This is a genomic window from Streptomyces sp. NPDC087422 (genome assembly GCF_044744145.1).
Classification (GTDB): Bacteria; Actinomycetota; Actinomycetes; order Streptomycetales; family Streptomycetaceae; genus Actinacidiphila.
In genome coordinates this window covers 691,049-802,694 of sequence record NZ_JBIUXT010000003.1, presented here as the reverse complement: position 1 = coordinate 802,694, position 111,646 = coordinate 691,049, and the positions used below count along the sequence as shown (strand labels likewise).

Genomic DNA, 111,646 nt, shown 5'->3' with positions numbered 1-111,646 from the left:
CGGGCACCGGTTCCGGCAGCTCGGCGGCGACGTCTTCGAGGAGGTCGGGCCCGATGTCCGGCAGACCTGCCAGGGCGGTGAGCGCGGCGCCCCCGGCCGCGACGCCGAGCGCGGGCTCGGCGGCCAACAGCGGGTAGAGGCACGTGCGTCCGACGTGCGGCCAGCGGCCCGCGGCCGTGGCGAGCGCCGTGACCGGCCGGGCGGGACCGCCGCAGCGGCGCAGTACGGTCGCCGCCGTTTCCGGGGCCCAGGGCTGCGCGGGGTAGTCGGCCGGGTGGCCCGGCAGCGTGAGGGCGACGAAGTCCTCGGCCAGGCGGTCGGGATAGAGCGGTTCGAGTACGGTGTCGGCCGCTTCCTCGGGCGGCGGGTAGCACACCGCGTGATCGGCGAGGACGGTCGGCGGCGGGTGGCCGAGGCGTAACTCGTCCACCAGGAGCGTGCCGCGGGCGGTGGGCTGCGCGCCGCCCAGCGAGGCGGCGAAGACCACCTGGTTCATCACCGCGGGCGGGACGGTGACGCGGCCCGGCGTCCCGTGCAGCAGCGCCCAGCCCAACTGCTCGCGGTCGAGGAGGTAGACGGTCAGTCCGGCCAGGTCCTCCGGGGCGCGGCGGCCGGTGGCCTCGGCGTCCACCGCCACGAGCGCGGCCATGTGGACGGCGAGGGTGAGGCCGAAGTCGGCCGGCCGTAAGTCGGGTTGGCGGTCCGGCGGGGGGATGCCGTATCGGGCGGCGAAGCCGTCGCGCGCCGCGCGGAACATCGGGCCGCGGTCGTCGCGGCGCGGGTCACCGGCCCGGCGCCGGAAGCCCTCCTCCATGTCCAACGGGCCCAACGCCTGTGTGGAGACGTCGACTTGCTCATTGCTCAGGGCGGCGCGCAGCGCGGGCCAGGGGTCGGTGCTCCGCGCCAGGAGCAGGACGCGGGTCGGCACGTCCGGCCGGTGCAGCAGCGCGTTGCTGAACAGCCACGTCAGGCTGGTCAGCGCCCAGCGGTCGGCGTAGTCGACCAGGAGCAGCAGTCCCGCCGCGTCGTCCAGCCGCAGATCCTGGCTGCCCTGCGGCGGAAGTACGGTGCCCGGTCCCTCGACCGCGGTGACCACTTTCCAGCCCTGCTCGGCGAGTTGCCCCGCGAGCTGCTGGGCGAGGCGGGTCTTGCCCTGGCCGCCGGGCGCGTGCAGCCAGCGGGCCGCGCGCCGGGGGCCGTCCGCGCACCAGGCGTGCAGGGAGGCCAAATCGGTGTCGCGGCCGGTGAAGGGGGCCACGGCGTAACGGGCGTTGAGCATCCGGCTGGGCTGCTGGGCCAGCCACTCCGCCGCGGGCTCCGGGGCCGGGGACCACTGCCTGAGGAGGTAGAGGGGGGTGCCGTCGCCGAAGACGTGGATGTCCGCGCCGATGGCGCCGTAGGCGAAGCCGCCGACCGCGGTGACATTCTGGCTGGTCACGTCATGGCTCCGCCGTCGCGGCGGGCGCCGGGTGCCTGGCCGTCGGGCGATGGGGCGTCGGGCGCGTCGGCGTGGGGCGTCGGGGTGACGGGGTCGGTGTTCGGGGTGACGGGTCTCGGGGCCACGCCTCCGGCGCTCGGAGTCACGGGGCCGGTGCTCGGCGTTACGGGGCTCGGGGTCACGGTGCTCGGGGCCACGCCTCCGGCGCTCGGGGTGACGGGGCCCGCCGCCGGGGCCTCGTGGATGATCACGTTGCCGTTCTGGACGCCGAAGGCGCGGGCGTTGTCGTGTGCCTCGACGTTCTGGTGGTACCGCACCCACTGCTGCTCGGAACCCGGCAGCTCGGCCTCCAGCCGTACCGTCAACTCCCGGATGGCCTCGGCCGCCTCGGGGTTGTCCCGCAGGAACTGCTCCAGGCGCAGCCGCCAGCCCGGCTGCAAGCTCTCCCTGGCCGCCCCCGCGTCGTCCGCCGCCACCACCAGCGCGGCCTCGCTGTCCAACTGCGCCGCCAGCGCGCCCGGTTCGTGCTCGGCGCCGCGACGCAGCACCCGCAGGATTCCCGTACGCGCCGTCTGCCAGGCGTCCGTGGCCATCGCGGCGACCAGCGTCGTGGACGCGGCTGCGGCAAGCGTCGCCAGGGATTCGATCATCGGCTTCCTTCCGCGGCGTGGCCAGGTGCTTCCATCGTGCCACCGAACCGCCCGGCGGTTAGGCTTGTTGGTCACGCCCGCGCGGCGAGGGAGGGGGCAGCCGTGGGGAACGGCTCGACCCGCAGGCGGCTGCACCGGCAGGTCCGTACGGCCCGCGCCCTGTTCGACGAGGGCGCCCTCGAAGAGGCCGAAGCGCTGCTCCGCAGCCTCATGTCCGACTGCGACGACGCCTTCGGCGGCGACCACCGCGAGTCGATCGGCCTCCGCAATCTGCTGGGCTCGGTCCTCTACCAGCAGGGCAAGCTCGGCGCCTCCGCCGCCCTGCACGGCGAGGCCATGGCCCGCGCCGCCCGCGTCCTCGGGTCCGACGACCCCGCCACGCTCGGTTACGCCCACAACTACGGTGCGGCCCTGGCTGTCCAGGGCCGCACCTACGACGCCGTCTCCGTCCTCGACGACACCCTCCAGCGCCGTGTCCGCCGCCTCGGCGACGCCCACGAGGACACCCTGACCACCGCCAAAACCCTCGGCGCCACGCTCTTCACCGCCGGTGCCCGCTCCGACGGCCTCACCCTCCTCCGCCGAGCCCACGCCTCCGCCCAACGCCTCCCCCCGAGCCATCCGCTCCGCGAGGACATCGCCCGCAATCTGGCGATCGCCCAACGCAACGCAGGCAGTTGGTAGCAGCCTCCCCGCGCGAACCGAGAGCAGCCGCTCGGCGGCCCGGCCCGGCGTCCGTCCCCGCGCATGCGGGGAGCCGTGGACGGTACCGAACCAGCCGTCACGCAACTCGGGGCCATCCCCGCTCGTGGCCACGTAGAGCGTACGGCTGCGGCAGCCGGGCGGGGGGCGGTGTGCCGTCCGTGGAGGCCGCGCGGGACCGCGGCGCCGGGGTCAGGGGTGGAGGGTGCGGGTGACGAGGGCGGCGAGGAGGCGGGTGCGGGGGATGATTTCGCAGGTGAGGACGTGTTCGGTGGAGGCGTGGGCGCCGGTGCCGACGGCGCCCAGACCGTCGAGCGTGGGGCAGCCGACGGCGGCCGTGTAGTTGCCGTCTGAGGCGCCGCCGACGGGGAGGCCGCGCAATGGGGGGCGGCCCGAGGCGGCGGTGAGGGCGGCGGCGAGCGCGAAGAGGTCGGCGGAGGAGGCGGGTTCCATCGGGGGGCGGCGGGGGCCGCCGCGAAGGGAGAGCCGGGCGCCGGGGGTACGGGCGGTGAGGCCGTGCATGAGGACGTCGATACGGTCCTGCGCGGCACGCGTCGGCGCGCGGACGTCGACGGAGACGACGGCCTGGGCCGGAACGGTGTTGCGGGTGCTGCCCGCCGACAGCAGGGTGGGGGTGACGGTCGACGTGCCCAACTCCTCATCCCGCGCCGCCAATTCGGCCAGCGCCAGCACCTGGTGAGCGGCCTCGACCGCCGCGTTGACCCCCTTCTCCGGCTCCAGTCCCGCGTGCGCGGCGCGGCCGTGCACCACCACCTCGTAGCGTGACGTCCCTTTGCGCGCCGTCTTGAGCGCGCCGGTCCCGTCCGCCGACGCCTCGAGGACGAAGGCCGCCGCGCACCCCCGCGCGGTCTCCTCGATCAGCGCGCGGGAGGTCGGGGAGCCGACCTCCTCGTCACCGTTGACCAGCACGCAGACGCCGTCGAGGGACGGCAGCGAGGCGAGCGCGTGGAACATCTGCACCAGCCCGGCCTTCATGTCCAGGACGCCGGGGCCGCGCGCGATCCCGTCCGTCACCGACCAGGGGTGGGTGGCGAGCGTGCCGGCCGGCCAGACGGTGTCGTGGTGCCCGACGAGCAGGACGCGCGGAGTGCCGAAGGCCCACCGCAGGTGCGGTACGCCGTCGCTCACGATCGTCTCCGGCGCGGTGCCGAGCAGGCGGGCGCCCAACGCGCCGACCACGTCGGCGCTGCGCGCGAGTGCGACGTGGTCGGCGGAGAAGGACTCGCAGACGACCAGCTCCTCAAGGTCGGACAGCATCTCCCTCAAGGAGAAAGGGGGTTCGGAATTCGGCTGCGCCATGGCGACTCCCGCGTCAGAGGGAACGGGCTCAGGTCCGGTCGGACCAGGCCCCGTTCGGTCCCTTCGACGGTAGGAACCCCCGCCCCATTCCACCAGCGACTACATTTCATGTGACCCATGCAGAGAGGGAATGGCGTGCGCGACACCTTCGGTACGGACGCGCTGCGGCTGCTGCTCGCCGTCGCGGACACCGGCTCCTTCACCGCCGCCGCGCAGCGGCTCGCCTACACGCAGTCCGCCGTCTCCCGCCGCGTCGCCGCGCTCGAACGGCAGGCGGGCGGACCGCTGTTCGTCCGCCTGCCGCGAGGCGTACGGCTGACGCCCGCAGGAGCGGCCCTGCACCGGCACGCCACCGAGGTGCTGGACCGACTGGCCCGCGCGGAAGCCGAGTTGGCCGCCATCCACGCGGGCCGGGGCGGCACCCTGCGCGTCGGCGCCTTCGCCACCGCGAACATCGCCCTCGTACCGGCCGCGCTGCGTGCCTTCACCCGCGCGCGTCCCGACGTCGAGGTCGTCGCGGTCGAGGGCCGCAGCGACGCGCTGGTCCAGCGCCTCGCGGACGGCGCGCTCGACATCGCCGTGGTCAGCGACTACCCGTCGGGCCTGCCGTCGGCCGAGGGCGTCACGACGGACGCGCTGCTGGCGGACGAGCTGTACGTGGGTCTGCCGCGCGACCACCGGCTGGCCGCAAGCGCGAATGCGGTCCACCTCGGCGACCTGCGCGACGAGTCCTGGATTCAGGACGCGCCCGCAGGAGGGCACCCGGCCCTCCTGCTCGACGCCTGCGCGCAGGCGGGCTTCGCGCCGCGCAAGCTGATCCGCGTCGCCGAGTGGAGCGGGAAATTCGGCTACGTCGCCGCCGGGCTCGGCGTCGCCCTCGTGCCCTCCCTCGCGCTGTGGGCAGTCCCGCCCGACCTCGCCCTCCGCCCCCTGGCGCCCCCGTTCCCCCGCCGCACCGTCCACACCGCGCTTCCCCCGTCCCCCCTCCCCTCGGCCCGGCTCCTTGCGGACCTCCTCCGGGCGGCGGCCCGCCCCGCGACCCGGACGGGCGGACCGGGCCGCGTACGAACGCCCGCTCCCGGCAGCCCTGTTGACGACGGCGTTGAGCGCGCCGAAGTCCGCGCCGTGCGCCATCCCGAAGTGCCTTTCCTCGCCGAGGAGTTCCGCGGCAGCCCGCTGAGCTGCACCGCGGGCGGCCTGGGCCAGGGCGGTGCCGACGCTGATCCGACGGACGCCGACGGCGGAGAAGTCGGCCCCTGACGGCGAGCCGGGACCGGCCATGACGTCGACGGGCAGCGGGCTGTCGCGGACGAGGGCCGCCACGGCGGGCAGGTCGACGAGGCCGGGGACGAAGATGCTGTCGGCTATGGGCTTCGGCGTACGCCGCCCGCCGCGAGGGAGTCCTCCAGGTTGACGCCGACGGCTCCGGCCACATCCGGACACGCTGCCACGCGCCCCGGAGCGGGCCGCGTCCGGGGGGAACGGCTGACGTCCAGCCGGAACGGGCCGCGTCCGGGCGGAACGGCTGGCGTCCAGCCGGAGCGGGCGGCGTCCAGCCGGAACGGGCGGCGGAAGCGGATCGGAAGCGGTCCGGTTCTGGCCGGGGAAGCGGCGGCACTGGTCGCATCTGAGGTGTCAACAGCCCATCCGCGCAGGCGCGTACGCCAGCGTGCCGAGCGGGATCGGGCGCACACCGCACCGACCGTTGGAGTGGTCCATGAGCGACCCCGGCCTCCCGTCCCCCGACCCGAATCCGTACCCGTATCCCAGATCCGCCGACCTGCCGGTGCCGCCATCGGCGCCGCCGTCCACACCGCCGTCCACACCGCCGTCGGTACCCGTACCCGTACGGGCCTCCGTACCGGCGCAGTTCCCCACGTACGTGTCCGCGCCCGGTCCGACGCCGTACCGGCACGTGGGCCTGATACCGAGCGCCGGGCCCGCGCGCGGGTGGGGGCTGGTCGTCGCCGCCGCGCCCCTGCTGCTGATCGCGCTGATCGCCCTCGTCGCCGGCTCGGCGCTGCACCCGACGAGCGGCCTCACCTCCGGTGCGCGCACCGGCGTCAGCTCCGCCCACGGCGCGCCCGCGCACCGCCACGCCGCCGACGACCTGTTGAGAGCGGAGCGCTGAGCCGCCATGACCGTCACCCAGACCGTGCTCCCGCACACCGCCGAGCCCCCGCAGGCGCCGCCGGTGTCCCGCGCGTACGCCCGTACGAAGGCGACCCGTCTGCTGTCGGCGGGCACGTACCTCGACCCCGTCTACCGCGGCACCGTCATCAGGGAGTTGCTGCGCAACCGCTTCCGCGTGGTCGCGCCGTCCTACGGCTACGACAACGTGTCCGTCCTCGCGCACGCCCTCGCCGCCCGCCGACTGCGGCGTCTGCAACGGTGGTTGGGCGCCGGATCGGTCGTCGCCGCGCTGATCCTGACCGCGAGCGGCGCGGTCAGTCCCGTCATCGCCGTCCTGCTGGTGTTCTGGGCGCTGTGGGCGCTGGCGTACCTGCGCCGGATCGTGACCCTGAACATCCTGATGACCCGGCTGAAGGAGACCGGCACCGACGGCGGTTTCGACGGGGCGTACCCGGCGAACGCGCGCCTGACCGAGACCCTGATCCGCAAGATCGACCGGGAGCAGTCCGCCAGCGACAGCCTGGTCTTCTACGGCGGCTTCCGGCCGTTCGTCGGCGCGGGCGAACCGCTGCGCGACTGGGCGAACGCCCAACTCCTCATCGGAGCGCGGAAGCTGCGCCTGAAGTCGAGGGACCACGAGGGGAAGCGGGACGTCGAGGGGACGGCGCCGGGGCTCGACACCGACGAGCGCAAGCCGCTCCTGCCGTTCACCGTGGACAAGATCACCGCATACGTCGGCGAGCGGATGGCCGCCGAACTGCGCGACGGCGCGAAGCCGGGCGAGCGCATCGAGGGCCTGGCCGTCGAGCGGCGCCGCTTCACCACGGCGATCCGGACCAACGACCGCACCAGCGGCGAGGGTTGGTCCCGGCTGCCGGGCATCGGCGATCTGCCGGACCTGCACTGGCGCGAGGACTACGACTCGGCGCGCGAGTACCTGTGCGTGCGGATCGGCTCGTGGAACGAGGAGTTGGTGACCTCGATCTTCGTCGGCTTCGACCTCAAGGGGAACACGCTCCACACCGAGTTCTACCCGTACGTCCTCGGGCCGCTCGTGGAGGACTTCCACCTGGTCGACCGGCTGCCGGACGCCTTCGACGGGCGGCTGGCGGTGCGGGTGGCCTGGGACATGGTCAAGGCGACGCCGCGCTGGGGGTTCAGCCTGCTGCTCTCGCCGCTGCGGCTGCTGCCCGAGCGCTTCCTGCCGTCGCCGCTGCGCTCCCTGGTCCGGCCCGGCCGCCGCGGCCCCAGTTCCATCCGGATCGGCACGAGCGTGACCTCGGTCGACAGCAGCGAATTCCGCCTGGGGCGTTACGTGACCAAGTCGGTCAACTGCGGCGCGCTGACCAGCGTGCGCGAGTTGGCGACGAATGACTACTACCACGCCTTCTTCCAGAAGTCCGACGCCGTGAAGTACACGCAGATCGTCGAGCGCCGTCTGCTGGAAATCATCCGGACGTTCCTGAACGACCACAATGTGGATCTCACCGACCACGACAGGGCGCAGAACAACATCCTCAACTACGAGGACAAGAGCATGCACGTCTCCGGCGACAACAACAGGAATTTCGGCTACGAGTACGCGCCGGGCAACGGCGGAACCGCGAACGGCCAAGGGGATTGAGCAGCATGGGCGACGAAATGGATCACCAGGACAAGCGCATGACCGTTTCCGGTTCCGGAAATGAGCACTTCGGGTACGAATACCGTCCTGTTCTGGCCGCCGCGCAGAAGCCGGCCGCCACCGGGACCGCGCGGCCGGACTCCCCGGCGCCGACGCCGTACGACGGCCTCCGCAGCCGTAACGTCTTCGTCGTGCACGGCCGGGACGAACAGGCGCGGCTCGCGATGTTCGGGCTGCTGCGGCGGCTCGACCTGCGCCCGCTGGAGTGGGAGGAGTTGGTGCGGGCGACCGGCAAGACTTCGCCCTACATCGGTGAGGTGATCGCGAACGCGCCGTCGCTCGCGCAGGCCGCGCTCGTGCTGCTCACCCCGGACGACACCGCCAAGCTGCACCCCGAACTCCTCGGTGACTACGAGCGGGTGGACGAGGTGCAGTACACCGGGCAGCCCCGGCAGAACGTGCTGATCGAGCTGGGCATGGTGCTGATGGCGTACCGCGCGCGCACGGTCATCGTCGAGGTGGGCCGGCTGCGGCACGCCACCGACATCGAGGGCCTCAACGTCATCCGCTTCGACGGTTCGCAGTCGTCGCTGGAGAAGGTCGTCGCCCGGCTGAAGGTGGCCGAGTGCCCGGTGGACGACAGCCGCTCTGACTGGCGCGACACGTCGTACTTCGAGAATCTGTCGGCCTATCGGCGGCTCGCCTGACCCGCGGCCCGCCGGACACGCACCGCATCACCTCGCAGGACGGAGCAAGGGGCGGCCGGAGACCGGCCGCCCCTTCTCGTACGGTCCGCACGCGCCATCCGGCGTCCGCCTTACGCGCGGTCGACGCCCGACGCCAACGTCCGCAAGAAAGCGGCCACTTCCGGCATGTTGACGCGCTCCAGGTCCGCGGACCGGACCACCACCCGCAGCTCACGGCAGACCGCGCCCTCGCGGGACCTTGCGATGAACGACATCAGGATCAGCCGCAACAGGCTGTCCTGGTCGAGGTAGTCGAGACGGGACAGCCCCGAACCGACCAGCGGCATCGCCACCGCATCCGGGCGCGCGTACCGACTCACCGTGTCCCAGAGCCGGTTGAGGCTGAACCAGAGGTCCTCCACGCTGGACGCGGCCACGTAGTCGTTGCCGATACGGCTGTACGCCGCCGCGAACGTCAGCCGCGGGCGGGTGCCGAGGACCGCCACCGTGCCGATCGGGTAGCGGTCCAGCTTGCCCAGCGGCTTGCGGGCCCGGTCCTCGCGCGCGACGGGCGTCACCGCGCCGAGGGCCGCGTCCAACTCGGCGTCCAGGCGCGGGAGGTCGTCGTCGTAGCGGCGGGCGAGCAACTGCCCCTGGACGCTCGCCTCGTTGATGACCAGGCCGCCCTCGGGGGCGGTGTCGAAGGTGTCGGTGAAGCCGATCACGAGGTGCGCGGCCTGCTCGAACAGGTCGCCCTCCTCGACCACCACCGTCATGTCGGGGCGCCGGAACTCCTGCCGCACGCGCGTGACCGGCCGGGCCCTGCCGATGCCCCACAGCACGCAGGCCGCCACCGATGCCGCGGTCACCGGGGCCGGATCGGGAAAGCTCTGGGGAAAGAGCTGCCCCACGAACTGGAGGACCGCGGATATTCCGCCGAATGCCGCAATGGCATTGCGCACGAAGATCTGCCGGGCGCGCCGCGCCACACGCAACCGTAAGCGAGCGAGGAGCCGAGTCCGTAACACGGAACGCGACGGAGAACGCGACGGAGAACGCGGCGGGGGAAGCGACGGGGAACGCGGCCCGGTAGGCGATCCGCGCCGTAACCGCACGCGTAACCGCGCGCGCACGCGCATCCTGCGCCGCACCCCTGTCGGCGGGAGGGCCGGAACCGGGCCTGTGGGATCAGCGGAACTCATGGTTTTTCCAAGGCGGCTTGATAATCTGGCATTCGCCTCCGGGGGTTTGCGTCGAGGGAGGCGGAAACGGGTGGGGAAAGCAATGACGCACGTTCGGATAAATGTGCTGGGGCCCGTACTGCTCGAAGTCGACGGCCTTCCCGTACGGCTGACACCGCTCACGACCCGGCTGCTGGTCCGGCTGGTGGCCGCCGAGGGCGAGGCCGTTCCCGTACGTCAACTGCGCCGCGACGTCTGGGGGCTGGCCGACGAGCCGCGGCACCAGGCACAGCGCAATCGCAACGAGGTGCAAAAGCGTGTCCTGGAGTTGCGGCGCGCCCTCGACCCGGGTCAGGACGGCACGGCCGCCCGGCTGCTGCGGACCGAGCAGCAGGTCACCGTGGGCGGGGCGGAGACCGCGTACCGACTGGTGCCGCGCGCGGAGGAGTTGGACAGCGCGCGGTTCACGGCGGTCGTCGGCGAGGCGCTGCTCGCGCCGCCCGCGACCGCGGCCCACCGGTTGGCCGAGGCGCTGGGCATGGTGCGCGGACGGCCGCTTGCCGAGGTCAACGGGGAGGCGTTCGCCGTCGACTTCGTCCGGCGGCTCACCGCGCTCCAGGACTCCGCCCGACGCGGCCTGGTCCGCTCCCGCACCGAACTCGGCCGCCCCGATCTCGCTCTGCCGGTGGCCGAGTTGATCGCCCGCGAGCATCCCGGCGACCCGGACGCGGCCCGCACGCTCGAAGCCCTGCGGACCGCCCTGCGCGCGCGGCACGGCGCCGAACTGCTGCGCCACGCGGTGCCGTTGCCCGGCCGGCAGGTGGACGTCGTGCTCGTGCAGGGCGACCTGTTCGACCAGACGGACGCCAATCTGGTGGTCGGCTTCACCGACACCTTCGACACCGCGACCGACGAGGACGTCGTCATCAGCCGCGGCAGCGTCCAGGGCCAGCTCGTGGACCGGCTGTTCGCCGGCCAGCGCCGCCTGCTGGACGAGAAGCTGCGGGCCGGGCTGCGCGCGGTGCCCGCCGTCGGGACGGAGAGCAGCCGCGCCAAACCGCGCGGCCGGCGCGTGCGCTACCCGGTGGGCACGACCGTCGCCGTACCGGTGGACGGACGGCGGGTCTTCGCGACGGCGTATTCGCGGATCGGCAACGACCTCGTCGCGCACTCCGGCCATGACGACCTGCGGGCCAGCCTGGACAGCCTCTGGGCGTCGGTGGCCGTGAACGGCCTGTTCAAGCCGCTGGCCGTCCCGCTCATCGGCTCCGGACTCGCGCGCGTCACCGACCTCGACCGCGGGCAGCTCGCGGCCCTGATCGTCGACTCGTTCATCGGCGCCTGCCGTCGATACGCGGCTCTGACACCGGAGTTGCGGATCGTCATCAGGCCCGAGGACCTGGGCAGGACGGATCTGTCGCCGGTGGAGCGGCGGTTCGAGGAGCGGTACGGGGAGGCGGTGGCGGAGCCGGGTGGGCGGCCGGTGGTGGAGAGGGTCGCGGAGGGGGCCGTTGCGGGGGGTGCGGAGAAGGTCCCGGAGCCCTTCGCGGGGGCGGACCTGGCCGAGTGACGGCGGGTGCGTGGGCGTCGCCGCGACCGTGGCCGTAGCCGTAGCCGTAGCCGTAGCCGTAGCCGTAGCCGCGACCGTACGCGTCCCCGAGCCCGTACCGTACGACCGGCTGTACCCGCCCATCTGCCCGTCCCCGTCCCGCCCGAGGCGTCGGCCCGGCCGGCCGCGCACACCTCAGTCGACCGCGGCGGGCGCTTCCGCGGGTACCCGCCGGGCGCTTCCGCCCCGCTTCCGATGCGGGGCGATGTCGGGGCCGCGTCCGTGTCGGTGTCGGGGCCGGTGTCCGGACCGTGTCGGTGTCCGGACCGTGTCGGGCGATGTCGGACCGTGTCGGGCGGTGTCGGGCCTGGATGTCGGCCGGGCCGAAGGCGTCAGGCGGCGCTGAGGAGGGAGACGAGGCGGTCGACCGTCGCCGGGGACTCGCGGTGGAGGCCCGGCAGGTCGAGTCCCTCGTCGGCGAGGATCACCAACAGGGCGTGTTCGCCGACGGACAGGACGACGATATAGCCGCCGTTGCAGCGGACGACGACATCGCGCAGCCCGCCGAGACCGACCTCCGCCGCCGTGCGGCGGCCGACGCCGAGGCTCGCGGCGGCGAGCGCCGCCACCGACTCGGGCTGCACGGTCGCGGTGTCGGCGGCCACGAGCAGCCCGTCCGAGGTGGAGATCACCGTTTCGTTGACGCCCATCACGCGTTCACGCAGGGACTTGAGCGAAGCGACGAGCGCTTCGTAAGGGGCGGCACTGGTCATGGTGCACTCTCCTCGGGCAGGCCGGTCGCTGTCCCGCTCACGGCAACAGGTTGTTCTGTGACGGGTGGTTCGGTGACGAGTGATGGGGGTGACCGGGCGGCTTGCGCTCCGACGGCGGTCGTGTAGACGGCAGTTGGCCGCCGGGCTGGCGGCGCGGAAGCGGCCTGTCGTCGGCGCCCGGCGGCGGCGGTGACTGCCGGTCGGCGGCCCGCGCGGTCAGCAGCGGGCGCGGCGCGAGCGGGTCGTCGTCGCGCGCGGCGGCCCTGCGGGTCGCGATCCTGGCCAGGTCGAACATCACCGGGTACACCCCGCGCCCCAGCGCGAACGCGAGATCGCGCGGTGTGCGGCGGCCGTTGGCGGCGAGCAGCAGCGTACGGCCGCGCTCGCCGATACGGTCCGCGTCGGACCTGGCCTCCGCGCGGACCGCTCCGCGCGCGAACTCCCCTACGGACGGCACCATTTCGCGCAGCGTCCGCAGCCGCAGCGCCGTCTCCTCGGTCAGGCGCGCGGGCTCCTGGCCGGGCCAGGCGGCCAGTTCGGGGCCGCGTCCGGGACCGTGTCCTGGGCCGCGTTCCGGGTCCGTGCGCCAGCCGGTCACCGGTTGCAGGGCCATCGCGAAGGCGCCGTCGAAGAGCGCGGCGGTGCAGACGACGAACAGCTCCGCCGCCGTAACCGATCCGCGCGCGGTCAACACCGCGCCCAGTTCGCCGTTTTCGGGGAGCGCGGCCAGCGCGGCCTCCCACTCCCGCTCGTCGATCCGCCCGGACTTCAGCAGCAGCGACCGGGCGGAGGGGGCGGCGGGTGTCTCGACGGCGCCGACCAGTCCTTCGCGGAGGAAGAGGGTGCCACCGGGGCCGCCTTCGACGGTGACGGCTCCGGTGAAGCGCTCCTGGCGGAGCTGGGCGAGGAGAGCGGGGACGTTCCGGGGCACGCGCAGCTCGGGGTCGGGGTCGGAGTCGGGCGAGGGATCGGGCTCGGACACGGACTCAGGCTCGGACACGTCGTCGGGCTCGGTCCCGCTGTCAGCCGTCATGCGAACAGGCCCTCGGCGGCCGTGGCGATGTGCCGGGCGGCCAGCGCCAGATTGGTGTCGGCGCGGTCGAGCACCGTGGAGATCAGCACCGGGTCGCCCTGCCGGGCCACGACCCGCACGACGTGGTACGTCCGCCGCCCGGTCACCACCACGCTCTCCAACTCGCCCTCCGCTCCCGCCTCGTGCAGCCCGTCCTCGATGAGGCTCAGCAGACGGCAGACATCAGGTCCGTTTCCGGCCACCGCGCAGTCCCCGCTCTCGGCGTATGTGAGACCGGTCACCGCGTCGACCAGGGCCGCACCGGACGTCCCGGACGCACCCGAGGTCCCAGCAGTCCCTGACGTCCCGGCAGCGGAAAGGACTTCGCCGAGTACCGACTCCAGCGCGTCCACAGGCACCCCTTCACTTTCGAACACCTGGCAGAGTACTTTAACGCCGAACTCTTTCACCTGTGATCGCGCATAGCTGTTTTCCGCTCACGCCGATCCTCGCCCGTACGGTCCGCGACACCCATGGACCTGCACAACCAAGGGAATTCCCGTGAACATTGAGTCGGCACTCAAAGAAGCGATGTCCGTCGAAGGCGCCATCGGGGTCGCGCTCGTCGACTACGAGAGCGGCATGGCGCTCGGCACGCTCGGCGGCGGCCGGGGCCTGGACCTGGAGGTGGCGGCGGCGGGCAACACCGAGGTCGTACGCGCCAAGGTCCGCACGCTGTCGATGCTCGCCATCGACGACACGATCGAGGACATCCTCATCACGCTGGGCACCCAGTACCACCTGATCCGCCTGCTCGGCAGCAGCACCGGCTCGCTCTTCCTCTACCTCGCGCTCGACCGGAGCCGGGCCAACCTCGCCCTGGCGCGGCACGTGCTCAAGCAGGTCGAGAACGGCCTGGAGGTCTGAGCCCGACCGGCTCCACCCGCTCCATCCGTTCCACCTGCTCCATCCGCCGCGTCGGGTCCACCGGCTCCCCGGGGTCCACCGGCACCCCCGGCTCCACCGGCCCTGCCGACCCTGCCGGACGGAATATGCGGTCGGAATTTGCCCGTCGGTGAATTTCCGCCCGCCAAATTCCCTTTTCCCTCAGCCCGGCCCCAGCGGGCCCCAACCGGCCTCAGCCAAAACATCCACCCCGCCCGTCACACGGTCGACAGATTCCGCGGGACGGTGTTTTGGCATGCGCCATGCCGCATACACATGTGGGGCGGCGCCCCGCCACGCACGGGAAATCCATTTCTCCCGCCCCCGGCCCTGGCCCCACTTTCCCCACGGGAACCACCTCACGCGGCCCCCTCACCGGCCCCTGCCGCCGTGGCCGGATATCGCCGCCCCGGCGGCGGACCGGTGCCGCCGGGCCGCTCCGCCGTCGCGCCGCTCCGCAGTCGGGCCGCCCCGCAGTCACGCCGCCCCGCCGCTCCGCCGTCAGCCGGCGACGCGGAAGACGTAGTCGCCGGACCCGACCTCGTAGGCGGCGTAGCCGTCCTTCAGGCCGGTGAACCGGGCGTCGGAGGGGGCGTGGACGGCGGCGCGGGTGCGGGCCGGGACCAGGATCTGGGCCGTGGCGCCCACGGGGACGGTGGCGCGGAGCGTGAAGCGGCCGTGGTCGAGGGTCCAGGAGGAGGCCACGCGGCCGAGCGGGGACTCGACGTGAGCGGAGGCTTCGGTGAGGTCGCCGACCGGGTGGGGCCGGATCGTGATCCGGGTGTAGCCGGGCGCGGCGGGCTCGATGCCCGCGACGCGCTGGTAGAGCCAGTCGTCGACCGTGCCGAGGAAGGCGTGGTCGTGGGAGCGTGACGTGTCCTGCCACTCCTCCCACATGGTCGTGGCGCCGAGGCCCTGGAACCAGTAACCCCAGCCGGGGTAGGTGGGGTTGGTGGCGACGTCGTAGGCGAGGTCGCCGTTGCCGGTGTCGGTGAGGACGGGGAGGATCAACTTGGTGCCGAGCGCACCGGTGTTGAGGTGGCGGCCACGGGTCCTGATGTCGTTCGTGAGGTTGGCGACGACGGCCGCGCGCTCGGACGCGGGGACGATGCCGAGGCTGAGCGGCAGCAGGTTGGACGTCTGCCGGTAGCCCGCGTCCTTGTTGTCGTAGTACGCCTTCGCCTTGGCGTCGTAGAAGTTCGCGTTGATGGCGTTCGCCGTCGTCGTCGCGAAGGCGTCGAAGTGCGCGGCGTCGGCGCCGTGTCCGAGGGCGCGGGCGATCCTGGCCATCATGGTGGCCGTCTGGTGGATGTACGCGGTGCCCGAGAGCCGGGTGCCCTCCGGCGGGAACGCGGCGCCGGGCGCGACCCAGTCGCCGTAGCTGAAGCCGGTGTAGACGTTGCCCGTCTTCGCGATGGTCTGCTCGTAGTGGTCGAGCCACAGCTTCATCGCGGCGTAGTTGTCCGCCAGCGGCCGGATGTCGCCGTAGTACCAGTACAGATCCCAGTTGATCAGCACGAAACTCGCCGACCAGACCGGGTCGTTCACGCCCTTGGCGCCGACGGTGCCGGGCACGGTGTGGCCGAGCGTGCCGTCCGCGTTCTGGTCGTCGCGGTGGGCGCGCATCCAGTTCTCGTAGAAGTTCTCCATGTCGAAGTTGGCGATGGCGGAGTCGGCGGTGAGGTGCGCGTCCGCGTCGTACGGCCGCTTCTCGTACATCGGGGTGTCGGTCGGGATCGAGTGCAGGTTGTTCAGCGTCGTGTTCGCCTGGGCGTCCTGGAAGCGGTTGAGCAGGTCGCTCGAACTGCTGAAGTCGCCGGTGGCGGTGACCGCCGTGTGCACCCGCTCGCCCTTGACGGAGGTGACGGTGACGCCCGCGGGCGCGGCGACCTGTACGTAGCGGAAGCCGTCGTAGCTGTAGCTGGGGCGGTAACTCTCGCCGCCCGGCGCGCCCTTGAGCGTGTACGTGTACGTCTGGAGCCCGGCGTTGTCGACCGTGCCGTCGGCGAGCAGCTTTTCGCCGTACGTGATCGTGACGACGGAGCCGGCGGGGCCGCGGAGCGCGGTGTCCGCCCAACCCGCCGTGGGCGAGGCGAAGTCGTACACCTTGACGGTGCTCGTCGCGTCGCTCCTGGGCGTGGTGACCTGCTTGACCGGGAGGGTGCCGGTCACCTTGATCGGCGGGAACGCCTGCGCGCGGAGGGTGCCGCCCGGGGCGGTGACGGGGAGCGCGGACTTCCAGGCGGTGGCGTCGAACCCCGGCTTGTTCCAGCCGGGTTGTTCGAGCCGCGCGTCGTACGTCTCGCCGTACAGGACGGATTCGGTGCGCGTCGGGCCGTCGGCGGCCTGCCAACTGCCGTCGCTGGTCACCTGTTGGGTGCTGCCGTCGGTGTAGGTGATGTCGAGTTCGAGCTTCAGCTTCGGCTCGCTGTGCCAGGGCGAGGCGTTCCACTCGTCGGGGTTCGTCATCGCGTAGTACCCGCGGCCGAGGCTCACGCCGAGCGTGTTGCCGCCGCTGCGCAGGGACTTGGTGACGTCGTACGTCGCGTACAGCACCGTCTTGTCGTAGACGGTGAAGGCCGGGTCGAGTTCGTGGTCGCCGACGCGCTGTCCGTTGAGGTAGAGCTTGTAGTAGCCGAGCCCGGCGACGTAGGCGCGGGCGGACGCGACCCTCTTGGGGCGCTGGGCCTTGCCCTTCGCGCCGCCGGTGGTGAAGTCCTTGCGCAGCAGCGGCTCGGGCGGGCTCGGGACGCTGACCGAGCTGTACCAGGGCGCGTCGCCGTAATGCGCGGCTTCCAGGGCCGCGGGCCAGGCCGCGTCGTCGAAGTCCGGCTGCTGCCAGCCGGTCGGCGCGGTGTCGCTCGCCTTCCAGGCGGCGTCGGTGACGAGGTCGGGCGGGACGCCCGCCGAGCCGTCGATGTGCAGCGTGCCGATCACCCCGGCCGGGCCGGGGAAGGTGTTGACGGCCTGGACCGCGATGACGTTACGGCCGGGCCGCAGGTCGGCCGCGATGTCCGTGACGGTGGCCGTGCTCCAGGAGTTGCTGACCTGCGGCGAGTGCGCGATCTCCTTGCCGTTGACGTAGAGGACGAAGCTGTCGTCGGCCGTCAGCTCGAACGGGGCCGCCGTGACGGCGGCGTTGGCGGGAAGGTCGACGGTGCGGCGGAAGTACCGCGTGGCCGCGGGCGCCGAATCGGCCGGTTTGCCCTCCGGGTACCAGATCCAGTCCGCGCCGGTGAGCGTCGTGGTCGCCGGTTTCGTCGGCGAGCCGATCCAACCGCCCTTGAACTGGCCCGGATTGAGGAACGCCGTCTCGAACGAGGCCGGTTGGCTCCACCGTGACACCTTGTGCGCGCCGTCCCAGACCCGCACGCGCCAGAAGTACCGCGTCTGCGACCGCAGTTGGCGCCCCGCGTACTCGACATCGAAGGACTTCGCCGAGCGCACCTCGCCGCTGTCCCACACATCCGCGCGGCCGTCGCGCGTGCTCGACACCGCGATCTCGTACGCCGTCTGCCTGGCGCCGTGCGCGTCGCCGCTCGCGCTCAGCGTCCACCCGAGCCGCGGCTTGGCCTCGTCCACCCCGAGCGGCTCGGTCTGATGCTCCACCGTCAACTTCCCGGCCCGCACCCCGCCGCCCCCGCCGCCCCCGCCGCCGTGCCCGGCCCCACCGGCCTGCGCGGGCGCCACCCCCACGACCACCAAGCTCAGCACCGCCGTCACCACACGCACGATCACCGGGGTCTCCTCTGCATCTCTGCTTCGGCACGATCTCCCCATGCGCCGACCCCACGCGTCGCCCACGAAAAAATCGTTTCAAGTCCGTGGCCGCGAACCTAAGCGGCCACCCACCGAAGGTCAAGAGCCCCACCACAAAGCATCAACCCCACCCAATTGAAACGTATTTGAAACCCTGACACCCCCACCCATCCCCCACCTCCACCGCCTACCGTGCAGCCATGACCGCCGCCGCCCCGCACCCCCACCCGCTGCTCTTCCTCGACGTCGACGGACCGCTCATCCCCTTCGGCGCGACGCGTAAGCAGCTCCCGGACGGCTACCCGACCTGCAGAGCCAACTCGGGCCCGACGCCAACCCCCTGCCGGCACGGGTCAACCCCGCCCTGGGCGCCCGCATGAGCGCCCTGCCGTGCGAGCTGGTGTGGGCCACCACCTGGGAATCCGAGGCCAACATCTCCCTCTCCCCGCTCCTCGGCCTCCCCCAGCTCCCCTTCGTCTCCTGGCCCGACCCCTCCGAAAGCCACGACATCCCCGGCCTCCACGGGAAGACCCGCCCCCACCCTGCTCCACCGCGTCGACCCCCACCACGGCCTCACGGCCGCGGACTTCGCGGCGCTCGACGAGTGGCTGAGCCGACTGCCCGACAGGGGCGAGTGATGGGGCCGTGCCCAGAGTGCCAAGTTCGCCTGACGGGTCCTACGACCTCCACGCCGAGTCTCCTGGAGCGTCCACGGGCGCCGCGGCCTGCGCGCGGCGAACTCGGTCCAACGTCTCCTCGCCGTGCGGCACACCAGTTGCACTGAGGATCTCCGCGAACTTGACGCCGATGAAGGCTCGATGAGTTCCCGTCAGTTCCCGGAGCATCGAAGCCAAGGAGTGCTCCCAACTGTCCGAGGCATCGAGCAACCCCTGGTGATCCACAGTCCATTGCAGGACGTCCTTGGCTTGGTCCGGGTGGTAAAGCAGCCACAGAGCCGCCAGGCCGTGGGGACCCCCGCCCACAACGTCGCGATAGAACCGGTACGCCTCGTGCTGGTCCGCCCCCCACAGCGACGGCAGCGCGGGCGGGGCCGGTGGCGGCGACAGGGCCGGGCGCCCCGGCCGGAAGCGGAAGGAGACGCCCAGTGGATCCAGGCGGTAGGGCTTACCGGGATCATGGCGCCCCGAGCTGAAGGGGGAAGGGCTCGCGTCGGACAGGCCGGGCCAGACGCCACTGAGCGAGGCGCTTTCGACGATTCGCCGGACCATCTCGTCCTCGGTGAGGGCGAGTCGGGCGACCACGGCGGGATCGCTCACCCACCATGCCAGGCCCTGGGGATACGTTCGGCCGGACTCGCCGCCCGAATCCCGACCGCGAGTCCGCGGTTCCACCTGGCACTCGCGTACTCGCAGCGACACCCATCGCGCGTCGCTCGCAGGCGCTCGCCAGGCGCTCATCAGGCCGAGCCGAGGGTGCCAGCCCACCGGCGCGCGGTCCTTCGGGTAGGCAACGAGGTCCTCCCCGTTCGGGTCCAACAGCACGAGTGCGCGGGCCTGGACGGCGCGACTCCACCGGAGTGCGATCAGGCACGACAGCGCTGAGGAGGTGGGCATTTCGACCAGCGGCTCGTAGACCTGCGACTCGTTCATGTGCGACTCCATTCGGCAGGACTGACGGCAGAGTGGGCGTGGTACCAAGTGAGGAGAAAGGCGACAACACCCGGCCGCCCGGTGGATTCGGCGGCGAGAGTTTCGAGCAAGGCGGCCAGCGCGACGCGGTGGCGACTGTCGGGCGATTCACCGACGGCCGTCAGCGCCGCTGACATCACTGTGTCCGTGCCCGGACTCTCCAACGCCGCCATCACCAGGGGAACCAATGCCTCCGGCTGCTCCACGACCAGTTCGGAGAGCCGCAGCTTGAGAGCGCCGGTGCGCTGACCACCGTCGACGGCGCTGCGGCCGAGTTGTTCCATTACGTACACGGCGTAGGCATGGTGGCCGGTGCCGACCTGCGCGGTGGACCATTCGGCCAGTCGACGCAGTACCGGATCCCGGTTTGCCGACTCCGTCAGCAGGGCCCTCAGCGCGAAGGACACGGCCGCGTAGAGTCTCCTGACGGTCTCCTGCTCGACGGGGCCGTCGAGCACCTTGTGCAGCAGTTGCAGGGCGGTACCCGGGCGACCCAGGCCAAAGCTGCCCGCGCAGGTCTCCGCCACTGTGCAGCGGAGATTGACATCGACGACCCGACTCCAGTCCCGCACCTGTGACGTCACCCTGCCGACCATCTGTTCGTTCTGCGCCGCCTCGCCGAGGGCGTATGCCGCCAGCCGGCGGTGCCAGCGCAGGCCCGACTTCGCGAACGCCTGGAGCGGCTGGAGCGGCCTGGTACCGGTGGCATGGCAGAGAACCCGCCCGATCGACCGCCCGGCGGTCAGGTCGTATCCGGGCTGGTACTCCCGGCTGAGAAGGACCGCGCAAAGGTGGGTTTCCATGCCCGCCCGATCCCACCAGAGTTGCCGCAGCACCTGGTCCGCACGGTGCCTGGCCGGGAAGTCGACAGCTTGGGACCAGTAGTTGGAACTGTCGCCGGGGACCAGTCGGCGTGGCAGGAGTCGCGCCTCCACACACGCCAGCCGACTTTCGAAGCTTGGTCCCAGCACGTTCGGCGGCCGGGCGCCGTGGACATCGGGCACAAGCACATCGCGGACACGCGTACGGTCGCCGTCGAGGTCGACGGCTCGGTCATGCGTGGTGTCCCACCTACCGAGGCGCTCGCGCAGCGCCGCCGCGTACGTCTGTACCGACTGGCGGTCCTCCCCGTGCAGAAGGGCGACCGCCGCGAGCAGTGCCAGTTCGTCCGGCTTACCGGCCACCTGGTCCAGAGATTGGCACACCTCGTCCGCGCCGCCCTGACTCAGGTTGGTGACAGCCTCCTCCACTGATTGGGCGCCGGCCGCCACGGCTCGCAGTTCCTCGGCGACATCCACCCCGGACTGCGGAAGTTGGTCCGCGTCGAGGTATCCGGCGAACACCGGGTCATCGAGGTACGACCAGGCGGATGAGAGGTGATCCGGCGACAACTCACCCGATTCCACGGCGGACTTCAGGTGTCCTGCGGCGACGTCGTACGCCCGCGGACGCACATGGTCCACCAGCCGATTTCGCGCTTTCACCGACTGGGCGAGATCGTCGTCCACCACGATCACCAAAGCGGCTCCGGCGTGGACCAGATGACCGGCCATCGCGCTCAGCACGACATCGTTGAGCGCGTCGACGGTCTGCGGTGTGGCGCCCGCGAGGATGTAGCCACGCGGTGCGGACGGACGCCAGCGGGCCAGGTCCTGTCCGGCATCGAGGCCGGTGATGCCGTCGGCGCCGAACCGCTCACGGAGCAGGGCGAACGCCGCGGTGGCCGCACCAGCGCCGCGGGCGCCCCGCAACAGGAGAACGCGGTCCTCCAGCACCGCACGGCATCGGGGATACGACGGGGGCTCGACAAAGCCGCGCAGCCGGTCCTCGATCTCCGCTGCGGAGTATGCGCCTTCGCGTAGCCGTGGGGTGAGGATGTTCTCGGCGGCTTCTTCGCCGTCGCGGAAGATGAGAAGATTCAGGTCTCGTCCCACATCGCCCATGTGAGCTGCGGCACCGGCGCCCACCTGCTGCCGATTGCCCTGGTACGAAGCCGACCCGGCGGGCTGGGGCGCCGGGGCGGAGCCGTCCTCGGCCCGAGGGTGCGGTATGTCCCACTCGCCGCGCACTTCGTGCGCGTCTGCGGTTTCCGCGGTCACCGGTCGTCCTCGGCACCGCCGCCGACGTGCTTGGAGCCGGAGACGTTGTCGCCGCTGCCCCAGTGCTGGTTGGCTGCGCGATGGGTTGTGGACCGGCCCGTGAAGTTGAAGTCCCCGCCCACACCCCCCATGAGCGCGGCGCTGCCGTCTCCCACTTCCTGGCTGTTGCGGTGATACGTGGCCGCCGGTGGCACACCCGGCGTTGCCGAAGCGGCCGGGGCACCAACCGCTGCGTCAGCGCTGTCGGCAGAGGGGGCCTCTTTGAGCTCCTCCCTCGCCGGAACTCCCGCACTGAGCAGGTTCCCGGATGGCGAAGGGACATAGAGCCAAGCCCGCTGGGCGAAGTTCTTGCCGTCCACTGTCGCGGGCACCTCCGTGCAGCGGTCCGGGTGCAACTGTGTGTATCCCCCGATTACGGCATCCTCATAGACACGGTTGGAGAGGATCGCGACAACGTGCGTGGTCTGCTCGCTGGCATTGGCGAGCATCGCCTTGACCTGCCGGGAGTCCAGCAACCTGTGTGTGTCGTTGCGAGGGGTGCCGTTGCCGTCGCCCGGGGCGTCCGCGTCCGGCACCGGACCGACGTGCACGCTGGCCCGCAGCCTGATCCGCGGCCCCACCTCGGAGCTGTTGTACTGACCGAGAATCTCGTCGAGTACGGGCAGGAACGGCCAGAGAACATAGGGCAGATGTATCGGGTCGAAGCCGAAGACGATGCCGTCGCCCGTACTCGCCGGGAATCGCTTCGCGTCCCTCAAGTCCTTGAGCTCCGCCTTTTCCAGTGCGCGATCGACGAGTTCGGGAATCAGCTCACTCACCGGGGCGTGCAGAACGGACGGAAGTCCGGTGAAGTCCTTCGCGTCGACCGCGAGGAGGGCGCGGTAGGGAGGCAACGGTCGGCTCTGCGACCAGGGGGCGGGAACGGTCACGCTCACAGGTGTGCTCCTGACGTCGGACGGATGCTCTGGACGGTGCAACTGCCGGTTGGCGGCCGACTCCCAGCATTCGCGTACGTCTTGAGCCGTTCTGCACAGCGCAGGGCACTCCGCGAGTGACCGCGGTCACAGCGGACACGTCTCCTTCAAGGGCTGACCGCAGAGCGGGCCGACGGGACGTCAGGCCGTATCGGCCCACGTCCGTAACCCGTCCAGGTCCTTGATCACGATCGACCGTCGCGCCGTCTCCACTGCGCCGGCGTCACGTAAGGTGCGCAGCGCCACGCCCACGGCGTTCCTGGTCACTCCGATGGACTGGGCGAGTTCTTCCTGCGTGAGGCCGGTCAACCGGACCGGCAAGTCCGGCTGTGCCGTGGCCGGTACTGATATCGGTCGACCGTGGCCCGAGCCCGCCAGTTCGACCAGTCGCACCAACGTGCGCGCGAGGCGGGTCACCAGGGGAAGGGTGAGCAACTCGGCGCGCAGCAGATCCGATTCACGCAACCGGTGCATGGCTTGGCGCATCAGGTCGATCACCAGCCCATGCCGCTCGACGTAGGCACGGAAGCGCTCGGCCTCCAGGACCACCGCCGTGCACGGGCTGAGCGCGATCACATCGGCGATCCGCGTCCTGCCGTCAAAGACCGACACCTCGCCCAGCAGGTCACCCGGTCCGCGGAAGGCGAGCAGTGTCGTGACCCCCTGATGGTCCCGGCTCACAACCTTCGCGATTCCGGTGGTGAGAGCCAGAAGATGTGTCCCGGGATCGCCCTGCCGCAGCATCACGCTGCGCGGGCGAAACCGCCGTGTCGTCCCTTGGCTCATGACGTCGCGCCACGGCTCCGCTGGCAGCACGGGGACCTTCCCTCGAACCGACGAACCTGTACATGCGATCACGGACCGGGGCCGTGGCGTCACAGAAGGTTCTACTCCCGGAACGCGACAGATGTAAGCGGGCGTCGAACGGTTCCCCGCGTGGGGGATGTCAGGCGTCGGCGAGGAGGGGGTCGTAGGGGGTGGAGCGGTGGCGGGCGGACATGAAGGTGAGGAAGTCGGTGATGAAGGCGGAACGGGTGTAGGTGGAGGCGGTGGCCGGGACGGTGCGGGTGAAGGCGGTGCGGAAGAGGGCGCGGTATTCGGTGGCGTCGATGGTCTGGTTGCCGTCCTTGTCGGTGACGTCGAAGAGGACTTCGGCGACGCGGATGAGGGCGGGGCCCGCGAGGGTGGGGGCGGCGGCGGTGTATTCGGCTCTGCTGACGCGGCCGTCGCCGTCGGTGTCGAGGGCGGACTGGAGTTCGCGCCACCAGTCGGCGTAGGCGTTGTAGAGCTTGGTCTCCTGGGGCTCGTCGAGGTCGAGGCGGGAGGACAACTCGCGGGCCATGGCGGCGAGATCGGGCCAGTCGAGGAAGCCGTCGCCGGTCTGGTCGAGGACTTCGCTGAAGAACTCGTCGGCGCTGCGCCGCGATCCGCCCGGTGTGGAGGTGCCGGTGGAGGTGGGGCCGTCGTCGGCGGACTCGCGCTGGGCGGGGAAGGGCGTGACGAGGCGGATGAAGGCGCCCGCCTGCTTCATGCGGTCGCGCACGGCGGTGACCGTGGCGTAGGCGGGGTCGTCGCTGTCGGAGGTGAGGGCCATCAGGTTGGTGAGGGTCTCGGTCCTGATCCAGCCCTCGGGGAGGAAGCGGGCCAGGCCGGCGGCCATGTAGGCGCCCTGCATCAGCGTCTGGGCGCCGGGGATCTCGGGCAGACCGGCGCGGCGGCGGAAGGGCTCGGGGAGGGACGCGACGGTGATCTGCCCGATGACGGGCCCGGCGAGCGCGCGGCCCGCCGCCCAGACGGTGGGCAGGCCGTCCAGCAGGGGCGGCGCGGGGAGGTGGTCGAAGAGCTTGTAGAGGATGATGCGCAGCGCCTCGGTGTTCTCCAGCTTCTCCTCGACCATGCGGTCGAAGTACTGCCAGAACTCCGGCAGTGTAGGGGGCAGTTGACCTGCCGGGTCTCCCAAGGCGCCGAGGAACGCCTGGAATTCGGCGTAGAGCTGCTCCATCGTCGTCTGGTCGAGCGGCTGCCCGCTCAGCCGGCACATCGTGACCGAACTCTCGAAGAGCGTCGCGACCACCCACGCGCGGACCTCGGGGTCCATCGCGTCGTACGGACGGTGCCGGGCGTCGGCGCCGTTGAGCCGCGCGTGCAGGCGGTTGAGGCGCGCCGCCTCCCGCTGCCGTACCGCGTCGTCCGCGCCGAACATCCGCTGGAGGCTGACGAGGGTGTTGCGCAGCCGCCGCCACGGGTGCGCGACGAAGGTGGAGTTGTCGGCCAGGGCCGCGCCGATCTGCGGGTGCGCCGCTTCCAGGACCGTCGCCCTGATCACCGCCAGGCCCCAGCGGGGGTCGTTGAAGAAGCGGTGGAACTGGGAGTCGGGGCCGAAGAGGGATTCGATCCGCGGGGCGGGCGCCTCCGGAGGTGGCCCTGCGGGCGGCTTGACCGGGTCCGGTGCTACGGGGTCCGGTGCTACGGCGGCGGGCGCTACGGGGTCGGGTCCTACGGCGTCCGGTGCTACGGCGTCCGGCTTCGACGCTCTCGGCTTCACCGGCTTCGCCTGCTTCACCGGTTGCACCGGCTTCGGCTTCACGGCCCGCGGTTTGACGGCCAGCGGTTCGACGACGTCCGGCTTCACGGCCCGCGGCTTCACCGCCTTCCGCTTCGCCGCGTCCGGCTTCACGGTGCCGACCGCCTCGGCCGCCCCGGTCGCCCCGGTCCCCCCGGCCGCCCGCGAACGCACGCGCTTGGAAGGCCGGTTGATGCTGCTGCTACTGCCTGTCTCCGTCACGTGCGGGACTCTCCGTTCGCGTGCGGCGGCACGCCGCCGAAGCGGCGCTTGCGTTGCTGGTACGTGTGCAGGCACTCCAGGAAGTGCGGCGCGCGGAAGTCGGGCCAGAGCACCGAGGGGAAGGTCCATTCCGCGTAAGCGACTTGCCAGAGCATGAAGTTGGAGATGCGCTGTTCACCGGAGGTCCGGATCACGAGGTCGACGTCGGGTGTGTCGGGGAAGGGCAGGTGTGCGGCGAAGTGGCTCTCGTCCACGGCGTCGGCGGACACCCCGCTGCGGATCAGGGAGCGGGCCGCCTCGACGATGTCGCCGCGTCCGCCGTGGTCGAACGCGACGGTCAGGGTCATGCGGCGGTTCGTGCGGGTGAGTGTCATCAGGTCGGCGAAGTCGCGGGCCAGCGGGGCCGGGATTCTCGGGTCGGCGACGCCGAGGAAGCGGCAGCGGATGCCGCGCGCGTGCAGGAGTGCCGCGTGTTTGCGTACGACGCGGCGCACCAGGCGCATCAGGTAGTCGACCTCGTTGCTCGGGCGGCTCCAGTTCTCGGTGGAGAACGCGTACAGGCTCAGCCACTCCACCCCGGCTCCGCGCGCCGCCTCGATGACGTCGATCACCGTCGTCTCCGCCGCGCGGTGGCCCGCCGTCCGCGGCAGCGAACGGCTCTCCGCCCAGCGGCCGTTCCCGTCCATCACACACGCGACGTGCCGCGGGGCCGGGGTCAGTGACGTGGCCCGTCGCGGCTGTCTGCCCACGCGGACTCCGGTGTCCCATACGACCGAAGTGCCGCTGTCTCGCTCCACCGTCACAGGTGCCCCCGGCCGTCACCGTCACCGCAATTGGATCAACACCTCACAGAGTCCTGGCACTTGGCCTCCGGCACATCCCGATCCGCGCATATTCACCCATGGCACGCCAGTCCGATTCCCCGCCTCCGCGACACGCGGGCGGAGGCACACCGGCGCGCGCGGAGACAGCGCCGCCTGGCCCCTGACGCCCTGGTCCCTGACCAGGAAATACGTGGCACGTAAAGGCGAGGCCGCGCCAAGAGGCCGCACCACGTGGCCGTGGAAGGACGGGCCCGCGCCGGAACCGGGACGCGCGTCAAGACGGCGACCCGCCAGGGGTCTACGCGCTGCCCACCGCGTCCGGCTCTCCGGCAGGAGATTTGGCGGCGCGCATCGGAACGCCGCGGAAGGCCTGGACGAGGACGAAGAGGGCGCCAGCCGTGACGCACTGGTCGGCGAGGTTGAAGATGCCGCCGTTGCCGACCTGGATGAAGTCGAGGACGGCGCCGCGGCCGAAGGCGGGGGTGCGGAAGAGCCGGTCGGCGAGGTTGCCGCCCGCGCCCGCGAAGAGGAAGCCGAGGCCGAGGGCCCAGCCGGTGGAGCGGACGGCGGGGGCGACGCGGGCGATGAAGACGAGGACGCAGAGGGCGAGGAAGGTGAAGACGAGGGTGGCGCGGGGTGCGAAGGAACCGGCCGCGCCGGAGTTGCGGATGGCGGTGAAGGTCACAGCGCCGCCGAACGCGTGGCTGGCCTCGTGCCCCTCGACCACGACCGCCGCGACGGCCTTCGTGGTCTGGTCCACCACGAGCCCGACGGCCGCGGTCGCCCACAGCAGGTACGTACGCCGCACCGCACACCTCCCGATCCCAGCCCCGTCCCCCATCGAGCGTACGTGGCCGCCCGCCGAAACCCCGGCCCGCACCCACGCCGACCTGCCGCCCGTACGCCCCCGGGACCGGCCCGGCCCGCACCCACGCCGACCTGCCGCCCGTACGCCCCCGGGACCGGCCCGGCCCGCACCCACGCCGACCTGCCGCCCGTACGCCCCCCGGACCGGCCCGGCCCGCACCCGCGCCGACCTGCCGCCCGCACGCCCCCGGGACCGGCCCGGCCCCGCCCGTGCCACCCTGGCCCGGCGGACAAGCGACGGCGAAACCCCTACGCCTCCGCCGGCATCTCCCCCACCGTCCGCGCGGTGTCGATGACCGAGAAGTTCGCGCCCTGCGGATCGGTGACGGCGGCGAACCGGCCGTAGGGGCTGTCCATCGGGCCGAAGCGGAGGGTGGCGCCGAGGTCGACGGCCTTCTGTACGGCGGCGTCGCAGTCGCCGACCGCGAAGTAGACGTTCACGTACGCCGGTACCTCCGGCGGGAATTCGTCACCCATGGTCATGCGGCCGAGCACCGGATTCGGGCTGCCGCCCACCTTGAAGACCTTGAAGTCCACCCCGGCGTCGGTCATTTGCTGCGCGGAGTACGTGAACGCCTTCGTCAGGAAGGCATCCGTGACGTCGGGCTCGCGCGTGAAGAACTCGGCCCAGCAGAAGGCGCCCGGCTCGCCCACCTTCGCGAAGCCCTTGTGCTGATCCGGCTGCCAGAGCCCGAAGGCCGCGCCGGTCGGCTCCTTGGCCAGCGCCATCGTGCCGAGCCGGCCCACCTGCATGGGCTCCATGAGCAGTTCGCCGCCCGCCGCCTTCACCTTCTCCGCAGTCGCCGCCGCGTCCGGGGTGGCGAAGTACAGGTTCCAGGCCGACTTCCCCTCTTCTCCCGGCATCGGCGGGACCACGCCCGCGACGGCCTCCCCGTCCGAGAACGCCTGCGCGTAATCGCCGAATTCGCTCGCGCTCTCCCCGAACGTCCAGCCCAGCACGTCGGCGTAGAAACGCTTGGCCCCTTCCAGGTCCACGAACATGGCGTCCACCCAGCACGGTGCGCCTTCCGGGAAATCAGTCATGACCCGCGACTCCCTCCCAATGAATGTGACGTACATCACTTACGTACGTCTCCACGCTAGTCAGTCCTCGCGCTCCCCGCACGGCGAGGGAACGGTGACGGGCGACGGAGAGCGGAAACGTACGAAGTGGCCATGGTCACCACCGTTCCGGGAATGCGCGCCCGGCGGCCGGAGGCTGAGGGAGTACGGAGGCCGCACCTCCCGTGAGACCCCTTCGGACAAGGAAGTTGACCCCATGTACAAGAAGATCCTCGCCGCTGTCGACGGTTCGGCCCACGGCAGTGCCGTCCTCGACGCGGTGTCGGCGCTCGCCAAGCTGACCGGCGGGACGGTGCAGGTCATCCACATCCGGCCGTCGCAGGTGATCTCCGGGGGGATCACCAGCACAGTGGTGCCGGTGGAGGAGAGCGCCGAGAGCCGCAAGGTCGTGGACGACGCGCTCGCACGGCTGCGCGCGGACGGCATCACCGCCGACGGCGAGGTGGACGAGGGCCTGACCGAGGACCTGGCCGCGATACTCGTCGAGCGCGCCGAAGCCCTCGGCAGCGACCTCATCGCCGTCGGCCCCGGCCACTACAGCGGCATCTCCGCGCTTCTGCACCCGAGCGTCAGCCGCGCCGTCGCGAAGTCGTCTCCCGTGTCGGTCCTGCTGGTCCACAGCGAGGCCGGGGCCACCGTCTGACCTGCCCCTTCCCCTTTCCGGATCGCCCCACTGCCCGCCACCCCCGGTTCCGCACCCGGCCGGGGACGGCGGGCAGCGTCGTGCCCGGAGCCTTACGCGGGGCCGCGCCCGAAGCCGTACGCGGACGGGGGCGGCGCCACCGAGGACAAGCGGCACCACCGGAGGACAGGCGGCACCACCGGAGGACAAGCGGGACCACCGGAGGACAGGCGGCAGCACCGGAAGACAAGCGACGACACCGGCAGAAACGGTCAAGCGGGGCAATTCACCGACCGCCGGACACGGAGAGTACGGCCGCGTAACCTGACCGTCAGCCGGGCGCCTGGACGCTGGTGCCCTCTCCGTACATCGCATTCGGCGGTGTCCGGAGAGAGGAGCAGTGCAGTGGCGCGTCACCGCAGGCCGAAGAGGCTGCGGACTACCGATCGATTACGCATGGGCTGGTGGCTCGTCCAGATTGCCGTCTGGATCCATCAGCACGTCAACGACCGGTAATCCGGCTGGGCGGGGGCCGTCTTCGTGGGATGCGGCGGCGGCCTCCGCGTACTCATCTCATGATGTGCCGCCCCGGCCCCGCGGGCCGCGAGTCGCACGACTTTGGCATATGCCAATCCACGCGTCGAGCGTTCCTTCGCGTGCGCGCCCCGGCCTCATCCGGCCGCGGCGTGCGCCCCCCGGCCTCATTCGGCCGCGCCTTCAGGAGCGGCGGTACGGACCGCGCCCGCGTGGCGCTTGCGCTCCAGGACGACGAGCGGGCAGTTCAGCGCATCGGCGATCTTGATGAGATTGGCCGGGGTGGCGCTGCGCCAGCCCGACTCGATCTCACCCATGAGCTGCTCCGAAATGCCGACCTGGTCGGCGAGCGCCCGCTTGGTCAGCCCGGACTTCTCCCGCGCCCAGGTGACGGCCTCGGGCTCCTGATGGAGCCTGCTCGGCCGGGTGCGGTGCGACATGGGCAAAAACTAGCGCGTAGTAGCGCGTAGCACAAGTATTTATCGGGAACTACGCACACCTGCGCACGTTGTCGCCGCGCATATGTGCAGGCCAGACCGGCCGATACCCGCCCCTCTTCGCCGTATCGCTGGACGCATAATGCGTAGTTGTGCGAAGCTCGCCGCATGACTGAGCGCCCGGACGCGCCGCCCGAGGGGGAGCTGATCAAGGTCGCGCTCGCGGCGTCCGGCCTTTCCCAGCGGGAGGCCTCGCGGCGAGCCGGCATGAGCGACACGCGGTGGCGGCAGATCGTCAGCGGTTACCAGTCGGTCGACGGGACACCGGTCCCCGTCCGCGGCCGTGACGAGACGCTGGCCCGGATGGCGCATGTCGTCGGCGTACGCCCGGAGCAGTTCGAGGACGTCGGCCGCCCCGACGCCGCCGAGGAGCTGCGCGACCTCACGGCCCGCAAGCGCGACATCGACGCCGCCTCGGCCATCCCCTCCGGCGCGTACGACCGCCTGGAGGAGCGCTGGCACCTGGTGGAAGCCGTGCTGCGCACCGCGCGCGAGGGGCTGAGCCCGTCCGAGGACAGCAGCCTCGTCGGCCGGGTGCACGGGCTGCTGGCGCAGGACCCGGACGGTTTCACGCCCAAGGCCCCTGGCTAGCAGCCGACTTCACCCGTCGGCGCTCAGGCCGCGCCGGAGGACGGCGCGCTCGCCCGTACCAACTCCCGTGCCAGACCGACGCTTTCCGCGAGTGTGTCGAGCGGCAGCGGCTGGGTGGCGAGCGCGCCCTCGTGCAGCAGAAGGAGCCGGGTGGCCAGGGCGGCGGGGGACGCGCAGGCCGCCGCGGTGGCGAGGCGCTCGAAGAGGCCGAGCAGCCAGAGCTTCTGGTCCGCGGCGACGCGGTGTGCGGGGTGCGCGGGGTCGGGGAGTTCGGCCAGGGCGTTGATGAACGCGCATCCGCGGGTGTTGGTCGCGCTCCAGGTCCGCAGCGCCTCGAAGGGCGCGGTGACGGCCTCGACGGGGTCGTCGCAGGCGTCGACGGCGGCGCGGACGAGGGCCCGCCAGCGCCGGTCGCGCTCGCCGAGGTAGACCGCCACGAGCCGGTCCTTCGAGCCGAACTGGTTGTACAGCGTCCGCTTGGTCACGCCCGAGTGCTCGGCGATCAGGTCCACGCCCACCGCCGTGATCCCGCGCCCGTAGAACAGCTCCTCGGCAGCCGCCGCGATACGGCGGCCCGCGGCGGTCATGGGCCGTACGTCGCCCGCTTCCGTCTCCTGGACCTCCGGCATCGGGCCCCCCTTCACTGATCGGTGTACCGTGGGTTGATGTTCACAGATCAGTGTACTCAGGAGGACGGTGGAGCGATGAGCGTGCCCGGGACCATGCGTGCGGTACGGATCGCCGGTCACGGCGGGCCGGAGGTGCTGGAGGCGGTGGAGGTGGCCGTGCCCGCCCCGGGGGCGGGCGAGGTGCTGGTCGAGGTCGCCGCCGTCGCGCTCAACAACACCGACCTGTGGACGCGCGAGGGCGCGTACGGGAGCCCGCAGGACGCGACGGCGCTGTCCGGCTGGCGCGGGCCGATCGACTTTCCGCGGATCCAGGGGGCCGACGTGGCCGGGCGGGTCGTGGCGGTCGGGCCACGGGAGGACGTCTCCGCCGACGGGGGCGCTGGCTTCGAAGGGGGCACTGGCCTCGACGGGGGCGCTGTGGTTGACCGGGATACGGCGCGGGCGGTTGACGGGGACACGGCGCGGGCGGTCGCCGGGAAGGTCGCCGAGGCGGCGGCCCGGGGCACGGCCGCGGAGCCGAACCCGTACGCGGGCCTCCTCGGCCGCCGCGTCGTCATCGACCCGGCCGTCTACGACTCCGACCACCAGGACGCGAATCCCATCGGCCTCATGGGCAGCGAACGCGACGGCGGCTACGCCGAATACGTGACCGCGCCGGTCGGCCGCGTGCACGACATGACCGAATCCCCGCTCACGGACGACCAGTTGGCGTCGCTGCCGACCGCGTACGGCACGGCGCTCGGCATGATCGAGCGCGGCGGGCTGCGGGACGGCGAAACCGCCCTGGTCTCCGGCGCGTCCGGCGGTGTCGGCCTCGCCCTGACCCAACTTGCCCGCGCGCGCGGCGCGAAGGTGCTCGCCGTCAGCAGCGGTTCCAAGGCCGACGCGGTCCGCGCGGCGGGCGCGCACGTCGTCATCGACCGCGCGCGGGACGTCGCCGGGCAGATCCGCGCCGCCGCCCCGGACGGCATCGGCATCGGACTCGACGTCGTCGCCGGGAAGTTGGTGAGCGCGTGCCTGCCGCTGCTGCGCGAGGGCGGCCGATGGGTGGTCGCGGGGGCGCTCGGCGGGTACGGCGTCACCTTGGACGTACGCCGTCTGTATCTGCACAACGCGCGGGTGATCGGCTCCTCGATGCACACGCCCGCGCACTTCGGGCTCCTCATGGACCTGGCGCGCGAGGGCGCTGTCCGGCCGGTCGTCGCGGCAACGTTCCCGCTCGCGCGGGCCGCGCGGGCGCAGGAGGAACTGGCCCGCAGGGGGCACGTGGGGAAGATCGTGCTGCACCCGTAGGCCCGCCCGCGGCGCCGGGCGGCGGCCTCCCCCGCACGCGCGCCCCGCCGTGGTGGAATTGGGTGCGTTCGAGCGAGGCGGGCGCGCGGGCACGCGGACGGAGCCGGGATGGGGAGAGTCGTGGGGCGGCGGGCAGTGCTGGGGAGCGGGGATGTGCGGCGCGTGGCGCTCGGGCTGCCCGGGACCGTCGAGAAGGAGCTGTGGGGACATCCCACGTTCCATGTCGGCCGCCGGATGTATGTGACGGTGCCCGACGACGGGACGTCGTTCGCGGTGCGCTGTCCGCGGCACGAGCGCGCGGAGCTGATCGCCTCGGAGCCGGAGAAGTTCTGGGTGCCCGCGCACGAGGCCCACTCGTCGTGGGTACGGGCGCGGCTGGCGGCGCTCGAGGACGAGGGCGAGCTGTACGACATCCTGCTCGACTCGTGGCAGCAGGCGGCTCCGCAAGAGCTGGTCGAGACGTTCCCGGCGAACGGCCGCCGCCCCGAACGGAATTGATTCACCCGGCGGCCGGGGGCTGCCCATCAATCCGCGCTGCCGTGGAATCAATCTCGCGGGCGTCGCATACGGGGTCCGCGGGGATCGTCGCGGAAGGGCAGCACCGCCGATGGACGAAGCACGTCCGTACGCATGGGAGTTGGGGCAGGTCTGGCTGACGGTGGTGCGCCCGCCGGGACCGCTGACCGTACGGCCGGGGGCGGGGCCGGGGCGGGGATCGGGGCCGGGGCTTGGGCTTGGGCTTGGGCAGGGACAGGGGCCTGGACGTGGACCGGGGCATGGGCCTGGGCCGGGGGTCGACCACTGGCGGCTGGCGCTGGTGTCGGAGGGGCCGCTGACGCTGCGCCGGGCGGACGGGGTGGACCGGGGGGACCTGAGCGCTGCCGGGAACGGTGCCGGGAACGTCGGCCGGACCGGTGGCGGAGACCTCGGCGGGGACGCGGAGCGCGACCGGGCCGGTACGCGGCTGGAGGCCGGCGAGCTGGGGCTGTGGGAGCCCTCACGGCCGTTGCTCGTCAGGGCGGTTGAGTCCGCTGCGCCGCGAGGGCGGGCGATCGTGCTGCACCTGCCGCGCGAGGCGGTGCCGGTGCCCGCCAGGTCGCTGAGGCACCTGGTCGCGCGCCCGCTCCCCTCCGACACCGGACCCGCCGCGCTGCTGGCGCACTACGTCGAAGGGCTCGCCGACCAGGCGGCCGGTTCCGTGCTCGCCCCGCAAGGCGCGCGCCTCGGCTCGGCGGCGCTGAGCCTGGCCACGGCCTTCCTGGCCCAGCTCGCCGAACCGGCGGCCGTACCCGCGTCCCGCACCCTCGAACTCCGCTGCGCCATAGGCGAGTACATCGACCGCCACCTCGCCGCGCCCTGGCTGTCGCCCGCCGCCATCGCCTCCGCGCACCACATCTCGGTGCGCTACCTGCACCACCTCTTCCGCCAGGACGGCGGCCGTACGGTCGGCGGACACGTCCGCGCCGAACGGCTCGACCGCTGCCGGGCCGATCTGGCCGACCCTCGGATGGCGCACCGCAGCGTCAGCCGGATCTGCGCGCGGTGGGGCTTCCCGGACGCGGCGGTCTTCGGCCGTGCCTTCAAGAAGGAGTACGGCGTCGCGCCCGGCGCCTACCGCAGGCGGCTGTTGAGCGCGTGAGCGTCCACACCGCCCCCGCACACGCCCGCCGGGCGGGCGACCGTACGCCCGAACTCCCCGCCCCCACACGACCGGTCGGCCGAGGCGCGACCCCTGCCCCCATCGCGGCTCACTGCGGTCGTCCTCCCCGATCGTCGTCGCCACTGACGACCCGCACCGCGCGCCGCGCTCTCGGCCCACCGGCCCCGGGCACCCTCCCCCGTGCGCCGGGCCACCGAGTCTGCCGGGGGCCGAGCCGCCCGTCATCGGCCCTGTGCGCAGGGGAGTTGACCGAGAGCGCAATGCCGGGCCCGCGCGGCGCGGGCCTCAGCGGGCGGTGGTGCGGCAGACCGGGCGGGCCTCAGCGGGCCGTGGTGCCGCAGACCGGGCGGGCCTCAGCGGGCCGTGGTGCCGCAGACCGGGTGGGCCGGTTCGTCGGGGAGATACGTGCCGCGCTCCTGCCGGGTGAGGTCGCGGCCGACCGCGCGGCAGACGGCGGTGACGGCCGCCGCGGGGTCCGGCAGGTCAACGGCCCAGAGCCGCACGGTCTGTTGCGGGTCGAGGACGAGGAGCGTGTGCGCGTCGGGGCCGAAGGCGAGGTCGGTTGCGGAGCGGGGCGCCGCCGTGAGGGTGGCCCGCACGTGTCCGGTGGCCACGTCCAGGAGGTGCACGGGCCCGTCCCAGTCGCCCGCCGCGACGGTCCGGCGGTCGGGGGTGAAGGCCACCGACGTCACGGGCGCGGTACGGCCGGTGGCCAGCGCGCGGGTGCGGCCGGTCGTCAGGTCGGCGAGCAGGACGTGACCGTCCCAGGTGCCGACGGCGGCCGTGCGCCCGTCCGAGCTGAGCGCGACGCCCGAGTCCACCATGGGCATGCTGCCCGAACTGCCGTGCACAGGAGCGCCGTTGAGGATGGACCGGGTCACCCCCGTGCCCAGGTCGACGAGCGCGACCGCGCCGTCCACGGTCTGCGCGGCCACGATCCGGCCGTCCGGGCCGAAGACGGGTCCCGTACCGGGTGCGATCCACACCCGGAAGGTCGTACGGAAGCGGTGCGCGCGCACGTCCCACGGCCGCAACCGGCCGTCGTAGTCGGCGATGACGAGCGTACGGCCGTCGGGGCTGAACGCCAGGCCGCCCGCGTTCCCGGCCGCCGCAAGGGTGGCGGTGACCTGCCCCGACACCGTGTCCCACAGCCGCACCGAGCCCTCACCGTCCCAACTGGCCACCGTGCGACCGTCCTTGGTGACGGCAACCGCGACCGGCGGCGGTCCCGGGGACGGACCGGCCAGGACGCGCACATGTCCGGTGGCCGTGTCGCGCAGCCGGAGTCCGCCGTCCGTTCCGCCCAGTACGACGCCACCGCCGCCGAAGGCCGCCGCCGCGACACCGGGCAGGACGGCGGGGCCGTTCGTCACGTCCCACAGCCGTACGGTGCGGTCCGCGCCCGCCGTCGCGAGGGTGCGGCCGTCGGGGCTGAAGGCGAGCGCGCGGACGGTGCCCGTGTGACCGGACAGCACCGCGCGGGCCCTGCCCGTGGCCACGTCCCAGATCCGTACCGTCCGGTCGTCGCCGCCGGTCGCGAGGGTGCGGCCGTCCGGGCTGAACGCCAGCGCGCCGACCTGGCCCGCGTGCCCGGACAGCACCGCGCGTACGCGGCCGGTCGCCGCGTCCCGGATCCGCACCTTGCCGTCGGCGAAGTCCCCCGTGGCCACGCTGCGGCCGTCCGGGCCGCACGCGAGATCGAGGAAGTCCCCTCCGTCGTCCGGGACTTCGTGGGCCTGCGACCTGGCGGCGAAGTCGGCCAGCGGGCGGCCGGTCCGGGTGTCCCACTCGCGGATCCGTCCGGCGTCGGACATCGCCACCACGTGCCCGCCCGCGCAGAACGCCATCGGTCCCGGGATCTTCTCGCGGCTGGTGACGATCCGCCGGTCGCGGCCGGTCGCCACGTCCCACAACCTGATCGCGCCGCCGCGGTCCGCGGTGACGGCGGTGCGGGCGTCGGGGCCGAGTTCCCAGTCCAGCGGCGGCTCAGCGCCGAGGGCCACGGTCCTGGCCGCCCGGCCGCCCTCGGCGGACACCGGGCGCAGGTCCAACTCCCCTTTCCAGCCGGTGATCGCGAGGGTACGGCCGTCCGCGCCGTACGCCAGCGCGGTCGCGCCCGCGCTCGGGTGGCCGACCGTCGAGCGGACCCGGCCGCCCGCCGCGTCCCACTGGATCACCGTGCCCGCGCTGTCGCCGGTCGCGAGGGTGCGGCCATCCGGGCTGAACGCCAGTGATTCCACGTCGTGTTCGCGGTCCGGCGGGCGCAGGACGGCTTCGAGGGGCAGCGCGGCGGCGGCTTCGAGGCTGACCACCGCCTCGATGGTGGGGCTCTCGCGGTACGCCTGGACGGCCAGCAGCGAGGCGAGTTCGGGGTCGGAGCCGACGAGCGCGTCCGACGTGGTGGCGAGCTGCCGCGACAGCGCGACCTGCCGGGCGGCGTCGGCGGCCCTGCGCTGCCGCTCGTTGCTGCGGCTCTGCGTCCACGCCGTCGCCCCGGCCGCCACGGCCAGGACGAGGAGTACGGACAGGGTCGCCGTCAACGCCCGCAGTCTGCGGGTGGTTCGGGCGGCGGCCTGTTCCTCGCGGCGGCGGGCGGCGGTGCTGGCGTCGAGAAACGCCCGCTCGGTGGGCGTGAGTTCGTCGGGTCCGCCGTCCGCCGCCGCCGGGAACGCCTCCTCGGCCGGGAACGCCTCCTCGGCCGCCGCGAGCCGCGAGCCCCGGTACAACGCGCCCGGCTCGCGGTCGAGTTCGTGCCACATCACCGCCGCGTCGGTGAGCCGACGGTGCACGCGCAGCCGGGTCCGCTCGGCGTCGATCCAGGACCGCAGCCGTGGCCACGCCTGGATGAGGGCTTCATGGGCGAGGTCGACGGTCCCGTCGTCCACGGTGATCAGCCGGGCCCCGGCCAGCTCGTCCAGGACGACGGCGGTGTCGTCCGCGCCCAGGGCGAGTTCGGCGCGGGCCACCGGTCTGCGGGTGTCGGGGGTGCCGTCGCCCGGCATGACCAGGCGGAGCAGCACGCGGCGCGCGAGGGCCGCCTGCTCGGCGGTGAGCCGGTGGTAAAGGTCCTCCGCCGTACGGGAGATGGCGCCGTGCAGACCACCGGCCTCGTCGTACGCCCGCTCGGTCAGCGCCCGGCCGGCGCGCCGCCGCCACGTCTCCAGCAGCGCGTGCGACATCAACGGCAGCCCACCCGGCTCCCCCACGACCTCCGCGACCACCCGCGCGGACAGCGCCCTCTCCACGATCAGCCCCGCGGCCTGCGCCGGCCGCACCACCGCCTCCCGCAGCTCGTCCCGGTCCATCGGCCCCGCCAGCAGCGTCGCGTCCTGCAACGCCCCGATCAGCCGCGGATGCTCCGCACACCGCCCCAAGAAGTCCGCCCGCACGGCGATCACCACCCGCGTCCGCCCCGCCGGATGCGCCGCGGCCAACAGCCGCTCGATGAACCCCTCCCGCTCCGCCGCGTCGGCACACAGCGTGAACAGCTCCTCAAACTGATCCACAATCAGCCAGGTATCCCCCCCGCCACCCTCCGCACCGGACCCCGCACCCACCCCCCGACCACCCTCCGGCCCAAGTCCCGGACCAGCCCCCCGACCGCCGGTCGCGCCGATCGCCGTACCAGCCGTGAAGCCAGCCGCGCCAGCGCCCTCCGAGCCGGACTCGGAGCCGGACTCGGAGCCGGACTCGGAGCCGGACTCGGAGCCGGTCACATGCCCAGCCGCCGGACCACCGGTGCCCGTCGCACGACCGCCCGCCAAGCCGGACGCCGGACCGGCCGCCAGCCCAGCCACGCGACCATCGGACGAATCCGGCGCCGCACTCGCGGCCGAGGCGGTCACCGGACCAGACGCGTGCCCGTCCGCCGGACCGGCCTCCGGGCCTCGCTCCGCATCGGCCGTCGTACCCGTCGCACGACCGCCCTCCAAGCCGGACGCCGAACCGGACGCGTGCCCGGCAGGGCGACCGCCCTCCGGGCTGGGCTCGGAGCCGATCACGTGCCCAGTCGCCGGACCACCCGCCACGCCAGGCCCCGGACCAGCCGCAAGCCCAGCCGCCCGACCGCCGGTCGAATCCGGCGCCGCACTCGCGGCCGAGGCGGTCACCGGACCGGACGCGTGCCCGTCCGCCGGACCACCCTCCGGGCCTCGCTCCGGATCGGCCGACGTGCCCGTCGCACGACCGCCCGCCAGCCCGCGATCCGAACCGCTCACGGACTCAGCCGCCCGACCGCCCTTCGAATCCGTCACACCCCTGGCAGCCGGGCCGGGTCCCGGGGCAGCCGCCCGACCGTCGGTCGAATCCGTCGCCGCACTCGCGGCCGAGGCGGTCGCGGGACCACCCTCCGGATCGGCCGTCGTACCCGTCGCACGACCGCCCGCCGGGCCGGGGGCCGGACCGCCCGCGGTGCTGGCCGCAGGGTCGTACTCGGAGCTCGCCGCAGGCGTCAGGTGGGGGGCGTGGTCGCGGAGCGGATGGGCGCCGGGGGTGAGGATGCGGAGGGCGGCGGGGCGGGTGGCGGGGTCGGCGACTTGCTGGAGGCGGGGGATGAGGCCGGCGCGCAGGAGGGAGGACTTGCCGCTGCCGGAGGGGCCGAAGACGGCGGTGAAGCGGCGGCGGGCGGTGAGTTCCAGCAGGCGGTCGGTGAGGCGGTCGCGGCCGAAGAAGATGTCGGCGTCGCCCGCTTCGAACCGGGCCAGGCCCCGGTAGGGCGCCGGATCGTCGCCGTCCTCGGCGTCCCGCGGCCCCGCCGCCCGCGTGGCCGCCGCCCGCCAGCGCCGCTCCCAGTCGGCCGGATCGCCGCCGCACGCGCGGACGTACGCCAGGACCACCGGCAGCGTCGCCAACGTCTCGCCGGAGGCGGCCCGCGACAGCGTGCTCGCGCCGAAACCCGCACCCCTGGCCATCGTCCGGTACGTCGGCTTGCCCGCCGCCTCCCGCAAGTCGCGCAACTCGCGCGCCAGTTGGCGTACCGGGTCGTCGCCCGGCGCCATCTCCTTCTCCGGACGTCCCGACACCGCGCACTCCCCTCGACGGACAGAGCTGCCACGCTACGCAGACCCGCGCCCCACGGGGACGGCCACGGCCCGGAATTGCACTGGGTGCACACCGCTGCCGCATACCTCCCCGGCGGGGCACCGTCCTCCTCCCGTACGGCGCGCGGACGGCTCCGTAAACGTTGCCGGAAGCCTTGACAGGGGCTGGGGCAAGGCCGACTCTCGCGTGGAGAGAGCGCTCTCACGCAACCCCCCACACAAGGAGCAGGCATGTCGATGAGAGACAAGCGCTTGCGGAAACGGCTGGGCGTCGGATTAGTCGCCGTCAGCGCGATGGCCGCGGTGGCGCTGGCCGGTTCGCCGCAGGCGTCGGCGTCCGCGTCAGCGTCGGCCGCGGGAAAGGGCACCGTCTCCCCACAGACGGCGACCCGGACCACGGCGGCACAACAGGCCGTACAACCGGCCGCCGTACAGCCGAACGCCGTCCCCGCCGCCCCGAGCGGTTTCACCACCACCTGGAGCGACGACTTCAACGGCGCCGCCAACACCGGCCTGGACACCGGGACATGGCGCTACGACGCCGGTGAGGGCTGGACCTTCGGGACCGGCGAGATCGAGACGATGACGAACAGCACGGCCAACGTCTACCAGGACGGCAACGGCCATCTGGTGCTCAAGGCACTGCACTCGGGCACGGACCCGAACACCGGCTGGACGTCGGGACGGGTCGAGACGCAGGCGGACGGCTTCGGCGCGCAGCCGGGCGGCGTGGTCCGGATGCAGGCGTCGATCCAGCAGCCGAACGTGACCACGGCCAACGGCGCGGGCTACTGGCCCGCGTTCTGGATGCTGGGGTCGCCGCTGCGCGTGGGCGTGCCGTGGCCGGGTTCCGGCGAGGTGGACATCCTGGAGGACATCAACGGCCGCAGCTCGGTGTTCGGCACCCTGCACTGCGGGACGAATCCGGGCGGCGCGTGCAACGAGTCCAGCGGCGTCGGCAGCGGTGAACGGGCCTGCTCCGGCTGCCAGACGGGCTATCACACGTACGCGGTGGAGATCGACCGCTCGACGTCACCCGAGCAGATCCGCTGGTACCTGGACGGCGCGAACTACTTCACGCTCAGCTCCAACCAGGTGGACGCCACGGCGTGGGCCAACGCCGTCGACCACAGCTTCTACATCATCTTCGACCTGGCGATCGGCGGCGGCTTCCCCGCCGCCTTCGGTGGCGGCCCCAACGCGGCCACGGTCAGCGGCGGTTCGCTGAACGTCGACTACGTGGCGGTCTACAACAAGGCCGCGCCCGGCAGCACCGGCACCAACATCGCCAAGGGCAAGCCGACCACGGCCTCCTCGACCGAGAGCGCGCAGTTCCCCGCGTCGAACGCGACCGACGGCGATGTCACCACCCGCTGGTCGAGCGGCTTCAGCGACCCGCAGTGGGTCCAGGTCGACCTCGGCCAGTCCTACAACCTCACGCACGCGAGTCTGGTCTGGGAGGCGGCGGCCGCATCCGCCTACCAGCTACAGACGTCGGCCAACGGCACGACCTGGACGACGGTCTACTCCAACAACAACAGTCCGGCCGACATCCAGGACACCGCGCTGTCGGCCACGGCCCGCTATGTGCGGGTCTACGCGACCGCCAGAACATCCCAATACGGCGATTCGCTGTACGAGTTGGCGCTGTACGGCACACCGACGTCCGGCGGCGGCGACCCCGGCGGACCCGGCACGCCCACCCTGCTGTCGCAGGGGAAGACTGCCACGGCCTCGTCCAGTGAGAACGGCAGCTTCACGGCGGCGAGCGCGGTGGACGGCGACCCCGGCACCCGCTGGTCCAGCACCTTCAGCGACCCGCAGTGGCTCCAGGTCGACCTCGGCGCCAGCCACACCATCAGCCAGGTCAAGCTCAACTGGGAGGCCGCGTACGCGACGGCGTACCGGATCCAGACCTCCGCGAACGGCACCACCTGGACGGACGTCTACTCCACGACCACCGGCACCGGCGGCAATCAGACGCTGAACGTCACCGGCACCGGGCGGTACGTGCGGATGTACGGGACGGCGCGCGCCACGCAGTACGGCTACTCGCTCTGGGAGTTCCAGGTACTCGGCACCTGACCGTCAGGACCGCGTGCGCACGTGAGCATCAAAGGCCGCCCCCGGTGCACGCGCCGGGGGCGGCCCGCGTACGAACAGCCGTACGCGTCACGGCACTTGCGCCAGCCGCAATGTCCTCGCTCCCGCCTTGAAGGACTCGTGCGCCGCGGCGCTGGACATGAACGTCCAGTCCGAGCCGCCGCCTTCGGCGTGGGTGTACTGGAACCAGATGAAGCCGATGACGTCGTGGCGGCTCGCCAGCCACGGGAAGAGGCTGGCGATCCAGGGCGCCTTGCGCCCGCCCGGCTGAGCGCCGGTCTCGGTGATGAGCAGCGGCTTCGCGGTGAACGCGCGCAGGGCGTTCACCGACGGGTTGAGGAGTTCGCCCGCCGTGCGCTCGGCGACCCCGTAGGCGTCGAGGCCGACCCAGTCGACGTAACCGTCGCCCGGATAAAGGGACTTCAGGCTGATGTCGTCCGCGCCGCGCAGCGTGTTCGGGGCCCAGACCCAGATCACATTGGTGGCACCGGCCTGCTGGAAGATGTCGTGGACGTGCTTCCACGCGGCGACGTACTCACCGGGTCTGTTGCCGCCGTTGGGCTCGGCCCACGGGTACCAGTGGCCGTTCATCTCGTGGGCGAAGCGCAGCGCGATCGGGAAGCGGTTGGCTTTGACGGCCTCGGCGAAGGACCTGATGTACGGGTCGTGCGCACCGTCGATGATGGTGCGCAGCGCGTACGAGGGCTGCTCGGTGCCCTTCGCGGAGCCCGCCCACGGTTCCCAGGAGACGACGGGCACGGCGTGCTGGGCGTAGGCGGCGCGGACCGGGTCCGGGTCGAAGCCGCGGGTCCACTTGACGTAGTACTCGACCATGTTGGGCGTGACGCCGCCCGCGTCGCGGCCGACTCCGGCCAGGACGGCCGAATTCCAGGGCGCGTCGGGCTTGGCGACGCCGAAGTACGTGGTCCCGGCGGGCGGTCGGCGGATGGCGTCCTTGTCGGGCACGGCGGTCCGCGGCGGCCCCGGCGCGATGGTCGACACCCCGTCGTCGTCGCCCACGCCGCTGTCGGCCGCCCGGTCGGCTCCCGCGCTGCGGTCGCCGCCCCCGTCCCCGCCGTCACCCCAGGCGAGCGCGGCGACCCCGATCAGCAGCGCGAGGACCGCGGCGGGCACGACGTACTTCGCCCGGCTCCAGACCGGCCGTAGAAGGGGCTGGACAGCCGCCCCGGCCAGTTGACGAGCGGACCTCCGCGCGTCCACCGGTCGCGTCTTCCCCCGAGCATGCTCCCCCGCCTCCGTCACCCGTACCCCCGACGATTCCCTGAACGCCCCGCGCACCCTGCCCCCGCGCGCCCCGCCCCCTTCGGGCCCGGCCACGCCAGCGACCGGCCCCGCCCGCGACCGGCCCGGTCGGCGCGCCCAACGCGCCCGCTACCGCGCCGACTTCCGCGGCAGCCGGTCGAACAGCGTAATCCGCAGGCCGCCCGCGAAGTCCTTCGCGGTGCCCGCCTTGTACTCGGTCTGGAGGAATCTCCCCTCGTCGGCCGTCATCCCCGCGTACGGCGTGCGCGGCGCGGTGGCCACCAGCCAGATCCGCTGGACGTCCTTGGTGCACACCACGGGCGCGGAGCACGGCTGTCCGGTGTACGTACCGTCCCGCTGCGGCGACACCGTCACGTACACCGCGTCCGGCGGGTCGGCCACGGCGCGCAGTTGGTACGCGGTGCCCCGCATCGCCTTGTCCAGCTCACCGCTGTAGACGACCCCGTCGCCGCCGCGCGTCTGCGTCCGCAGCCAGGCCGACGCCGCCTGGTAGTCGGGGAGTCCGGGCCGCGGGTCGGTGCGCAGGCCGTTGAAGGCCGGCAGCGAGACCGCGGCCACGGCGACGGCGGCGACCGCGCCGAGCACGATCTGCCGGGTCGCCGCCCCGCGCTCCCTGCCCGGCAGCAGCTTGGCCAGACCGCACACCCCGGCGCCCGCGAGCAGCGCGACGGCGGGCACGGTGAAGACGAAGTACGACGGCGTGAACAGGTTGCCGTACGAGCGCAGTCCGAACAGCGCGACCGGCGGCAGCACCGCCCACACCAGCAGCGGTACGCCGTTCCTGCGGCCGAGCAGCACCCCGAGCAGCGCGAGGCCGCCCACCGCGAGGGCGGCGTGCTGCGAGCCGATCAGCTCCTGCGGCAGCCGCAGCAGCGCGTGCACGTCGGTGCCGCCCTGCGGGTCCTGGTGGTTCTGGCCGCGCGCCAGCATCAGCACCGCGAAGAGCGGCGCGACCGGCACCAGCGTCACCGCCAACCACGCCCCGGTGCGCTGGCGTTCGGTGGCCAGCGTGATCAGCAGATACGCCACCACGACCGTGGCCGCTACCGGGTGGAACAGCCCCGTGCACAGCATCCCGAACGCGTATCCGCCCCACCGGTCCGCGCCCACGTGGTCCAGCGCCCGGTACAGCAGCAGCGCCCCCGCCACCACCGACAGCGCCGCCAGCGCGAACGGCCGTGCCTCCTGCGCGAATCGGGTCGTCACCGGCAGCACCGCGAACACCAGCCCCGCGACCAGCCCGGTCGGCGCGTCGAACATCCGGCGGCCGAGCAGCGCCAGCAGCCCCGCCGTCACCGCCATCGCCACCACCGACGGCACCCGCAGCATCGCGGGCGAACTCCCGGCGACCGAGACCCAGAAGTGCATCAGCACGTAGTACGGCGCCAGCACCACATCGGTGTTGTCCAGCAGCCGCCCGAGGTCCGACCACGACAGATGCGCCGCCCACCACGTCGCCGCCTCATCCTCCCTGACCTGCGCCGCGCCCACCCGGTACCCGCCCGCGACGAGCGTCACCAGCATCGGCGGCAGCATGATCGCGGCGCGGCCCATCCCGCGCCGCTTCTCCTCCTGGCGCTTCTCCTCCCGCCGGCGCGCCGCCCGCCCGCCCGGGGCCGGGCGGTCCCCGGTGCTGTCGTCCTGGATCTCCCACTCGCCCTGGCCGTGATGGGAGTTCCGCGGCTGCGGAATGATCGAGATGGGAATGGTGTCGGGGTGATCGGGGTGGGGATTCAGCACTTCCCGCTCGTTCATGGGGTGCTCCCGGAAGACGGGGAGGTGCCGGGTGAACCGCTCGGCGGCGCGCCCGGTGAAGGACCGGACGACGTCTTCGTCTGCCCGGTCGCCAGCCGCAGTGTGGCCAGACCGGCCTGGAACGCCTGCTGTTCGGCCTTGCTTGAGGTGAAGCGCCAGTTGGCGCGGGCGCCGGTGTCCCGGTCCTTCTGCATCCAGATGAAGCCGACGATGTCCGGATGGGCCTGGAGCCAGGGGAAGAAGGCCCGGACCCAGTTCAGTTGCTGCTTGTCGATCTGCGCGCCGGTCTCCATGATGATCAGCGGCTTGTCGGCGAAGGTCCGCACCTGTTTGATCGTCGCGCCGAAGGTGATCGCGGGGGTCTTCTCGCGCACGCCGTAGCCGGTCATGCCGATCCAGTCGACGTAGTCGTCGCCCGGGTAGTACGGCTGGAGTTTCACCTTCGGCTTCGGGCGGATGATGTTCGGCGACCAGGTCCAGATCACATTGGTGGCCCCGGCCTTGTCGAACAGGTCGTGCACGTGCCGCCACGCCTGCACGTACTCACCGGGCTTGTTGCCGTTCACCGCCTCCGACCAGGGGTACCAGCCGCCGTTCATCTCGTGCGCGAGGCGCAGCACCAGGGGCCACTTGGCGTCGGCGATGGCCGTGGCCGTACGGGTGATGTAGGCGTCGAACTTGCCGCTGATGATGTTGCCGAGCCGGAACTTGGGCTGATCGGTGTTCGTGTCGAGGATGACGCCGCCCGCCGGATTCTGCACCCCGCCCGCCCAGGGCTCCCAGGTCAGCACGGGGAGCGTGCCGTGCTCGTAGGCCGCCGTCATCGAGTACGGGTTGAACTCGTGCTCCCAGTCGAGGAAGAACGAGGCCATGGTCGGCCGGATGCCGCCGTCGTCGGTGGTGAACTCGTCCAGTTCCTTGGCGTCGTAGGGGGCCTTGACGGTGGCCGCGCCGAAGTAGATGCCGTCCGGCTTCATGAACTGCTGCTTGGTCGGCACGTTCGGGTCGCTCTTGCCCTTGAGCCGGTCCAGCAGTCCCGGGTTGCTCTTGCTGCCGCCGCCGAGTCCGGAGTAGCCGGTGCCCTCCGCGTTGGAGACGACTGCCATGTAGACGCCGTAGGACAGCGCGGAGAGCAGGACCGCGTTGACGGCCATCCAGATCCGCAGCCGGATGCCCGTGCCGCGGCTCCACCAGTGCGACGGCTTCTTGCGCCGTCGCTTGGCCTCCGCCCGGCTCCCGGACCGGTTGGCGGCCGGCCCGTTGTGGCTAGACACTCATCATCACCGACCCCCCGAGCATGAGGCCGCCGATCACGTACGGCACCAGGACCAGGGCGCTGTGCGACTTCTCGCCCGCGAAGCTGTCGGCGCGGGTGCCCCAACTCGCGTTGTGCGCGCAGCGGAAGAAGCCGAGCAGGCGCACGGGGAGCAGCAGCAGGGTGTTGATCACCATGAAGGTGGGCAGGAAGAGCAGGTCCTGCGGCCGGTAGGCGAAGTGCCGCCCGAAGCGGAACATCAGCGAGAACAGCGACATCACGGCGGCCAGCGCGAGGAGCAGCACCAGGGCCTTGGTGGGGTCGCCGGGCAGCGGCAGGTCCTGGTAGATGGTGGGCCGGCCCCGGTGGAAGGCGGCGATCAGCCAGGAGGCGAAGGTGCCGAGCAGCACGAAGGGGACCGCGACGTCGGCGAAGTAGAACAGCGCGAGCATCTTCGCGTTGCGCAGCATCCACGGCATCATCCGCAGCGTGTTGTACTGCGAGCCGCGCGCCCAGCGGTACTGCTGCTTGGCCAGCTTCTTCAACTGGAGCGGGGCGTCGGTGTAGACGAGCGACGTGGACTGGTAGACGGTCTTGTACCCGGCCTTGAGCGTGTAGTTGGTGAGCGTGCGGTCGTCGCTCACCTCCAGGAAGACGCCGAGGAACTTCTCGCCGAGGAAGGCGTCCATGCAGTCGAAGAGGATGTGACTGCGGAAGGCGATGGTGCGGCCGGGCAGGCAGCCGACGGTGCCGAGCACGCTCATCGCGGGCATCGCGTACTGGCAGCGCACGCTCTCCAGCCAGTCCGCCCAGCGGGTGAGCACGGTGCGGCTCGGCTGGAGGATGCGCTGACGGGTCGTCACCCCGCCGACCTGGGGGTCGCGGAAGGGCTTGACCAGTTCGCTGAGGGTGTTGGCGGTCCAGATGGTGTCGGAGTCGACGAGTACGGCGATCTCGCCGCTGGACTCGGCCAGGCCGACCTTGAGCGCGTTGCGCTTGCCGGGGACGGGGGTCCACCGCCAGAACACGCCGAGGTCGTCGCAGATGTGCTCAAGTGCCTCGTTGCGGCGGCCGTTGATGACCACGATGATCTCGGTCGGCCGCTGGTCGATGATCCGGCCGACGACCTCACGGAAGAGGTCCTCGGGCTCGTCCACCACCGGAATGATCACGGAGGTGGTGGTCTGGAACGGGCGCTTCCACGGCTTGTAGCGACGCGCGAGGACGACCTTGATCAGCCACAGCAACCAGATCAGCGCCATGAAGGCGGCGAAGGGGTACACCACCCCCTGGAGCCGCAACTCACGGATCTCCAGCAAGAACGCCAGCATGTCTTCCTTATCGCGCCGATTCCCCCGAGCCACATACAAGGCGGCGTGCCGCAGAGAGCGTAAGTGGTGACACGATTTTTATCATATGAACCTTAGCGTCCCTCACAGGATCACCTTGAGTAACGCCTCTGCCACGTACACAACGGCCCTGTCGCGTGAGCTGTGTTACACCCTGATGACAAGTCCGTTCCGCCCGGCGGCGAATTACCTGGACAAACGACCGGAGCGGTGAAATCCCGGTCACAGTCGTGTAGGTCCTGTGTCCATCGGACTGCTGTCACTGCCGTCCCGCCCGTGACTCACCCCGTCCCGCCGCCGTTTCGCGCCTCCGCGCCTCCCCGTTTCGCGCCTCCCCGCCTCCCCGCCTCCCCGCCTCCGCGCCCGTGCGGCCGTCCGGCCGTCGCACCGGTTCGGTGCGCGACGGCCCGGCCGACCCGGAGGCCCGGCTCGTGGAACCGGCCACGGCCGCACCGCCCGGACACCTAGAGACGACCATAGGTTCGTCTGATGAGATGCTTCCCGTGACGGTTCGCCGAGCAGAATGGCCGGGAATGAATGTGCTCACACGAGGGACGCGGCGGCGGCCCTTCCTGGTGAACGCCCTGGCAGGCGCGCTCGTGGGCGCCCTGCTGCTGCCGCTGGCCGCGTGCTCCTCCGGAGGCCAGGAGCGCATCGACGACTCCGGCAATCCCTCACAGTCCACGCCTTCCGGAACATCCGCCGCAGACGCCGTGACGCGCACCAAAACCCTGAGCAAGGCGGAGTATCTGCATCCGAAAGGCGTCTATTTCGGCGTCGCGACATTCCACGCACCGGCATGGGCGACCACCGCGGCCGTGACCGTGGCGTCGGGGCGTCACCCGCGAATGCTGGAGTACTACCAGGGCTGGAACGAGGATTTCTCCGCCGCCGACGCCGAACTCAGTTACAAACAGGGCGCGGTGCCCTTGCTCACCTGGGAGCCGTTCGCCAAGTCACGGGCCGCCGACCAGCCGGAGTACTCACTGAAGAAGATCGCGTCGGGGTCGTTCGACCCCTATGTGATCCGATTCGCACGCCAGGTCAAAGCGGCGGGACAGCCGATCGCCCTGCGCTTCGCGCACGAGATGAACGGCGACTGGTACCCCTGGTCCGAGAAGAACAGCGGCAACTCGCGGGGCGACTACGTGAAGGCGTGGCGGCACATCCACGACCTCTTCCAGGCCGTGGGCGCGACCGAGGTGATCTGGGTCTGGAGCCCGAACGCGCTCCGCGGCGCCCGCGGCGTCCCGCTCAAGCCGCTCTACCCCGGCGACAGTTACGTCGACTGGATCGGTGTCGACGGCTACGGCTTCGGCGAGAAGACGGCCACCGAGGTGATCCAGCCCACGGTGGACGAGATCACGAAGTTCTCGCACAAGCCGATCCTGCTGAGCGAGACCGGCAGTTCACCGGGACCGCAGCAACCCGGCTGGACCGCCGACCTCTTCCGCTGGATCAAGCGGACGCCCAATGTGATCGGCTTCGTGTGGTTCCAGCACAGCGTGGACGAAGGCGGCCAGTACGACTACCGCTTCGACGTCAATCCGCAGACCAAGGCCGCATTCCGGAAGGGACTTGATTCCCTCACTCTGAGCCCGTGGCCGGTCACTCCCGATGCACCCCAATAAGGGGAGAAGACACCCCGCGTACTTGTCTGACGCTATGATTCACCGAAATGAGTGACGGGAAAGGCGAACTCCTCCGGCCATGAGTACTCCCACGGGGCCCCCGGAAGATCCTCGCATACCGCACCAGAACGGTGCCGTACCGCAGGTCGACCAGCAGCAGACGCCACCTGCGCGGCAGACACCGCCCGTACAACCGGCGCAGCGGACGCAACCGGCGCGACCGGCACAACCGGGCTACGGCTTCCCCCCGACCCAGTTCTCGCAGCCGGTCCACCAGGGCTCTCCGTACGAGATCAGGCCCGGGGTTCCGCAGATCCCGCATCCGCAGCCGTATGTGCCCAACCCCAACGAGCCCGACTGGTCGGCGCTCGCGGACCAGCACGTGGCCGAGCAGCGGGCGCGCAAGAAGCGGATGCTGATCATCGCTGTCTCCGCCGTCGTGGTCCTCGCGCTGGCGGGCGGCGCCGCGCTGTTCCTGATGGGCGGGTCCAAGAAGGACGGCGACACCGTCGCCAAGGACGACAAGGACAAGCAGACGACCGCGCCGGCCGTCCAGCCGAGCGATGTCGCCAGCGATTCGCCGAGCACGGAACCGACCGGATCGCCGAGTGGATCACCGAGCGCCACCTCGACGCCCACGATGCAGGGCAAGGACCTCTTCTCCGACACGTCCACGCGGGTCAACGGCCAGACCTTCACGCGCAAGACCACCAGCCACGAAGCGCCGTGCTGGAAGGCCACCCGCAGCGGTCTCGGGCCGACGCTCGGGCCGAACAAGTGCGCCCAGGTCGTGCTCGCCACCTACACCTCGGCGAAGTCGTCGGTGACCGTCGGCGTGATGGTCTTCCCCAGCGCCAAGGAGGCGAACGCGGTGAACAGCGCCTTCAAGGGCGAACTGATCCCGCTCACCAACAAGTCGGGTATCCCGAACTTCTGCGAGAAGGTCGCGTGCGCGGTGACCCACGCCGTCCACGACCACTACCTCTACACGACGATCGCCGGTCCCAACAACGGCACCGCGGGCGTCAAGGACGACGACGCGATCGCCGCCGGCCAGGGCATCGCCGGCTACACCCTGACCCGGCTGACCGAACTGGACTGACCCGCAGGGGTCGTTGACGCCACGCGACCGCGCCTTGTGAGCCCGTGACCCGTAACAGGGTCACGGGCTCACGTCGGTTCTTCGCCGATGCGGCGCAACAGGGCGAGGAGGGTGGCGCGTTCGGTGTCGTCGAGGGCGGAGAAGGCGGAGGAGAGGACGTCGTCGGCGATGCGGTGGCCGGCGGAGAGGAGGGCTTCGCCGGCGGGGGTGAGGTGGTGTTCGATGCGGCGGCCACGGCCGGGGCGGCGGTCGATGAGGTGGCGGTCGGCGAGGCGGGTGGCGAGGGTGCCGAAGGACTGCTCGGTCTGGAAGGTCGCGGCGGCGAGGTCGCGGGCCGAGGCGCCGGGCGTGCGGGCGACGGCGCGCAGGGCGTCCCACTGGGCGAGGGTGGTGCCGACGGTGGCCAGGCGACTGTCGAGGGCGCGGTGCTGGCGGTACTGCGCCTGCTTGACGGCTCGTCCGAGGAGTTGGAGTTCAACGGGCATGGGCACAGCCTAACACTCCGACTAAGCTTGCTTATATAAATATCCTTAGTTACAGTCGACGGTATGACGACCCCATCGCAGCTCACCGTTGCCGAGACCGGCCCCACCGACGCGGGGACCGATGCCGCCGCCGCCCGCCCCGTACTGCTGCTGCACGGCGGCGGAGGCACCTTCACCGTCGCGGGCCTCGGCGCCCACCTCGCCCGTACCGCGCGTGTCCTCACCCCGACCCTCCCCGGCTGGGACGGCACGCCCCGGCCCGAGGCGTACGACGGCGTGGACGACCTCGCCGTGGCGTACCTGGAGCTGCTTCGGGAGCGCGGGCTGCGTGACGTCCTGGTGGTCGGCTCCTCGCTCGGCGGCTGGATCGCGGCCGAGATGGCGGTACGGGACGGCGCGGGCCTGATCACCGGGCTCGTCCTGATCGACGCGGCCGGAGTGCTGGTCGAGGGCGAGCCGATGACGGACTTCTTCGCGCTCGACGCGCGGGGCGTGGCCGAGCACTCCTTCCACGACCCCGACCGCTTCTTCGTGGACCCCGCCGCCCTCCCGGCCGGTCAACTGGCCGCGCGCCAGGCGAACATGGCCACCATGCGGATCATCGCGGGCGACCCGTACATGCACACCCCCGGCCTGCGCGAACGGCTCGCCGACGTCCGCGTCCCGACCCTCGTCCTCTGGGGCGAGAGCGACCGCGTCTTCACCCCGGGGTACGGGGCCGCGTACGCCGCCGCCTTCGCCGACGCGCGCTTCGAGGTCGTCCCGAAGGCGGGCCACCTCCCGCAGATCGAGCAGCCGGAGGCGACCTTCGCGGCGATCGACGCCTACCGCGCCCGCTAGGCCCCGGCACCCGGCAGAAGAACCGCCCAGGGGCCGCGCCCCAAAACCATCGGCGCCCCCCCGGCAGAGGAACCGTCCTCGCGGCGCGGGGGAGGGTCACTCGTCCACGACGACGACCCGCAGAAGCGAGAGGCGGGCCTCGTCCGCGAGGACGTGAATTTCGGCGACGCGCCCGGATGGGCTGACGGTGAGGGCGAAGACGGCGCGGGCCCGGCCGTCGTGGATCCAGGCGAGCTGGGGGACGCCGTCGACGAGGACGCGGCGAGCCCCCTTGGCCCGGGTGAGGAAGGTGGTGGCGACGGCGGCGGCGCCGCGGACGGAGGTGGCGCCGGACAGGGCGGCGGCGGGATCGGCCCGGAGCACGACATCGGGGTCGAGGAGTTCGAGGAGCGCCTCGAAGTCCCCGCCGCGGGAGGCCGCGAGGAAGGCGTCGACCACGGCGCGGCGCCGTACCGCGGAGCGCTCCTCGTCGACGACGGCGACCCCCTGCACCCGGCGCCGGGCGCGACTGGCGAGCTGACGGGTTGCCGCGGGCGAGCGCTCCACGATCGGCGCGATCTCGTCGAAGGGAACGGCGAACATGTCGTGCAGGACGAAGGCGAGCCGTTCCGCGGGACCGAGCGTGTCGAGGACGACGAGCAGGGCGAGCCCGACCGAATCGGCGAGCAGCGCCTGCTGCTCGGGGTCGGTGTCCTCGGCCGCGGCGGCGCGCGTGACCGGGCCTCCCGAGGGCGTCTCCAGCGGCTCCTCGCGGCGGCTGCCGCGCGAGCGCAGCATGCTCAGCGACACCCGGGCCACCACCGTGGTCAGCCACCCGGCGAGATTGTCGACCTCGTCGGCGTCGATCCGGCTCAGCCGCAGCCAGGTCTCCTGCACCGCGTCGTCCGCCTCGCCGGTGGAGCCGAGCACCCGGTACGCCACCGCGCGCAACCGGCCGCGCTGCTCCTCGAAACGCGCCGCCAGGAACTCGTGCTCGTCCATCGGGCCACCCACCTCCGTCACCTCGTCGTCGCGGCAGTGACCCGCCGGACGGGCCCGATGTGACACCTGGCGGTACCGCCACGCACCGTACAGACGCTTTTACTGGGCGGAACGGCCCCCTGCCGTCACCCGGAAGAGTGGTCTCGGTGCCCGTACGGAGGACGGGACCAATCCGGATGAGCCGCCGCCACGAACCTGTCGCAGGAGTGCCCTCACAAGAGCGGGCACCGTGAGAGATGGGGCGTGATGGGCGTAGAGCGCATCGACACCCGGCTGCTCGAAGAACTGACGGAGCAGTCACAAGACCTGAACAGTGACGCCTTGCGGATCACCGCGAGCGCGCTGGACGACTTCCGCGCGGCGGCACAGCCCGCGCCGGCGTCCTCGCGCCGCTGGTGGCACCGCGGCGGAGCGGTCGCCGGAGTGGCGGGCGCCGCCGCTCTGCTGCACACCTCGCGGGTCGCCGCGGCCTCCTCCAGCGACGACATCATGGCGCTGCAGACGGCGGCGTCGATCGAGAACCTGGCGATCAGCGTCTACCAGACGGCCGCGGGACTGCCGTTCATCAAGGACGGCAACAAGACGATCGCGGCGTTCATCGCCAAGACGACCACGCAGCACCAGGCGCACGCGAAGGCGTTCAACTCCGCCGCCACCCAGGCGGGCGGCAAGGCGCAGGACCAGCCGGACCCGAAGTACGCGGCCGTGGTCAAGCAGGCGCTGCCGTCGATCAAGACCCCCGCGGACGTCGTGAAGCTGGCGATCACGCTGGAGGACGTCGCGGCCCAGACGTACACGAAGAACGTCAGCCAGGTCAGCAACGGCGACCTGCGCAAGCTCTTCGCCTCCGTCGCGCCCGTCGAGGCCCAGCACCGCGCGACGCTGCTGGCCGTACAGGCGCTGCTCGCCGGGAACATGGGCGACCTGATCGCCATCCCGACGGACGTCGCCAAGCTGCCCGCCGCGGCAGGCAGCGTCGGCTTCCCCAACGCCTTCTACCCGACCAAGAACGCTTCACCGATCTCTGAGGGGGCCGTGAAGTGACCACCGCACGCGACGGCTGGGAGCTGCAGATCAGCGAGCGCGAGCTCGCCCGTCTCACCCAGGACATGGAAGAGGCCCACCGCGACACGCTGCCCGCGATGCGTGCGGCGGCCGCGGACCTCGCAGCGGAACAGCGCGAGAAGGCACAAAGCGACCGGCGCGGCGGGGTGGCCGACGCCTCCCGGCGGCGTTTCCTGCTCGGCGCCGGCGGGGTGGCGGCGGCGTTCGCGCTCGCGGCGTGCTCCAGCAGCGACAAGAAGACCTCCGCGGACTCCGCGACCGGTGCGCCCGGCGGCTCGCCGACCGCCTCGGCGTCGGCGTCCGGGAGCAGCCAGTACACCGGTGACCTGAAGGTCGTCGCGCTGGCGACGGCGCTGGAGAACCAGGCCGTCGGCGCCTACAAGGCGACGCTGGAGGCGGCCAAGGCGGGCAAGCTCGGTACGGTGCCGCCGGCCGTCGCCACCTTCGTGACGACCGCGATGGCTCAGCACGCGGACCACGCGAAGGCGTGGAACGCGGTACTCACGGGTGCGGGCAAGCCCGCCATCACCAATGTGCCGCTGTCCAACCAGGCCGCCACCCTCAAGGCGCTCGGCGAGGCGAAGACCTACGGCGCCGTCGCCAAGCTGGCCCTGCAACTGGAGGACCAGGCCGCGCAGACGTATCTCTTCGCGACCTACAACGTCACCAGCCCCGCCGGGATCGCGACCGCCGCCACCATCGCGCCGGTCGAGGCGCAGCACGCCGCGATCCTCAACTTCGTCCTGGGCCAGTACCCGGTCCCCGACGACTTCCTGCCCGTGGACAAGGCGGCCAGCCCGACCCTGCTCACCGTCTGACCCCACCTGTACGGGACGGCCCGCACCCCCACACGGGCCGTCCCGTGCCTCGCCCGAATTCCGAAGGGAAAAGCCCGAGTTGATCGTCACCCGGCTCCACGCACGCACCGCTCCCGTCCCCGTACGCGTGCCTTCGCGCGTTCCCGTACGCGTACGCCGTGCGCCGTTGCTGGCCGCCGCCTGCGCCGCGCTGGCCCTGACCGGTTGCTCCAGCTCGGGTTCGAGCGGCGGTAGCGGTACGAGTACGTCGGCGGCTGCCACGTCGGCGTCCTCGTCCGCGTCGAGTTCCGCGTCGGCCTCCAGCGGCGGTGGCGCGGACACCATCGTCATCCAGAACTTCGCCTTCACGCCCGCGTCGCTGACGGTCGCGGCCGGCGCCACCGTGACGGTCACCAACAAGGACTCGACGGCGCACACGGTCACCTCGGTCAAGAGCGGCCAGTTCAACACCAACGACATCGCGCCGGGCAAGACGGTGACCTTCAAGGCCCCCTCGGCCAAGGGCACGTACGACTACATCTGCACGATCCACCAGTTCATGAAGGGCACGCTCACCGTGAACTGACGCGCCGTCGGATCACCGCGCGTTCCGCTCCCCCCACCGTGGCCGTACGACCGGTACGCGCCGTACGAGGAAACGAGGATCCGTCATGCCGTCAGCCGGGGTCAGCTCCACCGGCCGAGCGCTCGACCTGGCGGCACGCCTCGTCGCCGCCGCCGGGCTCGCCGTGGACGCCTATGTGCACGCCAAGCTCGCCGACCAGTACGACGCGGTGTCCGCCGACATCAGCCAGGGCACGCTCTTCCGGATCGAGGCGGGCATGGCGTCGTTCGCGGCCCTGCTCATCCTGGTCTGGCGCCGCCCGCTCAGTGCCGCCCTGGCCTGGCTGGTCGCCGCGGGCGGCCTCTTCGCCCTGATGCTCTACCGCTATGTGGACGTCGGCGCGCACGGCCCGTTCCCCAACATGTACGAGCCGGTCTGGTTCTACGACAAGAAGCTCGCCGTGTGGTCCCAGATCGTCACGATCGTCATGGCGACCGGCCTGCTCGTCCACTGGTACGTCACCCGCGTCAGCCGCCGCCGTGACGCGTCCACGCTGCGCTAGGAACACCTCTCAACGACGAACTGCCCGATCCGGCCGGTGCGGCCGGGTCGGGCAGTTCGCTGTGCGGTGCGGTGGAGCAGATCAGCCGTGGGGGGCGGATCAGCCGTTGTGCACGCCGTTGCCGGACAGGACCGGGATCTGGTCCAGGATGTGCGAGGCGGGCTCGTCACCCTTGATCTGGCTGCTGTTCTCGGCGCACTGCTGGTTCTGCGGGGAGGCCAGGACGTTGATGTCCTGGACCGTGACCGGCACGAGGCCCACGATGGAGCCGACGTTGGCCTTGACCGGGACGCCGAGGCAGGGCTTGTTCAGGGTGCCCTGGATGAGGCCGATCTGCGGGCTCTGGGTGCCGCCGGTGTGGGTGTTTCCGTAGCTCTGCTCGGCGCCGTTGCCGTTCACCGTGGTCGTGCCCTGGTCGTCGCCGAGGGCCATGGCCTGCGGGGCGGCGGTGACGCCGACAGCAACAACCGAGGCGGCGAGCGCAGCGCCGGCCAGCATCTTCTTGATCATCTGAAATCCCTTTTTGGTGCTCGATTGCACGGTTCTGGAGCGATCTGATCAACCGCTCACGTGGGGTTTGGTTCCGGCGATTCACTCCGATGGCGGAGTGCTGCCGCGAGGATGGCCGAAGCCGACGCGCGGCAGGTGGGGGAGCCGGGGCCGGGTCAGCGGCCGAGCGGGAGTCCGCCCAGCAGCGAGGCACCGGGCACCGCACCGGTCACGGTGGAGGTGGCGGCATCCTTGGTGGCGGAGGTGGCCTGGCCGAGGAGCGCGTCGGTCGAGGTCTCACCGCGCAGGCGGTCGGCGGCGGCGCTGACCGTCCGGAGCGCGGAGTCGACCTTGAGGCCGTCACTGAGCTGCTGCAGCGGCTGCTCGTTCAGGGCCTGCTCGACACCGCCGTTGATGCTGGTGGGCATCGTGGCCGCGGTGGGCATCTCGGGCGCCGTCATACCGTCGGCGAAGGCAGGCGCGGCGACGCCGACCGCCATCATCGATCCGGCCACGACTGCTGCGACCTTCGAGTACTTCATTGCCACCCTTTCAGTGCCGGTGTCTGTCGGCATGGTCAACGACCGCGGATAGCAACGGAAACGAGGAGTAAACCGGCCTCTCGACAATCACCCGAACGTGAGAGCCGCCTCGCCCAATTCTCGTATTAATTCCGTTGCCCAGGGTTACGAATACGTGCGCCGAATACGGGCCATGGAGGCCGCGTGGGCGCCCGACGCGGCGTGCGCGCCGTGGGCGGCGGCGTGCGCGACCCGCGGTCCGCGCCCGCGGCGGTAGAGCATGGCGCCGCCGAGCAGCAGCGCGGCGCTGGTCGCCCCGGCCGCCCCGAACTCGCCGCCGGCGACGCCGGTCTCGGCGAGCGACTGCTGGTCAACCCCGTCCAGGACGGCGGGGACCGCGTGGTTCGGCTCGGGAGCCGGCGGAAGCCTCCGGACGTCGACCGTCGGATCGGTGTGCACCGAACTGGTGTCGGTGCCGGTGACCGCGTGCGCGCCCGTGCCGTCGTTGTCGCAGGAATTCCCGGACACCGCATTCAGCAGCGCCAGGGGGTCCACGGTGTTTCCGCACACATTGAGCGGAACGTCGACCGGAATTTGCACCGAGTTCCCTGAGGCCACGCCCGCGGAGCCCTGGGTGCCCGACGAATGGGCGGAGGAGGGGGCGCCGGAAGCGGTGTGGTGGTGGGAATGCGATTCGTTGGAGCAGTGGTTGCCCAGCGCGGCGTTGTCGGCTCCCACGACGTTCACGCTGTTCCCGCACGCGTTCAGCGGGACGTCGACCGGTGCCTCGACGCTGTTGCCCGACAGCAGGCCGGGTGAGTTGGACGCACCGCCCTGCGCGTCGGAATCCGCGTTGGCGTACCCCCCGGTGGCCGCGAGGATGCTGCTGGCGGCGGCGACGGTGAGCAGGCTCCGGCTCAAGATGTGTCGCATCGACTTCTTTTCTCCGCTCGGTTCTTCGGCTGCGCCGAATACGTCCCGCGGCCGTCCCGTGCCCATCCCGTAAGACGGACCGCCCCGGAGCGCGACGCACACGCTCCGGGGCGGTCCGGGATCAGAACCTGACGGCCTGACAGGACGACGTCACTTCACTTCGTCACTTGTTGACGCAGGTGTTGCCGAACGCGGGGTTCAGCAGACCGATGACGTTGACGGTGTTGCCGCACACGTTCACGGGGATGTGAATCGGCACCTGGATGCTGTTGCCGGACAGGACGCCCGGGGAGTGCGAGGTGATGCCACTGGCGTCGGAGTCGGCGAACGCGGGGGCCGCGACACCCACAGCCATGAGCGTTCCGGCAGCGACCGCCGCGACCTTCGAGTACTTCACGTTGAGCTCCCTTTCCGGAGCGGTGTCTGGCACCAGCACGTCCTTCGTACGGGCCGGACACAGGAAATCCGCGTCCGTGAACACCACTACCGACCGGGCTAACGACGGGTGCCGACCGTAAGCAACTCCCCAGCGTGCGGCGCCTTCCATCATCCACTCGAATGGCTCGGCTTTTTCCGCCCGGAGCAGAATCCCGGCGCGGAAAACGCGTACGGCCCCGGCCGTCGACGGAAAGTCGACGGCCGGGGCCGTACGGAGCCAGGGGAATGGCTCAGTGGTTGGCGGCACCGTTGCCGGACAGCACCGGGATGTTGTCCAGGATGTGCGACAGCGGCTCGTCGCCCTTGGCCTGGGTGGAGTTCTCGGTGCACTGCTGGTTCTGCGGCGACGACAGGACGTTGATGTCCTGGACGGTGACCGGCACGACGCCGACCAGCGAGCCGACGTTGCCCTTGAGCGGCAGCGCGAGGCAGGGCTTGTTGAGCGAGCCCTGGACCAGCGCGAACGACGGGCTCATGTAACCGCTGGTGTACGTGTTGCCGTAGCTCTGCTCGGAACCGTTGCCGTTGGCGGTGGTGGTTCCGTGGTCGTCACCGATGGCCATCGCGGAGGGGGCCACCGACGCCGAGACGCCCGCGATGGAGACGGCGACGGCGGCCGTGGCGAGGAACTTCTTGATCACGGTTGGTCCTTCTTGGGTGAGATTGCCCTGTACATGGGTCTACATGGGTCGCACTGACCAACCGGCTCCCAGGCGATTAGTAATGATGTTTCACCCGAATGGATAGAACCCCCGGAGGCCGGGCGCCAGGGCGTATCGGAAGGGTGACGGCGGTGACGTGGGTTGACGTCTCGTCAACACCGGTCATGTGATCGTCATAAGACATTCGTCCTGCTCGGCGGGCCGCGCGCCTTACGTGAATCGTGCGCCGAGGTCTGCGACCGTGCATTCCTGTTTCACGAGGATTACCTGACAGGCACGGGATTCGTTGACTCCACGCAGCCCGCTCGAACGCGCGGGCGCGCACATGACACGCAGCAAACCCATCGGCTTCTCCTCGGCCCCGGTCGGTCCACCGGAGACGGTCACGGAGATGGTCACGGACAGAGAGACGGCGCGCGATGCCGCAACACCAGTACGAACTCGCCGGGCTGACGGTGCTCCATGTGACCCAGCCCGTCGAGGGCGGAGTCGCCCGCGTCGTCACGGACCTGGTCCGGGCCCAGCTCGACGGCGGTACGCGCGCGGTGGTGGCCTGTCCGCCGCACGGCGCGCTCCCCGAAGCCGTCACGGCGGCCGGCGGCCACGTCGTACGGTGGCAGGCCGGCCGCTCGCCGGGGCCCGGCCTGCCGCGCGAGGTCCGCACCGTCGCCCGGCTGATCCGCGCCGTCCGCCCCGACCTGCTGCACGTCCACAGCGCCAAGGCCGGGCTCGCGGTACGGCTGGCCGTACGCGGCGGCCTGCCGACCGTCTTCCAGCCGCACGCCTGGTCGTTCGACGCCGTCACGGGACCGACCGCGCGGGCCGCGCTGCGCTGGGAGCGGTACGCCGCCCGCTGGGCCGACCGGGTGCTGTGCGTCAGCGACGCGGAGCGGCGCGCGGGACAGGACGCGGGGGTACGGGGTACGTGGGCGGTCGTGCCGAACGGCGTGGATCTCACGCACTTCACGCCCACCGCGGACGTCGGTTCGGCGCGGGCCGCGCTGCCCGCGCTGTCGGACCTCGGGCCCGACACCCCGCTGGTCGTGTGCGTCGGCAGGCTCTGCACGCAGAAGGGCCAGGACGTGCTGCTCAGGGCGTGGCCCCGGGTCAGCGAGCGGCTGCCGGACGCCCGTCTCGTGCTCGTCGGCGAAGGCCCGGCGCTGCGGCCGCTGCTGCGGGACGCGCCGCCCGGTGTGCTGTTCGCCGGGAGCACCGTGGACACCGCGCCCTGGTACCGCGCGGCCGACGTCGTCGTCCTGCCGTCCCGCTGGGAGGGGATGGCGCTCGCGCCCCTGGAGGCGATGGCCTGCGGACGGCCGGTCGTCCAGACCGACGTCAGCGGCGCCCGCGAGAGCGTGCCGCCCGCCGACGCCGCCGGTTCCGTCGTCCCGGCCGAGGACGAACGCGCCCTCGCCGACGCCATGCTGAGGCTCCTCACCGATCCGGTACGGCGCGCCGACGCCGGTCACCGCGCGCTCGCGCACGTCCGCGAACGGCACGACGTACGAAGAACCGCTGCCGCCGTCGCCGACCTCTACCGCGACGTCCTCGCGCTGCCCCAGCCGGGCCGCCCCACCGAGAGGGTCACCCGATGACGTGGGAGAGCGCGCGCGTGCCGCCGCCCACCCCCACCGGGCGCCCCCTCCCCTCAGGAGGCCGCCCCGCCGACCGCGCACCCGCGCCAGGGGGCCGTACGCCCGACCGCGGAGGCAGTACGCCTGACCGCGAACCCACGTCGGGAAGCCGCGCACCCGCACCCGGGGCCCGTACGTCCGACCGCGAACCCGTGTCGGGAAGCCGCCCCGCCGACCGCGCACCCGCACCCACACCCGGGGCCCGTACGGCCGACCGTGCACCCGCACCCGCGGCCCGTACGGCCGACCGCGAACCCGCTTCCGGAGGCGGTACGTCCGACCGCGCGCCCGTGTCGGGAAGCCGCCCCGCCGACCGCGCACCCGCGAGCGGGGGCCGTGGCGAGCGCGTGCTGGGCGTCGTCGGCCAGGCTGCGGAGAACACCACGGCGACGCCCGGCCAGGGCGGTGACCGCGCCCAAGGGGGCGGGCCCGAACCGGCGCCCGCGCGCGCCGCCGGCCGCAGGCTCAGCTTCGCGCTCGCCCCGGCCTCCGACACCGCGTCCAGCACACCCCCGAGGTGGGGCGGCGACCGCAGCCTCCGCTTCACCCTCGGCCCACGCCCCGAGTCCACGACCCCCGCGACTGCCACCCGCACCCCGGAACGCCCCCGCGCCGTCACGCGCGGCCAGGAGCCGGAAGCCGCTGCGGGCCCGGCGCCCGGGCGGGCCGTGGACCGGGGGGTCGGTGTCGCGCTGGACACGGGGCCCGGGACCGGCTCAGCCGGGCGGGGCAACGGGCAGGCGGCTGAGGCGTCCTCGGCCGGGCGGGTGCTCGGGGTGGTCGTGGGGCAGGGCGGCGACGGCGGAGGGCGGGCTCCCGTGTTGGCGTCGCGGCAGACGCCCGCGTCGGCACCGCGGCAGACGCCCGCGACGGTGTCCCGACCGCGGCATCGGGCGTTTCGGCAGCGGGTGGCGGGGCCGCTGGTGGCGGCGGACTGCGCGGCGGCGCTGATGGGCGCGTTCGCGGTGCGGGCGGATGTGGGGCCGCTGCTGCTGGCGCCGCTGCTCGGGTGCCTGGTCCCGGCGCTGCGCAGGGCGCGGCTGTACCGGCCGGGGTTCGCGCCGACGGCGTCGGACGAGGTGCCGGCGCTGGCGCTGTGCGCGACGCTGGCGTGGGGCCTGGTGGCCGTGACGGCCGCGGCGACCGCGCCCGAAAGCGCCCTCGGATGGAGCGAGTTGCTGACGGCGCTCGTGCTGACCGTGCTGGGCCAGTGGGTGCTGCGCGGGGTCGTGCACGGCGCGCGGCGCCGGTACGCGCGGCTGTACCCCGGATCGACGCTGATCGTGGGCGGCGACGGGTCCGTACGCGAGGTCGCCGCCGTGCTGCACGCGCATCCCGAGTACGGGATGCACCCGGTGGGCATCGCGGCCACCGGCCAGGTGCCGGGGCAGGAGCAGGGCCCGGGGCCCGGACACGGCACCGCGCCCGACGACTTCCCCCTGCCGGTGCTGACCGGCCACGGCGACATCACGCGCGCGGTGATCCAGAACTCGGTGCGGTACGCGGTCGTCGCGGGACCGCAGCCGCTCGACGCGCGTACGACCGCGACGGTACGGCTGCTGGCCGCGCAGGGCGCCTGCGTGTGGCAGGTCACCGCGGGTCCCGGCCCCGGCGACGGCCAGGCGGCCCCCGGCCACCTGTGGGGCTTCGCGTGCCGCCGCCTCGACCCGTATCCGCCCGCGCCGCCCGGCCGTTGGGGCAAGCGCGCCCTCGACATCGTGCTCGCCTCGGCCGCCCTGCTGGTGCTCGCGCCGGTCCTCGCGGGCTGCGGCCTCGCGGTTCGGCTGACCGACGGCCCCGGTGTGCTGTTCCGGCAGGAGCGCATCGGCCTGGGCGGATGCCCGTTCACGCTCCTGAAGTTCCGTACGCTGCGGCCGGCCGACCCCGGCGAGTCCGCGACACGCTGGAGCATCGCGCACGACCGCCGGGTGAGCCCGGTCGGCCGACTGCTGCGGCGCACCTCGCTCGACGAGCTGCCGCAGTTCTGGAACGTGCTGCGCGGCGACATGAGCCTGGTCGGTCCGCGCCCCGAACGCCCGTATTTCGTGGAGCAGTTCAGCCAGACCCACCCCGGCTACCAGGACCGGCACCGGATGCCGGTCGGCATCACCGGGCTCGCCCAGGTGCACGGGCTGCGCGGCGACACCTCGATCGCCGACCGCGCGCGGTTCGACAACCACTACATCGACAGCTGGTCGCTCTGGCAGGACGTCAGAATCCTCGCCCGCACGGCGACTTCGCTCTTCCGGTTCGGTGGGAGCTGAATCATGGCCACGATCGCCACGCCCGCGCCCGCGCGAAACACCGCGCCCGCGCACCGAGCCGAACGCGCCCCTCGTATCCCCCCGGGCCTCGCCCGATACCGCTGGCTGGCACCGCTGTTGCCCGCCCTGGCGACCGTGCTGCTGCTCGCGGCGCCGGTCAGCACGGGCGACGTCAGCACCTCGGGCAAGGTCACCCCGGCCGACGCCGCCTCCGCCGTACTCATCCTGACCGTCGCCGTACGGCTGCTGCGCGACCGGGCACGGCCGCTGACCGCGACCGCCGCGGTGGTGCTGGGCGCGCCCGTCGTCGGCTTCGCGCTGTCCGCGATGACCTCGGTCGACCCGGCGGCCGGACTCGCCGGATTCCTGCGCTACGCCCAGGTGTTCGTGCTGGTGCCCGCCTCGCTGGTGCTGCTGCTGCGCGACCGGCGGGACTTCGCGGTGGTGGCGGGAGCCGTCGTCGCGGTCGCCCTCGTCCAGGGCGCGATCGGCGTGTGGCAGTACGCGACCGCGACCGGCGCCTCCTACATGGGCGAGGACATCAGGGCGGTCGGCACCTTCGGCCCCTCGGACATCATGGGGATGGCGACGGTCGTCGCGTACGGCCTGGTCATCGCCACCGGCTGCGCGCTCGTACCGGCCGCGGCGGGCGCGCCCCGCTGGCTGCGCCCCGCCGCGCTGGCCTGCGCGGCGGCGCTGCTCGTACCGCTGGCGGTGTCCTTCAGCCGCGGTACGTGGATCGCCACGGCCGTCACGTGCGCGGCGATGATCGTGCTGTCGGGACGGCGTCAGGCGCTGCGCGTCTTCGGCGTACTGACCGCCTCCGCCGTGCTGTTGGTCGGCGGGCTCGGCGTGGGCTCGCAGATGATCGGGCAGCGGGTCAGCAGCATCACGCAGGTCACCGCGGACCCGGACCCCTCGGTCACCGACCGGTACACGCTGTGGGCCGCCGCCGTCAGCATGTGGCGCCAGCACCCGGCGACCGGCGTCGGCCTCAAGCGCTTCCCCGACGAGCGCGACGGGCACGCCTCGCTCGCGCTGTCGTCGGGCAGCGACACGGCGGGGGCCGGGCAGCGCTTCACCCGTGAACCGCTGCTGTCGCCGCACAACATGTATCTGCTCGCGCTCAGCGAGCAGGGCCTGATCGGCTTCGCTCTCCTCGTCGGCGGCTGGGCCGCCTTCCTCACCCGCGGCACCGACCGTCTGCTGCGCGCCCGCCGCGCGGGCAACCGCGCACCGGGCGCCGCCGCGAGCGGACTGGCCGCCGTCGGGCTGCTGATCTGGCAGTGCGTCGACTTCCTCTACGCGGACATCGGCGGGCCCTCCACCGTGCTGACCGCGGTGCTGCTCGGCCTGACGGCCTGGTGGGCGCTGTCGCCCGCGGCGGACGCCGCTGCCGACGCGGACCTCGGCGCCGACGCCACGGACGGCCGCCGCCGATGACCGCGAGTGCGGCGACCGCCGCCCACGAGGACGACGCGCCGACCGGCCGTACGCTCCGGGCCCCGGACCCGGCTCCTGGCGACGGCGACACCAACGGCAACGGAGCCAGAAGCGGCGTCGACACCGGCGTCGAATCCGGCCCGAGCTCCGGCTCCGGCTCCGGTTCCAGTTCCGGCTCCGGTTCCGGTTCCGGGGGCGACCGGGGGTCGAAGGGCCTCGCGCGGGCCGCCCTGGTCACCGCCGTGCTGTCGGTGGCCGGTTCCGTGCTGGGGCTGGTGCGCGACCAGGCCATCGCCCACCTCTTCGGAGCGGGGGCGGCCAGCGACGCGTTCCTCGTGTCGTGGACGGTCCCGGAGCTGGCGGCGACCGTCCTGATCGAGGACGCGATGGCGCTGCTGCTCGTACCGGCCTTCGCCGCCGCCCTCAGCAGGCGGGCGGACGGAAGGGCGGCCGACGGCCGGGCGGCGCGGACGGGCGATCCCGTACGGGCCCTGCTGGCCGCCACTTTGCCGCGGCTGACGCTGCTGCTGGCCGCCGTCGGAGCCGCCATCGCGGTGGCCGCGCCCCTCGTGGTCGACGTGCTCGCGCCCGGACTGACCGACCACCGCCTCGCGGTGGACTGCACGCGGCTGACCGCCGTGACGGTCTTCACCTTCGGCCTCGCCGGGTACCTGAGCGCCGCGCTGCGCGCCCACCGCCGCTTCCTGCCGCCCGCCGCGATCTACGTGGCGTACAACGTCGGCATCATCGGCACGCTGTTCGCGCTGCACGCCCACTGGGGCGCGCGGGCCGCAGCGGCCGGTGTCGCGGTCGGCGGCCTGCTGATGGTGCTCATCCAACTGCCCGCGTTTCTGGCCGAGTTGCGCACCGGGCGGCAGACCGTACCGGCGAAGACCGCGGCCATTCCCGAACAGCCGCAGCGCGAGGGGCAGTTGAGGAACGCGGGCCGGTCCGGGCCCGAAGCGCTCTCCCTGGCACGCGAATCCGCCCCGGCAGGCGGCCGAGCGAGCGCCGGAGCCCGCTCCCACCGGGCCCCCCGCGTCCGGACCGGCCCCCAACTCCCCACGCGGCCGAAGGCGTCCCGGCTCGGCCTCGCCCTGGTCGCGCCCGTCATCTTCTTCACCGTCAGCCGCCAGGCCCAGGTGCTGATCGAGCGGTTCTTCGCCGCGCCCCTGCCGTCGGGCGCGATCTCGCACCTCAACTACGCGCAGAAAGTGGCGCAGATGCCGATGGTGCTGTCGGTGATGATCTGCACGGTCACCTTCCCCGTCGTCTCGCAGGCGCTCGCCCGCGGCGACCGGGAGCGGGCCAGACGGCAGGTGCAGCGCGACCTGACGGTGGTGTGCGTCGTGGTGCTGCTCGGCACCGCCTTCATCATCGGCTGCGCCCCGCAGATCATCCAGGTGCTCTTCCAGCGCGGCGCGTTCGACGCCTCCGACACCGCGGCGACGGCCGCCGTGATGCGGGTGTACGCGCTCGGGCTGCTCGGCCAGAGCCTGGTGGGCGCGCTCATCAGGCCGTACTTCTCGGCCGCCCGGCCGACCTGGTACCCGGCCGCCGCCATGTCCGCGGGCCTGCTCGTCACGATCGGCGCCGACGCGGCGACGGTCGGCGCGTGGGGCGCGTACGGCATCGCGGCGGGCAACGCCGCCGGGATCACCGTGACCGCCGGACTGCTGGTCCGCGGCCTCGCGGCGCACACCATCGCGATCGGCGCACGCCAACTCCTCACCGGCGTAGGCCGGATCACGCTTGCCGCGGCGGTGGCCACCGTCGCCGGCTGGGGCCTCGGATCCCTGATCCCCGATCCGCTGGCCGCGACGGCGGTGTGCTGCATCGCCGTGCCCGTCACCTTCGCCGCGGCGGCCGCCGCGGTGCGGGTGCCGGAGGTTCCGCACCTGCTCGCCACAGCGAAACGAAGGCTGTCCCATGCCTAGTTCGAACGCCATGCCCGGCTCCGCGCCGGAATCCGTCCTCCGATTCGTACGCAGGCCGTCCCCCGGCCCGGCCCCCGAATCCGCGCCCGTGTCCCCCAGCGGCCCGGCCTCGGTACGCACCACCGCGCGGACGACCGCGTTCCGCCCGTCGCCCGTGCGCGTCTCCGGCGCCCGCTCCGGCTCAGGACCCGTCCCAGGTCCCCGGCCCGACAGCGCCGCCGACCGGGCCCGCGCGCACAGCGCCGCGCGCAGCCGCAGGCGGCAGGCCGCGCTGCCGTGGACGCTGATGTACCACTCGGTGGGCGACTGCCGGGACGACCCGTATCTGGTGACCGTCTCGCCCGAAAGGCTCGGCCGCCAACTGGAGTGGCTGCGCCGCAGGGGCCTGACCGGCGTCGGCGTCGGCGAGTTGATGCGCGCCCACGCAGCCGGACGCGCGAGCCGCATGGTCGGGCTGACCTTCGACGACGGCTACGCCGACTTCCTGGAGTACGCCGTCCCGCTGCTGCTCCGGTACGGCCACACCGCGACGGTCTTCGTGCTGCCCGGCAGGCTCGGCGGCGTCAACGCCTGGGACGAACAGGGCCCGCGCAAGCCGCTGTTGACCGCCGACGGCATCCGCGCGGCGGCGGCGGCCGGGATGGAGGTCGGCTCGCACGGCCTGCTGCACCTGGACCTCACCGCGGTCGACGAGGACGAGCTGACCGTCGAACTCACCGAGAGCCGCGAGCTGTTGCGGGAGATCACCGGCCACGAGCCCGACGGCTTCTGCTACCCGTACGGCGCGACCGACGCCCGCACGGTGGCCGCCGCCCGCAGCGCCGGTTACCGCTACGCGTGCTCGGTCGACCCCGGCCCGCTCGCCGGGACGTTCGCGCTGCCGCGCGCGTACGTCGGCCAACGGGACGCGGCGGGACGGCTGAACGCCAAGCGGCTGCTGCACAAGCTGCGGACGGCGACGGCCGCCGGAGGGCCGCCCGCCGCGCCCGCGCCGACGCCCGTGCCGGGAGACGGGATCAGCGTCCTGCCCGGCGGGCGGGACGGCGGGCAGTCAGGCGGGCGGGACGGCGGCCGGTCCGGCGTTCGGGACGGCGCGCCGTCCGGCCCGGGGTCCGGCCGGGGGACGGCCGCTCCGGAGGAGCCCAGGTGAAGGTCCTGCACGTCATCACCGGTCTGGGCATCGGCGGCGCGGAGCAGCAACTGCGGCTGCTCGTACGCCACCTGCCCGCCTCCTGCGAGAGCGAGGTGATCACCCTCACCAACCCCGGCCCGGTCGCGGACGCGCTGCGCGCCGACGGCGTACGCGTCACGCACCTGGGCATGACCGGCAACCGCGACCTGTCCGCGCTGCCCCGGCTCACCCGGCAGATCAGGGCGGGCCGGTACGACGTCGTGCACACCCACCTCTACCGCGCGTGCGTCTACGGCCGCCTCGCCGCACGGCTGGCCGGGGTGCGTACGGTCGTGGCCACCGAGCACTCGCTCGGCGACTCCCAGATCGAGGGCCGCCCGCTCACCCGTGGCACCCGCGCGCTGTACCGGGCCACCGAACGGCTGGGCGTGGCCACCGTCGCCGTCTCCTCGACGGTCGCGCGCAGGCTGCGCGAGTGGGGCGTGCCCGACCCGCGTATCCACCTGGTGCCCAACGGCATCGACCCGGCCCGCTTCCGTTTCGACCCGGCGGTGCGCGCCGCCGCGCGGGCCCAACTCGGTCTGCCCGAGCGGGCGTTCGTCATCGGCGGGGTCGGCAGGCTCGTACCGGGCAAGAACTTCGACACCGTCATCCGCGCGCTGGCCGGTGTCCCGGGCGCCCATCTCCTCGTCGCGGGCACCGGGCCCGAGCACGACGCCCTGCTGCGGCTGGCCCGTTCGACCGGCGTCGCGCCGCGCGTGCATCTGGTGGGCGCGGCGGGCGGGGACGACGGCAGCGGTGTCATGCCCGACATGCCCGCGCTGCTGGCCGCGATGGACGTCTTCGTGTCCGCGTCGCGCGAGGAGTCCTTCGGGCTCGCCATGGTCGAGGCGCTGGCGGCCGGGCTGCCGGTGCTGCACACCGCGTGCCCCGCGATCGAGGACCTGCCGCCGGACAGCGCGCCCGGCGCCCGCCGGATCGGCACCGGCCCGCGGGACCTCGTCTCCGCGCTCCACGCCCAACAGGGCGCGGGCGTACGGCGGTTGCCGGTGCCCGCCGCCGTCGACAGCTACCACATCGCCCACACCGCCGACCGCGTGATGCGGCTGTACGCAACGGCAACCACATCCGCATCCGCATCCGCCACCGGCGTGGGGCCGGGACAGAAGAAATGAGACCGCTCATGCAGGACACCGCAGTGCAGGAGAAGGCCGCGATCCGCGACGAGGGCCGCGCCCCCGCGGGCAGGCAGGGGCGCGGGCGCCGCGCTTCGTGGCGGACGCCGCCGCGCTGGCTGCCGCTGCCCCTGTGTTTGGGCATCGGCCTCGCGGGCGGCCTCGGTTACGGCCTGACGGCGGCCCCGCAGTACGCCGCCACCAGCTACGTCATCGTGGTGCCGCAGCACGGCGACGCGACGACCACCACCGGTTTCGCGCAGGCGTACGGGCGGGTCGTCACCGGTTCCGCGGTGCTCGCGGGGGCGCAGGCCGCGTCCGGGATGGCGGTGGACGACCTCAAGGGCAGCGTGCAGGCCGCGACCTCGCCCGACGCGCCGATGATCTCGATCACGGGGACGGCCCGGCGCGGGGCGACCGCCGCGAAGGTCGCCAACGCCGTGGCCGATTCGCTGGCCGCGACCGGCAACCGCAACGCCGGCAGCACCGGCGTCCGCCTGCTGGTCTTCTCCCCCGCCACCGCCCCGACCTCTCCCTCCTCGCCCTCCACCGCCCTGTCCGCGGCGGTCGGCGCGAGCGCGGGCGGCCTGCTCGGCGCCCTCTTCCTCCTGGTCCGCCCCCGCTCCCGCCGCGAGCCCGCCTACGGCGCCTCCCTCCCGGCCCCCACCCCGGGCCACGCCCCGACAGCGATCCCCAGGGAATCCGTATGACCACCCCCGCCGCCCACCCCCGGCCCACGCCCGAGACCCCCCCGAAGACCCCGCCCACCTCCGGGCCTGCGACGACCCCGATGGCTGCGCCCGCGCCAGCGCAGGCACCGCGAGCGACCACCGGCAGCACGGGCGGCAACGCGGCCGGACGCGTATCCGAACCGCGAAACGCCCCCGGCGCCGACATCGGCGCACCGGACGGGGACGGGGGCGGGCTCAGGGTGGAGGTGTGCCGGGACGGCGAGGCGTTCGGGGGGATGGCCGCGCAGTGGGGGCGGTTGTACGGGCGGTGCGGGGCGGCGACGCCGTTCCAGAGTCACGCGTGGCTGTATTCGTGGTGGCTGTCGTACGGCAGGCGCGGGCGGCTGCGGGTCGTGGTGGTGCGGCGGGGCGAGGAGTTGGTCGCGGCGGCGCCGTTGATGGTGACGTACCGGCCGGTGCCGGTGCTGGTGGCGCTCGGCGGGGCGATCACGGACTACGCGGACGTGCTGGTGGACGACGCGGATCCGGCGTACGCGGCGGCGTTGACCGGGGCGCTGCGGCGGTTGGCACGGACGGCGGTGATCGACCTGCGCGAGGTACGGCCGGGCGCGGCGGCCGAGCGGGTGTACGGCGCGTGGCGCGGCCCGCGCAAGGACCTGGAGGACTCGGTCTGCCTGGAGCTGCCTGGCCTGCCGATGGACGGCCTGATCGCGAGGGTCGGCAGCTCGCGCGGCCAGCGCATCCGCTCGCAGTTGCGCAAGCTGGACGCGGCGGGCGTCGAGGAACGCGCGGTGCGCGCGCACGAGGTGGCGCCCGCCGTCGAGACGATGCTGCGGCTGCACCTGCTCCAGTGGCAGGGCCGAGGGGTCACCCCCGAGCACGTACGCCCGCGCTTCGCCGAGCACCTGACCCGCGCCGCGCGGCTGATGGTGGCGAGCGGCGACGCGGCGGTCACCGAGTTCAGCCTCGGCGGCGAGGTGGTGGCCGCGAATCTCACCGTGCTCTGCCCGAGCCTGGCGGGCGGCTACCTCTACGGCGCGCACCCGGACCTGCGCACCACCAAGGTCGACGTCACGACGCTGCTGATGCGGCACGGCGTCCGGCAGACCCAGGACGGCGGCCGGGCCGCCCTCAGCCTGCTGCGCGGCGCGGAGCCGCACAAATTCCACTGGCGCCCCGACCACCTCGCCAACCGCCGCCTGCTGCTGACCACCCGCCCGCTGGCCGTCGTCCTCCACAGCCGCGTCGCCCTGGCCGCCGCCCGCACCCGCCTGGCCGCGACCGCCAAGCGCCGCCTGCCGGTGCTGCGCGCCTGGCGGGCCGGGCTGAACGACCGGCTCGCCAGGCGCGGCGGCAAGGCTCACGGCGCCTGAGCCGCCCTGCGTCAGGGCGCGTAAGCCGCCCTGCGGCTAGCCGGCCGGCGGCGTCGGGCTCGTCGCGGGCGCGGCCTCCTGCACCGACTCCGGCTTCACGGCGGACGTGGCCGTCGGCGGCAACGTGGGTGTCGGTGTCGTCGGCACGGCCGGAGTCGGCACCTCAGGCGTCGGCGACTCGGACGTCGGCGCGGTCGGCGTCGGCGTCGGCGTCGGCGAACCAGGCGTCGGCGAACCGAGTGTCGACGCGCTCGGCGTCGGCGTCGCCGTCTGCTCCCCCGGCGCCTTCGGTTGCAGCTTGATGCAGACCTGACCGCTGGCGTACTGCTTCTGCATCTCCTCGCTGAGCTGGAGCGGCAGGCACGCCTCCACCACGGGCGGCAGCGGCGAGGGCCCGGCCTGCGGCACCGGCGTCGGGCCCGGCGTGACGGCCGGAAGCAGAGTCGGTACGGCCACGGGTGTGAGCGCCGGGGTCGGCGTCACGGGCGGCAGCACGCTGGGCGTCGGGCTCGCGCTCGGGCTGACCGCCGGGCTCGGCGACAGGTCGGGGGACGGCGACACCGAGGGCGTCGTCGGCGCGGTCGGAGTCGGGCTCGGCGACAGCGACGGCTCCGGGGTGAGCGTGCCGCTCGGCGTCGGCGTCACCGTGGGCGTGTCCGTAGGCGTCGGGGTCTCGGTCGGCGTCGCGGACGGGCTGACCGAGGGGGTCGGCGTATCCGTGGGCGTCGGCGTCACCGTAGGCGTATCCGTGGGCGTCGGCGTGACGGTCGGCGTGTCCGTGGGAGTCGGAGTGCCGGTCGGCGTCGGGGTCTCCGTAGGCGTCGGAGTCTCCGAAGGCGTGGGCGTATCCGTGGGCGTCGGCGTCTCCGAAGGAGCAGGCGCCGGCTTCAGGTCGAACAGCGCGTTGCGATACACCTTCGAGGACTTCGGGTTCTCCGTGCACTGCCACACGCCGTGCGGGCAGTAGTCGGTGATGGTCTGGTACACCGGCTGGTGGTCGTTGATCCACTGGAGCATCTGCCGCATGTAGTCGGGGTTGTCGCCGTTCCTGAACAGGCCCCACTCCGGGTACGAGATCTCCTTGCCGTGCAGGTCGGCGAAGTCGACCTGCGCCTGGAGCCCGTACGCCTCGTTGACCTGGTCGTAGAAGGTCTCGCCGGGCGGCTGGTCGTAGGAGTCCATGCCGACGATGTCGACGGTCGCGTCACCGGGGTAGCACTCGGTCCAGCCGATGGCGTCCTGGCCGCGGTTGGGCGTGAAGTCGAAGCGGAAGCGCTGGCCGGGGACGGCGCGCATGGCCTTGACGATCCGGTTCCAGTACGTCTTCCAGCCGGACGGGTCGGGCCCGCAGCGGTGGGTGTACGTGGTGCCGTTCATCTCCCAGCCGAGGACGATCACGGTGTCGGGCACGCCGAGGTCGACCAGCCGGTGGGCGAGCCGGGTGAAGTGGCCGTCGAAGTCGCCGCGCGCGCCCTCCTGGATCAGTTCGCGTACGTCGCGGTCGGGGACGCGGTCCTCGTTGTGCTCCTGCATCGGCACGTTGAGGACGAAGAGCCGGTCGGGCTTCGCGCGTTTCCAGGCGGCCCACGGCTGGAGCAGCCCGCCGCTGCCCTCGATGCCGGACCAGTCGTCACCGGGCAGATACGTATGGCCGACCGTCGCCTCCGTACCGCCGAGCCAGGATTCCAGCGCCCCGATCCGTGCTACGCCCTCGGCGCCGGAGTCGGTGAAGGCGCCCATGGGGGCGTACGAGGCGCGCGGCGGGGGCGTGGGCGTGGACCCGGAAGCACCGGCGGGACCGTTCGAGCCGTCAGGGCCCTCAGGGCCGTCAGGGCCCTCAGGGCCGTTCGATCCGCTGGCGCCGCTCGATCCGTTGACGCCGTCCGGGCCGCCCGGTCCCGTGGCGCCCTCCGCGCCGACGGCACCGGCGAGCGCGGTGACCAGGCGGCGGCCCGCGCCCGGCGGGTCACCCGCGATGCCGGACAGTCCTGACACGATCAAGGCGGCCGACACGAATCCGACGCCCGCACCCGTCAGCCACTGGCGTCGGTTGGCCATGGTCACTCCTCGTTCGCTGTCCGCTGTGCGTGGTGCGTGGTGCGGTGACCGCCGTGCGACCGCACGGAAATCGGACTCCTAACGATCAGTCATAACGTATGAGTAATAAGCGCGCCCCCTGACGTAGACCAAAAGCGGTTCCCACGACAGTTCCTACCCGGCCTCAAACAACCTGGCGGTCCGTCAATACCGGCACCGGGCCGATCGCGATATCACTCGGGCGGATGAAATTCCTTGCATCGCCCACCGATTATCCGGGTGACTCACCCCTACGGCGGCATGATGAGCCGCGGAAACGGCCGGAGGAGAGGAGTGTGTCGGACATGAGCGAAGCCATCGAGAACGGCAGCGGAAAACACTCACGACCCCGGGTGGCGACGCGACGGCGGTTGATCAGGCGCGGCATCACGACCGTGGCCGCCGTATCGGGGACCACCGCGGCGCTGCGTCCGATGCTGGCCGCGAGGCAGTCGGACACCGCGGTCGCCGAGCCCGCCGCCGGGTACGACACCGCCGCCGCCGGGTACGAGCCCGCTCCGGTGCCGGGCGCGGGGGCCGCCCTCTTCGACGAGGTCTACCGCGGGCGCCGCATCCAGGGGTTCAGCTCCGCGCGGGACAGCGGCGTCGACATCCGGATCGACGGGCGCCCGCTGCACGTGATGCGGCGCGTGGACGGCAGCTTCATCAGCATGGCCAACCACTACCAGCCCTTCCCCACCGCCCTCGGCACCGCCCGCGGCGCGGTCGACGTGCTCGGCCGCGCCCAGCTGTCCACGACCGCGGAGCACCACCACTGAGCGCCGTCCACGGGCGCCCGCACTGAGCGCCACCACTGAGCGCGGCACCACGCGCCACCACTGACGGCTGAGCGCCGTACGACCGCCGAGGGGTCAGTTCCTGTGTACACGCGAATGAATCAGCGGCATCTGACCAGCAGCCAACGCTCCCGGTTCGTCGAGGCCGTGCTGGAGCTCAAGCGTGTGGGCGGCTACGACAAGTACGTCATCACGCACGGCAAGTACTTCGCCGCCGACGGCGAGAGCGGGCTGCGGGTCGCCCACATGGCGCCGACCTTCTTCCCCTGGCACCGCCGGTTCCTGCTCCAGTTCGAGGCCGATCTCCAGATGTTCGACCCGGGCGTCACCATCCCGTACTGGGACTGGACGTACGACAACGCGCAGAGCTCTTCTCTGTGGGGCCCGGACTTCATGGGCGGCAACGGCCGCGACAGCGACGGCCAGGTGATGACGGGCCCGTTCGCGTACCAGACCGGCGACTGGCCGATCAATTACGGGGTCACGCAGGAGAAGTACCTGACCCGCAACATGGGGCGGCCCGACCGGCCGATCGTGCTGCCGACGAAGGCGGAGCTGGACAATGCGCTCGCGATGCCGGTCTACGACGTCGCGCCGTGGAACTCCGCCCCGTCCACCAAGGGCTTCAGGAACAAGATCGAGGGCTGGACGGTCAGCGACACCAAGGGCGGCTACCTGCACAACCGGGTCCACCAGTGGGTCGGCGGCCACATGATCGGCGGCACCTCGCCGAACGACCCGGTGTTCTGGATGCACCACGCCTTCCTCGACCTGGTGTGGATCCGCTGGCAGCGGCTGCACCCGAAGTCGGCGTACCTGCCGTCCATGCCGCTGTCGGCCAAGGACCCCGAGCACGGCCGCGTGATCAGCAGCAACGAGCTGATGCCGCCGTGGAACGAGAAGCCGTCGGACTACTTCGACCACCGCTCGTTCTACCGCTACGAGGAGAGCTGACGCGCTCGCGCCGCGGGTGACGGGCCGCAGGTGACGGGCCGCGGGTGACAGGCGGAGGGAAACGCGCCGAGGGTGACGGGCCGAGGGAAAAGAAAACGGCCTCCCGCACACAAGGTGACGGGAGGCCGCGGTGGCGCGGAATTACCACTCGCCGCCGTCGTGCCCGGAGACGTTGGCGCACTGGTTGCCGAACGCCGGGTTCAGCAGGCCGATGACGTCGACGGTGTTACCGCAGACGTTGACCGGGACGTGCACGGGCACCTGGATGAGGTTGCCGGACAGCACACCCGGCGAACCGACAGCGGCACCCTGCGCGCCGGAGTCGGCAACAGCCATACCGGCGCCGGCGGCCAGAACGGCACCCGCCGCGGCGGTGACGGCCGCCGCCTTTGCGATACGCGACATCAAGATCTCCCTGAGACGAAACCCAACCGCAAATACCTGCGGCGTTGACGCTGTGCGCAACGGGGGGAGATCACGAATAGTCACGCATGTTGGGCTGAATCGGTGACGGCGTATCAAAATAGGCCGAAGGGGTGAGCGCGGTTCGCGCTCACCCCTTCGGGTGTCACATCCGGCCGGAGCACGGCTCGAAGCGCCGCTCAGGAACCCTGTGAACCACGGCTCCGGCTACGCCCGGCGCTCGGTCAGAGCGGCAGGCCGGGGGCCGAAGGGAGGCCGCCGGGCAGCGACGGGAGGGCGGGCAGACCGGGCAGGTTCGGCGCCGGCAGGCCACCGCCGAGGACGGTGGCGACGACGACGTTGACCAGGCCGGTGACGACGGCCGTGGCGGCGGTCAGCAGCCCCGCCGGGTCACCGGCCGTGGACGCCTTGACCAGGTTGTCGACGGCCGTCTGGAGCGCGGTGAGGGCGTCGGCCTTCAGGTCCCGCGTGGCGGACGGCTTCGCCGACGGCTGCGTGGCGACCTTGCCCGAGGGGCTGCCGAGGCTCGGCACCGCGGGGGCGGCGGGAGCGGCGGGAAGAGCCGGGGCGGCAGGAGCCGCGGGAGCCGCCGGGGCAGCGGGAGCCGCAGGGGCGGCGGGAGCGGCGGGGACGGCCGGCGCGGCGGCCTTCGCCGCGTCGATCGCCGACTTGGCCCCGGCGGCGTCGGCGGTGATGGTCTCGGGCTTGACGGTGCCGGGCTTGGCGAGCACGTCCTGGACCAGTTTCGTGACCGGGGTGAGCACGCCTGCCACGTCTCCCAGTGACTTGGCCTGCGCGAGCAGCGCGGTCGCGTCCGGCGCGGCCGGTGCCGTCACGGTGCCCGCGGGCTTGGTGTCTGCGGGAGTGGCGGCAGCGGCGGTCGTCGTGAGCGCGCCGCCGGCGATGGTGGCGACGAGCGCGGAGGCGACGACCACGCCGGTGATCCGGTGGGTACGCATGGAAAACAGTTCCCTTCGGTGGTGAACAGCTACGCCACCACCGTGAAAAGCAGACGGTATTACCGCAACTGCTGAGAATGGCCGCCGCCCACGAGGGTGGCGGCGCGAACTGTGTGAACTGCGGATTTCCTGTTTTCAACCGCTGCCGATCCACATCACCCTGATGGGCCGTTAGGGTACGTACGCGCGGCCGACTTCTCCCCTAACGGAGGAATCCGGGAGCCTCGGGTCGCCCGCGGAGGTGATATCCGCCCCGGCCGGGCTCTCCCGGCGGTTAGGGTCCGGCGCATGAGCCAGACCAATACCGCCCTGAATTCCGCCCTCCAGCGCCGACTCGGCACCCTCGTGGTGATTCCGTGGGCCGGTGAACACCACGAGGACGGCCGCGACATGCCGTTCCTGATGGCCTATTCGCTCGGTGACGGGCCGGACGGCCCGGAGTCGGGGCAGGAGGCGGCGCTGGCCGTCGCGGAGGAGGTCGGGCTGCCGGTCGGCGGCGCGATCCTCGACGTCAAGCAGGCGCCGAACGTCCCGGTGAAGGTGCTGGTCGAGGGCGGCAAGGCCGTGCTGACGATGCCGTACCTGCACGCCGCGTGCCCGGTGCCCGAGCAGTGGGTGGCCGCGGCGCAGGACCGGGGCGCGGTGTACTTCATCCTCGCCACCCGCCCGTGGCCCGAGGCCAAGCCGGGCACCCCGGTGACCGAGGAGACCCTCCAGGGCTTCGCCGGGGACACCGACGTCCTGGGCACCGCCGCGCACTGCCTGGTGCCGGTGGGCACCCTCAAGGGTTAGAGCCCGACACTCGCGCGCAGGGGCGCCCCGCCGGACCGGAGAAGTCCCGCGGGGCGCCCCTGCGTGTGGTGGGTCTGTGCCTACGCGCCCGCACGCGTCCCGTGCGTACGGCGTTTGGCTCGGGTCAGTGGACCAGGTCGTTGGCGGCGGTGACCGCGTCGGTGCCCGCCTGGGCGACGTTCTTCACGTCCTGGACCTTCTGGTCGACCTTGTAGTCGCCGAGCACGCTGGCGGTGGCGCCCTTGGCCTGCTCGCCCGCGGCGCTCGCGGTGATCGCGGTGCTGCTCAGGGTGGAGCCCAGGTCGGCGGACTGCTCGGCGGCCATGGCGGCGGGGGCGCCCGCCGCGATCAGGAAGGAACCGGCGGCGGCAGTGGTGAGGATTCGGCTTACGTTCATGATCGATACAACGCGCGAACCGCCCGCAGGGCACGCGGACCGTACCGGTCCTGGTCGGCGCGGGACCGCGGGCCCTCCCGCCGCGCGCGCCCCCGCTGTTGCACTGGCGTGACAACGGCAGCACAGGAGACGGACGTTGCGGGAGCACTCTTTGTGTCACCGGCACGAACAGCCGGAGCCGGCCGGAACAGCGGGACACCGCCGCGAGCGGCCGGAGAACGCCGCACCGCATCCGTTCCTGGGGGGAACCCGATATGTCCGTTCGTGCCCGTGGCCGTCGCAGCACCGCCGCCGCCATCGCGCTCACCGCCGGGATCACGGCGGGTGCCGCCCTGCTCCTGTCGGCCTGCGGCCCCACGGACGGCACCGCCTCCGACCCGGCGCCCTCGGCGACGAGCGGCGCGAGCGGTCAGCCCACCCCCAGCGGGAAGGGCGGCAGCGGCGGCACCGGGGAGAACGCGGGGGACGACGGCGCCAACGGCTCGGGGGCCAGCCCGGTGGGCAGCAGCACCAAGCTCAACGGCACCGCGCACTCCGGTCTGACCATCAGCGACGGCACCCGCTATGTCGTCATGAACGGCACCCGGGTGGACTTCGGCACCGAGGTCCGCGACCTGGCCTGGTCGCCGAACGGCGCGAAGGCCGCCTTCATCGACGGCGACGGCGACCTGGCGGTCAGCGACCCCGACGGCAGCGGACGCGTGATCGTGGCCAGGAACCCGGGCGACCAGAACTGGTCGCACCCGACCTGGCAGGTGCGCGCGAAGGACCCGCAGAACGGCCTTCCCGCCCTCGACAACATCCTCTTCACCGGCCGCCGGGGCGGCACCGCCCGGCTGTACGGCGTCCCGGCCACCGCGCACGGCGGCACGCCCAAGGTGCTGAGCCTGAACCACGAGTCGGACGAGAACGTGAAGCCGCTGCCCCAGACCGGCAACGTATGGCCCAGCTCGGCGGGGAAGTACGGCACCGCCGTCTACGCCAACACCGGCGACGGCAACGTCTACATCCGCGACGACTACCTGCGGCAGCAGGGTTACGCGCTCACCCCGGGGTCCGAGCCCGCCATCGGGCCGACCGAGGACGACGGCATCGTCTTCGTCCGGTCCGTCGGGGGCCACGACCACCTGTTCCTGGAGACGCCCCACGACGGCGCGCCCGTGTACAAGGACCTGACCCCGCAGGCGACCACCGACTACACCGAGCCCGCCTTCGAGCCGAACGGCAGGACGGTCGTGGCCCGTACGCCCAACGGCATCGTGCGGCTGCCCGTGGACGGCTCGCAGGCGCCGGTCAAGGTCTCCGACTACGTCGGGCTCCCGGCCTACCGCGCCTGAGCCAACTCGGCCCGCAGCGCCTCCAGGTGGGCGTCGGCGGTGTCGTGCGGCAGGAACTCCACCACGTCGACGAAGCGGAACAGCACCTGTGACGAGGTGACCGCGAACTCGTAGTCGGCGAAACCGACGACGGCGCCCAGCGTGCCGCGCACCGCGCCCCGGACGACATGAGCGGTCATGTCGTCCGGGTTCCGCGCGTCCAGGCCGCGCCGCGCGTTGGGCCGCGCCAGGTACGGGCAGACCATCGAGGCGTAGAGCATGCAGGCGCGGTGGCCGGGCCCTTCGAGGGTCGGCGCGAGATTGCGGTACGGTCGCCCGGCCGCCAGCGCCTCGCCGATCGCGGCGCTCTCGGAACCGCCCACCACCCGCCACACCGGGCCGCGCGGCATCAGCGTGTCGCACACCGAACACAGCCGCTGCCGGGCGCAGTTGGCGCTGCGGTCGTAGTCGGTCAGCGCGAACTGCGGCTGGTCGTCCTGCCACGGGGTGATCGCGGGCACCGGGTAGCCGCGCGGGTCGCGGGGCCTGACCTCGACGGTCGGCGGCATCGGCACGGAGTCAAAGCGCACGGCCCATCCCTATCAGGCGGAACGGTCCCTGCGGAACAGCCGTCCGAACCCCGTCCGCCGCCCGCCCCTGCCGGAATCGGTATCGGTATCGCTAGCGGCGGCCGTACCCGTACCCGTATCCGTATCCGTATCCGCGCTGTCGTCCGTGCCCGTATCGACGGCCCGCGCCGCGTGCCAGTCCGCCACGACCTTCTCGACGTCGAACAGGCCGAGGTTGAGGGGCGGTCCCTCCGGGGGGCGGCGCAGGGCCTCGCGGATGCGGTCGTTGATCTCGGTGAGGATCTGCCGCACCTGCCGTTCGGAGCGCGCCCGCGCTATCGCGGCCGTCGCGTCCTCCGCCGCCTTGCGCAGCACGAGCGTCGGCGGCAGCGCGGACAGGCCCTCGCGGTGCATCTTGCCCTTGATCCACCACAAGTCGTCATACGGGGTGTCCAGCGAGGCCAACGGCTTTCCCGCGCCCGGCAGTTCGGCGAAGTCGCCGCGCTGCTCCGCCTCGCGGATCTGCTTGTCCACCCACGTCTCGAAGGAGACACCGGCGGGTTTGCGGTCGGTCATACCTCGCTCCTCACGTGGGCGCACGCAGCGGATGGCGTACGTACCAGGTTACGGCCGCGCCCGCGCGGCCAGCAGGGCGACGTCGTCCTCGGCGGCGGAGGGCGCCAGGCGGTGCACGATCCGGGCCAGGAGCGCGTCCAGCGGTTCACCGTCGGGCGGGAGGACGAGCGAGGCCAGCCGGGCGAGCGAGGCGTCGATGTCCTCGGTACGGCGTTCCACCAGCCCGTCGGTGTAGAGCAGCAGCGTCTCCCCCGCGCGCCACGGCACGTACACCGTCTCGTACGTGCCCCGCAGGTCCGCGCCGAGCGGCGGTCCCGGCGGTACGGCGAGCAGCCGGACACGGCCGTCGGGGGTGACGACGGCGGGCGGGAGGTGGCCCGCGCTGGCGAAGAAGCAGCCGCCGCGCGCCGGGTCGGCGAGGCCCAGCAGGCAGGTGCCCGGCCGCTGGGCGCCCGCGGCGGCCAGCAGCGCGTCCATCCGGCGCAGGACGCGGTCCGGCGCGTCGCCCTCACCCGCGACCACGCGCAGCATCGAGCGGTAGTGGCTCATCTCGACGGCCGCCTCGACGCCGTGCCCCATCACGTCGCCCATGGCCAGCAGCGTCACGCCGCCGGGCAGCGCCAGGGTGTCGAACCAGTCGCCGCCGACCAGGTCGGTTGCGCCCGCCGGAAGATAGCGGGTGGCCACCTCGACCCCGGGGTGCGGGGCGCCGGGCGTGGCCAGCAGGGCGCGCTGCAACTCCACCGCGATGCCGTGCTCGCGGGTGTAGCGGCGGGCGTTGTCGAGGCTGATCGCGGCCCGGTCGGCCAGCGCGCGGGCGATGGCGGTGTCCTCGTCGTCGAAGCCGGGCGAGGTCCCGGCCCTGATCAGCGTGACCGTGCCGATCCGGTCGCCGCGGGCGCTCAGCGGCACGACCAGCACGGAGTGGATGCCCGCGGCGCGGTAGGCGGCGACCCGCTCGGCGTTCGGCGCGGAGTGGGCGATCTCCTCGTCGCGCGGCAGATTCTGCACCACGGGACGCCCGGTCTCCAGGCAGGTCGGGATCGCCGAGCCGCGCTGGTAGACCACGTACTCCCCCGGCGTCCCGAAGATCCGCACCCGCTCGCGCAGCGCGGGCCGCGCGGCCATCGCGGCCCTGCGCAGCCGCAGCGCGCCGTCCGGCGGGGGACGGCGGCGGGCGCGCGGGCCGCTGTCCAGCACCTCGACGGTGGCGGTGTCCGCGATCACCTCGACCAGCAGGTCGGCCAGTTCCTGGCAGGTCGGGTCCATCTCCAGCGTGGAGCCGATCCGGACGGCCGCCGCGTCGAGCAGCAGCAGCCGCTCCTTGGCCCGTTCCAGCTCGCGCTGCGCCTCGTGGTCCTCGCTGACCTCGATGATCACCGCGCCGATCCCGCCCACCCCGCCGTCCCGGCCCTGGAGCCGGTGGTACGTGCACTGCCAGTAGCGCGTGGTGTGCGGCGAATCGGCCCGGGTCTGGCCGCTGGAGAGCAGCTCGCGCGGTGTGCCGTCGGCGAGCACCATCCGCAGGACGCCCTCGCCCACGTCCACGCCCGGCACCGTCTCGGCGATGGTCCTGCCGATGTGCGCGGCCGCTTCGACGCCGTTCATCCGGGCGAGCGCCGGATTGACGTACCGGTAGCGCAGGTCGGGGCCGAGTACGGCGACACCCGCCGCCGTCCCCTCCAGCAGCGCGCGCCACAGCGACTCATCCGCGTTCACCTGTTCCACAGTGCACGCAGGGTCGCGGGGCCGCGAATCGGGACGGCGGAGGGGCCGCGCGGCGGCCGGTCCTACGGGGTCCGGGGGTCCGGGGATTCGGGGTCCGGAGAGGCTCGGCGGGGTCGGGGGGTCGGGGCGCGGGCTGATATAACAGCGCTGTTAGATTAGCCGCCCGGCGCTTCGACGGTTGAGGCGTCGCGCCCGTCGAGAGGAACGGACCGCCATGACCGAGGCGCAGCGGAGCCACCCGCCGATCGAGCCGTACGACCGGGGCATGCTCGATGTCGGCGACGGGAACCTCGTGTACTGGGAGACCTGCGGCAACCCCGAGGGCAAGCCGGCGCTCGTCGTGCACGGCGGCCCCGGCTCGGGGTGCAGGCCGTCGCACCGGCAGGACTTCGACCCGGAGCGGTACCGGGCGGTGCTGTTCGACCAGCGCGGCTGCGGGCGCAGTACGCCGCACGCGAGCGACCCGGCGACCGACCTCACCCACAACACCACCGACCACCTGATCGCCGACATGGAACGCCTGCGCGTCCACCTCGGCATCGACCGCTGGCTGCTGACGGGCGGCTCCTGGGGCTCGACGCTGATCCTGGCGTACGCGCAGCGGCACCCCGAGCGGGTCTCGGAGATCGTCATCAACGGCGTCACGACCACCCGCAGAGGGGAGATCGACTGGCTCTACCGGGGCGTCGGCCGCTTCTTCCCCGAACAGTGGGCGGCCTTCCGCGCGGCGGCCGGTCCGGCGTCCGACGGCACGGGGTCACGCACGGCGCCCGGCACGGCGTCCGGCATAGCGACCGGCACGGGGTCACGTACGGCGCCCGGCATAGCGACCGGCATGGCGTCCGATACGGCGGGCGGCATCGCGGGCGGGCTCGTCGCCGCGTACGCGCGCCTCACCGAGGACCCCGATCCGGCCGTACGGGCCAGGGCCACCGCCGACTGGTGCGCGTGGGAGGACGCGGTGCTCTCCCTGGAGCCCAGCGGCTCCGCCCGCCCGTACAGCGACCGCCCCTCCGCCGCCCGGCTCGCCATGGTCCGGATCTGCGCCCGCTACTTCTCGCACGGCGCCTGGCTCGAAGAGGGCGCCCTCCTGCGCGACGCGCCCCTGCTGCGGGGCATCCCCGCCACCCTGCTCCACGGCCGCCTCGACCTCAGCTCGCCGCTCGACACCGCCTGGCACCTCGCCGCCGCCTGGCCGCAGGCCACCCTCACCGTCGTGGACGACGCGGGCCACAAGGGCAGCGCCACGATGTCCCGCCATGTACGGGACGCGCTGGACGGGTACGCGCGAGCGGTCTAGGGGCGGGCCCGGTCAGCCGCGTACGGGGACCGTCGAGGTGGTGAGGAGCTGACGGGCCTGGCGCTCCGGGGTCTCGGGCGGGACGACGAGCAGGTCGCAGCGGCCGACGCCCCGGCAGAGCAGGCACACCGAGTCGCGGTGGCCGGTGGTGGTGGAGCGGTGGATACGGAGGGTGTGACCGCCGAGCAGCAGGGCGGAGGGCCCGTCGAGCCAGTTCGCCGCGTCGAGGGTGATGTCGGTGATCCGGCCCCAGCGGCCGTTCAACGCGGCGAGCAGCGGCGGCAGTTCCTTGGTCACGTCACGGGTCCGCGGCCACCAGGCGCCGTCGATCCGTACGGGGCTGCCGCCCGGGTGGATCAGGGACAGCCGGGCGGGCGGCCCGTCCCAGACCGGCAGGGCGCAGGCGGGCAGCGGCGGCGGTGTCTCGGTCGCGGTGGTGATCGTCATGGTGTCGGCCTGTCTCCGGACGGTTCGTCCGGGGTGGTGGGTGGTGCCAAGCGCGTGTTCGGGGCGGGCCGCGGCGGGCGGGGCGGCGACGGCGGACGTACGGGCGGCGGTACGTCGGCGGCGGCGGTCCCCTCGGTGACGTCCGTGCCTCGGCTGACGTCCGGGTCCTGGGCGGTGTCCGGGTCCTGGGCGGCCTCGGTGACGCCGGTCACGCCCGTGACCTCGGCCGTCCCGGTGCCGTCCCGTACGCGCTCCTCGCCGCCGACCAGGCGGAGCTGGAAGGGGCCCGCGTCGGGGAAGTGGACGGTGTCCACGGTCAGCCGCAGCCGGGTGCCGCCGTCCTCGTCCACCACCGGGCGGCCCGGCGGCGGCTGCTCGGTCGCGGCGAAGCGGAAGCGCAGCACCTGCGCGATCCTGCGGGCCGCCTCCGGGGTCGCGGCCACGATGCTGACCTCGGCGAAGCCGGGCGCGGGCAGCGCCCGCTCCGCGCCGCCGGAGCCGGAGCCGGAGCCGGAGCCCGAGCCCGAGCCGGTGGCCGCCGCCGCGTCCCGCCCCGCGTCGTCGCGCCCGGCCCCGGTACGGCCCCGCGGCGGCCCGGCCGTACCCGCCATGCGCGGATCGGCCCCCGTCCCCGCACCGGCCGCGCGCGGCTCACCCGACTCGTTCTCGCGCGGGGGCATCAGGCCGCCCGCTCCGGCCGGGCCAGCCCCGCGGGACCGCCCTCGGCCTCCCAGGCGGCGTCCGCGCCGCGGTCGGGGTCGGCCTGGGCCATCAATTCGCTCGCGGTACGGACATTGGCCGGGTCCGCCGCCGCCGCCATAAGCCGGGCCGCCGTCGCCGCCGGAGTCTGCGGCGGGACGATCAGCAGATCCCAGCGGCCCGTACGGTACGAGAGCACCAGCAGCTTGTGCGGGTCCTGCTCCTCGACGAACCAGCCGACATGCACCACGTGCCCGGCGACCGGCACCTTCTTCGGCACGGTCGGCCAGTACAGGGGGTTGACGGTGACCCGGGTGATCCGTCCCCACAGCAGGTCCAACGCGCCGACCAGGGACGGCAGTTCGAGGGAGAGGTCACGGGACTTGGGCCACCAGGCGCCGTCCAGCGGCCCCGGTCCGTGGCCGAGCTCGGCCGAACCGATCCGCAGGGCGCTGACGCCGGGCGACAGCGAGAGCCGCGGCGCGGGGGGCGCGGGAGGGGGCCGCGGGGCCGTACGGACCGCCGAGGGGTGTGCGGAATCCTGAGAGGAGAGCATGGAACAAATCCGTCCACGGGCCCGCTGGAACGGGTCCGGCACCGTCGCTCACCGCGAACGACGCCGACTTGAGTGCCGGTGTACGGAATGCCCTCGGTCCGTTCACCCTACTCCGTCCGGGGTGTCTGGGACGATGATGGAAGGTCACCGTTCCGGACCGCCGGGACACGGGGCCGATGGGGGAGGGAACACGTGGCCGAGGTCTTCACGCGCCGCATGTCCAGATGGCAGGCGGAGCAGCAGCGCGAGGCCGTCGCGGATGTCTACGTCGAGGCGTACCGAGGTGTGCCGGGCCAGGAATTCCACGACCGGGAGGATTTCCTGGGGCGCTTCGCCGAGGCCACGCAGCGGCCCGGCTTCGACATGATCGTGGCCAGCGAGCGGCGGCTGACCGGGGTCGCGTACGGCTACGTCCTCGACCGCGCCGACGGCTGGTGGCGGGACTTCACGGTCGCGGGCACCGACGGCGCGGGGCCCGACGGCACGGACATCGAGGAGCTCACCGCCTCGGGACAGGTCTTCGCGCTCGCCGAGCTGATGGTCGTGCCCGCCTACCGCAGGCAGGGCATCGCGACCGGTCTGCTCGACCAGCTCCTGCTGCGCAGCGACGCGGCCCTCGTCACCGTCCTCACCGCGCCCGACGCCGACGCCGTCCACGCCCTGCGCGCCTGGGAGTGGACCTACCTCGGCGACACCCACGGCCCCCGCCAGGCATGGAGCCGCCCGCTGCGCCCGTGAGCGTCGCCGCCGCCATGTCCCCTGGCGTCGCTACCGCTTGCGGACGCCGAACAGCGAGCGGCTGATCTCGCGGCCGAGCTGCGTGCCCATGGAGCGGGCGAGGGACTTGAACGCGCCGCTGTGGACGACCTGTTCGACGATTCCGGCGTCGGCGGCGGCGCCCTTGGCGGCGGAACGGCCGCTCTCCGGGGCGGCCTTGGGCGCGCTCTCGGCGGCTTCGGCCCGCGCGGCGGAAGCCGCTTCGGCGGCGGCCAGCTTCTCGTAGGCGGACTCGCGGTCGACCGCCTCGGCGTACCGCCCGTACAGCGGCGAGGACTTGACGGCGGAGTCGAGCACGGCCGCGTCCACGGGACCCATCAGCGACTCGGGGGCGCGCAGCCGGGTGGCGGCCACCGGCGTCGGCGCGCCGTTCTCGCTGAGGACGGTGACGACGGCCTCGCCGGTGCCGAGCGAGGTGAACAACTCGCCCAGGTCGTAAGCGGAGTTGGGGAAGGTGGAGACGGTGGCGCGCAGCGCCTTGGCGTCGTCGGGCGTGAAGGCGCGCAGGGCGTGCTGGACACGGTTGCCGAGCTGGGCGAGCACGTCGCCGGGGACGTCCTTGGGCGTCTGCGTGACGAAGAAGACGCCGACGCCCTTGGAGCGGATCAGCCGTACGGTCTGGGTGATCGCGTCGAGGAACGCCTTCGAGGCGCCGTTGAAGAGCAGGTGCGCCTCGTCGAAGAAGAAGACCAGTTTCGGCCGGTCGAGGTCGCCGACCTCGGGCAGGTCCTGGAAGAGGTCGGCGAGCAGCCACATCAGGAAGGTCGAGAAGAGCTGCGGCTTGTCCTGCACGGCGGGCAGCTCCAGCACGGAGACCAGCCCGCGCCCGTCGGACGCCGTACGCAGCAGCTCGCTCGTGTCGAATTCCGGCTCGCCGAAGAACGCGGCGGCGCCCTGCGCCTCGAAGGCCGTCAGGGTCCGCATCAGCACCCCGGCCGTCGCCGACGAGATCCCGCCGATCTCCTTCAGCTCCGGCTTGCCCGCGTCGGAGGTCAGGAAGGCGATGACGGCCCGCAGGTCCTTGAGGTCGTACAGCTCGAGGCCCTTGGTGTCGGCGTAGTGGAAGATCAGGCCGAGCGACTGCTCCTGCGTGGTGTTCAGGCCGAGCACCTTGGACATCAGGACGGGGCCGAAGGCGGTGACGGTCGCCCGTACCGGGATGCCGGGGCCGAGGCCGCCCAGCGCGTAGAACTCGGCCGGGAAGCCGGTGGCCGTCCAGTTCTGGCCGACTTCCGCCGCCCGCCGCTGGACCTTCTCACCCGGTTGGCCCGGCGCCGACACGCCGGAGATGTCGCCTTTCACGTCCGCCAGGAAGACCGGGACGCCCTGCGCGGAGAGCTGTTCCGCGATGAGCTGGAGCGTCTTGGTCTTGCCGGTGCCGGTGGCGCCCGCCACCAGGCCGTGCCGGTTGAGCATGCCGAGCGGGATGCGGACCGGCGCGTCGGGGTGGCACTCGCCCTCCCAGAGCAGCGCGCCGAGGTCCAGCGCGGGGCCGGTGAAGGCGTAGCCGCGGGCGATGTCGGCGGCGGGGGACGGCAGTGTCGGCCCGGACGGCGCCGCTGATGGCCCGGACGGTGGGGCTGTCGGCCCGGACGGTGCGGGAGTCGACCCCGGTGTCACGGCCGCCTCACCCGTGACGGCCTCACCGGCGGAACTATTCGGCTGGGGATCGGTCATCACATGCTCCCGATTCATACGACGATGAGGCTTTTGCCACCATCGCACCCCGGCAGCGGTGCTGCGCCCGGACAAGCCGGGCCGGTAGGCTTTCCGTGTGATCTTCAAGCGCATCGGAAACGGGCGGCCGTACCCGGACCACGGCCGGGTGAGTACGCGCGAGTGGGCCGACGTCGCCCCACGTCCCGTGCGGCTGGACCAGTTGGTGACCACCAAGGGACAGCTCGACCTGGAGACACTTCTCGCCGAGGATTCCACCTTTTACGGCGACCTCTTCGCCCATGTCGTGAAATGGCGGGGCGACCTCTATCTCGAGGACGGACTCCACCGGGCGGTACGCGCCGCGCTCCAGCAGCGCCAGGTGCTCCACGCCCGGGTCCTGGAGATGGACTGACAATCCGCTTACGCTGCGCTCATGAGCATGCTGACCCCCTCCGGTATGGGCGGGAAGTACCGGGTCACCGGCAAGCAGTACCCGAGGATGCGCCGCCCGCGCCGCCGCGGCCGTGTCGTCACCGCCGTGCTCGCCTCGGTCGTCGTGCTCGGCCTCTTCGGTTACGGGGCGCTGCAACTCGTCCATGTCTTCCGCGGGGACGACAACGGCGACACGAAGGCGAACGCGGCACCGCAGAACCGCCCCTGCGTCACCGTGGCCCCCACCGCCCCCACGGGTAAACCGGCCCCGCTGCCGCAGCCCGCGGGCGTCACGCTGAACGTCTTCAACGCCACCGCCAAGGGCGGTCTGGCCAAGACCACGGCCGACGAGCTGGCCAAGCGCGGCTTCAAGGTCAACAAATTCGGCAACGCGCCCGACCCGTACGACAAGAAGGTCGGCGAGTCCGCGCTGATCGTCGCCGGGCCCGCGGGCGAGGCGGCGGCCCGCACGGCGGGCACCCAGGTGGCGGGCTCGACCGTGAAGATCGACCCCAAGCGGACCGACAAGACCGTCGATGTGATGATCGGCACGGCCTTCACGGCGCTTTCCGGTCCGACCGACGTGGCGAAGGCCCGGATCGTGGCGGCGAACCCGCCGCCGCCGAAGCCGGTGTGCGTGACGCCGAGCCCGAGCGCGTCGGGGGGCGCCCCCGGCAAGACGGGGGCCACGACGAAGGCGGGCGCGCCGGCGAAGCACTAGCCGCCGCGGCGGGCGCCGCCTTGGCGGGTGGCGCTTGCGCGGGTGGCTTGGCGCGGGTGGCTTGGCGCGGGTGACTGCCTTCGTGGCGGCCGACAGCGTATGTGCGAGAGGGGCGGGACCTGAGCCAGGTCCCGCCCCTCCGCTTGTCGGATCAGCGGCCGGACAGCGTTCAGGGTGTCCGGACCGTTCAGCCCGCCCTGACCGTTCAGCCCTTCCGGGGCGTCCGCGACACGCCGGGTCGGGCCGGGCCGATTGTCAGCTCACCGTGCCGTACATCCGGTCGCCCGCGTCGCCGAGGCCGGGCACGATGTAGCCGCGCTCGTTCAGCCGCTCGTCGACCGCGGCCGTGACCACGGTGACCGGCTTGCCCGCCAGGGCGCGCTCCATCGACTCGACGCCCTCGGGCGCGGCCAGCAGGCACAGCGCGGTGACGTCGTCGGCGCCGCGGTCGATCAGCAGGTCGATCGCCGCCACCAGAGTGCCGCCTGTCGCCAGCATCGGGTCGACCACGTACACCTGCCGTCCCGACAGGTCCTCCGGCATACGGGTGGCGTACGTCGCCGCCTCCAGCGTCTCCTCGTCGCGGACCATGCCGAGGAAGCCGACCTCGGCGGTGGGCAGCAGCCGCACCATGCCGTCGAGCATGCCGAGCCCGGCGCGCAGGATCGGCACCACGAGGGGGCGCGGGTAGGAGAGCCTGACCCCGGTGGTCGGGCCGACCGGGGTGCGGATGTCGACCTGCTCGGTCCGCACGTCGCGGGTGGCCTCGTAGGCGAGCAGGGTGACCAGCTCGTCGGCGAGCCGCCGGAACGTCGGCGAGTCGGTGCGCTCGTCGCGCAGGGTGGTGAGCTTGTGCGCGACCAGCGGGTGGTCGACAACATGGAGACGCATGAATATGACTGTATCCGCCGGGTGGGGGGCGCGTCGCCAGTGCGATGAGCAGCCCGGCTCCGCGCACCTTCTGCGCCTGGCGTGGGGTAAACGGCGCGAACGAGGGAAACTGGCCAGATACGCCCGGTGTGCCTTCCGGGTGAAGCGAGCCCCAGGGATGGTGCCCGAGATGCCGGAGCCCGACCGAGCAGCCGAGCGAGCAACCGACCGAGCCATCGACCGTGACGCGGATCGCACCGACCGCACTCCGGATCGCGCCACCGACGGCGCCCCCGCCGACGCTGCGGACCGATCTGCGGACCGATCTGCGGACCGTACTGCCGACCGATCCGCGGACCGTACTGCCGACCGGTCTCCCGGCCGTTCCCCCGCCCGCGACACGGACATCGAGCGGCGCCGCAAGCGCGCGCTGTTCCTGCGGGAGCTGAACGAGGCAAAGGAGCTGCGCGAGCGGGTCCAGCCGCGACGCGCCCGGGTCGCCCGGCTCCGTCAGCAAATGCGGATGCGCACCTTCCGTTGGTGACCGCGCCGCGCGGGTGACCGGGTACGGATCACGTATACGCCGCGTACGCGCCGCGTACACAGCGTGACGGATCAGTACCGTACGGGTGACCGTTCCGGGCCCACGATGGCCGGACTTTCCAGAGAAGTGACGAAGACCTGGCACGTCGCGGTGCAGAAGACCCTTCGCAACGCCCCGGTTTCTGCCACGATGCCGAGTGGGTGGGGCCAACGGAAGTCGAAAGCGGCCCCCATCCGGTCCGGACGGCCTGAGACCCTGTGGGAGAGTCACGGTGTACTTCGCCGCACTGCTCGCGCGCACCGAGGACGGTTGGCAAGCGAGCGAACCCGATCTCGACGATGTGGAAACCCTCGCCGATCTGAGCGATCTGGCCCGCGCGGCCGGCGACGAGGAGGAAACGGTTCTGGTCTTCATCGAACAGGAGGACGCCTGGTTCGGCGTCATCCGTGTGGACGGTGAAGAGGATCCCAGGATCTATGTGTCCGACGCGGCTGCCGCCGCCCGCAGTTCGTACGGGGAGATCCTGCTCACCGACGAAGTGCTGGGCCGCGACCCCGAGGACCTGGACGAACTCGTGGACCTCGACGGCACCGAGGACGGCGAGGACGACGAGACCGAGGACGCCGTGGCGGGCCCCTCGGAAGACCATGTGCCGACCGGTCCGCTCGGCGAAACCGACATCCTCACGGATCTCGGCATGAGCACCAGGGAACTGCTGGCGCTCAGCGGTGACGGCGCGCTGACCGGTGAGGCGCTCGGCGAGATCGCCGACGCGCTGGGGTGCGGGGACGTGCTGGAGGCGGTCCGCTGACAGACCCTCTGAAGGACCCCTGGGTCGCCGCGATGCGGCTGGCCCTTGAAGAGGCGGCACAGGCCCCGCTCACCGGTGACGTACCGGTGGGCGCGGTCGTGCTGGCCCCCGACGGCACGGTGCTGTCCCGTGCCCGCAACGAGCGCGAGGCCACCGGCGACCCGACCGCCCACGCCGAGGTCCTCGCCATCCGCCGCGCCGCCGCCTCCGTCGGCGGCTGGCGCCTGACCGGCTGCACCCTCGCGGTCACCCTCGAACCGTGCACCATGTGCGCGGGCGCGATCGTCCTCTCCCGGCTCGACCGCGTCGTCTACGGCGCCGCCGACGACAAGGCGGGCGCCGCCGGTTCCCTCTGGGACGTGGTCCGCGACCGCCGCCTCAACCACCGCCCCGAAGTCATCCCCGACGTCCTCCCCACCCCCTCCGCCGCCCTCCTCACCCGCTTCTTCCGTACAACCGATTTCTGACCACCCCCCCGCGTGGGCTAGGATCTCTCTCGGTAGCGTGTCCGAGCGGCCTAAGGAGCACGCCTCGAAAGCGTGTGAGGGGGCAACTCCTCCGTGGGTTCAAATCCCACCGCTACCGCCATGAACAGCGAAGTTGAGGGGCCCGACCGCACTGCGGTCGGGCCCCTCAACGTGTTCGTCGGAGGGCCGTTCGCCGGGGAACCCTTCGTGGCCGTTACTCGTCGTCGTAGCGCTTGAAGTCGCTGGTGTCGATGGTCCAGGGGCCGAAGGGGACCTGGTCGCCGAAGACGTAGGGGAGCACGGTGGAGTAGTGCGGGCCGCTGGAGCCGGGGGCGGGGTCGGCGTAGGTGAAGACGAGACCCTTGCGAGGGTCGATGAGCAGGTAGAGCGGGATGCCCATCGCGGGGTAGTCGGCGGCCTTCTCGACGTAGTCGTTGTCCGGGTTGGACTCGGAGACCACCTCGACCACCGCGAGCAGGTCAGCGGGGTCGACTGTCGGTTTCGGCTCTTCCAGGATGTCGAGCGGGAGGACGACGGCGTCCGGTCGGCGCATCCGCCCCACCGCCGGGTGCTCCACTTCGGCACCTGACTGGGCGACGATGTCACGGTCCGGATGCGTGGCCGGGAGCTGAGCGTTCAGCTGGCGGACGACGCGGGTGGCGATGGCCTCGTGGCGGTTGACCGGGCTCATCATCACGACGACCCCGGCAGCTCCGATCTCGATCGCCCAAGCCCCTTGCAAGCGGTCCGCCAGCGGCCAGAGCTCCTCCGCGATCTTCCGCATACGTGCGTAGACCTGCGGGTCCGCTGCTTCGGTCACGACTCCTCCGTACGGTGGGTTCAACCGGCACCCGAGCCAGTGAAGCGCCTGCAACCGACTGACGCGGTTGCTCCTGCGAGTCTGCATGCCACCGCGGCCATCGCCAAGGCGGACTTGCCCCGGCCTGCGGCGTTCCGGGACCGGCCGAAGAACAACGATCCATGAGCGCATGGCTCCCAAGCCGCGCCGCGCGCCTGTCGCCCCCCCCAAACGGCTCTACCTTCTTGATCGGGTTGATCGAGCCATTCGTAGGGTTGGGTCGCCCAGGGGTGACCAGCGGTGAGCCCGCGCTGCTGCTGGCGCTGCTGGTCAGCCACGGCCAGGAGGTCCTCACCCGCGTGGTCAACCGCCTGCGCGGCACCCCGCTGTCCATGTTCCCGGCCCTGGAGAGGGCCCTGGACATGGCCAACACCGGCCCACTCAGGCTGCTGACGGGCTGCCAGACTCCGCATGCGATCCGCCGTGCCGGGGTCACTCGGCTGGCGATGGCCCTCAACGAGCATGTTGTCGAGCTGGACAAGCTCATCGAGGACCGGTTTCGCGAGCACGAGCTCGCTGACATCGTGCTGAGCGTCCCGGGCATCGGCACGACTCTCGGAGCCGAGTTCCTCGCCGCCGTCGGTGGCAGCCTGGACAGGTTCGACTTCCCAGACGCCTTGGCGGCCTTCGCCGACGTCGCCGCGGTGAAGGCGCATGGAAGAATCGACGTATGCAGTCTTTTTCCGCCAGCCCCGACAGTCTGAGCGGACCCCTGACCCTCCTTGACGACGAAGGGACGAGCTGGATTCTTCATCGCAAGCGGCTTGACCTGCGCATCGTCCGTCGGCTGGTCAAGGACGCCACCACACTTGTCTTCTGGGGAGACATGGGCGGTATGAGCCCCCGGCTCACGACGGCGGCCGAACGTCCCCTGCTCTGGGACCGGATCAAAGACGAGTACATGGGCCCCGGCGGAACATGGTCGACCGGCCGCTACCTGGCTCACGAGTTCCGCGCCGAGCCGGGACACCGCATGCTCTACGTCGAGGACCACTGCTGAGCTCCGCGCGCGGCGATTGAGTCGGAACCCGTTTCCGCGAACGGAGTCATCGACAACAGCAGTAGGAAGCTGGGACATCACTGCTCCCGAGCCTCACCTCTTCAGTGACCAGCGGTTACTCAATAAACCCGGCCCGCTCCCCCGGTAGAATCGGAGCCATGCCCTCCCCCGTGTATGCCACGACCGGCGAAGGCGCGGCGCCGGGCGCGCCGCGGTGGCCGGGGTGGTCGACGCACGACGAATTCCTCGCGGTGCCGGGTGACGCGACCCGCGCCTCGCGCCCGCACCGGCACAATCCCCAGGCCCTCGAACCCGGCGACGGCGAACCGCGGTTCGGCCTCTTCCCCGATGTCCTCCCGCGCGGCCTGCCCGCGACGGAACCGACGACCCCCCGCCCGTAACCGATGCCCGCCACGTCGGAGCGCCTGGTCTGGTACGTGTCGTACGGCTCCAACATGTCGCTGGCGCGCCTGCGTTGCTACCTGACGGGCGGCACGGCCCAGGACACCGCGGACGGCGGCGGGCGTACGTATCCCGGTTGCCGCGATCCGCGGATGCCGGAGCGCTCGGTGGGGATCGAGCTGCCGGGGACGGTGTACTTCGCCACCTGGTCGCCGGTCTGGCACGGCGGACGCGCCTTCTACGACCCGCTGGCCCCCGGTCGCGCCTGGGCCCGCGCCCACCTCCTGACCCTCGGTCAGTTCTCGGACATCGCCGCCCAGGAGATGTACGCCGCCCCCGGCCACGACCTCGACCTCACCCGGGTCCTCGCCGAGGGCCGCGACCGCCTCGGCCCCGGCCGCTACGAAACCCTCCTCCACCTCGGCGACCTCGAAACCCACCCCCTCCTCACCTTCACCGCCCCCTGGCACGCCCCCGACGCCCGGCCGGTCCCCCCGTCCCCCGCCTACCTCGCCCACCTCGCCGCGGGCCTCCGCGAAGCCCACACCTGGCCCCCTGAAGCGATCACGACCTACCTCGCGGGCCTCACGTCGCGGAGTACGGCTCGATGAGCGGTCGCGGATCACGTACTCCGCGAACGATCTCCTCCGGCACCCCGGGGCCCTGTGCGTAGTAGCGCCCCTGCGCTTCACCGTGGGCCGACAGCCATCCCGCCCTGACGAGTTCACGGATGTCACGTTGGGCCTGCTGCTCGCTCAACTCCGCGTCCGCCTGGTACGTCGCCCGCCGGACCCGGTTTCCCATCAGGGCCGGGTACAGGGCGTACAGCGTGCGCTCGGGCAGCCCTTGTCGCTCGACGGCCTCCTCAAGCGCGGACCACACCGTGCGGGTGGTCTCGACCTGCCGCTGTACGGCCTGGGCCTGTTGATGGTGGGCGCGCAGGCAGAACCGGACCCAGGCGCGGGTGTCCCGGTCCGGCGTCCAAACCGGGCCGCCGACCTCCGCCAGTACGTCGTAGTAGCGATAGGTGTTGCGGGCCCGGCCCAGCCACTCCTCAATACTGGAGAACTCCGGCGCGACGATCCCTTCCCGCGCCAGGACCAAGGTCTGGAGCGCGCGGGACATCCGGCCGTTTCCGTCCGCCCAGGGGTGGATCGCGACGAGATTGAGGTGCGCCATCGCGGCTCGCACCAGAGCGGGCGCTTCCAGGTCGCCCTCGTTGAGCCAGACGACCAGTTCCGCGATGAGATCCGGCACCGAGTCGGCGTCAGGCGCGGTGTAGGCCGCGATGGTCGGGTCCTCGGGTGAGGTCACGTACACCGCACCGGACCTCCACCAGCCCGGACGTTTGAGCAGGTGGTGGCCTTGCATCATGAAGTGCAGACCGTTGAGCAGACCCTTGCCGTAGGCGAAGTCCGGCCCGGCGTCCGTCAGTCGCTGGATGTACGTCATGGCCTGCCGGTAGCCCTCGATCTCGGCGGAGACCGTCTGGTCGGCCTCGATCGGCGCCTCGCCGAGCATGATGTCTTCGACATCGGCGACGCTCGCCGCGTATCCCTCGATCGTGTTCGAGCCGGCGATCGCCCGCGCTGTCAGATTGCGGCGGAGCTGCCCCTCCCAACGGCGCGGCGTCCGCAGGTGGAGCCGGAGCCGGTCGCGCATCCCCTCGATCTCACCGAGGACCCGCTCATCCACGTCGTCCAGGCCAGGCGTTTCATACAACATGACGCAATGACACCATCATCCCGTCAATACGTCAAACCGTCTCTCAACGCGACCTACCTCGCGGGGCTGGCCGGGGTGGCCTGATCTCGTCGCGCGGGGGGCGTCCGGGGCGGGCGGGGGCGTTCCCCTTGGGGGGCGGACTCCGTACGTTCGTAGGGAGTCGGGGTCGCGTTCACCGAAGGGCGGATTGGCGAAGGCGGCGCGACGGTCGGTGTGTCCTGATATGTCTGGTGTGGGCGGCACGAGAGCGAAGGTGGGATCGGGAGCATGGACCTGGCTGAGCGGACGAGAAGCCGAGGGCGGGTCCGGCGCGGACACGTACACCAGGGACACGCACACCAGGGACACGTACACCAGGGGTACGCGCACCGCGGACACGCCCACCGCGGGCGGATCGCGCTGGCCGCGACGGCCCTGACCGCCGCCGCCGTGCTGGCCGTGGCGCCGGGGGCGTCCGGGGCGTCCGGCGCTCCGGGACCCGAGGCCGCGACGGCCACGCCGGTCAAACACGTCGTGGTCATCTTCGACGAGAACGTCTCCTTCGACCACTACTTCGGTACGTATCCGAAGGCCGCGAACACCGACGGCACGCGCTTCACGGCCGCCCCCGGCACCCCGGCCCCGGTGAATCTGCTCAGCGACGGCTCCCGGCTGCTGACGCACAACCCGAACCAGTACCAGCCGCGCCGCCTGAGCCCGTCGCAGGCGCTCACCTGCGACCAGAACCACAGCTACACGCCCGAGCAGCAGGCGTACGACGGCGGCGCGATGGACCAATTCGTGCAGCACACGAGCAGCGACAAGTGCTCGGGGCTGTACGGGAGTCCGGGCCTGACGATGGACTACTTCGACGGGAACACCGTCACCGCGCTGTGGAACTACGCCCAGAACTACACGCTGGGCGACAACAGCTTCGGCGACGTCTTCGGCCCCTCCACGCCCGGCGCGCTCGGCCTGGTCTCCGGGCAGACGCACGGCGGCGTCTCGATCGACCCGAAGACCGGCGAGCAGGTCCCGGTGGAGCGGTCCACGACCGTACGCAGCCCCGACCCGACGACCGGGGTCGGCACGGTCGTCACCGACCCGGACCCGGCGTACGACGACTGCTCGGACAACAACCACACCGCGAGCGGCCAGCTCACCGCGATGCGCGGCCGCAACGTCGGGGACCTGCTCAACGACAAGGGCGTGACCTGGGGCTGGTTCCAGGGCGGCTTCGCGCCGACGTCCTCGCCGGGCGGCACGGCGGTCTGCGGCGCGACCCACGCCAATGTCGGCGGCAACGCGTCGGTGGACTACTCGCCGCACCACGAGCCGTTCCAGTACTACGAGTCGACGGCGAATCCGCACCACCTGCCGCCGACGTCCGCCGCGATGATCGGCCGCCAGGACCGGGCCAACCACCAGTACGACCTGACCGACTTCGACACGGCGCTCGCGGCCGGGAATCTGCCCGCGGTGTCGTTCCTGAAGGCGGCCGAGTACCAGGACGGGCACGCGGGCTACTCCGACCCGCTGGACGAGCAGCACTTCCTGGTCCGCGAGATCAACGCGGTCCAGCGGTCGCCGCAGTGGGCGAGCACGGCGGTGATCGTGGCGTACGACGACTCCGACGGCTGGTACGACCAAGTCGCCGCCGCGATCACCAACGGCTCCACCGACGCGGGCGCGGACACCGCGATGTGCGCCGACGGGCCGCCCGCCGCGGGCGGCTACCTCGACCGCTGCGGTCCGGGACCCCGGCTGCCGCTGCTGGTCGTGTCCCCTTACACCCGGCGCGATCACGTCGAGCACGCGCTGACCACCCAGTCGTCCGTCCTGCGCTTCATCGAGGACAACTGGGGTACGGGCCGGATCGGCGACGGCTCCTTCGACGCGACCGCGCACCCGCTCGACCCGATGTTCGACTTCGCCCGGCCCCAGCAGCGCGCGGTGCTGCTGAACGCGGACGGCTCGGTCGCGAAGACCGTGCCGGTACGAGTGACGCCCGGCCGCCGGACCCCGCTCCCGGAAGGCGCGTCGGGCGGTACGGCGAGCGGTACGACCACGGGTACCAGTAGCGGTACGACCACGGGTACGAGCAGCGGTACGAGCAGGGGCGCGGCGTCGGCCGCGGACGCCACGACGGCGGGACCGGGTACGGGCGCGCCCGCCGCCTCGGGGCCGGGCGCCCGGCTGACCGGCACGGAGATCGCCGGCGGGTCCGCCCTGGTGGTGCTGCTGGCGGCGGCGGGCGGCACATGGCTGCTGCTCCGGCACCGCAGGACGTGACGGCGGGCGGCCGGAAACAAAGCGACGGCAAAGCGAGGTCAAGGGGCGGTAAGCCGCGGCAAGCGGCGGCAAGCGGTGCCGACAGGCCGATCCCACGCTCCGGACCTGCCACGAACCCGAGCCCGACCTTCATCTTCTAAGAGGATGATTGGGACAACAGGCCGTCTGATTACGCCATCTGATGGATAGACTTCCGTGATTGCACACTTGTGACCGTCGGTGCGGGCTGCGGGCTGGGGAGGGCAAAGGCGCATGGCGCAGGCGAAGAAGATCACCATGTACGTACTGGTGATCTTCATCCTCTACACGATCATCAATCAGCCGGCCCGAGCCGCTGATCTCGTCCAGGTAGGCTTCCAGGGCATATCGAACGCCGCGAAGAGCATCGGGAAGTTCATGCACGACCTGGCCAACTGACCGGCGGGCCGTCCCGGCCGCTCCGGCGGCGCACCACCAGTACCCAGCGGCACGCGGCGGCATGCCGGCGGCGAGGGAGTCCCATGATCCGGCATCTGGTCCTGTTCAGGCTCAACGAGGGCGTGCGGCAGGACGAACCGCGTGTCCAGGCGGGCGCGCGGGCCTTCGCCGAGCTCGGCGAGAAGGTGCCGGAAACGCTCTCCTGGGAGTGCGGCTGGAACATCACGGACCGCCCGATCGCCTATGACTTCGCCATCAATTCCACCGTCGCGGACGCGGCGGCGCTGACGGCGTATCTCGAACACCCGGAGCACCGGGCGGCCGTCGCGCTCTGGTCGGAGTTCGCCACCTGGGTGATCGCGGACCTGGAGATCTGACCTCCCGGCCGAGCGCACGACGAGCGTTCACGCGCCCCCCGCCGACCGGTGGGGGGCGTTTTCGCGCCCTTTGAGCCCCCTCGCGCGCCACCTCCGCGCACCCTTCGCTCCGGATTCACACCGCCGGACGGGGGACTTCCGGGCCGCCGGTTCGTACAACACGGCAATATGCGGTGCTTGCACAAAGCGGACATGAATTGTGATGCTATGACCGCTTTTGCCGGATGAGTGGACCGATAAGGGGTGTGGTGTGCCGGTGTCGGCCCATACGGCGTCAACAACGTATCCCCGAGGCAGAACCCGTACGCCCAGTGCCAACGCGGCGGACGCGAGAGCGCTCACCCAGGTGCTCTTCGAGCAGATCACCAAGCTGGAGCCCGGCACCCCCGAGCACGCACGGGTGCGGGCCGCGCTGATCGAGGTGAATCTGCCGCTGGTGCGCTACGCGGCGGCCCGCTTCAGGAGCCGCAACGAACCGATGGAGGACGTGGTCCAGGTCGGCACGATCGGCCTGATCAACGCGATCGACCGGTTCGACCCGGAGCGCGGCGTGCAGTTCCCGACCTTCGCGATGCCGACCGTCGTCGGCGAGATCAAACGTTACTTCAGGGACAACGTGCGGACCGTGCACGTGCCGCGTCGCCTGCACGAGCTGTGGGTCCAGGTGAGCGGCGCGATCGAGGACCTGACCGTGCTGCACGGCAGGTCGCCGACGACGGCCGAGATCGCCGAGCGGCTCAAGCTCGCCGAGGAGGAGGTGCTGGCGTGCCTGGAGGCGGGCCGCGCCTACCACGCGACCTCACTGGAGGCGGCGCAGGAGGGCGACGGGGCGCCGGGGCTGCTCGACCGGCTCGGCTACGAGGACCCGGCGCTGTCCGGGGTCGAGCACCGCGACCTCGTCCGCCATCTTCTGGTCCAGCTTCCCGAGCGGGAGCGGCGCATCCTGCTGCTCCGCTACTTCGGCAACCTGACGCAGTCCCAGATCAGTGCGGAACTGGGGGTTTCGCAGATGCACGTGTCCCGTCTGCTGTCCCGGAGCTTCGCGCGACTGAGGTCCGCAAACCAGCTCGAAGCGTAGCTGAAGAGGATTAAGTCACCTGCACAGATATGTCGACATGGCGCTACAGCGTGTTGCCGACATGTGACATTCTGCGGGTACCGCGTTTGTCGCGAGCCGGCCTCCGGTATTCCAGTGGAGGAACAACCGTCGCTCGCGACACCCGTCCGCGACCTCAAGGGGGTGGCATGTCCGTACAGGTGGGCAGTCCCAAGGTGCTCAAGCCCGACACGGCGACCGCACCGCACGATGCTCTTCACGGCGAGGCCATCGACACCCGCACGCTGTCCCGATCGCTGTTCCTGCGCCTCGCGGAACTGCCGGTGGACAGCCCGGAACGCACCTATGTACGTGACACGCTCATCGAGCTGAATCTGCCACTCGTGCGGTACGCAGCCGCTCGCTTCCGCAGTCGGAACGAGCCGATGGAGGACATCGTCCAGGTCGGCACGATCGGCCTGATCAAGGCGATCGACCGCTTCGACTGCGAGCGCGGGGTGGAGTTCCCGACCTTCGCGATGCCGACGATCGTCGGTGAGGTGAAGCGATTCTTCCGCGACACCTCCTGGTCGGTCCGGGTCCCGCGCCGCCTCCAGGAACTGCGGCTGGCGCTCACCAAGGCCAGCGACGACCTCTCCCAGAAGCTGGACAGGTCGCCGACGGTCGCCGAACTGGCGGTCTGCCTCGGGGTGTCGGAGGAGGACGTCGTCGACGGCCTCGCGGTGGGCAACGCGTACACCGCCAGCTCGCTGGACTCCCCGCCGCCCGAGGACGACGGCGGCGAGGGCACCCTCGCGGACCGCCTCGGCTACGAGGACACCGCGCTCGAAGGCGTCGAGTACCGCGAGTCGCTCAAGCCGCTGCTGGCCCAACTGCCGCCGCGCGAACGGCAGATCATCATGCTGCGGTTCTTCGCGAACATGACGCAGTCGCAGATCGGCGAGGAGGTCGGCATCTCCCAGATGCACGTCTCCCGGCTGCTGACCCGCACCCTCGCACAGCTCCGTGACGGCCTCACCGCAGAGGCATGAGGTGGCACTGACGGGGTGGTGACGACCTGACACCCCGTCAGTAAACTGACGTGATGGTCGCGTTGGTCTCGTACGTCGCGTTGAGGAAGACCCAAGCACTGCTGCGCACCACGGCTCCGGCGCTCGCCGCGCTGGGCCTGCTCGTCATGGCCACCGGCTGCGCGGGCGGCGGCACCACCGGCCATGTCGCGATCGGCGGCGTCGGCCCCTCCCCGAGCGCTCCCCACGACGTCCCCCCGGACGGCGACGTGGTCCTGGTCCCGCTCGACGGCCCGGCCCCCGGCGCCGCGAAGCCGTCCCGTACGCCCTCGGGCACGGACACCGGCACGGGGCCGCGTACACCCTCCTCCGGAGCGCCCCGGACACCCTCCTCGCCCCACGGGACCCCCACGACCCCCGGCGGACCGGCCAGCGGCTCGACAGCCCAAGCGGGCGGCGGCACGGACTCCGGTACGGGACCGGGCTCGGCTACGGGCGGCGGTACGGGTTCAGGGGGTACGAGTTCAGGCGGTACGGGTTCAGGGGGTACGGGACCGGGCGGTACGGGCTCGGGCGGTACGGGCTCGGGCGGTACGGGCTCGGGCGGCGGGTCCGGCGGGGCCACGACGGCGCCGCCGACGGCCGCGCGGCTCACCGTGAGCGCGCCCACGCGTACGGCGGACGCGGACCGCTGGTGCGAGAAGGTCGCCGTCACCTTCACCAACGCCGGGGGTCTGCCGGTGACGGCGGGCACGGTCACCTTCGGCACCCACATCATCGGCGGGCTCGGCATCGACTGGGCGACCGTGGAGACGGCGAAGCCCGTGCCGGTGCCGCTGGCGGGCGGGGCGTCGCGCACCGCCTCCTGGGACCTGTGCGTGGACGCCTGGCGGGTGCCGCTGGGCATGCACATCGAGACCAGGGACGTCACGCTGTCCTGACCGGCGCCTCCTGGCGCCGACCCGGTCCCGGTCTGTCCCCCGATCCGCCCGTGGACCCAAGGACAGCCCCGACAACGGACCCGTCAAGACCCGTCCACGGACCTGCCCACCGACCTGTCTACCGACCTGTCCACGGACATCCGTGGCGATATGCCCCCGTTGGCACATCCTGCTGCGTAGGGACGGGCAGGCCGGGCGGTCAGCGCATCGCGAGCGCGACCACTCCGATGACCACGGCCACCGCCACGATCACACCGATCACGAGGCCGACCTTGCTGCGGCCCTGCGCCCGCTGCACCTCGGCGGCGGGCGGCTGCTCGTCGACGAAGGCACGGAACATCTGGGTGTTGCCGGCCGGGTCGTAGTTGTTCTCAGGGTTCGACATGCCGCCTGACCCTAGCGTCTCGACGGAAGGGCCCGCACCCCCGGCCCGCCCGGCGGCCACACGGCCTCCGGCCCGAGCCGTTCAGGCAACCCGGACACGTACCTCTTGGGCGGATACAGGCGTTTCCTTTGCTGAATCTTTGCCGCGATTCCGGGCAAAGAATTTGTCTGGCACAACCAACTACTTTACAGTTGCTTCAGGCAACCAAAGATCACAGCGGACTCACAGGCAGCTCCCGCAGCGGAAGGACAGGTGACCGTCGGATGGCGGACCGCGAGCAGTGCGTGGAACTCGCACACCAGCTCCGCACCACCTTCGTCGTCAGCCGCGAGATCGCCCGGGGGCTGCCGCCCGAGACCCCGCTCACGGCGGTCATGGTGCTCGGCGCCCTCGACCGCCACGGCGAGCTGCGGATGAGCAGGCTCGCCGAACTCCTCGACGTCGACATGTCCGTGACGAGCCGTCATGTCGCCTTCGGCGTCGAGCGCGGCTGGATCGACCGGGCCCCCGACCCGCTGGACCGCCGCTCACGGCTGCTGCGGCTCACCGAACACGGCACGCGGACACTGCGGTCCTCGTCCGACCGGGCCGCCGCCGTGGTCGCCGACCATCTGGCCGACTGGCCGGACGCCGACGTGGCCCGGCTCTCCGAACTGCTCGCCCGGCTGCGTGACAGCTTCGGCGACTGCCGCTCCGCCGCCTCGCGCGGCGGCGCCCACCACATATCGCGCGCCCAGACGGGCTGAAGAGGACTGAAGATGGCAACAACAACCCAGGCCGGCAAGCGGGACGGGCAGGCACCGGAACCGGGCCACGGCGGCCAGGAATCCGCGCCCATGTCGCACCGGCAGATCATGGAGGCGCTGTCCGGGCTGCTGCTCGGCCTGTTCGTGGCGATCCTGTCGTCCACGATCGTCTCCAACGCCCTGCCCCGCATACTCGCCGACATCGGCGGCGGGCAGAGCGCGTACACCTGGGTGGTCACCGCCTCGCTTCTCGCGGTCACCGCGACCACCCCGATCTGGGGCAAGCTCTCCGACCTGTTCAGCAAGAAGCTGCTGATCCAGCTCTCGCTGGTGATCTACGTGGTCGGCTCGATCGTGGCCGGCTTCTCCACCAACCCCGGCATGCTGATCGCCTGCCGCCTGGTCCAGGGCGTCGGCGCGGGCGGTCTGTCCGCGCTGTCGCAGGTGATCATGGCCGCGATGATCTCGCCCCGGGAGCGCGGCCGTTACAGCGGCTACCTCGGCGCGACCTTCGCCATCGCGACCGTCGGCGGCCCGCTGATCGGCGGTGTCATCGTCGACTCCACGCTCGGCTGGCGCTGGTGCTTCTACGTCGGTGTGCCGTTCGCCGTCGCCGCGCTGGTCGTGCTCCAGAAGACGCTGCACCTGCCGGTGGTCAAGCGGAAGGTGCGGATCGACTGGACCGGCGCCTTCCTGATCACCGCGGCCGTCTCGCTGCTGATGGTGTGGATCTCGCTCGCCGGTGAGAGCTACGCGTGGGTGTCCTGGCAGAGCTACGTGATGGTGCCGCTGTCCCTCGTGCTCGGCGCGCTGTTCGTCTACACCGAGACCCGCGCGGCCGAACCGATCGTCCCGCTGCGGCTGTTCCGCAACAAGACGATTACCCTCACCTCGATCGCGAGCCTCTTCGTCGGTATCGCGATGTTCGCCGGCACGGTCTTCCTGAGCCAGTACTTCCAGCTCGCCCGCGGCAAGACCCCGACGATGTCCGGCATCATGACGATCCCGCTGATCGGCGGCCTGTTCATCGCCTCGACCGTCTCCGGCCAGATCATCACCCGCACCGGCCGCTGGAAGGCGTTCCTGGTCTCCGGCGCGGTCCTGCTCACCGCGGGTTCCGCGACCCTCGGCCTGATCCGCAACGACACCCCGTACTGGGAAGTCGCCGTTTACATGGCCCTGTTGGGCCTCGGCGTCGGCATGATGATGCAGAATCTGGTGCTCGCCGTGCAGAACCAGGTCTCCGTCGCGGACCTCGGCTCGGCCAGTTCCCTGGTCACCTTCTTCCGCTCGCTGGGCGGCGCGGTCGGCGTCACCGCGCTCGGCGCGGTGCTCGGCAACCGCGTCACGCACTTCGTCACCACGGGCCTCGCCGACCACCACATCACCGGCGCCGGGACCGGCGGCGGCATCCCGGACGTCGAGCAACTGCCCGCCCCCGTCAGGGGGATCGTGGAGAGCGCGTACGGCCACGGCATCGGCGACGTCTTCCTGTACGCCGCGCCCTTCGCCCTGCTCTCCTTCCTGCTGGTGATCTTCGTCAAGGAGACCGCCCTGCGCACCCGCAGCGGTTTGCAGCAGGCTGAGGCGGGTACGGGCCGGGCGGCGGAAGTCGCCGTCGCGGAGCTGGCGGCGGCCGAGACCGGCGCGGCGGACATCGCCGCCACCCAGACGGGTACGCCCGAGGCGGAAGCCGTCCGGGACCGGTCGGGCGACCAGACCCGGTAACCGGGAGGGCCGGTCACCCGGCCCGCAGGAACTCCCGGCCGACTGTCCTGTTCCCACAGCGGAGAGGTCCAGGGCGGCGGACGGGACCGGGTCCCGGAGGACGGCCGGAGCAGGGGACGGCCGAGGCCGTCCACCGGGACCCAGCACGAAGGGCGTGCCGCCGGAGCCGATGTCACGGCACGGCGGCCCGCCCCCTCTCGTCGGACGCCGTTTCGGCGTAAGGCCGAAGGCGCCTGCGGCCGCATCCGCGGGTGCCCGACGTAGGGTGCTGGCATGGCTCCCAACATCGCCACGAATACGTCCGTCACGCTGGATGAGCTGCTGGAGTTCGTGCGCCCGCGGCACCGCGCGATCCTGCTCACCACCCGTTCCGACGGCCGCCCGCAGGCGTCCCCGCTCACCTGCGGGGTCGACGACTCCGGCCGGATCGTCGTGTCGACCTACCCCGAGCGGGCCAAGACGCGCAACGCCCGCCGCGATCCGCGCGCCTCGGTCGTGATCCTCTCCGACGAGTGGAACGGCCCCTGGGTGCAGGTCGACGGCACCGCCGAGGTCATCGACAGCCCCGAGTCCGTCGAGCCGCTGGTCGAGTACTTCCGCAACATCTCGGGCGAGCACCCCGACTGGGACGAGTACCGCTCCGCGATGGTGCGGCAGGGCAAGTCCCTGATCCGCGTCACCCCGGAGCGGTGGGGCCCCATCGCCACCGGCGGCTTCCCGGCCCGGCTGGCGTAGCGCGCACTCCCCGTCCCGTCGGAGGTTCCGACTCCCGTGCCCTGAGCGGTCGTTGCCCTCAGCCGCTCAGGGCGGCGGTCGGGTCGCCGTCGTGCACCACGTCGGCCGCGATGCTCTCCGGGCGCAGGCCGCACGGCACGCGTGCCGCGTACGGCGTGCGTGGGGCGTACGGCGTGCGTGGGGGCACGTCGTGGCCGTCGCAACCGTCGCGCCGGATTCAGCTAAACATGGGGTGGATTGCGAAGCCGTAAAGGAATGCGCCGCGGCGGCGCCCCCGGGTGTGCGGGGCGCCGCCGCGGCGCGGTCGGGGGACGAGAGCGTCAGGACGTGGGCGCGGTCAGGTCGTAGACCGTCGTGCCGCCCACGGTCTTGGCCGTGTAGTGGGCCTCGACCCAGGTGGTGATGGCGGACGCGGTACCGCTGCCGCCCATGCCACCGCCGCCGCCCTGGCCGCCGCCGAGGAAGTAGTGGATCTTCCCCTCGGCCACGTACTTCTGGAACTGGGCGAGGGTGGGCGAGGGGTCGCTGCCGTTGAAGCCGCCGATGGACATCACCGGCTTTCCGGTGGCGAGCTGGTAGCTGGCCTGGTTCTGGGAGCCGATCGCGGCGGCCACCCAGGTGTAGTCGCCGGAATCGGCGAGGAGCAGCTTCTTCATGGCGGAGCTGACCTGGGTGCCGTTGAGCAGGCCGCCCATGCCGCCGCCGTTGCCGCCGGGGACGCCCGGGGCGCCGTCCTGGCCGGTGCGGCCGGTGCCGGGCATGGTCTGCCCGTTCTGGCCGCCCTGGCCGGTCTGGCCGTTCTGGCCGCCGCCGAAGGGGCCGCCCTGGCCGGTCTGCCCGTTCTGGCCGCCGGGCATGCCCTGCCCCTGACCTTGGCCCTGGCCCTGGCCGTTGGTGGGGCCGCCGCCCATGCCGGGCGGCATGCCGCCGCGGCCACCGCCACCGCCACCGGGACGTCCGCCGCCGCCGAAGCCGCCCATGCCGCCCTGGACGGCGGGCCCCGCGGTCACGATGGAGCCGGAGTGGCCGGTGTTCACGGTGTTGAGGGTGTACGCGACGGGCCCGCCGAGCGCCGCGGCGACGCCGACGAACGCGGCGATCGCGCCGAGCCGGGCGGCGACCCGTACCCCGGGCATCGCACCCGCGAGCAGCCCCGCGGCGGCGACGAAACCGCCGATCAGGACCGCGCCGCGCAGCCACGGGAGCCAGTCGGAGGAACGGTCGAGGAGTACGTACGACCACACGCCGGTGCCCGCGACGGTCACGGCGAGCACGGCCGCGGCGGCGATGTGCGTGCGCCGGGCCCACAGCAGTGCCGTGCCCATGCCGACGACGGCGGCGATGTAGGGGGCGAGGGCGATGTTGTAGTACTGGTGGAAGATCCCGGACATGAAGCTGAAGGTCGCGAAGGTGATCAGCAGCGCGCCGCCCCACACCAGGAACGCCGCGCGGACGGTGTCGGTGCGCTTGGCGCGCCAGGTCAGCCACAGTCCCGCGGCGAGCAGGACGAAGGCCGCGGGCAGCAGCCAGGCGATCTGGCCGCCCATCTCGGAGTTGAAGAGCCGCCCGATGCCGGTCTCGCCCCACATCCCGCCACCGCCACCGCCGCCACCGCGGCCCCCGCCGCCTCCGCCGACGCTGCCGGTCTCGTTGCCGGTGATGCGGCCGAAGCCGTTGTAGCCGAAGGTCAGCGACAGGAAGCTGTTGTCCTGCGAGCCGCCGATGTACGGGCGGGACGACGTCGGCCACAACTCGACGATCGTCACCCACCAGCCGCCGGACACCACCATCGCACCGCCCGCGGCGAGGAGTTGGCCGATACGGCGGCGCGGCGTCGTCGGCGCGCAGACCGCGTAGACCAGTGCGAGCGGCGGCACGATCAGCCACGCCTGGAGGGTCTTGGTGAGGAAGGCGAAGCCGAGCGCGACGCCCGCGATCAGCAGCCACTTCGTCCGGGCGTCCTCCAGCGCGCGCAGCACGCCGTAGACGGCGACGACCATCAGCAACGCCAGCAGCGCGTCGGGGTTGTTGAAGCGGAACATCAGCGCCGCGACGGGGGTGAGCGCCAGGACGGCGCCCGCGATCAGGCCCGCGCCCGCGCTGAACCGGCGGCGTACGGCCGCGTAGAGCACGCCGACCGTGGCGACGCCCATCAGCGCCTCCGGCACGAGGATCTGCCAGGAGCCGAGGCCGAACAGCCGCACCGACAGGGCCATCGGCCACAGCGCGGCGGGCGGCTTGTCGACGGTGATGGAATTCGCGGCGTCGGAGGAGCCGAAGAAGAACGCCTTCCAGCTCTGGCTCCCGGCCTGGACGGCCGCGGAGTAGAAGGAGTTGGCGTATCCGGCGGCGCTCAGATTCCACAGGTAGAGGACCAGGGTGCCGAGCAGCAGCGCGAAGAACGCGGGGCGCACCCAGGCGGCGTCCTCCGCCCGGCCCCGCCAGGTCCGCCGCGCGAGCCCTCCCCGGTGCCCCGCTGGCCGCGGCGCCGGTTCCGCGACCGGATGCCCGAACACGTCCGTGTCCACTGTGGTGTTGCCCGGCGCGCTCATCGCGCCCTCCTCAAGTCGTCGCGGGCGGAAGGGGTTTCGTGGGCCGGGAGGTCGGCGGACCGGGCCTCGTACGAGACGGGGCCGGCCCCGGTGACCGTCTCACCGTCGCGGAAGGCCGCCGTGGCCGTCTCACCTTCGCGGAAAGCCGCGCCGCCGGTCTCACCGTCGCGGAAGGCCGCCGTGACCGTCTCACCGTCGCGGAAGGCCGCGCCGCCGGTCGCGCCCTCGGGGAAGACCCACGCCCGGAAGAGCAGGAATCTGAGCACCGTCGCCGCGAGGTTCGCCGCGATCAGGACGGCCAGTTCCGTGCCGTGGTCCGGGTGGGCGGTCGCCGCGTGCAGGGCGGCCAGTGAACCGCTGGTCAGGGCGAGGCCGATGGCGAAGACGACGAGGCCCTGCGCCTGGTGGCGTACGGCCTGGTCGCGCCCGCGTACGCCGAAGGTGAGCCGCCGGTTGGCGGCGGTGTTGCCGAAGGCGGAGAGCAACAGCGCCAGGGCATTGGCCACTTGGGAGCCGGTGCCGAGCCGGAAGAGCGAGAAGAGCGCCAGGTAGACCAGCGTGCTGAGCGCCCCGACGACGCAGAAGCCGACGAGCTGCCGCGCCAACCCGGCGGGCACGCCGGTGAGTTCGCGGTCGCGCGGGTCGTCCCCGAAGGGCCGCCGCAGCCGGTCGAGCGCCAACTGCCCGGTGGCCAGGGCCCGGCCGACCCGCCAGACGCCGCGCAGGTCGTCGGTGGCGGTGCGGACGAGGTCGACGCTGCTGTCCGGGTCGTCGACCCAGTCGACCGGCACCTCGTGGATGCGCAGGCCCGCGCGTTCGGCGAGCACCAGCATCTCGGTGTCGAAGAACCAGCCGGTGTCCTCGACCATCGGCAGCAGCCGCTGGGCGACATCGCCCCTGATGGCCTTGAATCCGCACTGCGCGTCGGAGAAGCGCGCGGCCAGCGAGCCGCGCAGTATCAGGTTGTAGGCGCGGGAGATGAACTCCCGCTTCGCGCCGCGCACCACCCGCGAGGAGCGGGCGAGCCGCGAGCCGATCGCCAGGTCGGAGTGGCCGGAGATCAGCGGCGCGACCAGCGGGAGCAGCGCGTTGAGGTCGGTGGACAGATCCACGTCCATGTACGCCAGCACGGGCGCGTCGGAGGCGGACCACACCGTCCTCAACGCCCTTCCGCGGCCCTTCTGTTCGAGCCTGAAGGACTCGACCTCGGGGAGTTCGGCGGCCAGCGCCTTCGCCACCGCGGACGTCAGGTCCGTACTGGCGTTGTCGGCGACGGTGATCCGGAAGGGGTAGGGGAAGGTGCCCGACAGATGCGCGTGCAGGCGGCGGACGCAGGGCTCCAGGTCGTTCTCCTCGTTGTACACGGGGATGACGACGTCGAGGGCCGGGGCCGCCTGGGCACCGGGCCCGGCCGGGTGTTCCGGAGCTGTGCCCGCGGCCGGCAGGTGCTGCCGGGCGGGCAGATTGCCGAGTTGGGTTCGCATGATCCGACCCTCGGCGGGCGCGCTGTCACGACGTTGTGGCGAGCCTGAGCGGCGGCTGTGAGTGTGCGGCGCGCAGCCGGACGGTGAAGACCGTACGTCCGGGCACGCTGTCCACGGACACCTCGCCGCCGTGCGCGGTGACCACCGAACGCACGATCGCCAGGCCGAGCCCCGTACTGCCGGACCGCGCGGCGGCGGCCGTCCGGGTACGGGAGGCGTCGCCGCGCGCGAACCGCTCGAAGACATGGCGTCGCAGGTCGGCGGGGATGCCGGGGCCGTCGTCCTGGACCTGGAGCAGGACGCCGGGCCCGTCGCGTACGACGCGGGCGGTGACCGTCGTACCGGCCGGGGTGTGGGTGCGGGCGTTGGCCAGCAGATTGGTCAGCACCTGGTGGAGGCGCTGCGCGTCGCCGTGCACGGTCGCCGGGTCGTCGGGCAGGTCGAGCCGCCAGACGTGGTCGCGGCCCGCCGCCCGGGCGTCGCTGACCGCGTCCACGACCAGCGGGGACAGGTCGGTCTCGGCGAAGCTGAGCGGGCGGCCCGCGTCCAGTCTGGCCAGCAGCAGCAGATCCTCGACGAGGGTCGTCATCCGTCCGGCCTCGGACTCGATCCGGCCGAGCGCGTGCCGGGTGTCGGGGCCGACGGGTTCCCTTCCCCGGCGGGTGAGTTCGGCGTAGCCGCGGATCGAGGCCAGTGGCGTACGCAGCTCGTGGCTGGCGTCCGCGACGAACTGTCTGACCCGTGTCTCGCTCTCCTGCCGCGCGTGCAGGGCCGAACCCACGTGCCCCAGCATGCGGTTGAGCGCCGCGCCGACCTGGCCGACCTCGGTCCGCGGGTCGGTGTCGGAGTCGGGGACGCGTTCGTGCAGCGCCACCTCGCCGCTGTGCAGCGGGAGTTCGGACACGCGGGTGGCGGTCGCGGCGACCCGGCGCAGTGGTTGCAGGGCGATCCGCATCAGCGCCGCGCCCGCGAGGCCCGCCGCGACGAGACCGGCGGCGGCGACCGAGAACTCCACCCAGATCAGGGTGTTGAGGGTGTCCTCGATCCCGCTGGTGGACAGGCCGACCAGTACGGTGCTGCCGTCCGAGGACTGCTGCGCCGACGCGACGCGGTACGTGCCGAGGCCGGGGACGCTGAGGGTGTGGGCCTTGCCGTCCCTCGCTACGGAGGCGAAGGCGGCGGTCTGCCGCGCGGTGAGCGGATCCGCTTCGAGCAGGCCGCCGCCGGACGGTGTCGCGCTGACCGCGGCCCGCGTGACCGTGCCGTTCGCGCCGACGATCGCCCCGACGGTCTCGCCGGGCTGGCCGCCGCCCGCCAGGAATCCGAACGGCCGCTCGTTGAGCGGACTCTGCGGAAGCCGTGCCGCCCGGTTGGCCTCCGGGCCGTCCCCGGGGCCGCCGTGCGGCCCCGCCGCCCGTACCGCCACGTCCTGCACCTTGCCGTCGAGCTGCCCGTACAGGAAGTCGTGCAGCGCGAATATGGTGACCGCGCCGATGACCGCGCACACGACGGCGACGAGCGCGACGCAGGACGCGACGAGCCTGCGGCGCAGGGACCAGGGGCGGGACCAGGGGCGCTGGCGGGTACGGGAGTTGGGCTTCGGGTCGGCGCGCGGCGCGGGGGGCGGGGAGGCGTGGGGAGTAGGGGGCGGGGAGGCGTGGGGCATCGTCTCGGCTTCCGGGGTCGTCAGGCGGCGGGCTCGCCGGGCTTGATCAGGTAGCCCGCGCCGCGCCGGGTGTGGATCATCGGCGCGCGGCCGGCGTCGAGCTTGCGGCGCAGGTAACTGATGTACAGCTCCACGACGTTGGCCTGACCGCCGAAGTCGTACGACCACACGCGGTCGAGGATCTGCGCCTTGCTCAGCACCCGGCGCGGATTGCGCATCAGGTACCGCAGCAGCTCGAACTCGGTCGCGGTGAGGTGGACGTTGTCGCCGCCGCGGCTGACCTCGTGGCTGTCCTCGTTCAGCACGAGGTCGCCGACGACCAGCAGCGACTCGTTGCGTACGGCGGCGGCGCCCGAGCGGCGCAGCAGGCCGCGGAGCCTGGCCACCACCTCCTCCAGGCTGAACGGCTTGGTGACGTAGTCGTCGCCGCCCGCGGTGAGCCCGGCGATCCGGTCCTCGACCGCGTCCTTCGCGGTCAGGAACAGCACGGGGACGTCCGGGGTGTCGCGGCGCAGCTTCGCCAGCACCTCCAGGCCGTCCATGTCCGGCAGCATCACGTCGAGCACGACCGCGTCGGGCCGGGTCTCGCGGGCCGCCCGCAGCGCGCCCGCGCCGTCGGCCTCGGTGCGTACCTGCCAGCCCTCGTAGCGCAGCGCCATCGACAGCAGGTCGGCGAGCGGCGCCTCGTCGTCGACGACGAGGACGCGCACCGGCGAGCCGTCGGGGCGCGCGAGGTCGGTGGCGGTGGCGGTGGTGGCCGCGTGCGCGGTCGCGGGGGCTGCGGTGGCGGTGCTCATCGATGTGGAAGGCATGGTGTTCACCCTGTGCGCGCGCTATGAGAGGAGCCTTGGCCGATTCTGTGAATCGTCTGAGAATCGGGGTGAGGGTTGTTTGCGGCGGTGCGCGCGGCGGGCCGTACGGCGGTGTGTACGGAGTTGCGCACGGCGGCGGGTGCCGCGCGGGACCGGGTGCCGACTCCGGCGCGGAGAACGATCAAGGGGTGAACGGTCGAAGGCGGACGGTTCGGCGGTCGTTCTGGGCATCTTCCTGGGCACTTTTCGTCATCGGCGGCCGATATGCGATGCGCGGGCCGAAAGGTTGGTGCGGGCGGCGTACGTTCGGTCCATGGGAGGTGGCATGGCGGGCGGCGGGGGTGGCCGCGGTGACCCCGTGGGCGCGGAGCGCGACCGGTCGGTCGCGGCAGGCGGCCATGACGGGAGCGGGGCCGGGTGTACGTCGGTGGCCGAGGCGATACCGCGGGCGGTCGCGGTCGACCGTATGGGCCCCGGTGACCACGCCTGCCTCGGAATCCACGGCGACGACGACCGGTGGGCGGTGCGCGCCGCCTTCACCGTCGCGGGCCTCGCCCTCGGTGAGCGCGTCATGATCTTCACCGGCGGGGACACCGCCGGTCCTGACGCCCTCGCCCATCTCTCCGCGCACGGCGTCCCCGCCGAACGCTGCGCGCGCACCGGGCAGTTGGCGCTCTCCTCCGAAGCCCCCGGCTACGACCCCGCGTCCGGCGCCTTCGACCCGGCGGTCCGTACGGCCTTCTGGGCGGCGGGCACCAGCACCGCGCGGCGGCGCGGCTTCACCGGCATGCGGGTGGTCGGCGACATGACGTGGGCCGCCGCCGCGCACTCCGGCCTCCCCGAGTCCGAACTCTCCTCCTACGAAGCGGAGTTGACGCCCTTCTCGACCAGGACCGGCTTCACCGCGATCTGCGAGTACGACCACGGCGCCGTCCCGGCGCCCCTGCTCTCGCGTATCGCCGCCCTGCACCCGCTCGCCGTCCTGCCCTCCCTCGACACCCTCCACGCCGACCGCACCGGCTCCTGCCTCCGCCTCACCGGCACCGCCGACCTCGCCACCCGCCTCCACTTCGACCTCACCCTCCGCGCCGCTTTCACCAGCGACCCCCCGCCCGCCCTCCTCGACCTCACCCCGCTCTCCTTCCTCGACGCCCACTGCGCAGGCACCACCCTCCGCCTCCCCCGGGGCACGACGGTGCGCTGCACCCCGTCGCAACACCGCATGCTCCGCGTCTGCGGCGCGGCCGAGGCAGAAGGGGTCACCTTCCAGGTGGAGGACCCTCCGGCGCGGGGTCGGTGAAGAGCGCCGGTTCGAAGGGCTGGGTGCCCTCGTCCGGGGTCCAGAGGGCGGCAAGGGGCATCAGGTCGGTGATGCGGGCGCTCCGGACGCCGTCCGGGGTGGGCAGGAGGACGCGGATGGACCGGTGGTAGTCGAAGAGGATCTGGCGGTCGCGGCCGCACGGGCCGACGGGGCCGCGGCCGAGGTTGCCGACGGCCACGATGGTGGTCAACTGCCGCGCCCCGCAGGCTCGGGCGCAGCCGAGGGCGACGAGTTCGGCGCAGGGCCCGCCGGTGAAGTGGTAGAGGTTGATGCCGCCGTGCATGCGTCCGTCCGCGTCACGGACGGCGGCGCCCATGGTGTGGACGCCGCCGTCGCCGTCGGTGTTCTCGTCGACGATGGCGCGGGCGTACGCGATGAGTTCGTGGTCGGCGGGGGTCAGTTCCCGACTGGGGATCGTCAGCACGGGCCGGATGCTACGGACCCGGGCGGGCGGGACGCGAGGGCTTTACGGGTGGTGCGCGGCGCGCCGGAGCCGGGCGCCGAGGCGGTGGGCGATCGTCCGGGCGGCGTCCGGGGCGAGGCCGGGGAGGCAGGAGAGGCCGGGGGGTAGGAGAGGCGGGTCAACGAGGCCACGAGGGCGCCGGGTTCGACTCCGCCACTGAGGATCACCTCGCCCGCCGCGACGGCCCGCGCCCGCGCCCGCGCCGTAACGGTTCGGGCAGGAGGCCGAGTTGGGCGCAGAAGCGGGTCCACAGGCGCTCGCGGCTCCAGCCGACCTCGGCGGCGAGGTGGTCGACGCGGACGAGGCCGAGGCTGCGGCTGCGTCGCCGCCGCAGACCGCGGCTCAGCTCCTCCCGTTCACCACGGCGCGGTCCACGGAGCGGCGGGAGAGGCCGGGGGCGCCGGGGCCGCCGTGGCCACGGGAGACGCCACCGGGGCGGG

General features: G+C 72.4%; 100 protein-coding genes, 1 tRNA gene and 7 pseudogenes (2 of these 108 cut by a window edge). 55 read left to right on the top strand and 53 right to left on the bottom strand.

What is annotated here, in order from left to right; translation table 11 throughout:
* Together ACIO6U_RS13185 and ACIO6U_RS13180 are read right to left on the bottom strand one after the other, a co-directional pair.
* A protein-coding gene (locus tag ACIO6U_RS13185) for a hypothetical protein (RefSeq protein ID WP_401718336.1) crosses the window boundary here: on the bottom strand, positions 1–1,438 show its beginning. The gene continues 2,582 nt to the left of window position 1, outside the view; the window shows 1,438 of its 4,020 coding nt (coding positions 1–1,438); it begins with the start codon at positions 1,436–1,438; the stop codon falls past the left edge of the window.
* Positions 1,435–2,088 (bottom strand): hypothetical protein, encoded by a 654-nt coding sequence (locus ACIO6U_RS13180; RefSeq protein ID WP_401718333.1) that lies wholly within the window; start codon positions 2,086–2,088, stop codon positions 1,435–1,437. Before ACIO6U_RS13180 ends, ACIO6U_RS13185 begins: the two co-directional genes overlap by 4 nt.
* A gap of 102 nt (positions 2,089–2,190) precedes the next feature.
* On the opposite strand from ACIO6U_RS13180, the gene ACIO6U_RS13175 reads away from it, so the two are divergent.
* Positions 2,191–2,772, top strand: coding sequence for a tetratricopeptide repeat protein (locus ACIO6U_RS13175; RefSeq protein ID WP_401718331.1), 582 nt, complete (start codon positions 2,191–2,193; stop codon positions 2,770–2,772).
* A gap of 210 nt (positions 2,773–2,982) precedes the next feature.
* On the opposite strand, the gene ACIO6U_RS13170 is transcribed toward ACIO6U_RS13175, so the two are convergent.
* Positions 2,983–4,068 carry a M20 family metallopeptidase gene (locus tag ACIO6U_RS13170; protein WP_401718328.1) on the bottom strand — a complete coding sequence of 362 codons (1,086 nt, stop codon included), beginning with the start codon at positions 4,066–4,068 and terminating at the stop codon, positions 2,983–2,985.
* 159 nt (positions 4,069–4,227) lie between these two features.
* On the opposite strand from ACIO6U_RS13170, the gene ACIO6U_RS13165 reads away from it, so the two are divergent.
* Positions 4,228–5,370, top strand: coding sequence for a LysR family transcriptional regulator (locus ACIO6U_RS13165; protein WP_401718325.1), 1,143 nt, complete (start codon positions 4,228–4,230; stop codon positions 5,368–5,370).
* On the opposite strand, the pseudogene ACIO6U_RS13160 reads toward ACIO6U_RS13165, so the two are convergent.
* A pseudogene (locus ACIO6U_RS13160) lies at positions 5,329–5,433 on the bottom strand (isocitrate lyase/phosphoenolpyruvate mutase family protein); the annotation flags it as partial. The gene ACIO6U_RS13165 and the pseudogene ACIO6U_RS13160 sit on opposite strands and share 42 nt — an antisense overlap.
* Before the next feature lie 394 nt (positions 5,434–5,827).
* Between ACIO6U_RS13160 and ACIO6U_RS13155 the strand changes: the two are divergent.
* The 3 genes from ACIO6U_RS13155 to ACIO6U_RS13145 are packed head-to-tail and all read left to right on the top strand — an operon-like array spanning position 5,828 to position 8,574.
* Positions 5,828–6,241, top strand: a complete 414-nt coding sequence (locus ACIO6U_RS13155; RefSeq protein ID WP_401718322.1) for a hypothetical protein — start codon at positions 5,828–5,830, stop codon at positions 6,239–6,241.
* A 6-nt stretch (positions 6,242–6,247) separates the two neighbouring features.
* Positions 6,248–7,867: a hypothetical protein gene (locus ACIO6U_RS13150; protein ID WP_401718319.1), complete on the top strand. Its 1,620-nt coding sequence runs from the start codon at positions 6,248–6,250 to the stop codon at positions 7,865–7,867.
* Positions 7,868–7,872: 5 nt separating this feature from the next.
* Complete coding sequence (locus ACIO6U_RS13145) at positions 7,873–8,574, top strand: TIR domain-containing protein (protein WP_391159104.1); 702 nt, start codon at positions 7,873–7,875, stop codon at positions 8,572–8,574.
* Positions 8,575–8,684: 110 nt separating this feature from the next.
* On the opposite strand, the gene ACIO6U_RS13140 is transcribed toward ACIO6U_RS13145, so the two are convergent.
* A complete protein-coding gene (locus ACIO6U_RS13140; RefSeq protein ID WP_401718316.1) occupies positions 8,685–9,515 on the bottom strand; it encodes a macro domain-containing protein in 831 nt (276 codons plus the stop codon).
* A gap of 322 nt (positions 9,516–9,837) precedes the next feature.
* Here ACIO6U_RS13140 and ACIO6U_RS13135 point away from each other — a divergent pair, with 322 nt between their 5' ends.
* Complete coding sequence (locus ACIO6U_RS13135) at positions 9,838–11,304, top strand: macro domain-containing protein (RefSeq protein ID WP_401718313.1); 1,467 nt, start codon at positions 9,838–9,840, stop codon at positions 11,302–11,304.
* 371 nt (positions 11,305–11,675) lie between these two features.
* On the opposite strand, the gene ACIO6U_RS13130 is transcribed toward ACIO6U_RS13135, so the two are convergent.
* Genes ACIO6U_RS13130 through ACIO6U_RS13120 form a run of 3 tightly spaced genes read right to left on the bottom strand, consistent with a single transcriptional unit; the run spans position 11,676 to position 13,487 of the window.
* Positions 11,676–12,056 (bottom strand): roadblock/LC7 domain-containing protein, encoded by a 381-nt coding sequence (locus ACIO6U_RS13130; protein WP_401718310.1) that lies wholly within the window; start codon positions 12,054–12,056, stop codon positions 11,676–11,678.
* A gap of 37 nt (positions 12,057–12,093) precedes the next feature.
* Positions 12,094–13,038, bottom strand: a complete 945-nt coding sequence (locus ACIO6U_RS13125; protein WP_401718305.1) for a hypothetical protein — start codon at positions 13,036–13,038, stop codon at positions 12,094–12,096.
* Between the two features lie 47 nt (positions 13,039–13,085).
* Positions 13,086–13,487 (bottom strand): hypothetical protein, encoded by a 402-nt coding sequence (locus ACIO6U_RS13120; protein ID WP_401718302.1) that lies wholly within the window; start codon positions 13,485–13,487, stop codon positions 13,086–13,088.
* Between the two features lie 142 nt (positions 13,488–13,629).
* Here ACIO6U_RS13120 and ACIO6U_RS13115 point away from each other — a divergent pair, with 142 nt between their 5' ends.
* Positions 13,630–13,995 (top strand): hypothetical protein, encoded by a 366-nt coding sequence (locus ACIO6U_RS13115; protein ID WP_355336472.1) that lies wholly within the window; start codon positions 13,630–13,632, stop codon positions 13,993–13,995.
* 519 nt (positions 13,996–14,514) lie between these two features.
* Here the strand turns inward: ACIO6U_RS13115 and ACIO6U_RS13110 are convergent.
* A complete protein-coding gene (locus ACIO6U_RS13110; RefSeq protein ID WP_401718299.1) occupies positions 14,515–17,751 on the bottom strand; it encodes a family 78 glycoside hydrolase catalytic domain in 3,237 nt (1,078 codons plus the stop codon).
* A 221-nt stretch (positions 17,752–17,972) separates the two neighbouring features.
* On the opposite strand from ACIO6U_RS13110, the pseudogene ACIO6U_RS13105 reads away from it, so the two are divergent.
* Positions 17,973–18,410: pseudogene (locus tag ACIO6U_RS13105) on the top strand (hypothetical protein).
* 39 nt (positions 18,411–18,449) lie between these two features.
* On the opposite strand, the gene ACIO6U_RS13100 reads toward ACIO6U_RS13105, so the two are convergent.
* From ACIO6U_RS13100 to ACIO6U_RS13065, 8 genes are all read right to left on the bottom strand, one after another.
* Positions 18,450–19,382, bottom strand: coding sequence for a hypothetical protein (locus ACIO6U_RS13100; protein WP_391042370.1), 933 nt, complete (start codon positions 19,380–19,382; stop codon positions 18,450–18,452).
* Complete coding sequence (locus tag ACIO6U_RS13095) at positions 19,379–21,520, bottom strand: hypothetical protein (RefSeq protein ID WP_401718296.1); 2,142 nt, start codon at positions 21,518–21,520, stop codon at positions 19,379–19,381. Before ACIO6U_RS13095 ends, ACIO6U_RS13100 begins: the two co-directional genes overlap by 4 nt.
* A complete protein-coding gene (locus tag ACIO6U_RS13090) occupies positions 21,517–22,455 on the bottom strand; it encodes a hypothetical protein (protein WP_391042366.1) in 939 nt (312 codons plus the stop codon). Before ACIO6U_RS13090 ends, ACIO6U_RS13095 begins: the two co-directional genes overlap by 4 nt.
* A 180-nt stretch (positions 22,456–22,635) precedes the next feature.
* Entirely contained in the window at positions 22,636–23,310 is a 675-nt protein-coding gene (locus ACIO6U_RS13085) for a cyclic nucleotide-binding domain-containing protein (protein ID WP_391042365.1), read from the bottom strand.
* 130 nt (positions 23,311–23,440) lie between these two features.
* Positions 23,441–24,889: an oxygenase MpaB family protein gene (locus tag ACIO6U_RS13080; protein ID WP_401718552.1), complete on the bottom strand. Its 1,449-nt coding sequence runs from the start codon at positions 24,887–24,889 to the stop codon at positions 23,441–23,443.
* 386 nt (positions 24,890–25,275) lie between these two features.
* Complete coding sequence (gene uppS, locus ACIO6U_RS13075) at positions 25,276–25,998, bottom strand: polyprenyl diphosphate synthase (RefSeq protein WP_391043522.1); 723 nt, start codon at positions 25,996–25,998, stop codon at positions 25,276–25,278.
* Positions 25,999–26,401: 403 nt separating this feature from the next.
* Positions 26,402–26,911 carry a signal peptidase II gene (locus tag ACIO6U_RS13070; RefSeq protein WP_355336475.1) on the bottom strand — a complete coding sequence of 170 codons (510 nt, stop codon included), beginning with the start codon at positions 26,909–26,911 and terminating at the stop codon, positions 26,402–26,404.
* 308 nt (positions 26,912–27,219) lie between these two features.
* The gene (locus ACIO6U_RS13065; protein WP_401718292.1) at positions 27,220–28,014 is read right to left on the bottom strand and encodes a VOC family protein; all 795 of its coding nucleotides are present in this window, start codon (positions 28,012–28,014) and stop codon (positions 27,220–27,222) included.
* Between the two features lie 235 nt (positions 28,015–28,249).
* Here ACIO6U_RS13065 and ACIO6U_RS13060 point away from each other — a divergent pair, with 235 nt between their 5' ends.
* Positions 28,250–28,696 (top strand): universal stress protein, encoded by a 447-nt coding sequence (locus ACIO6U_RS13060; RefSeq protein ID WP_401718289.1) that lies wholly within the window; start codon positions 28,250–28,252, stop codon positions 28,694–28,696.
* A gap of 680 nt (positions 28,697–29,376) precedes the next feature.
* Here the strand turns inward: ACIO6U_RS13060 and ACIO6U_RS13055 are convergent.
* Positions 29,377–29,649 (bottom strand): helix-turn-helix transcriptional regulator, encoded by a 273-nt coding sequence (locus tag ACIO6U_RS13055; protein ID WP_355336478.1) that lies wholly within the window; start codon positions 29,647–29,649, stop codon positions 29,377–29,379.
* Between the two features lie 165 nt (positions 29,650–29,814).
* Here ACIO6U_RS13055 and ACIO6U_RS13050 point away from each other — a divergent pair, with 165 nt between their 5' ends.
* Positions 29,815–30,297 (top strand): helix-turn-helix transcriptional regulator, encoded by a 483-nt coding sequence (locus ACIO6U_RS13050; protein WP_355336479.1) that lies wholly within the window; start codon positions 29,815–29,817, stop codon positions 30,295–30,297.
* 23 nt (positions 30,298–30,320) lie between these two features.
* Here ACIO6U_RS13050 and ACIO6U_RS13045 read toward each other — a convergent pair whose 3' ends face one another.
* Complete coding sequence (locus tag ACIO6U_RS13045) at positions 30,321–30,884, bottom strand: TetR family transcriptional regulator (protein ID WP_391159575.1); 564 nt, start codon at positions 30,882–30,884, stop codon at positions 30,321–30,323.
* A gap of 117 nt (positions 30,885–31,001) precedes the next feature.
* Between ACIO6U_RS13045 and ACIO6U_RS13040 the strand changes: the two genes are divergently transcribed.
* From ACIO6U_RS13040 to ACIO6U_RS13030, 3 genes are all read left to right on the top strand, one after another.
* A complete protein-coding gene (locus tag ACIO6U_RS13040; RefSeq protein WP_401718285.1) occupies positions 31,002–32,219 on the top strand; it encodes a zinc-binding dehydrogenase in 1,218 nt (405 codons plus the stop codon).
* Positions 32,220–32,327: 108 nt separating this feature from the next.
* On the top strand, positions 32,328–32,717 hold the full coding sequence (locus ACIO6U_RS13035) for an MmcQ/YjbR family DNA-binding protein (RefSeq protein ID WP_355336481.1): 390 nt from the start codon (positions 32,328–32,330) through the stop codon (positions 32,715–32,717).
* A 319-nt stretch (positions 32,718–33,036) separates the two neighbouring features.
* Positions 33,037–33,858 (top strand): helix-turn-helix domain-containing protein, encoded by an 822-nt coding sequence (locus tag ACIO6U_RS13030; RefSeq protein WP_401718282.1) that lies wholly within the window; start codon positions 33,037–33,039, stop codon positions 33,856–33,858.
* A 374-nt stretch (positions 33,859–34,232) separates the two neighbouring features.
* On the opposite strand, the gene ACIO6U_RS13025 is transcribed toward ACIO6U_RS13030, so the two are convergent.
* Positions 34,233–38,789, bottom strand: coding sequence for a hypothetical protein (locus ACIO6U_RS13025; protein WP_401718548.1), 4,557 nt, complete (start codon positions 38,787–38,789; stop codon positions 34,233–34,235).
* A gap of 360 nt (positions 38,790–39,149) precedes the next feature.
* On the opposite strand from ACIO6U_RS13025, the gene ACIO6U_RS13020 reads away from it, so the two are divergent.
* Positions 39,150–41,003 carry a discoidin domain-containing protein gene (locus ACIO6U_RS13020; protein WP_401718279.1) on the top strand — a complete coding sequence of 618 codons (1,854 nt, stop codon included), beginning with the start codon at positions 39,150–39,152 and terminating at the stop codon, positions 41,001–41,003.
* A gap of 87 nt (positions 41,004–41,090) precedes the next feature.
* On the opposite strand, the gene ACIO6U_RS13015 is transcribed toward ACIO6U_RS13020, so the two are convergent.
* The 4 genes from ACIO6U_RS13015 to ACIO6U_RS13000 form a co-directional block, all read right to left on the bottom strand.
* Positions 41,091–42,155: a glycoside hydrolase family 26 protein gene (locus tag ACIO6U_RS13015; protein WP_401718276.1), complete on the bottom strand. Its 1,065-nt coding sequence runs from the start codon at positions 42,153–42,155 to the stop codon at positions 41,091–41,093.
* 258 nt (positions 42,156–42,413) lie between these two features.
* Entirely contained in the window at positions 42,414–44,060 is a 1,647-nt protein-coding gene (locus ACIO6U_RS13010; protein ID WP_401718273.1) for a glycosyltransferase family 39 protein, read from the bottom strand.
* Positions 44,057–45,334, bottom strand: a complete 1,278-nt coding sequence (locus ACIO6U_RS13005) for a glycoside hydrolase family 26 protein (protein WP_401718270.1) — start codon at positions 45,332–45,334, stop codon at positions 44,057–44,059. The genes ACIO6U_RS13010 and ACIO6U_RS13005 overlap by 4 nt, the downstream gene beginning before the upstream one ends.
* A complete protein-coding gene (locus ACIO6U_RS13000) occupies positions 45,327–46,646 on the bottom strand; it encodes a glycosyltransferase family 2 protein (RefSeq protein ID WP_401718267.1) in 1,320 nt (439 codons plus the stop codon). Before ACIO6U_RS13000 ends, ACIO6U_RS13005 begins: the two co-directional genes overlap by 8 nt.
* A gap of 551 nt (positions 46,647–47,197) precedes the next feature.
* Here ACIO6U_RS13000 and ACIO6U_RS12995 point away from each other — a divergent pair.
* Positions 47,198–48,295, top strand: a complete 1,098-nt coding sequence (locus tag ACIO6U_RS12995; RefSeq protein WP_355336488.1) for a glycosyl hydrolase — start codon at positions 47,198–47,200, stop codon at positions 48,293–48,295.
* Positions 48,296–48,374: 79 nt separating this feature from the next.
* A complete protein-coding gene (locus tag ACIO6U_RS12990) occupies positions 48,375–49,397 on the top strand; it encodes a hypothetical protein (protein ID WP_401718264.1) in 1,023 nt (340 codons plus the stop codon).
* 68 nt (positions 49,398–49,465) lie between these two features.
* Here the strand turns inward: ACIO6U_RS12990 and ACIO6U_RS12985 are convergent, their stop codons facing one another.
* On the bottom strand, positions 49,466–49,882 hold the full coding sequence (locus ACIO6U_RS12985; RefSeq protein WP_355336490.1) for a MarR family winged helix-turn-helix transcriptional regulator: 417 nt from the start codon (positions 49,880–49,882) through the stop codon (positions 49,466–49,468).
* Between the two features lie 63 nt (positions 49,883–49,945).
* On the opposite strand from ACIO6U_RS12985, the gene ACIO6U_RS12980 reads away from it, so the two are divergent.
* Complete coding sequence (locus ACIO6U_RS12980; RefSeq protein ID WP_401718261.1) at positions 49,946–50,722, top strand: alpha/beta fold hydrolase; 777 nt, start codon at positions 49,946–49,948, stop codon at positions 50,720–50,722.
* Positions 50,723–50,818: 96 nt separating this feature from the next.
* On the opposite strand, the gene ACIO6U_RS12975 is transcribed toward ACIO6U_RS12980, so the two are convergent.
* A complete protein-coding gene (locus tag ACIO6U_RS12975; protein WP_355336492.1) occupies positions 50,819–51,703 on the bottom strand; it encodes a sigma-70 family RNA polymerase sigma factor in 885 nt (294 codons plus the stop codon).
* A gap of 246 nt (positions 51,704–51,949) precedes the next feature.
* Between ACIO6U_RS12975 and ACIO6U_RS12970 the strand changes: the two genes are divergently transcribed.
* The 4 genes from ACIO6U_RS12970 to ACIO6U_RS12955 all read left to right on the top strand — a co-directional run bounded on the left by ACIO6U_RS12970 (position 51,950) and on the right by ACIO6U_RS12955 (position 54,692).
* Positions 51,950–52,747, top strand: a complete 798-nt coding sequence (locus ACIO6U_RS12970; protein ID WP_355336493.1) for a ferritin-like domain-containing protein — start codon at positions 51,950–51,952, stop codon at positions 52,745–52,747.
* Positions 52,744–53,586 (top strand): ferritin-like domain-containing protein, encoded by an 843-nt coding sequence (locus tag ACIO6U_RS12965; RefSeq protein WP_401718257.1) that lies wholly within the window; start codon positions 52,744–52,746, stop codon positions 53,584–53,586. The genes ACIO6U_RS12970 and ACIO6U_RS12965 overlap by 4 nt, the downstream gene beginning before the upstream one ends.
* A gap of 127 nt (positions 53,587–53,713) precedes the next feature.
* On the top strand, positions 53,714–54,151 hold the full coding sequence (locus ACIO6U_RS12960) for a cupredoxin domain-containing protein (protein ID WP_401718254.1): 438 nt from the start codon (positions 53,714–53,716) through the stop codon (positions 54,149–54,151).
* A gap of 85 nt (positions 54,152–54,236) precedes the next feature.
* Positions 54,237–54,692: a hypothetical protein gene (locus tag ACIO6U_RS12955; protein ID WP_401718251.1), complete on the top strand. Its 456-nt coding sequence runs from the start codon at positions 54,237–54,239 to the stop codon at positions 54,690–54,692.
* 99 nt (positions 54,693–54,791) lie between these two features.
* Here ACIO6U_RS12955 and ACIO6U_RS12950 read toward each other — a convergent pair whose 3' ends face one another.
* The 5 genes from ACIO6U_RS12950 to ACIO6U_RS12930 form a co-directional block, all read right to left on the bottom strand.
* Positions 54,792–55,202 carry a rodlin gene (locus ACIO6U_RS12950; protein WP_401718248.1) on the bottom strand — a complete coding sequence of 137 codons (411 nt, stop codon included), beginning with the start codon at positions 55,200–55,202 and terminating at the stop codon, positions 54,792–54,794.
* A 155-nt stretch (positions 55,203–55,357) separates the two neighbouring features.
* A complete protein-coding gene (locus ACIO6U_RS12945) occupies positions 55,358–55,723 on the bottom strand; it encodes a hypothetical protein (protein WP_355336498.1) in 366 nt (121 codons plus the stop codon).
* Positions 55,724–55,867: 144 nt separating this feature from the next.
* The gene (locus tag ACIO6U_RS12940; RefSeq protein WP_391159056.1) at positions 55,868–56,635 is read right to left on the bottom strand and encodes a chaplin family protein; all 768 of its coding nucleotides are present in this window, start codon (positions 56,633–56,635) and stop codon (positions 55,868–55,870) included.
* A 163-nt stretch (positions 56,636–56,798) separates the two neighbouring features.
* The gene (locus tag ACIO6U_RS12935; RefSeq protein WP_355336751.1) at positions 56,799–57,032 is read right to left on the bottom strand and encodes a chaplin; all 234 of its coding nucleotides are present in this window, start codon (positions 57,030–57,032) and stop codon (positions 56,799–56,801) included.
* Positions 57,033–57,303: 271 nt separating this feature from the next.
* Positions 57,304–57,714 (bottom strand): rodlin, encoded by a 411-nt coding sequence (locus ACIO6U_RS12930; RefSeq protein ID WP_355336500.1) that lies wholly within the window; start codon positions 57,712–57,714, stop codon positions 57,304–57,306.
* A gap of 440 nt (positions 57,715–58,154) precedes the next feature.
* On the opposite strand from ACIO6U_RS12930, the gene ACIO6U_RS12925 reads away from it, so the two are divergent.
* The 8 genes and pseudogenes from ACIO6U_RS12925 (at position 58,155) to ACIO6U_RS12890 (ending at position 69,385) form a co-directional block, all read left to right on the top strand.
* Positions 58,155–59,330: a glycosyltransferase gene (locus ACIO6U_RS12925; RefSeq protein WP_401718244.1), complete on the top strand. Its 1,176-nt coding sequence runs from the start codon at positions 58,155–58,157 to the stop codon at positions 59,328–59,330.
* Between the two features lie 329 nt (positions 59,331–59,659).
* Positions 59,660–61,633, top strand: coding sequence for an exopolysaccharide biosynthesis polyprenyl glycosylphosphotransferase (locus ACIO6U_RS12920; RefSeq protein WP_401718241.1), 1,974 nt, complete (start codon positions 59,660–59,662; stop codon positions 61,631–61,633).
* 3 nt (positions 61,634–61,636) lie between these two features.
* Positions 61,637–63,076, top strand: coding sequence for an O-antigen ligase family protein (locus ACIO6U_RS12915; RefSeq protein WP_401718238.1), 1,440 nt, complete (start codon positions 61,637–61,639; stop codon positions 63,074–63,076).
* On the top strand, positions 63,073–65,013 hold the full coding sequence (murJ, locus tag ACIO6U_RS12910) for a murein biosynthesis integral membrane protein MurJ (protein WP_401718235.1): 1,941 nt from the start codon (positions 63,073–63,075) through the stop codon (positions 65,011–65,013). Before ACIO6U_RS12915 ends, murJ begins: the two co-directional genes overlap by 4 nt.
* 286 nt (positions 65,014–65,299) lie before the next feature.
* A pseudogene (locus ACIO6U_RS12905) lies at positions 65,300–65,983 on the top strand (polysaccharide deacetylase family protein); the annotation flags it as partial.
* 176 nt (positions 65,984–66,159) lie between these two features.
* The gene (locus ACIO6U_RS12900) at positions 66,160–67,320 is read left to right on the top strand and encodes a glycosyltransferase (RefSeq protein ID WP_401718233.1); all 1,161 of its coding nucleotides are present in this window, start codon (positions 66,160–66,162) and stop codon (positions 67,318–67,320) included.
* Between the two features lie 8 nt (positions 67,321–67,328).
* A complete protein-coding gene (locus tag ACIO6U_RS12895) occupies positions 67,329–68,030 on the top strand; it encodes a lipopolysaccharide biosynthesis protein (RefSeq protein WP_355336506.1) in 702 nt (233 codons plus the stop codon).
* A gap of 257 nt (positions 68,031–68,287) precedes the next feature.
* Positions 68,288–69,385, top strand: a complete 1,098-nt coding sequence (locus ACIO6U_RS12890) for a GNAT family N-acetyltransferase (RefSeq protein ID WP_401718230.1) — start codon at positions 68,288–68,290, stop codon at positions 69,383–69,385.
* Between the two features lie 720 nt (positions 69,386–70,105).
* Here ACIO6U_RS12890 and ACIO6U_RS12885 read toward each other — a convergent pair.
* Positions 70,106–71,380: pseudogene (locus ACIO6U_RS12885) on the bottom strand (glycosyl hydrolase); the annotation flags it as partial.
* 386 nt (positions 71,381–71,766) lie between these two features.
* Here ACIO6U_RS12885 and ACIO6U_RS12880 point away from each other — a divergent pair.
* Together ACIO6U_RS12880 and ACIO6U_RS12875 are read left to right on the top strand one after the other, a co-directional pair.
* Positions 71,767–72,240 (top strand): tyrosinase family oxidase copper chaperone, encoded by a 474-nt coding sequence (locus tag ACIO6U_RS12880; RefSeq protein ID WP_391042324.1) that lies wholly within the window; start codon positions 71,767–71,769, stop codon positions 72,238–72,240.
* A gap of 102 nt (positions 72,241–72,342) precedes the next feature.
* A complete protein-coding gene (locus tag ACIO6U_RS12875) occupies positions 72,343–73,212 on the top strand; it encodes a tyrosinase family protein (RefSeq protein WP_355336509.1) in 870 nt (289 codons plus the stop codon).
* A gap of 141 nt (positions 73,213–73,353) precedes the next feature.
* Here ACIO6U_RS12875 and ACIO6U_RS12870 read toward each other — a convergent pair whose 3' ends face one another.
* Together ACIO6U_RS12870 and ACIO6U_RS12865 are read right to left on the bottom strand one after the other, a co-directional pair.
* Complete coding sequence (locus ACIO6U_RS12870; protein ID WP_188284466.1) at positions 73,354–73,617, bottom strand: chaplin; 264 nt, start codon at positions 73,615–73,617, stop codon at positions 73,354–73,356.
* 242 nt (positions 73,618–73,859) lie between these two features.
* Positions 73,860–74,594 (bottom strand): hypothetical protein, encoded by a 735-nt coding sequence (locus ACIO6U_RS12865; RefSeq protein WP_355336510.1) that lies wholly within the window; start codon positions 74,592–74,594, stop codon positions 73,860–73,862.
* Between the two features lie 288 nt (positions 74,595–74,882).
* Between ACIO6U_RS12865 and ACIO6U_RS12860 the strand changes: the two genes are divergently transcribed.
* Complete coding sequence (locus ACIO6U_RS12860; RefSeq protein WP_355336511.1) at positions 74,883–75,386, top strand: DUF5949 family protein; 504 nt, start codon at positions 74,883–74,885, stop codon at positions 75,384–75,386.
* Positions 75,387–75,510: 124 nt separating this feature from the next.
* Here the strand turns inward: ACIO6U_RS12860 and ACIO6U_RS12855 are convergent, their stop codons facing one another.
* The gene (locus ACIO6U_RS12855) at positions 75,511–75,783 is read right to left on the bottom strand and encodes a hypothetical protein (protein WP_188284469.1); all 273 of its coding nucleotides are present in this window, start codon (positions 75,781–75,783) and stop codon (positions 75,511–75,513) included.
* A gap of 254 nt (positions 75,784–76,037) precedes the next feature.
* On the opposite strand from ACIO6U_RS12855, the gene ACIO6U_RS12850 reads away from it, so the two are divergent.
* The gene (locus ACIO6U_RS12850) at positions 76,038–77,120 is read left to right on the top strand and encodes a hypothetical protein (RefSeq protein ID WP_401718225.1); all 1,083 of its coding nucleotides are present in this window, start codon (positions 76,038–76,040) and stop codon (positions 77,118–77,120) included.
* Here the strand turns inward: ACIO6U_RS12850 and ACIO6U_RS12845 are convergent.
* The 3 genes and pseudogenes from ACIO6U_RS12845 to ACIO6U_RS12835 all read right to left on the bottom strand — a co-directional run bounded on the left by ACIO6U_RS12845 (position 77,108) and on the right by ACIO6U_RS12835 (position 79,963).
* Positions 77,108–77,689 carry a hypothetical protein gene (locus ACIO6U_RS12845; protein ID WP_355336513.1) on the bottom strand — a complete coding sequence of 194 codons (582 nt, stop codon included), beginning with the start codon at positions 77,687–77,689 and terminating at the stop codon, positions 77,108–77,110. The genes ACIO6U_RS12850 and ACIO6U_RS12845 overlap by 13 nt on opposite strands.
* A gap of 162 nt (positions 77,690–77,851) precedes the next feature.
* Positions 77,852–78,244: pseudogene (locus tag ACIO6U_RS12840) on the bottom strand (DUF1992 domain-containing protein); the annotation flags it as partial.
* 48 nt (positions 78,245–78,292) lie between these two features.
* Positions 78,293–79,963, bottom strand: coding sequence for a SpoIIE family protein phosphatase (locus ACIO6U_RS12835; protein ID WP_355336514.1), 1,671 nt, complete (start codon positions 79,961–79,963; stop codon positions 78,293–78,295).
* A 223-nt stretch (positions 79,964–80,186) separates the two neighbouring features.
* Between ACIO6U_RS12835 and ACIO6U_RS12830 the strand changes: the two genes are divergently transcribed.
* Positions 80,187–81,272 (top strand): alpha/beta fold hydrolase, encoded by a 1,086-nt coding sequence (locus tag ACIO6U_RS12830; RefSeq protein WP_401718222.1) that lies wholly within the window; start codon positions 80,187–80,189, stop codon positions 81,270–81,272.
* Between the two features lie 12 nt (positions 81,273–81,284).
* Here the strand turns inward: ACIO6U_RS12830 and ACIO6U_RS12825 are convergent, their stop codons facing one another.
* The 3 genes from ACIO6U_RS12825 to ACIO6U_RS12815 are packed head-to-tail and all read right to left on the bottom strand — an operon-like array spanning position 81,285 to position 82,974.
* Positions 81,285–81,719 carry a DUF5994 family protein gene (locus ACIO6U_RS12825; RefSeq protein ID WP_355336516.1) on the bottom strand — a complete coding sequence of 145 codons (435 nt, stop codon included), beginning with the start codon at positions 81,717–81,719 and terminating at the stop codon, positions 81,285–81,287.
* Entirely contained in the window at positions 81,716–82,399 is a 684-nt protein-coding gene (locus ACIO6U_RS12820) for a hypothetical protein (protein ID WP_401718219.1), read from the bottom strand. The genes ACIO6U_RS12825 and ACIO6U_RS12820 overlap by 4 nt, the downstream gene beginning before the upstream one ends.
* Positions 82,399–82,974 carry a DUF5994 family protein gene (locus tag ACIO6U_RS12815; RefSeq protein ID WP_401718216.1) on the bottom strand — a complete coding sequence of 192 codons (576 nt, stop codon included), beginning with the start codon at positions 82,972–82,974 and terminating at the stop codon, positions 82,399–82,401. Before ACIO6U_RS12815 ends, ACIO6U_RS12820 begins: the two co-directional genes overlap by 1 nt.
* A gap of 216 nt (positions 82,975–83,190) precedes the next feature.
* Here ACIO6U_RS12815 and ACIO6U_RS12810 point away from each other — a divergent pair, with 216 nt between their 5' ends.
* On the top strand, positions 83,191–83,712 hold the full coding sequence (locus ACIO6U_RS12810; protein WP_355336519.1) for a GNAT family N-acetyltransferase: 522 nt from the start codon (positions 83,191–83,193) through the stop codon (positions 83,710–83,712).
* Positions 83,713–83,742: 30 nt separating this feature from the next.
* Here ACIO6U_RS12810 and ACIO6U_RS12805 read toward each other — a convergent pair whose 3' ends face one another.
* Entirely contained in the window at positions 83,743–85,428 is a 1,686-nt protein-coding gene (locus tag ACIO6U_RS12805; protein ID WP_401718213.1) for a helicase HerA-like domain-containing protein, read from the bottom strand.
* 97 nt (positions 85,429–85,525) lie between these two features.
* On the opposite strand from ACIO6U_RS12805, the gene ACIO6U_RS12800 reads away from it, so the two are divergent.
* Both ACIO6U_RS12800 and ACIO6U_RS12795 read left to right on the top strand, forming a co-directional pair.
* A complete protein-coding gene (locus ACIO6U_RS12800) occupies positions 85,526–85,822 on the top strand; it encodes a type II toxin-antitoxin system VapB family antitoxin (RefSeq protein WP_188284476.1) in 297 nt (98 codons plus the stop codon).
* A gap of 21 nt (positions 85,823–85,843) precedes the next feature.
* Positions 85,844–86,563, top strand: a complete 720-nt coding sequence (locus tag ACIO6U_RS12795; RefSeq protein ID WP_391042312.1) for a LytR C-terminal domain-containing protein — start codon at positions 85,844–85,846, stop codon at positions 86,561–86,563.
* A 255-nt stretch (positions 86,564–86,818) separates the two neighbouring features.
* Here ACIO6U_RS12795 and upp read toward each other — a convergent pair whose 3' ends face one another.
* Positions 86,819–87,454 carry a uracil phosphoribosyltransferase gene (upp, locus tag ACIO6U_RS12790; RefSeq protein ID WP_355336522.1) on the bottom strand — a complete coding sequence of 212 codons (636 nt, stop codon included), beginning with the start codon at positions 87,452–87,454 and terminating at the stop codon, positions 86,819–86,821.
* Between the two features lie 214 nt (positions 87,455–87,668).
* Between upp and ACIO6U_RS12785 the strand changes: the two genes are divergently transcribed.
* The 4 genes from ACIO6U_RS12785 (at position 87,669) to ACIO6U_RS12770 (ending at position 89,376) form a co-directional block, all read left to right on the top strand.
* Positions 87,669–87,977: a hypothetical protein gene (locus tag ACIO6U_RS12785; protein ID WP_401718545.1), complete on the top strand. Its 309-nt coding sequence runs from the start codon at positions 87,669–87,671 to the stop codon at positions 87,975–87,977.
* Between the two features lie 271 nt (positions 87,978–88,248).
* Entirely contained in the window at positions 88,249–88,788 is a 540-nt protein-coding gene (locus ACIO6U_RS12780; protein ID WP_355336524.1) for a hypothetical protein, read from the top strand.
* A 32-nt stretch (positions 88,789–88,820) separates the two neighbouring features.
* Positions 88,821–89,255, top strand: a complete 435-nt coding sequence (locus ACIO6U_RS12775) for a nucleoside deaminase (RefSeq protein WP_355336525.1) — start codon at positions 88,821–88,823, stop codon at positions 89,253–89,255.
* A 31-nt stretch (positions 89,256–89,286) separates the two neighbouring features.
* A tRNA-Ser gene (locus tag ACIO6U_RS12770) sits at positions 89,287–89,376 on the top strand.
* A gap of 93 nt (positions 89,377–89,469) precedes the next feature.
* On the opposite strand, the gene ACIO6U_RS12765 is transcribed toward ACIO6U_RS12770, so the two are convergent.
* Complete coding sequence (locus ACIO6U_RS12765; protein ID WP_355336526.1) at positions 89,470–90,075, bottom strand: Uma2 family endonuclease; 606 nt, start codon at positions 90,073–90,075, stop codon at positions 89,470–89,472.
* A gap of 269 nt (positions 90,076–90,344) precedes the next feature.
* Here ACIO6U_RS12765 and ACIO6U_RS12760 point away from each other — a divergent pair.
* The 4 genes and pseudogenes from ACIO6U_RS12760 to ACIO6U_RS12745 all read left to right on the top strand — a co-directional run.
* A pseudogene (locus tag ACIO6U_RS12760) lies at positions 90,345–90,755 on the top strand (transposase); the annotation flags it as partial.
* 29 nt (positions 90,756–90,784) lie between these two features.
* Complete coding sequence (locus tag ACIO6U_RS12755; RefSeq protein WP_355336527.1) at positions 90,785–91,114, top strand: hypothetical protein; 330 nt, start codon at positions 90,785–90,787, stop codon at positions 91,112–91,114.
* A 158-nt stretch (positions 91,115–91,272) separates the two neighbouring features.
* Entirely contained in the window at positions 91,273–91,515 is a 243-nt protein-coding gene (locus tag ACIO6U_RS12750) for a hypothetical protein (RefSeq protein ID WP_401718207.1), read from the top strand.
* Between the two features lie 3 nt (positions 91,516–91,518).
* The gene (locus ACIO6U_RS12745) at positions 91,519–92,127 is read left to right on the top strand and encodes a histone deacetylase (protein WP_401718204.1); all 609 of its coding nucleotides are present in this window, start codon (positions 91,519–91,521) and stop codon (positions 92,125–92,127) included.
* Here ACIO6U_RS12745 and ACIO6U_RS12740 read toward each other — a convergent pair.
* Positions 92,102–93,241: a Fic family protein gene (locus tag ACIO6U_RS12740; RefSeq protein WP_355336530.1), complete on the bottom strand. Its 1,140-nt coding sequence runs from the start codon at positions 93,239–93,241 to the stop codon at positions 92,102–92,104. The two genes, ACIO6U_RS12745 and ACIO6U_RS12740, sit on opposite strands and share 26 nt — an antisense overlap.
* A gap of 267 nt (positions 93,242–93,508) precedes the next feature.
* Here ACIO6U_RS12740 and ACIO6U_RS12735 point away from each other — a divergent pair, with 267 nt between their 5' ends.
* From ACIO6U_RS12735 to ACIO6U_RS12710, 6 genes are all read left to right on the top strand, one after another.
* Positions 93,509–95,512 (top strand): phospholipase C, encoded by a 2,004-nt coding sequence (locus ACIO6U_RS12735; protein WP_401718201.1) that lies wholly within the window; start codon positions 93,509–93,511, stop codon positions 95,510–95,512.
* Between the two features lie 252 nt (positions 95,513–95,764).
* Positions 95,765–95,929 (top strand): hypothetical protein, encoded by a 165-nt coding sequence (locus tag ACIO6U_RS12730; protein ID WP_188284483.1) that lies wholly within the window; start codon positions 95,765–95,767, stop codon positions 95,927–95,929.
* A gap of 83 nt (positions 95,930–96,012) precedes the next feature.
* Complete coding sequence (locus ACIO6U_RS12725; RefSeq protein WP_355336532.1) at positions 96,013–96,306, top strand: Dabb family protein; 294 nt, start codon at positions 96,013–96,015, stop codon at positions 96,304–96,306.
* A gap of 256 nt (positions 96,307–96,562) precedes the next feature.
* Complete coding sequence (locus tag ACIO6U_RS12720; RefSeq protein WP_391042301.1) at positions 96,563–97,384, top strand: SigB/SigF/SigG family RNA polymerase sigma factor; 822 nt, start codon at positions 96,563–96,565, stop codon at positions 97,382–97,384.
* A gap of 167 nt (positions 97,385–97,551) precedes the next feature.
* Positions 97,552–98,394, top strand: a complete 843-nt coding sequence (locus tag ACIO6U_RS12715; RefSeq protein WP_093712083.1) for an RNA polymerase sigma factor SigF — start codon at positions 97,552–97,554, stop codon at positions 98,392–98,394.
* 53 nt (positions 98,395–98,447) lie between these two features.
* Complete coding sequence (locus ACIO6U_RS12710; protein ID WP_401718196.1) at positions 98,448–99,314, top strand: hypothetical protein; 867 nt, start codon at positions 98,448–98,450, stop codon at positions 99,312–99,314.
* Between the two features lie 199 nt (positions 99,315–99,513).
* On the opposite strand, the gene ACIO6U_RS12705 is transcribed toward ACIO6U_RS12710, so the two are convergent.
* Positions 99,514–99,699 carry a hypothetical protein gene (locus ACIO6U_RS12705; RefSeq protein WP_355336534.1) on the bottom strand — a complete coding sequence of 62 codons (186 nt, stop codon included), beginning with the start codon at positions 99,697–99,699 and terminating at the stop codon, positions 99,514–99,516.
* A 263-nt stretch (positions 99,700–99,962) separates the two neighbouring features.
* On the opposite strand from ACIO6U_RS12705, the gene ACIO6U_RS12700 reads away from it, so the two are divergent.
* The 3 genes and pseudogenes from ACIO6U_RS12700 to ACIO6U_RS12690 all read left to right on the top strand — a co-directional run bounded on the left by ACIO6U_RS12700 (position 99,963) and on the right by ACIO6U_RS12690 (position 102,908).
* A complete protein-coding gene (locus ACIO6U_RS12700) occupies positions 99,963–100,445 on the top strand; it encodes a MarR family winged helix-turn-helix transcriptional regulator (RefSeq protein ID WP_355336535.1) in 483 nt (160 codons plus the stop codon).
* A 12-nt stretch (positions 100,446–100,457) separates the two neighbouring features.
* Positions 100,458–102,143 (top strand): annotated as a pseudogene (locus ACIO6U_RS12695) (MDR family MFS transporter); the annotation flags it as partial.
* Between the two features lie 303 nt (positions 102,144–102,446).
* The gene (locus tag ACIO6U_RS12690; protein WP_391042297.1) at positions 102,447–102,908 is read left to right on the top strand and encodes a TIGR03618 family F420-dependent PPOX class oxidoreductase; all 462 of its coding nucleotides are present in this window, start codon (positions 102,447–102,449) and stop codon (positions 102,906–102,908) included.
* 58 nt (positions 102,909–102,966) lie between these two features.
* On the opposite strand, the gene ACIO6U_RS12685 is transcribed toward ACIO6U_RS12690, so the two are convergent.
* The 5 genes from ACIO6U_RS12685 to ACIO6U_RS12665 all read right to left on the bottom strand — a co-directional run bounded on the left by ACIO6U_RS12685 (position 102,967) and on the right by ACIO6U_RS12665 (position 109,407).
* Positions 102,967–103,095 (bottom strand): hypothetical protein, encoded by a 129-nt coding sequence (locus ACIO6U_RS12685; protein WP_401718192.1) that lies wholly within the window; start codon positions 103,093–103,095, stop codon positions 102,967–102,969.
* Positions 103,096–103,228: 133 nt separating this feature from the next.
* Entirely contained in the window at positions 103,229–105,460 is a 2,232-nt protein-coding gene (locus tag ACIO6U_RS12680) for an ArnT family glycosyltransferase (RefSeq protein ID WP_401718189.1), read from the bottom strand.
* Positions 105,457–106,944 carry a glycosyltransferase gene (locus tag ACIO6U_RS12675; RefSeq protein WP_401718187.1) on the bottom strand — a complete coding sequence of 496 codons (1,488 nt, stop codon included), beginning with the start codon at positions 106,942–106,944 and terminating at the stop codon, positions 105,457–105,459. The genes ACIO6U_RS12680 and ACIO6U_RS12675 overlap by 4 nt, the downstream gene beginning before the upstream one ends.
* 25 nt (positions 106,945–106,969) lie before the next feature.
* Positions 106,970–108,610, bottom strand: a complete 1,641-nt coding sequence (locus ACIO6U_RS12670; protein ID WP_401718184.1) for a sensor histidine kinase — start codon at positions 108,608–108,610, stop codon at positions 106,970–106,972.
* A gap of 20 nt (positions 108,611–108,630) precedes the next feature.
* On the bottom strand, positions 108,631–109,407 hold the full coding sequence (locus tag ACIO6U_RS12665) for a response regulator transcription factor (RefSeq protein WP_355336754.1): 777 nt from the start codon (positions 109,405–109,407) through the stop codon (positions 108,631–108,633).
* A gap of 442 nt (positions 109,408–109,849) precedes the next feature.
* On the opposite strand from ACIO6U_RS12665, the gene ACIO6U_RS12660 reads away from it, so the two are divergent.
* Positions 109,850–110,722 carry an MEDS domain-containing protein gene (locus ACIO6U_RS12660; protein WP_401718182.1) on the top strand — a complete coding sequence of 291 codons (873 nt, stop codon included), beginning with the start codon at positions 109,850–109,852 and terminating at the stop codon, positions 110,720–110,722.
* On the opposite strand, the gene ACIO6U_RS12655 is transcribed toward ACIO6U_RS12660, so the two are convergent.
* Complete coding sequence (locus ACIO6U_RS12655; protein ID WP_401718179.1) at positions 110,682–111,167, bottom strand: cytidine deaminase; 486 nt, start codon at positions 111,165–111,167, stop codon at positions 110,682–110,684. The two genes, ACIO6U_RS12660 and ACIO6U_RS12655, sit on opposite strands and share 41 nt — an antisense overlap.
* A 395-nt stretch (positions 111,168–111,562) precedes the next feature.
* Positions 111,563–111,646, bottom strand: partial view of a class F sortase gene (locus tag ACIO6U_RS12650; protein ID WP_401718176.1) — the end only. The gene runs 657 nt beyond the window's last position; 84 of the gene's 741 nt are visible here — the last part of the coding sequence; the start codon falls outside the window, past its right edge — the gene reads right to left on this strand; its stop codon occupies positions 111,563–111,565.

Excerpts from the sequence above, each read along its gene's own strand:
- ACIO6U_RS13050 (WP_355336479.1), top strand. The coding sequence starts at position 29,815 with ATGACTGAGCGCCCGGACGCGCCGCCCGAGGGGGAGCTGATCAAGGTC.
- ACIO6U_RS12865 (WP_355336510.1), bottom strand. The coding sequence starts at position 74,594 with ATGCGTACCCACCGGATCACCGGCGTGGTCGTCGCCTCCGCGCTCGTC.
- ACIO6U_RS12975 (WP_355336492.1), bottom strand. The coding sequence starts at position 51,703 with ATGGACGAGCACGAGTTCCTGGCGGCGCGTTTCGAGGAGCAGCGCGGC.
- ACIO6U_RS12860 (WP_355336511.1), top strand. The coding sequence starts at position 74,883 with ATGAGCCAGACCAATACCGCCCTGAATTCCGCCCTCCAGCGCCGACTC.
- ACIO6U_RS13020 (WP_401718279.1), top strand. The coding sequence starts at position 39,150 with ATGTCGATGAGAGACAAGCGCTTGCGGAAACGGCTGGGCGTCGGATTA.
- ACIO6U_RS12795 (WP_391042312.1), top strand. The coding sequence starts at position 85,844 with ATGAGCATGCTGACCCCCTCCGGTATGGGCGGGAAGTACCGGGTCACC.
- ACIO6U_RS13065 (WP_401718292.1), bottom strand. The coding sequence starts at position 28,014 with ATGACTGATTTCCCGGAAGGCGCACCGTGCTGGGTGGACGCCATGTTC.
- ACIO6U_RS13130 (WP_401718310.1), bottom strand. The coding sequence starts at position 12,056 with ATGACCAGTGCCGCCCCTTACGAAGCGCTCGTCGCTTCGCTCAAGTCC.
- ACIO6U_RS12665 (WP_355336754.1), bottom strand. The coding sequence starts at position 109,407 with ATGAGCACCGCCACCGCAGCCCCCGCGACCGCGCACGCGGCCACCACC.
- ACIO6U_RS12850 (WP_401718225.1), top strand. The coding sequence starts at position 76,038 with ATGTCCGTTCGTGCCCGTGGCCGTCGCAGCACCGCCGCCGCCATCGCG.
- ACIO6U_RS12725 (WP_355336532.1), top strand. The coding sequence starts at position 96,013 with ATGATCCGGCATCTGGTCCTGTTCAGGCTCAACGAGGGCGTGCGGCAG.
- ACIO6U_RS12895 (WP_355336506.1), top strand. The coding sequence starts at position 67,329 with ATGCAGGACACCGCAGTGCAGGAGAAGGCCGCGATCCGCGACGAGGGC.
- ACIO6U_RS12950 (WP_401718248.1), bottom strand. The coding sequence starts at position 55,202 with ATGATCAAGAAGATGCTGGCCGGCGCTGCGCTCGCCGCCTCGGTTGTT.
- ACIO6U_RS12690 (WP_391042297.1), top strand. The coding sequence starts at position 102,447 with ATGGCTCCCAACATCGCCACGAATACGTCCGTCACGCTGGATGAGCTG.
- ACIO6U_RS12825 (WP_355336516.1), bottom strand. The coding sequence starts at position 81,719 with ATGACGATCACCACCGCGACCGAGACACCGCCGCCGCTGCCCGCCTGC.
- ACIO6U_RS12675 (WP_401718187.1), bottom strand. The coding sequence starts at position 106,944 with ATGCGAACCCAACTCGGCAATCTGCCCGCCCGGCAGCACCTGCCGGCC.
- ACIO6U_RS13170 (WP_401718328.1), bottom strand. The coding sequence starts at position 4,068 with ATGCTGTCCGACCTTGAGGAGCTGGTCGTCTGCGAGTCCTTCTCCGCC.
- ACIO6U_RS12730 (WP_188284483.1), top strand. The coding sequence starts at position 95,765 with ATGGCGCAGGCGAAGAAGATCACCATGTACGTACTGGTGATCTTCATC.
- ACIO6U_RS12890 (WP_401718230.1), top strand. The coding sequence starts at position 68,288 with ATGGCCGCGCAGTGGGGGCGGTTGTACGGGCGGTGCGGGGCGGCGACG.
- ACIO6U_RS12985 (WP_355336490.1), bottom strand. The coding sequence starts at position 49,882 with ATGCCCGTTGAACTCCAACTCCTCGGACGAGCCGTCAAGCAGGCGCAG.
- ACIO6U_RS12805 (WP_401718213.1), bottom strand. The coding sequence starts at position 85,428 with ATGACCGATCCCCAGCCGAATAGTTCCGCCGGTGAGGCCGTCACGGGT.
- ACIO6U_RS12705 (WP_355336534.1), bottom strand. The coding sequence starts at position 99,699 with ATGTCGAACCCTGAGAACAACTACGACCCGGCCGGCAACACCCAGATG.
- upp (WP_355336522.1), bottom strand. The coding sequence starts at position 87,454 with ATGCGTCTCCATGTTGTCGACCACCCGCTGGTCGCGCACAAGCTCACC.
- ACIO6U_RS12740 (WP_355336530.1), bottom strand. The coding sequence starts at position 93,241 with ATGTTGTATGAAACGCCTGGCCTGGACGACGTGGATGAGCGGGTCCTC.
- ACIO6U_RS13145 (WP_391159104.1), top strand. The coding sequence starts at position 7,873 with ATGGGCGACGAAATGGATCACCAGGACAAGCGCATGACCGTTTCCGGT.
- ACIO6U_RS12700 (WP_355336535.1), top strand. The coding sequence starts at position 99,963 with ATGGCGGACCGCGAGCAGTGCGTGGAACTCGCACACCAGCTCCGCACC.
- ACIO6U_RS13180 (WP_401718333.1), bottom strand. The coding sequence starts at position 2,088 with ATGATCGAATCCCTGGCGACGCTTGCCGCAGCCGCGTCCACGACGCTG.
- ACIO6U_RS13165 (WP_401718325.1), top strand. The coding sequence starts at position 4,228 with ATGCAGAGAGGGAATGGCGTGCGCGACACCTTCGGTACGGACGCGCTG.
- ACIO6U_RS13035 (WP_355336481.1), top strand. The coding sequence starts at position 32,328 with ATGGGGAGAGTCGTGGGGCGGCGGGCAGTGCTGGGGAGCGGGGATGTG.
- ACIO6U_RS12990 (WP_401718264.1), top strand. The coding sequence starts at position 48,375 with ATGAGTACTCCCACGGGGCCCCCGGAAGATCCTCGCATACCGCACCAG.
- ACIO6U_RS12855 (WP_188284469.1), bottom strand. The coding sequence starts at position 75,783 with ATGAACGTAAGCCGAATCCTCACCACTGCCGCCGCCGGTTCCTTCCTG.
- ACIO6U_RS13150 (WP_401718319.1), top strand. The coding sequence starts at position 6,248 with ATGACCGTCACCCAGACCGTGCTCCCGCACACCGCCGAGCCCCCGCAG.
- ACIO6U_RS12745 (WP_401718204.1), top strand. The coding sequence starts at position 91,519 with ATGCCCGCCACGTCGGAGCGCCTGGTCTGGTACGTGTCGTACGGCTCC.
- ACIO6U_RS12940 (WP_391159056.1), bottom strand. The coding sequence starts at position 56,635 with ATGCGACACATCTTGAGCCGGAGCCTGCTCACCGTCGCCGCCGCCAGC.
- ACIO6U_RS13060 (WP_401718289.1), top strand. The coding sequence starts at position 28,250 with ATGTACAAGAAGATCCTCGCCGCTGTCGACGGTTCGGCCCACGGCAGT.
- ACIO6U_RS12820 (WP_401718219.1), bottom strand. The coding sequence starts at position 82,399 with ATGCCCCCGCGCGAGAACGAGTCGGGTGAGCCGCGCGCGGCCGGTGCG.
- ACIO6U_RS13155 (WP_401718322.1), top strand. The coding sequence starts at position 5,828 with ATGAGCGACCCCGGCCTCCCGTCCCCCGACCCGAATCCGTACCCGTAT.
- ACIO6U_RS13100 (WP_391042370.1), bottom strand. The coding sequence starts at position 19,382 with ATGAACGAGTCGCAGGTCTACGAGCCGCTGGTCGAAATGCCCACCTCC.
- ACIO6U_RS13025 (WP_401718548.1), bottom strand. The coding sequence starts at position 38,789 with ATGGCCAGGGGTGCGGGTTTCGGCGCGAGCACGCTGTCGCGGGCCGCC.
- ACIO6U_RS12715 (WP_093712083.1), top strand. The coding sequence starts at position 97,552 with ATGTCCGTACAGGTGGGCAGTCCCAAGGTGCTCAAGCCCGACACGGCG.
- ACIO6U_RS12955 (WP_401718251.1), top strand. The coding sequence starts at position 54,237 with ATGCCGTCAGCCGGGGTCAGCTCCACCGGCCGAGCGCTCGACCTGGCG.
- ACIO6U_RS12915 (WP_401718238.1), top strand. The coding sequence starts at position 61,637 with ATGGCCACGATCGCCACGCCCGCGCCCGCGCGAAACACCGCGCCCGCG.
- murJ (WP_401718235.1), top strand. The coding sequence starts at position 63,073 with ATGACCGCGAGTGCGGCGACCGCCGCCCACGAGGACGACGCGCCGACC.
- ACIO6U_RS12945 (WP_355336498.1), bottom strand. The coding sequence starts at position 55,723 with ATGAAGTACTCGAAGGTCGCAGCAGTCGTGGCCGGATCGATGATGGCG.
- ACIO6U_RS12970 (WP_355336493.1), top strand. The coding sequence starts at position 51,950 with ATGGGCGTAGAGCGCATCGACACCCGGCTGCTCGAAGAACTGACGGAG.
- ACIO6U_RS12815 (WP_401718216.1), bottom strand. The coding sequence starts at position 82,974 with ATGCTCTCCTCTCAGGATTCCGCACACCCCTCGGCGGTCCGTACGGCC.
- ACIO6U_RS12980 (WP_401718261.1), top strand. The coding sequence starts at position 49,946 with ATGACGACCCCATCGCAGCTCACCGTTGCCGAGACCGGCCCCACCGAC.
- ACIO6U_RS13045 (WP_391159575.1), bottom strand. The coding sequence starts at position 30,884 with ATGACCGCCGCGGGCCGCCGTATCGCGGCGGCTGCCGAGGAGCTGTTC.
- ACIO6U_RS12870 (WP_188284466.1), bottom strand. The coding sequence starts at position 73,617 with ATGTCGCGTATCGCAAAGGCGGCGGCCGTCACCGCCGCGGCGGGTGCC.
- ACIO6U_RS12830 (WP_401718222.1), top strand. The coding sequence starts at position 80,187 with ATGACCGAGGCGCAGCGGAGCCACCCGCCGATCGAGCCGTACGACCGG.
- ACIO6U_RS12750 (WP_401718207.1), top strand. The coding sequence starts at position 91,273 with ATGCCCTCCCCCGTGTATGCCACGACCGGCGAAGGCGCGGCGCCGGGC.
- ACIO6U_RS13055 (WP_355336478.1), bottom strand. The coding sequence starts at position 29,649 with ATGTCGCACCGCACCCGGCCGAGCAGGCTCCATCAGGAGCCCGAGGCC.
- ACIO6U_RS12810 (WP_355336519.1), top strand. The coding sequence starts at position 83,191 with ATGTCCAGATGGCAGGCGGAGCAGCAGCGCGAGGCCGTCGCGGATGTC.
- ACIO6U_RS12755 (WP_355336527.1), top strand. The coding sequence starts at position 90,785 with ATGCAGTCTTTTTCCGCCAGCCCCGACAGTCTGAGCGGACCCCTGACC.
- ACIO6U_RS12680 (WP_401718189.1), bottom strand. The coding sequence starts at position 105,460 with ATGAGCGCGCCGGGCAACACCACAGTGGACACGGACGTGTTCGGGCAT.
- ACIO6U_RS12925 (WP_401718244.1), top strand. The coding sequence starts at position 58,155 with ATGCCGCAACACCAGTACGAACTCGCCGGGCTGACGGTGCTCCATGTG.
- ACIO6U_RS13000 (WP_401718267.1), bottom strand. The coding sequence starts at position 46,646 with ATGCTGGCGTTCTTGCTGGAGATCCGTGAGTTGCGGCTCCAGGGGGTG.
- ACIO6U_RS13135 (WP_401718313.1), top strand. The coding sequence starts at position 9,838 with ATGACGCACGTTCGGATAAATGTGCTGGGGCCCGTACTGCTCGAAGTC.
- ACIO6U_RS12775 (WP_355336525.1), top strand. The coding sequence starts at position 88,821 with ATGCGGCTGGCCCTTGAAGAGGCGGCACAGGCCCCGCTCACCGGTGAC.
- ACIO6U_RS13040 (WP_401718285.1), top strand. The coding sequence starts at position 31,002 with ATGAGCGTGCCCGGGACCATGCGTGCGGTACGGATCGCCGGTCACGGC.
- ACIO6U_RS13010 (WP_401718273.1), bottom strand. The coding sequence starts at position 44,060 with ATGAACGAGCGGGAAGTGCTGAATCCCCACCCCGATCACCCCGACACC.
- ACIO6U_RS12995 (WP_355336488.1), top strand. The coding sequence starts at position 47,198 with ATGAATGTGCTCACACGAGGGACGCGGCGGCGGCCCTTCCTGGTGAAC.
- ACIO6U_RS12880 (WP_391042324.1), top strand. The coding sequence starts at position 71,767 with ATGAGCGAAGCCATCGAGAACGGCAGCGGAAAACACTCACGACCCCGG.
- ACIO6U_RS12670 (WP_401718184.1), bottom strand. The coding sequence starts at position 108,610 with ATGCCCCACGCCTCCCCGCCCCCTACTCCCCACGCCTCCCCGCCCCCC.
- ACIO6U_RS12710 (WP_401718196.1), top strand. The coding sequence starts at position 98,448 with ATGGTCGCGTTGGTCTCGTACGTCGCGTTGAGGAAGACCCAAGCACTG.
- ACIO6U_RS12735 (WP_401718201.1), top strand. The coding sequence starts at position 93,509 with ATGGACCTGGCTGAGCGGACGAGAAGCCGAGGGCGGGTCCGGCGCGGA.